Origin of the sequence: Pseudomonas luteola NBRC 103146, assembly GCF_002091675.1 — a bacterium.
In the GTDB taxonomy this organism is placed as follows: domain Bacteria; phylum Pseudomonadota; class Gammaproteobacteria; order Pseudomonadales; family Pseudomonadaceae; genus Chryseomonas; species Chryseomonas luteola.
The window spans coordinates 228,506-343,848 of the sequence record NZ_BDAE01000002.1 but is presented as its reverse complement, the minus strand read 5'-3'; the positions used below and the strand labels follow the sequence as shown (position 1 = coordinate 343,848).

The following is a 115,343-nucleotide window of genomic DNA, read 5'->3' as shown; positions in this document are numbered from 1 at the left end:
TGATCATCGGGAATGTCTGGGTCACCAGGAAGTTGGCAATCCACATGCTGCACACGGCCACACTCATGCCCAGCGAGCGCAGACGATTCGGAAAAATCTCAGAGATCAGAACCCAGGTGCCGATTCCCCAGGACAACGCATACAGCAGCATGAACAGCAGCATCCCGAACAGCGTCAGGTAGCCGTCCTGATGGGTGTACATGGCGTAAGAAGTGATCAGGAGTCCGCTGACCGAGCCGATGGTGCCGTACTTCATCAGCGGAATCCGGCCGACGCGGTCGATCAGCCAGGCGCCGATCAGCGTGCCCACCAGCTGCATCACGCCAATCCAGATGGTCTGGAACAACGCGGACTCGGTACTGGCGGTGACGCCTTTGAGTACCATCGGCGCGTAATACATCATCACGTTCACGCCGCTGACCTGCTGAAGCATGGCCAGCATGCATCCGACAAACAGAATCATCCCCAAGCCGGACCTGCGCAGCTCCACTTTTTGCGGGCAGCCTTGGCGGTCCTGCTTCAATGAGTCCTTGATCTCTGCCAGGAGATGCCCGGCATGCTCGGCGTTGGAAATACGTGTCAGCGTCTTCAGGGCCTTATCGTCCTGACCGACCATCACCTGCCAGCGGGGCGACTCCGGAATGGTGAATACCATGATGCAGAAGAGAATGCAGGGCACGACTTCGGAGCCGATCATCCAGCGCCAGCCGTAATCGACCAGCCACTCCGCTGCTACATCACGGGCAATCAGGTAATTCACGGTAAAGACGATCACCTGGCCGGCGACGATGGCAATCGACTGCATGCCCAGGGCGCGCCCCCGCATGCCTTTGGGCGAGACCTCGGACATATACATGGGCGAGACCGTAGCCGCCAGACCCACGGCCAACCCGCCAATCATGCGGTAGATGACAAACCAGACGAAGCTGTCGACCACCGCCGCCCCTACTGCTGAAACGGTAAACAGCACAGCGGCCAGAACGAGCGCCTTCTTACGACCCAGACAGCCGGCTACCCAGCCTGCGCTCAAGGCACCGACGACGCAGCCGATGACCACATTGGAAACCGCCCAGCCGGTCTCGGCCGCAGACAGGGAAAAATACGCACGCAGCGAGTCCACAGCGCCGGAAATGACAGCAGTGTCATACCCGAACAGAATGCCGCCTAACGCCGCCACGGCGCAGATTCTCAGCACATAACCGATGTCATGGCGATGTGCATGGGTGGAAGTAGGGATCGTCATATCGCTCGCTCTGGTTCTTGTTCTTGGGTTTCCAGAAGTCAGCTACTACGAAGTTGCTTCTGATCGTGTATTCGGCTCGTGCACTCCTTGAAGCGCGTTGTCGTGGCTCCCGCCAACCATGGCGGGAGTTCGGTGTTGAAGCGGATCAGCCCTGAAGCAGCCACTCATGGGCCGGGTCGTTATGAAATTTCCAGACACGCTTGGGCCCGGCCATCACGTTGAGGTAATAGGAGGTGTATCCCCAGGGTACGGAAACCGGGTGGTAGCCCTTGGGAACGAGTACCACATCGTTGTTTTCCACGGTCATGGCCTGATCGATGCTGCGGTCGTCGGTATAGACACGCTGGAAGGCAAAGCCCTGGGGCGGATTCAGACGGTGGTAGTAGGACTCCTCCAGAAAGCTCTGTGCCGGCAGGTCATCCGTGTCGTGCTTGTGGGGCGGATAGCTGGAGGAATGACCAGACGGCGTGATCACCTCTACGACCAGCAGCGAATGCGCCTCGGCCGTGTCCGGCAGGATGTCGCAGACGTAACGGGTGTTGGCGTCCTTGCCTCGGGTTGAACGCTTCATGGTTGCTGGCTCGATCAGCCGGGGCGGCAACGTTTCTTCTGGATTGCCCGGCGCCAGACATACAGCAATTTCCGCATCACCGTGGGCTATCACCAGGGCTTCAGTAGCGGGCGGCAGGTAAGCGGCATAGGGTGACTTGTCCTCGAACACGCTTTGGCGATCGCCAATGTGTTCCCAGGCAAACGCACCCTTCTGCGGGTGATTCGCCTTGATGGTCGCCTTGCCGGCCAGCAGTACGATGCACACTTCCCTGTCCTGTCCGTTCACAGGCAGCTCATCGCCATCCTTGAGCTTATGGGCCGAAAAGCCCACGTATTCGAGTGCATTGTCGGGTACCTGGACCAGCGTGCGGCGTTCAGCGGAGCCTTTGACGAGCAAATCCATACAACCTCCTCTTAATAAAGGGTGAGTCGAGCGTTGGCGCGGGATACCAGTGCGCGCAGCGTTTCATACCCTTTCTGGGCGTAGAGATAACTGGGCGCCACGGCCGGATCCTGTTCGGCCTCCACTACCAGCCAGCCGCGATAATTAGCGGCATACAAGGTGTCGAGCAGTGGCGCAAAATCGATATCGCCATCGCCGGGCACCGTAAACGTGCCGTTGACGATGCAATCCGGGAAACTCCACTGGTTGTTACGGGCCAGCTGCACGACATTCTTGCGAACGTCCTTGAAGTGCACATGGCAAACGCGGTTGATATGTTTCTTTAATACGGCCAGCGGATCGCCACCGCCCATGTAACAGTGACCAGCATCGAACAGGAGCCCGACTTCCTCGCCAGTCACCTCCATCAGCCGATCAATGTCCTCGGGGGACTCCACATAGGCACCCATATGGTGGTGGTAGGCCAGACGCACCCCCTGGGACTGGGTGAAGCGTGCCAGAGCCGTCAGCTTGTCGCCGTAAACCTTCCACTGCTCGTCTGTATAAAAGCGTGGACGCTCAACCAGAGGGACCCGCTTGCTCTGAATGGAACCGGCCACTTCGCCATATACCAGGACCTTGGCGTTATTTTCGACTAACAGGCGGCAATGCTCGGCAATGTCCTTGATTTCATCTTCTGCGCTGCGATGCGCCATGAGGCTTGAGTACCAGCCGGACACCAGCTCCAGCCCGTACTCGCCCAGCACGTCACGCACACCTTCCGGCGTTTTGGGAAACTTGCCGTTGAGCTCAAACCCCTGGTAACCGATCTCCTTGCCCTCGCGCAGCGCTGTGCTCAGCGGGGTTTCGCCACCCAGCGAAGGGAGGTCGTCATTGCTCCAGGAGATCGGATTGATCCCGATCTTGACCGGTGAATTCGTCATGGTTGCCACACCTAATCTTGTTGTTGTCTGGTAGTGCGAAAAGTCGAGACGTATCAGCCCAGGCGGCGAGCCTCACGCCAGGACTTGATCAGAAACTCGAAAGTCGATTGCACCCGGCTGATCAACGCTTCGTCATCGATCTCACCGGCAAGCCAGGCGCGGCTCGGCTCCTGAAAGATCGTCCGGCCAACGGCAAACCCGCGACAGGTCTTGCTGGTACTGGCATGACGGAACCCTTCAGCCAGCTCTTCGGCCGGTGCATTGAGTCCCAGCAGCACAACCCCATGGCAATACGGATCGCGCTCGGTGATAAGTTCATCCAGCTTTTCCCACACTGCCTCAGGCTGGGACTCGATCTTCCACCAGTTGGGGTAAATTCCGATGTTGTAGAGCCGCTTGATGGCGCGGTAGAGCACATCCGGCTGATCGGAGGTGTGGTTCTTCGGCGGAATCACCTCCAACAGCAGCTCATGCCCGCTGACCTGAGCCGCTTCGTATAACCCCTTGAGCTGAGCTTCCTGCTCAAGGCGAAGCTCAGGCTCATCGTCCGGGTGAAACTGCACCAGACACTTGATGATCTGCTCCTGAGGCCACTTGATGAGATTGCTGCCAATGGAACGGCCATGCTCGAACGCCAGGGGACGCGAGCCCTGCAATTCCACCGGGCGGGCAATCCACCAGCCACGCCCCGTTGCCGTATTGAGGGCATCCTGGCCGAAACGCTCATCGGCCAGCAAACCAACATCGCCCTGCACGCCGTTCTCCCTCAGATCCGCCTCCACCCGCTCGATGGCACGGATGAACAGCTGCTTCAGCTCGGGAATGGCCTTGAGGTCGCGCCCGGCCTGCTGCGCCAGCTCTACCAGCTGACCGCGGTGATCGAAGGCAAAGATGTACAGCGGTTGCCAGGTCTTGCGCGGCACGCTTACCTGATGCAGGCGATTGAGCGCAGGGTCCAGATCCGGTCGGGTAATCGGTATCGGGCTGTTGAAGAAATAATCGAGCTCCGCCAGGGTAGGCATGGCCGGTGCACAGGCATGACGGGAGACGACCAGACCGCCACAGGCATTGGCCAGCTGGCAGCAGCGCTCATCATCACCGCCGGTAAGCCACCCGCGCAGGAAACCGGACATGAACGCGTCACCTGCGCCCAACACGTTGAGCACTTCCACACGGATGCCCTGGTAAATGCTACCGTCTTCCAGGCGCTCGGGAATCTCGCCATGAATCACGGTGCAGCCCAGCGCGCCCAGCTTAACCACCAGTGTCGCCTCGCTGACTTCACGCACCTTGCGAAGGGCAGTCAGCAGATCATCCGAGCCGCCGGCAATCATGAACTCTTCTTCAGTTCCGACGACCAGATCGAAACGCGGCAGGATACGCTGAACGTGGGCGCTTACCTGTGCATTGGCAATAAAACGGGTCTCACCATCCGCCTTACCGGTGAGACCCCAAAGTACCGGACGATAGTCAATGTCCAGTACACGCTTGACGTTGTGCTTCTCGGCATAGTCCAGCGCACGGCTGCTCGCCTTGTAGACGCCCTCGGTGGAGAAATGCGTACCGGTAATGAGCAAGGCCTTGCTTGAAGCGATGAAGGATTCGTCGATGTCTTCCTCGCGCAGCGCCATGTCGGCGCAGTTTTCGCGATAGAACACCAGAGGAAAGGTTTCACGGTCCTTGATTCCCAGCAGGACCATGGCGGTGAGCCGCTCAGGATCGACCTTGATGGCCCGGGTATCACAGCCTTCCTTGTTCAGAGATTCCACCAGGAAGCGGCCCATATGGTCATCGCCGACGCGGGTCAGCATGGCGGACTTCAACCCCAACCGGGCGGTGCCAAAGGCGATGTTGGCGGACGAGCCGCCCAGGTACTTGGCAAAACTGCTCACATCTTCGAGCCGTGCCCCGATCTGCTCTGCATACAGATCGACGCCGAGGCGCCCAAGACAGATGACATCCAGCTGACGTCCATTGGCAAAGGTTGTGTCGCCCATGGTGGCTCCTATTTATTTTTATCGGCCTGCGGTCTTTCGCACCGGGGTGCTGAACGAGTTGAAATCAGCCTAAAACGTCTTCACGCATTAATCAAACATTTTTTCCATTTTTTTCTATTTTGGAATTTTATTTCCACAAGCGAAGCGAAAAAGTCCTTTTGGCTTGAAGGTAGAAAAATCAGGATCTTGAGCGTTATTCAGATAATCACAGGGGTCAGCCAAACCGTAACCAAATGTGGCAGAACCAGGGACATACCATTGAAATAAGATAACATTACAGATCGCACTATCTGCTGATGTGTCTCATGGAACGACCTTAAATGACCTCAACGTCCCACCGCCTCAAAAGCATCGATGCCCTGCGCGGGCTCGTGATTGTATTCATGCTGCTCGATCATGTTCGCGAAACGTTCTTCCTGCATCGGCAGGTCATCGACCCCATGGATGTCGCCTCGACCTCACCTGACCTGTTCTTCAGCCGGATTGCCAGTCACCTGTGCGCACCGGTCTTCGTCTTCCTGACAGGCCTGGGTGCCTTTCTTTATGGCGCAAAGCATAATGATCGGGCTGCGGTTTCCAGCTTCCTGTTCAAGCGCGGGCTATTTTTGGTCATTCTGGAATTCACGCTGGTCAGCCTGGCCTGGACGTTCCAGTTCCCACCCAAGGTGATCTATCTGCAAGTGATCTGGGCCATTGGCCTGAGCATGATCATGCTGTCGGCACTGGTCTGGCTGCCCCGCGCAGCGCTGATCGCCATCGGCCTCGTGCTGGTAGCCGGGCACAATCTGTTGGACGGGGTGCATTTTCCGGCAGGCTCGCCCTTCCATGTCCCATGGGCGATATTGCATGACCGCGGCTGGATCGAATTGGGCGAAAGCCTGCGGCTGCGGACGTCCTATCCGCTTCTACCCTGGATTGGCGTGATTGCACTGGGCTATGCCGTAGGCCCATGGTTTACCCAGCTGAACCCGTCCGAGCGCCAGAAGCGCCTGCTAGGCTGGGGGCTTGGCGCCCTGTTGCTCTTCCTGGTATTGCGGATGATCAATGGCTATGGTCAGGCGCAGCAGTGGGTCACCGGAGAAACACCCCTGCTGACGGTGATGAGCTTTCTGAACATCACCAAGTACCCACCCTCCCTGCTGTTCCTCTCACTCACACTGGGCCTGGGCCTGTTATTACTCGTGCTGTTCGAGCGCAAGCCGGAAAACCGTCTGCTGCACTGGTTTACCGTGTTTGGCGCAGCACCGATGTTTTTCTACATCCTGCACCTGTACGTGTTAGGCGTACTGTACCGGATTGCCGTTGCCCTGTTCGGCCTCAATCAGGGAACGTACTTTGGCTTTGTTCATGTCTGGGCCTTGTGGATCAGCGCCATTGTGCTGGCCTTTGCGCTCTACTGGCCGGTTCGCTGGTTTGCCCACCTCAAGGCGCGCCGCCGCGATATCACCTGGTTGAAGTATTTCTAGAACGAAACGGGGCGCCTGATAGGCGCCCCGTTTTACAGGCAATCAACATGAGCAGCGCCTAGCGCTTGCGTTCCCACACTTCCAGCGCATATGCCGGACGGCCATCCTCGGACGGGTGCTCGTCACGCGATACCCGCTGCCACTGCTGCTCGTCCCATTCGGGGAAATACACATCCCCTTCCGGCTCCAGCGCCACACGGGTGAGGTAGAAGCGATCCGCATTAGGCAGCGCCTCGATGAAGAGCTGTGCCCCGCCGATCAGCATAACCTCACTGGCACCCTGCTCCCGGGCCCAGGACTCGGCTCGCGTCACCGCATCATCCAGCAACGTAAAGGTTTCGGCACCTTCGAGCGTCAGATCGGTCTGACGGCTGACGACCAGATTCAAACGCCCTGGCAATGGACGACCCAGCGAGTCCCAGGTCTTTCGACCCATGATCACCGGCTTGCCCAAGGTCACGGCCTTGAAGTATTTGAGTTCTGCCGGCAAGTGCCAGGGCAGACGATTTTCGTGGCCGATCACGCCATTGTCGGCGACCGCCACGATCAAGCTGAGAGGAGGTGTCTTGTTCATAGCCGCGCAGCATAGCAGAGCACAACCGCCTTGCCAGTGGCTTGCCAGTTAACACGCCGGATGCCGACCCGTTATTCTCCGCGCATCCCCAGGACGAGTTTGACGAGTGACCGAACCCACTACTGCCCCTTCCGATTCCACCCTTGATGCACTCTGGCTGACCGAAGCCGTCCGCCTGACCGAGGAAGAAGCCGGTCCGCTGGAAGACAGCGAGGCCAACCGCCGCGCGCGCGCCGCCGGCGGCAGCTTCATGCAGCGCCTGAACCTGCGCGCCCATCTGTTAGGCCAGCGTGACGGCCTTATCGAAGCCCGTCGCCACTGGCGTCAGGGTGCCACCCTCGCCTTCTGGCTGCTCGCCTTTCTGGCTGTATTGTCCGGTGCCGGCCTCGGCTTTGGCGCTCTGGGCGATGGCATGCGCCCGGTCAATGTCTTCTGGGCCTTGGGCAGTCTGTTGGGCCTGCACCTGTTGACCCTGCTGTTATGGCTGATCGGCTTTTTCGGCGGTGGACGCAACGCCAGTGTGTTGGGCCGCCTCTGGCTGTGGCTGGCCGGCAAGCTGGCCCGGGATGCTCGCGCAGCCCAGCTCGGCCCGGCACTGCTTATTCTCCTCGGTCGTCAACGGCTGGTGCGCTGGGGGCTGGGCACACTGGTGCATGGGCTCTGGCTGCTGGCCTTGAGTGCAACGCTGGGCATCCTGCTTGCCCTGCTGGCAACCCGCAGCTACAGCTTTATCTGGGAAACCACCATTCTGAGCAGCGATACCTTTGTCACCATGACTCACGCGCTGGGTGCGCTGCCTGCATTGCTGGGTTTTCCCATGCCGGATATCGAGACCATTCGTGCCAGTGGCAACGCGGCACAGGGGCTTGAGGCGGCACGTCATGCCTGGGCCGGTTGGCTGGTAGGCGTGCTGATTGTCTATGGTCTCATTCCCCGCGCGCTTCTCTTTGCCCTCTGCCTCTGGCAATGGCAACGCCGTCGCCAGCAACTGACGCTGGATATCGAGCAGCCCGGCTATGTGCTGCTACGTGAAAAGCTGATGCCTACCACCGAGCGTCTGGGCGTCAACGACGCTGCGCCTGAGCAGCTGCCGGAGCCGTCTGCCGGTAACCTCGAAATTGCCGGTGAAAGTGCTGTGCTGGTCGCGATTGAGCTGGACGACACACACACCTGGCCACCCGCGCTGCCGGACACGGTGCGCAACGCCGGTGTGCTGGACGACGGACAGCAGCGTCGCCGCCTGCTGGAGCAACTCACCCGTTATCCGCCCGTACGCCTGGTGATTGCCTGCGATCCCCGTCGTTCACCGGACCGAGGCACCCTGTCCCTGATCGGCGAACTGGCCCGCTGCGCAGGTACTACCCGCGTCTGGCTGCTACCCGCGCCTGCAGGCGCCCAACTGGATGCCGACCGCCTCGATGACTGGCGCCAGGGGCTCGATCGAATGGCACTTCCCCATGGAGAACGGTCTCCGCTGGAATGGTTGGAGACTGGACATGAATAAGTGGCGTTTGAGCGCGGTTGGAGTAAGCAAGGCGATGCCCAACAACGCCTGCGGCGCCTCAGGAGAACGTCCATGACCCAACCGCTCGTTCTGGCTGTTGTGGGCCATACCAATGTTGGCAAGACGTCCCTGCTGCGAACACTGACCCGCGACATCGGATTTGGCGAGGTCTCTCATCGCGCCAGTACCACGCGTCATGTAGAGGGTGTCCGGCTTTCCGTGGACGGCGAAGCCCTGATCGAACTCTACGATACGCCGGGTCTGGAAGATGCCATCGCTCTACGGGATTACCTTGACCAGCTCGAACGCCCCGGCGAGCGCTTGGATGGCCCCGCTCGCGTGGAGCGTTTCCTCGATACCGCCGAAGCCCGCAACCGCTTCGAGCAGGAGGCCAAGGTACTGCGCCAGCTGCGCAGCTCAGATGCCGGGCTCTATGTCGTCGATGCCCGCGAGCCGGTACTCGCCAAATACAAGGATGAGCTGGCCGTGTTGGCCGGGTGCGGCAAGCCGTTGCTGCCCGTCTTGAACTTTGTGGCAGCCGAGCAGCATCGCGAGGAAGAATGGCGCACTGCACTGGCACGCCTCGGGCTGCATGCCCTGGTGCGCTTCGACAGTGTTGCTCCGCCTGAGGACGGCGAGCGCCGCCTGTATGAAAGCCTGGCCTTACTCATCGAGCCGGCGCGCCCACGCTTGGAGCGTTTGATTGCCGATCACGAAGCCCAGGCAGTGGCACGTCAGCACAGCGCGGCACAGCTCATCGCCGAACTGCTGATCGACGCCGCCGCCTGCCGCTATGTAGTGCCGCCAGAGGACGACGCGGTAAAGGCCGCGACTCAACGACTGCGGGACGATCTGCGTAAGCGTGAGCAGCGCTGCGTGGAGGACTTACTCAAGCTGTACGGTTTTCGCTCGGGCGATGCACGCGCCGCTGACCTTCCATTACTGGATGGCCGCTGGGGAGATGATTTATTCAACCCCGAAACCCTGCGCATTCTGGGTATCCGTCTGACCGGGGGTGTTGCTGCCGGTGCTGCGGCAGGTGCCGGTATCGACCTATTGGCGGGTGGCTTGATGCTGGGTGCTGCAACAGCGTTGGGCGCCCTGGCAGGCGGGCTGCTGCAAACCGGCGGTCATTATGGTCAACGCCTGCTCGGCAAGCTACGCGGCCAGCGGGAGCTGACCGTGGACGATGCCGTGCTACGCCTGCTCGCCCTACGCCAGCGTCAACTGGTCAAGGCACTCGATGCCCGCGGTCACGCAGCCATGAAGGCTATCGAAGTGGAAACACCTGAGGATCAGCGCTGGCGTGAGGGCAAGCTTCCTGCCGCCCTGAATCACGCCCGTGCCCATCCGGAGTGGTCTTCGCTCAACGCTTCCCACAAGTTACGAGACGCCAACCGCCGCGAGCAGATCGAAGACCTGGCCGAGCAATTGGCGCAGCAGCCTGACTAATCATCAGGCGCTGACCGGGCCTTCTTCATACAGCCGCTTCACAGCCTGCTCGTCGGCCTTTAGAAGCCCCGGCAAGGTATCGCGCAGGAAGTCCACCAGCGTCCGGATCTTTGCATCCAGGTACTGGCGAGAGGGATACAACGCATAAACGTTAAGCGGGTACAGGCTGTGGTTTGGCAGGACCTGCTGCAGCGTCCCGTCCTTGAGCCCCTTGACGGCGGCATAGATCGGCAGCGCCCCTATGCCCATGCCAGAAGCAATGGCCTCCATCAAGGCATCCGCCGTGTTGACCTGAAATAGGGTCTGGTCAATTGTTACCAGCTCCTCGCCTTTTGGGCCTTGAAACAACCATTTATCCAGTGACATAGCCTTGTTCACCAAACGCAGGCAACGATGTTGACGCAAAGCAGCCGTCGTCTGGGGGGTGCCGTATTTTTCCAGATAAGCCGGCGATGCGCACAGAATGCTATGAGTACTGCCCAGTCGCTTGGAAAAGTAGCCTGAATCCTTAAGCTGGGAGGCCAGGATCACGGAGACGTCGTAGCCGTCCTCCAGGATATCGGTAAACGTGTTGGTCAGCCGCAGGTCGAAGTTCACCTCAGGGTATTGCTCGCAGTAACGGGCAATCGTCTTGATCAGGTAATGCTGGCCCAAGCCGGTCATGGTATGAACCTTGAGCTTGCCCACCGGATGCGCATGGGCATGGCTGGCTTCGGCCTCCGCCTCCTGAATGTAGGCAAAGATCTGTTGGCAACGCTGTAGGTAACGCTCCCCCGCCTCGGTCAGCGCGATCCGACGGGTAGTGCGGTGAAGTAAACGGGTTTGAAGGTGTGTTTCCAGATTGGTGACCGCCTTGGAAACGTAGGCGGTGGTAAGCTCAAGGCGTTGGGCCGCCGCGGTAAAGCTGCCGGCTTCCACAACACACATGAAAGCACGCATGTTAAAGAGATTGTCCATCGTACTCCTCTCAGAGCGACAAATTCTGGCACAACTCCCTACCCTTTGATTACTCGCTTTGCAGTTAATAATCCTTCACGATTTTCCTGCTTATTCCCGCCACCCTGCTCTACATAGAATGGATAGCGCTCGTCTGAGCTAGTGACTGTTTGAGTAGGCCACCGTGCTGCAACTGTTTCGGAAAACGCTTCCGCTTCCCGCTCCGCCTTATCTGATCGTAACACCCCTGTCAGCCCGTCTGTTCAGGCCGCTGTCTCGTCTGTTCAAGAAGATCTTGCCGCCGCTTCACGGTCAGTGCGCTATCGCCCTGCGCTGACTGCAACGCTGTTCTTCACCCTGACCGATTCACTCCGTGCGCCCTTTGAGCGTCGAGGTTACCGTTGCGCGCTATTTCTCTTGCCAGTCGATTACCGAGCCGCTCGGCCTGGCACCGTGCCCTGCTGGAATGGGCCCGTACCGATGGCATTACCTGGGCCTTCATTTTCAAGGCGCTGCTGACAGCACTGATTGCACTCTGGCTGGCCTACCGGTTGCAGCTACCCCAACCCAGTACGGTACTGGTCACCGTCTTTATCGTCATGCAGCCTCAAAGCGGACAGGTGCTGGCCAAGAGTTTCTATCGCATCATCGGAACGCTGGTCGGCCTGAGCGTAATGGTGCTGTTCATTGCCCTCTTCGCCCAGGAGCGGATCCTGCTGCTCGGCTCGCTGGCCATGTGGGTGGGCCTGTGTACAGCGGGCGCTGCACGTTATCGCGACTTTCGCGGTTATGCCTTTCTACTGGCCGGGTACACCGCCAGCCTGATCGGCTTGCCAGCCACGAGCCATCCGGAAAATGCCTTTATGCAGGCCCTGTGGCGTGTACTGGAGATTGGCCTGGGCATCTGCTGCACCGGTGCAGTCAGCGCTATCGTCCTGCCGCAGACGACCCGCACCGTGCTGCGTAATACGCTTTCCCTGCGTTTTCGTGATTTCGCCCGCATGGCTCATGAGGGCTTGAGCGGCGCATTGACGCGTGAGCAGTTCGAAACCCTGGCGGCACGCTTTGCGGCCGAGTCCGTAGGCTTTGAAAGCCTGCGCAGCGCCAGTGCGTTCGAAGACCCACACCTGCGTCAGCGCAGCGGTCGGCTGGCCAACCTAGGCAGCCAGTTCATGCAGCTCAACACCCGCTTCCATGCCTTGAACCAACTGCTGACCCGGATGCGCCAGCGCCCGCTCCTGCTGGACGCCTTTTCGCCCTGCCTTTCGGAGATCACCACATTGCTTGCACCGTTCGGTGAGCGGCTGACTACCGAGACCGACGCGGCCCGTCTGGCAGAAAAGCTCGCGCTGCACCGTGAGCCGCTGATGCAGTCTATTCGCGAGGGCCGAACGCAGCTTCAGGATCAACAGATTGGGGACAGCGACCTGCTGGACTTCAACACGGCCGCCGAACTGCTCTACCGCTTTGCCGAAGACCTCTACAGCTACTGCCTGGCCTATGCCACCCTGAACGGTCCCAAGCCACCCAAGACGCCGCCCCCGGAAAGCTTCACCCCCGTGGCCAACCGCATGGCAGCGGCCATTTCCGGTATACGCAGCGCCCTGGTGGTTCTCGTGCTGGGGCTGTTCTGGATCGAAACGTCCTGGCCCAGCGGTGATACCTGTGCGCTGGCAGCCGTCCTGATCTCAGCGCTTTCGTCGACTTCTCCTAACCCCCGCCGTTACTGCCTGCAACTGGCCGTCGGGACATTGGCCGGTTCATTGGCTGGCTTTTTTTTGGTGTTCTGGGTACTGCCTCAACTGGATGGCTTCCCCCTGTTGTTCTACGCGCTGTCGCCCGTGTTTGCCGTCGGCGCGTTTTTTATCACCCGTCCCCAGTGGGCGGGCTATGGCACAGGGCTGATGGTGTGGTTCTGCTCGGCCGCCTTGCCGGCCAACGTCACGCTGTATGATGCCAATGCCTTCTTCAATCAGTACCTGTCCTATCTGCTCGCCGCTTTTATCGCCACGGTCGCAGCTGCGGTGATCATGCCGCCTAATCGCCCATGGCTATGGGGACGTCTCGAGCAGGATTTACGCATGCGAGTCGTCTATGCCATCAGCGGCAAGCTCAAGGGATTGGCATCAGGCTTCGATAGCAGTACCCGCGACCTGCTCAACCAGGCCTATGTGCTTTCCACCGGCCATACCGCCGTGCAACGCCAACTTCTGCGCTGGATGTTCCTGTCACTGGAAATTGGTCATGCCATCATCGAGTTGCGCTACGAACAGGAAAACCTGCCCCTGCACCCCTGCTATCAGGAATCGAGACCCTGGCGACAGGCTATTCGCATCATGGGGCGTGCCCTGATCCGCCTGTTCGTGCAACCCTGCCCCAAGCATATGGAGCGGGCCTTGTCGGCAGTAGACCACGCCATCGAGACGGCACAAGCCGCCCAGATTCATCAGGAGCCCAACTCAGGACAGTTCGAACGCTCGCCGCTGCGCCGCGTGTGCAGTTACCTGCACTTCATCCGAACTTCGCTGCTGGACCCTAACTCGCCATTGAGCAAGCATAACCGCGGCTTCACGCAGACACGTGCAACGCGGCTGGATGAGCTGTAAGTCGAGCAGATGAACAGCTTCAGACCCGGAGCGCCCTACGCAGGCAGGGCGCTCCAGTGATACATCAAACGGCGACGAGCGCCTTGATGTGAGGATGGGATTCGTAGCCGACCAGCTCGAAGTCATCGAACGTGAACTCGAACAGGTCTTTAACCGCTGGGTTGAGCTTCATGGTAGGCAGGGGCAGCGGCTCGCGGGTCAGTTGCAGGTCCGTCTGCTCCAGATGGTTGGCGTACAGGTGGCTGTCACCGCCCGTCCAGATGAACTCGCCCGGCTCGTAACCCGTGACCTGCGCCACCATCATGGTCAGCAGCGCATAGCTGGCAATATTGAAAGGCACACCCAGGAAAATGTCCGCCGAGCGCTGGTAGAGCTGGCAGGAGAGCTTGCCATCTGCCACATAGAACTGGAACAGCGCATGGCACGGCGGCAGGGCCATCTCATCCACCAGGGCAGGATTCCAGGCGGAGACGATCAACCGGCGCGAGTCGGGATTCTTCTTGATCATCTCGATAACGTTGGCGATCTGGTCGATATGACGGCCATCCGGCGCGGGCCAGCTCCGCCATTGATAACCGTAGACCGGGCCAAGGTCACCGTTCTCATCGGCCCACTCATCCCAGATGGAAACACCGTTTTCCTTGAGGTAGGCGATGTTGGTCGAGCCTTTGAGAAACCACAGCAGCTCATGAATGATGGAACGCAGGTGCAGCTTCTTGGTGGTGACCATGGGAAAACCATCGGCCAGGTTGAAGCGCATCTGATAGCCGAACACGCTGTAGGTGCCGGTGCCGGTGCGGTCGCTTTTGAAGGTGCCGTGCTCACGCACGTGTCGCATCAGGTCTAGGTACTGTTTCATGCTGGGCTCGGTGCGGCGCCTCGGAGGGCGCGGGAGAAAAGTCAGTGCCTATGATAACGAAGCTGGCTGTTTGGATCACGTGCCCGGTCGTCGCGTGTCGGCCTGATACCTTTAAAGACCTTCAACGCACTCTCTCGCAAAATAAGAGGAACAAACGCCCGCCTGAAAGCTCACACCTCCTAGTACTGTTCCGTCGCATGCGAATCAGCTGTCGAGAAGTAGCTTAACGCCAGCCTATCGGCCGGATTGCCAGCCCAGGCCCTGCGCCTGGATAACCCGCATGCACGGTCAGCCGAGCTGCTGTCCTTGCCTATCGCCTGCATCATGACGAGCCGCGAGACGGCATCCCGGCCATTCGCTTCCACGCTCCAATCGAGGAATCCGCAATGTGCTCTGCCAACACCACTTTTTCCAACGACCCCAACATCGAGCGTGATCAGCTGTGCGTGAATACCATACGCACCCTTTCCATGGACGCCGTGCAGAAGGCCAACTCAGGCCACCCAGGCACGCCCATGGCCCTGGCGCCCGTGGCGTATACGTTGTGGAGTAAGTACCTGCGCTACCACCCTGAGCATCCGGACTGGCCCAACCGCGACCGCTTTGTGCTGTCTGTAGGTCATGCGTCAATGCTGTTGTATTCGCTGCTGCATCTGGCCGGTGTGACCGAGATCGACGAGCATGGCCAGCCCTCCGGCAATCCGGCCGTCAGCCTGGATGACATCAAGCAGTTCCGTCAGATGGATTCGAAGACGCCCGGCCACCCTGAATACCGCATGACTACCGGCGTAGAAACCACTACCGGCCCGCTGGGCCAGGGGTGTGCTAACAGCGTTGGCATGGCGATGGCCCAACGCTGGCTCGGACAGCGCTTCAACCGTGACGGCGCTACCCTCTTCGATTACAACGTCTACGTGCTGTGTGGCGATGGCGACATGATGGAAGGTGTCAGTGGTGAAGCGGCTTCGGTAGCCGGGCACCTGAAGCTGTCCAACCTGTGCTGGATTTACGACAACAACACCATCAGCATCGAGGGCCACACGGACCTGACATTCAGCGAAGACGTTGGCGCACGTTTCAAGGGTTATGGTTGGAACGTGGTCCATGTCAAGGACGCCAACGACGCCCTGACCTTTGGCCAGGCCATCGAGTTTTTCCAGGCCCATGACGATGCGCCAACCCTGATCATCGTCGACAGCATCATTGGTTATGGTGCACCCAACAAGCACAACACGGCCGCCGCCCATGGCGAGCCACTGGGCGCTGATGAAATCCGTCTCGCCAAGAAATCCTATGGCTGGCCCGAAGACGCTGACTTCCTAGTGCCGGACGATGCACGAACCTGGCTGCGCGACCAGATGGTTGAGCGCGGGCAAAGCCAATACGAGCAATGGCAGGCAGCGCTGAAAACGCTTGAGCAGCAGGAGCCTACCCTTGTAGACGAGCTCAACCGCATGCGCGCTGGTCAGATGCCTGAAGGCTGGATGGATGCACTTCCAGAGTTCGAAGCCAACGCTAAGGGCGTAGCAACCCGTGAATCCGGTGGCAAGGCACTCAACGCCTTCGCCAGCAAGATCCCGTGGCTGATCGGCGGTTCGGCGGACCTGGCGCCCTCTACCAAGACCAAGCTGACCTTTGACGGCGCTGGAAGCTTCTCAGCGCAGACACCCGCCGGTCGCAACCTCCACTATGGCGTACGTGAACACGCGATGGGCGCTATCGCCAACGGTCTTGCCCTCTGCTACCTGCGCTCCTTTACAGCGACTTTTTTGGTGTTCAGCGACTACATGAAGCCGCCGATTCGCCTGGCCTCGATCATGGAGCTGCCTGTGGTGTTCGTCTTTACTCACGACTCCATCGGTGTTGGCGAAGACGGGCCTACTCACCAGCCCATCGAGCAGCTGGCTCAGCTCCGGGCAACCCCCGGTCTTCTGACCCTGCGTCCCGGTGATGCCAACGAAGCCGTCCAGGCTTGGAAGGTTGCGCTCGAGCAGACCAACCGCCCCTCCTGCATCGTCCTCTCCCGCCAACCCATGCCGACGCTTGACCGCACTCGCTACGCCTCGGCGGAAGGTACGGCGCGTGGTGCGTATGTCTTGGCGGATGCCGAAAACGGCAAGCCAGATGTCATCATCATGGGTACCGGCAGTGAAGTCGGTCTGTGTGTCGAGGCTTATGAGCAGCTCAAAGCAAACGGTATAGCGGCGCGTGTCGTCTCCATGCCGTGTTGGGAGCTGTTCGAGCAGCAGGATGAAGCCTATAAAGAAAGCGTGCTGCCTGATGACGTAACCGGTCGGGTTGCCGTCGAGCAGGCTGGCCCGATGGGGTGGGAGCGTTACGTAGGCCGCAAGGGTGCCATGGTCGTCATGAACAGCTTTGGTGCCTCTGCACCGATCGGCAAGCTACAGGCGAAGTACGGCTTTACCGTTGAAAACGTTGTCAAACTGGCCACTGAACAGGCGAACGCCGGGAGGTCATGATGAGCAGCCTCTTGCGAGAGTTGGGTATGGCCGGTCAGGCCGTCTGGCTGGATTTCGTCAGCCGGGAATTTCTTCGCAAGGGTGAGCTGCAGACGCTCATCGAGCGGGATGGCCTGACCGGCGTTACCTCCAATCCATCCATCTTTGAAAAGGCCATGGGGCATGGCACCGATTACGATGCCTCTTTGGAGCGCTTTCTCAATCGCGCCGATGCCTCACCGGTCGACGTATATGAATACCTGGCGGTCGAAGACATCCAACAGGCCGCCGATATTCTGCGGCCTGTCTATGACCGTTTAAACGGCAAGGACGGCTACGTCAGCCTGGAGGTATCGCCTTATCTGGCCATGGATACCGAGTCCACCCTGTTAGAGGCACGTCGGCTCTGGAAGGCTGTCGATCGACCGAACCTGATGGTCAAGGTGCCTGGTACCGAAGCGGGCGCAGCAGCCATCCAGCAACTGATTGCCGAAGGGATCAGCGTCAACGTGACACTGCTGTTTTCCCGCGAATCCTATCGCGCTGTTGCCGAGGCCTACATGGCTGGGCTGGAGGCGCGTATTCAGGCCGGAGAAGACATCAGCCGCATAGCCAGTGTCGCCAGCTTTTTCATCAGCCGGATCGATTCGGAAATCGAGAAAAAGATTGATGAGCAGCTGAAAGCCGGGAATGACGACGCAACGCTCAAGTCCCTCAAGGGTCGGGTTGCTATTGCCAACGCCAAACTGGCCTATGCTGATTATCAGGCCATGATAGCCAGCGAACGCTGGCAAGTCCTGGCTGCCAAAGGTGCTCAACCTCAGCGATTGCTATGGGCCTCTACTGGCACCAAGAATCCCGACCATCCCGATACACTGTACGTCGATGAGCTGATCGGACCGGACACCGTCAATACCATGCCGCCCAAGACCATGGATGCTTTTCGTGATCATGGCACGGTGAAGGAAACCCTCACTACCGGGTTGAATGAAGCCCGTACCACACTCGAAGCCACCGAGCGGTTCGGGCTGGATCTGCCGGGCATAACGACAGATCTGGTAAAGGCAGGCGCCAAACTTTTCTCCGATGCAGCTGACCATCTGCTCGGTGCTGTGGGTGCCAAGCGCGTCAAACTGCTGGCCGGCAAACTCAACCAAGCCAAGTTCAGCCTGCCAGAAGACCTGTCCCAAGCCGTCGAGCAGCAGCTTGAGCAGGCCCGCCGCGAAGGTTGGTCACGTCGGCTATGGCAAATGGATGCTTCCCTCTGGACCGGTCAGGACGAAGCGAAATGGGGCGGCTGGTTGAAAGCCGCTACTGAGCCGCATATCAATACCTCCGCTCTGGTCATACTGGAGCAATCGCTCAAAGCCGAAGGCTATACCACTGCCGTTCTGCTGGGCATGGGTGGCTCCAGCCTGGGACCGGAAGTGCTGGCGAAAACGCTGGGCAACACACCTGAAGGCCTGCGCCTGCTGGTGTTGGACTCTACCGATCCGGCTCAAATTGCCGCCGTGGAGCAGTCCATTGATTATGCCTGCACGGTCTTTCTGGTATCGAGCAAGTCCGGCTCGACCCTGGAACCTGAAATTCTCAACGCTTACTTTTTCGACGCTGCCTGCAAAGCGCTCGGTGAGGATCAGGCCAGCCATCATTTCATTGCTATTACCGATCCCGGCTCCAAGCTCGAGGTCAGCGCCAAGGCGCAGGGCTATCGCACCCTCTTCTATGGCGATCCGACCATCGGCGGGCGTTACTCGGTGCTCTCGGCCTTTGGGCTCGTACCGCTGAGCCTGCTTGGACACGATGTAGACAGCCTGTTCGAGATTACCCGCCCCATGGTGCTGGCGTGCGATCCCAGTGCACCGCCTGCGATCAATCCGGGCGTTTATCTGGGTGCGGTCATGGGTGAAGCCGTCAAGGCCGGGCGGGACAAGCTGACCCTGTTCGCCTCGCCCCAGATCGCCAGTATCGGTGCCTGGCTTGAACAACTGCTGGCGGAGTCCACAGGCAAACAAGGCAAAGGCATCATTCCGGTCGACCTGGAGCCCCCGGCTGACCCCTCCCATTACAGCAATGATCGTTTATTCGTCTATCTGCGTGCAGATAATGACGGCAGCGAACTGGATGCTCAGGTCGAGGCATTGGAAAAGGCCGGCCAGCCTGTAATCCGCATAAGCCTGATGCGGCCTGATCTTATCGGTCAGGAATTTTTCCGCTGGGAAGTGGCTACCGCCATTGCAGGTGCCGTGATAGGCATCAATCCTTTCGATCAGCCTGACGTCGAAGCCAGCAAGGTCAAAACGCGCGCGCTAACCGATGAGTATGAAAAAACCGGGCAGCTTTCCAGCGGAAATCCCTTCTTCACCGATGGCGAGCTGGCGTTTTACAGCGATTCCCCCCTGAGCGGCGATTCGGCCGAGCAGGTTCTTCGGGAGCATTTTGCTCGCCTCAATCCGGGCGATTACGCTGCCGTGCTTGCCTATATCGAGCGTAACGCCACCCACGAAACCTTGATGACGCGGCTGCGGACCCTGCTACGGGATCGTTACCGTGTCGCCACCGTTGGCGGCTTCGGCCCCCGTTTTCTACACTCCACAGGCCAAGCCTACAAAGGGGGGCCAAATAGCGGGGTTTTCCTGCAGATTACCGCCGAACCCCAGCAGGATCTGGCCATTCCCGGACGCAAGGTAAGCTTCGGCATCGTCGAAGCCGCTCAGGCACAAGGGGACCTTTCCGTGCTCGCCGAGCGAGGTCGTCGACATTTACGTATTCACATTCAGCACGGCAATAGCGAAGCAGGGCTGCAACGTATCGTACAATTAGTCGAGGCGGCTATCGCCTGACGTAAAAGCTCGTGGAGGCAACAACATGCAACTTGGCATTATCGGACTGGGCCGGATGGGCGGAAACATTGCCCGCAGGCTGATGAAAAACGGGCACGAGGTCTTCGCATACGACCGCAGCGCCGACTCCATCGAGACGCTGGCCAAAGAAGGCGCCAAAGCAACAACCGGTCTTGAGGACATGATCCAGCAGATGGCTAAGCCACGCGCGCTATGGGTCATGCTTCCGGCGGGTGACCCGACCGAACAGACCATCAACACCCTGGGCCAGATGCTGGAGCCGGGCGACACCATCATTGATGGTGGCAATACTTACTACAAGGACGACCTGCGCCGCGCCAAGGCGCTGGCCGAGAAAGGTATCCACTACCTCGACGTAGGCACCTCTGGAGGCGTCTGGGGCCTTGAGCGCGGCTACTGCATGATGATTGGCGGCGACAAGGAAACCGTGGACCGCCTGGATCCCATCTTCGACACCCTGGCCCCTGGCTACGGCGACATCGAGCGCACCCGCGGCCGCAACGCCCCGGACGAGCGTGCCGAGCGTGGCTATATCCATGCAGGCCCGGCTGGTTCCGGTCACTTTGTGAAGATGATTCACAACGGTATCGAATACGGCATGATGCAGGCGTACGCCGAAGGCTTTGACATTCTCAAGATGCGCGGCTCCGAAAATGTACCGGAAGAAGAACGCCTGCAATTGGATTTGGCAGACATCGCCGAAGTATGGCGCCGTGGCAGTGTCGTTTCCTCCTGGCTTCTGGACCTGACCGCTCAGGCACTGGCTCAGGATGTGGAGCTGGAGAAATTCAGCGGATTCGTGTCCGACAGTGGTGAAGGTCGCTGGACCATCGAGGCCGCTATCGAGGAAGCCGTACCTGCCCCGGTACTGACGTCCGCACTGTATGCCCGTTTCCGCTCACGCCAGAAGGCGACCTATGGCGACAAGCTCCTGTCGGCCATGCGCTTCGGCTTTGGTGGGCACGTAGAAATCCCGCAGTAACGCTTTCCGAGCAGGCTTGGAGGTAGCGCATCGAGGCGTACCTCCAGGCAGCCTGTCGCTCTTTTCTACTATGGCTCGACAGGAACGATAATGACGAACCACCCGTATCAACTCATGCTGTCGGATGTCGATGGCACCCTTTTGCGTACCGACAAGCAATTAAACCAAGCCACGATCGAGGCCGTACAGCGCCTGCGTGAGGCTGGAATCAACTTTACGCTGGTCAGCAGTCGCCCGCCACGGGCCATGCATTGGCTGATCGAAGCGCTTGATCTTACCCTCCCCGTCGGCGCCTTCAACGGCGGCACCCTGCTCAAGCCGGATGGCACGCTCTTGCAGGCACACCGTATACCCCGGAATGCCGTGGACAGCGTGTTTGAGCAGCTTGAGGACGAAGACCTGGATATCTGGCTATTCGCCGATAATGAATGGATCATTGCCAATCCAGACAACCACTACATCGGCCATGAGAAAAGAGCCCTGGGCTATGATCCGCTGATCGTCGACCGCTTTGACGACTACCTTGACCGGGTCGACAAGCTGGTAGCTGTCAGTAAGAACCATGATCGCCTCGCCAGCCTGCAACCCGAGCTGGATCAGAAGCTGGGGCAATACGCCCACACCGTACGCTCCCAACCCTACTATCTGGATATTACAGCCGCCCAGGCCAGCAAAGGCCATGCGCTAGTGGCACTGGCGGAGCATCTGAGCATTCCGCTCACGCGTACCGTCGCCATTGGAGACGGTGAAAACGATATTTCAATGTTCAAGAAAGCCGGGCTCTCCATTGCCATGGGACAAGCCGAGGAAGACGTCAAGGCTCATGCCATGCAGATCACCGCCGAAACCGACAGGAACGGTCTGGCCGAGGCCATACACCGATTCATTCTGGCAACAGGCTGATCCACCCCAGGCATAAAAAAAGCCACCTTTCGGTGGCTTTCTTGTATCAGCTATTGGTAGGCGGCGCGGTGAAACGCTCAACGTCCCGCTCATTGGCAGTTTCCGTCACCGTCGACTCCATGGCCTCCTTCAACCCCTGCAGCCGCTTCTTCTCAGCCCGACGCGTGAAATACCACGCGAGGAAGGTAAACAGCGAGACCGCCAGCAGAATCAGGCTGGCAATGGCATTGATCTCCGGCTTCACACCCAGGCGCACAGCGGAGAACACCTCCATTGGCAAGGTGGTTGAGCCAGGGCCGGACACGAAGCTTGCAAGCACCAGATCATCCAGCGATAGCGCAAAGGACATCATTCCACCCGCTGCCAGAGAAGGCGCAATCATCGGGATGGTGATCAGCATGAACACCTTCCAGGGACGCGCGCCCAGGTCCATGGCGGCTTCCTCGATGGACAGGTCCAACTCGCGCAGACGCGCCGACACTACTACCGCTACGTAAGACGCGCAAAAGCTGGTATGGGCGATCCAGATCGTGACGACACCCCGATCCTGCGGCCAGCCGATGAACTGTGCCATGGAAACGAACAGGAGCAGCAGCGACAGACCGGTAATCACCTCAGGCATGACCAGCGGTGCAGTGACCAGACCGCCAAACACCGTACGCCCGCGAAAGCGAGGAATACGCGTCAGCACGAACGCCGCCAGCGTTCCCAGGATGACCGAGGAAATCGCCGTGTAGAACGCGATTTCCAGGGAGCGCCCTACGGCGCCCATGAGCTGGTTATTGTCCAGAAGCCCTGCATACCAGTGCACCGACCAGCCGCCCCAGACAGTCACCAGACGCGAGGCGTTGAACGAATAGATCACCAGGATGACCATCGGCAGGTAGATGAACAACAGGCCCAACACCAACATCAGGTTTGTGAACTTCAGGCTTCTCATAGCTTGCCCTCCAGTTCCTTCGCCTGGTTCCTGTTGAACAGGACAATAGGCACGATGAGGATGATCAGCATGACCACCGCCAAAGCCGAAGCCACCGGCCAGTCGCGGTTATTGAAGAATTCCTGCCACAACACACGGCCAATCATGAGCGTTTCCGGCCCGCCCAGCAGTTCCGGAATCACGAACTCGCCTACTGCGGGAATGAAGACCAGCATGCAGCCCGCGATAATGCCGTTCTTGGACAACGGCACCGTGATACGCCAGAAGCTGGTAAAACGACTCGCTCCCAGGTCGGATGCCGCCTCCAGCAGTGTCAGATCGTGCTTCACCAGATTGGCGAACAGCGGCAGGATCATGAACGGCAGGTAGGAATACACAATCCCCAGATATACCGCAAAGTTGGTGTTGAGCAGACGCAGCGGCTCGTGAATCACACCAATGAACATCAGGAATTCGTTGATCAGGCCGTTGGTGGACAGAAGCCCCATCCAGGCATAGACCCGGATCAGAATGGCCGTCCAGGTCGGCATCATGATCAGGAGAAGCAATACCGTCTGCACATCCTTGCGCGCCCGAGCGATGGCATAGGCCATCGGATATCCGATCAGAAGACAGATCAGCGTACTGATGCCAGCGATCTTGAGCGAACCAAGGTACGCGTCCAGGTACAGCGGATCGTCCGTGAACATCAGGTAATTCCCGAAATTCAGGGCAATATCCAGCTGCTGGTCGGCATAGGTCAGCAGTTCGGTATAGGGTGGAATCGCGACGTCCGCAATGGCGAAACTGATCTTCAGCACAATGGCGAACGGCAGCAGGAAGAACAGGAACAGCCACACGAACGGGACGCCAATAACCAGGCGGCGGCCGTCGAACAGTTTCTTCAGACTCATGATTGCAGTACCACGCCGCTGTCATCTTCCCAGTACACCACTACCGGATCGTCCCACGTCGGGCGTTTGCCCAGGCGCACGGCGTTGGCGATGAAGCACTGGACCAGTTGCCCTGACTCCAGCTTGATGTAATACACCGAATGCCCGCCCAGATAGGCGATGTCATGCACGGTCCCGCTTAGCCAGTTGTAATTGGGGTGTTCATGGTCTTCCGGCAAGCGGCTGGCCATCAGGAGCTTTTCCGGGCGAATCGCATAGGTCACGCGCTTGTCTTCAGCGCGGGTGCTAATCCCATGGCCCACGTAGATATGCCGCTCGAGCTGCGGCGAGGCAATGATGGCGTGATCCGCATCGTCCTCGATCAGTTCACCGTCGAACAGGTTCACGTTGCCGATGAACTCACAGACCAGGCGGCTGGCCGGCGTTTCATAGATGTCCATCGGGCTGCCCACCTGAGCGATCCAGCCCAGGTGCATGATCGCGATGCGCTGAGCCATGGTCATGGCTTCTTCCTGGTCGTGCGTCACCATTACACAGGTCACGCCCACGCGCTCGATGATCTCCACCAGCTCCAGCTGCATCTGCGAACGCAGTTTCTTGTCGAGCGCCCCCATCGGCTCGTCGAGCAACAGAAGCTTGGGCCGCTTGGCCAGTGAGCGCGCCAGGGCCACCCGCTGACGCTGCCCACCAGAGAGCTGATGCGGTTTACGCTTGGCATACTGTGTCATGTGCACCAGCTTGAGCATTTCGGCCACGCGCTGGTTGATCTCTTCTCTGGGCAGCCTGTCCTGCTTCAAGCCGAACGCAATGTTCTGCTCGACCGTCATGTGCGGGAACAAGGCATAGGACTGGAACATCATGTTGATCGGCCGGTCATACGGCGGAATATTGGTGATGTCCTGCCCGTCCAGGAAGATCCTTCCCTCGGTGGGTTGCTCAAACCCCGCCAGCATGCGCAGCAGCGTGGATTTACCAGAACCGGAGCCACCAAGCAGCGCAAAGATCTCGCCTTTGTTGATGGTCAGTGAAACATCATCAACTGCCACCGTTTCATCGAATTTCTTGGTTACCCGATCGATCTTCACCAGCACTTCTTTGGTCTGCTGAACACCGGTCACGGCTTTTTTAAAGGCACCGGAGGCTATCGCCATTATTTACTCCCCAGGGGTCTTGAAATCCTGCCTGACAGCTACGGCATGAGGTTCTAGAGTCGGTGCGGAAAATCCCTCCGCCCTTCTTGCCCTAGCGCCGACCGTGCCTCTTTTCGCCTTGCTGTCAGCCAGGCATTCAGCCTGACTCAACGGTCAGGCTATCGAATATGGAACGCTATTTACCGGATTTGATCCGGGTCCAACTGCGTGTACTGACCCGCAATATCTGCGGAGGCAGTTCCGCCATCACATACAGCTTGTCCATCACCTCTTGGGGTGGATAGACCGTTTCATCCTGGCGCACCTTCTGGTCCATCAGCTCGCCTGACTTGGGGTTGGGGTTAGCGTAACCAACGGAGTCGCTTACCTTGGCAATCACCTCAGGCCGCAGCAGGTAGTTGATGAACGCATGTGCCTCTTTCGCATTGGACGCATCCTTGGGGATGGCCAATAGATCAAACCACAGGTTCGCTCCCTCCTTGGGAATGGCATAAGCGATCTTGACGCCCTTTCCCGCCTCCTCGGCACGTGACGCTGCCTGGAAAACATCACCCGAATAGCCAAAGGCCACACAGATATTGCCGTTGGCCAGATCGGAGATGTATTTCGAGGAGTGGAAATAAGTCACGTACGGGCGAACCTGCAGGAGCTTCGCCTCGGCTTTCTTGTAATCGTCAGGATTTGTGCTGTTAGGGTTGAGCCCCAGGTAGTTCAGCATGGCCGGGATGACTTCATCCGGCGAGTCCATGAAGGAAACACCGCACTTGGTCAGCTTCTTGATGTTTTCCGGCTCGAACAGCACTGCCCAGGAGTCGATCTTGTCGGTGCCAAGCACCTCCTTGACCTTGTCGACATTGTAACCGATACCGTTGGTTCCCCATAGGTAAGGCACGCTGTGCTCGTTACCCGGATCGTTGGTCTGAAGCTGCTTGAGCAAAGCAGGGTCCAGGTTCTGCCAGTTGGGCAGCTGGCTGCGGTCCAGCTTCATGAACGCGCCAGCCTTGATCTGCTTGCCCAGGAAATGGTTGGACGGCACTACCACGTCATAGCCGGTCCGCCCGGCCAGAAGCTTGCCCTCGAGGGTTTCATTGGAGTCGAACACGTCATAGACCGGCTTGATTCCGGTTTCCTTCTGGAAATCTTCCAGCGTGGTCTCACCGATGTAATCGCTCCAGTTATAGATGTGCACGACTTTCTCGGCATGGGCCAGTGGTGTAAAGGCCAGCGCAGCGGCAGTGGCAAGCAGCGTCTTACGAAGGGAAAGAAACACTCGGTCGTCCTCTTGGTTAGTGGCCAGTCCATACCTGACTGTGCGGCCGATTTCCTTGTGAAGAATCTATGAATGAATACAGGTTTAACGCGACGGCCCCGCCAAGGGATTATTACCTAAGCCTGGAACGCATCCGGCAAAAGCTGGTATCGCCCGCACAATTTACGGTTGCAAACGTGCGAACTCCTGGCAGCTACCGCCAATGGCAACAGTGCCCTCACCTGCTTACCGTACGGCCTGCCTGATAACGGGCCGCGTTGATACAGGATGAGCGTGGAAATGTCACGGATAAACTGATTTTTCGTATCGGTACAGCTCACCGAAGCTGCAATCAGATTCGAGCGTGGGTCGGATAATCGCTGCGTTGTATACATGCCCTATCCTTCCAGAAAGCCCCTCCAACAGCTGCCGGAGGGGCCTGCATCACTTATTTGCCGGACTTGATCGTTGTCCAGGCACGGGTCATCGCACGCTGCACCTTGGCCGGCAGGTCCGGGAAGGCGTACAGCTTGCCCATCGTCTCCTGAGTCGGGTAGATGCCCGGGTCGTTGCGAATCTCGTCGCTGACCAGCGGTGTCGCTTCCTTGTTGCCGTTCGGGTACTGCACGTAGTCGCTGATCTCGGCAATGATCTCCGGCTTCATGATGAAGTCGATGAACTTGTAGGCGCCCTCGGTATTGGTAGCGTCCTTTGGAATGGCCATGGTATCGAAGAACGTACCGGCACCTTCCTTGGGAATGTTGTACTTCACCGTCACGCCATTCTTGGCATCAGCGGCACGGGCCTTGGCCTGGGCAATGTCGCCGGAATAGCCGACCGCCACGCAGACGTTGCCGTTGGCCAAATCAGAGATGTACTTGGATGAGTGGAAGTAGGTGATCGACGGACGAATCTGCATGAACAGGTCCTGCGCCGCCTTCAGTTCCTGGGTGTCCTGGCTGTCAGGTTTGTAGCCCAGATAATGCAGACCGGCAGGAATGATCTCGGTTGGCGAGTCCAGCAGCGCGACACCACAGCTCTTGAGCTTGGAAATATTTTCCGGCTTGAAGATCAGATCCCAGGAGTCCACCGGGGCATTGTCGCCCAGTGCAGCCTTTACCTTGTCCGGGTTATAACCAATACCGATGGTACCCCACAGGTAAGGAATGGCGTACAGGTTACCCGGATCGCTGACCTCCAAGGTCTTCATCAGCTGGGGATCCAGGTTTTTCCAGTTGGGCAGCTTGTTCCTGTCCAGCGTCTGGTAGACACCGGCCTTGATCTGCTTGGCCAGGAAAGAGTTGGAGGGGACAACCACATCATAGCCCGACTTGCCCGCCAGCAACTTGGCTTCGAGTACCTCGTTGCTGTCATACACGTCATAGACCACCTTGATGCCCGTTTCCTTTTCAAACTTGGCAATGGTGTCTTCAGCGATGTAGTCGTTCCAGTTGTAAACGTGCAGAACCTTGTCGTCTGCCATCGCGTGACCGGCGAAGGCGCCAGCCAGACTGAGTGCGAGCAGTGTCTTGCCAAAAGCTTTCATGCGGAAATGCTCCTAAACAGGGTCGTATAAGTATTCCGGAGGAGGCTTTTCGATCCTCCCCTGGTGCGTCTGGCCAACGCACCGGCGCAGTCTGGCAAGGTCCGGCGCGCGGCTCAAGAGTGCGCCACCATTCCTTTTGATTTTTGCCATCATCCAAGGGTGCTGTTATGTCAGACAAACACCCCTGGACGCTCGTTCTGCTCGCGACTCGTCTTCACTACCGATGCAGGTCGGCAGCCGTCAGGTCCAGGCACTTGCGCACCAGCACCATCAGCTCATCGATCTGCGAGGGCGTGATGACCAGCGGTGGCGAAATGATCATGGTATCGCCCACGGCCCGCATAATCAGGCCATTGCGGAAGCAATGTTCCCGACAGATCATGCCTGCCTCGCGTCCCGTGAAGCGCGCCCTTGTCCGCTTGTCCTGTACCAGCTCCAACGCGGCCACCAGGCCCACACCCCTCGCCTCGCCTACCAGCGGATGATCGGCCAGCGTCTGCCAGCACTTCTGCAAGTAAGGTGCCGTTTCGCTTTTGACTCGCTCGATAATGCCCTCGTCGCGCAGGATGCGGATGTTCTCCAGCGCCACAGCTGCCGCAACCGGATGCCCCGAGTAGGTGAAACCGTGGTAGAACTCGCCGCCCTGGTTGAGCACCTCGACGATCTCGTCCCGCACGATCACACCTCCCATGGGGATATAACCGGAGGTCAGCCCCTTGGCGATGGGCATGAGGTCTGGCGTCATGCCGTAGTGCTGACTGCCGAACCATTCTCCGGTACGCCCGAACCCACAGATAACTTCATCGGAGATGAACAGAATGTCGTATTTCGCCAGTATTTCGCGAATCCGCGGCCAATAGGTGTCCGGCGGAACGATTACACCTCCAGCCCCCTGGATCGGCTCGGCAATAAAGGCCGCCACCTTGTCCTCGCCGAGCTCAAGAATCTTTTGCTCCAGCTGATCGGCCACTTGAATCCCGAACTCATCCGGACTCATATCGCCGCCCTCGCCATACCAGTAAGGCTGGTCGATGTGCTCGATTCCCGGAATGGGCAGATCACCCTGCTCGTGCAAGGCCTTCATGCCGCCCAGGCTCACGCCGGCCACGGTTGACCCGTGATAACCATTCCAGCGGCCGATGATGATCTTCTTCTGTGGCTGCCCCTTGGTCGCCCAATAATGACGAACCATGCGCAGGACAGTATCGTTGGACTCCGAGCCCGAACCGGTAAAGAACACGTGGTTCATGCCGTCGGGTGCGATATCTGCAATCGCCTTGGCCAACTCGATGGCTGGCGGGTGCGCAGTCTGGAAGAACAGATTGTAGTAAGGCAGTTCGCGCATCTGCCGGGTGGCAGCCTGAACCAGCTCTTCACGGCCATAGCCGACATTCACACACCACAGCCCGGCCATCCCATCGAGGATGCGATTGTCATCGCTGTCCCACAGATAGATGCCTTCGGCACGCGTGATAATGCGCGAGCCCTTTGCATTGAGCTGCTTGTAATCCGTAAAGGGCGGCAGGTGATGGTTCCGGCTGAGTGCCTGCCAGTGCGCGGTACGCTCGCTGACGGTCCTGTCGTTCATAACACCTCCTGGGTTGGAATGCGCCAGCTGTGCTGGCGCGATCAGGTCATACGCTCATCAACAGGAACTCGCGCTCCCAGGAACTAATGACCCGTTTGAAGTTTTCATGCTCGGCGCGCTTGACGGCCACATAGCCCCGCGTGAAGCGTGTGCCCAGGTATTGCTCAATGGTCACAGACTGCTCCATGCGCTCCAGGGCTGCTTCCAGCGTCAGCGGCAGGCGTAGGTTACGACGCTCGTAGCCACGCCCCTTGACGGGGGCGCTAGGTTCGATGCCTTCGATCATGCCCAGATACCCACACAGAAGACTGGCGGCCAGCGCCAGATAGGGATTGGCGTCCGCACCGGCCAAACGGTTTTCCACACGGCGATTCTGCGGGTCGGAATCCGGCACCCGAAGGCCTACGGTGCGGTTCTCTTCGCCCCACTCCACGTTTACCGGAGCAGAGGTGTCCGGCAGGAAACGACGAAACGAGTTCACATTGGGCGCAAACAGGGGCAAGGCTTCGGGGATGTATTTCTGCAACCCACCGATGTGATGACGGAACAGCTCGCTCATCGTGCCGTCGTCTTCCGAGAACACCGTCTTGCCTGTCTTCAGGTCCACGACGCTCTGGTGCAGGTGCATCGCGCTGCCGGGCTCACCGGTCATGGGCTTGGCCATGAAGGTAGCCGTGACGTTGTGCTTCAGAGCGGCCTCGCGCATGGTTCGCTTGAACACAATGATCTGGTCCGCCAGATGCAGGGCATCGCCATGACGGAAATTGATTTCCATCTGGGCCGTGCCTTCCTCATGAATCAGCGTATCCAGATCCAGCTTCTGAAGCTCGCACCAGTCGTACATGTCTTCAAAGAGCGGATCGAACTCGTTGGCGGCATCGATTGAGAATGACTGGCGGCCCGTCTCCTGGCGACCGGAGCGGCCTACCGGGGGCTGCAGGGGATAATCCGGGTCATCGCTACGCTTGGTGAGATAGAACTCCATCTCGGGCGCGACGATCGGCTTCCAGCCTTTGTCGGCATACAGCTTGAGCACCTTCTTCAGGATATTGCGTGGAGACAGTTCGATCGGGCGACCCTGCTTGTCGTAGGTATCGTGAATGACTTGCGCCGTGGGCTCGATGGCCCAGGGCACGAGGAAGACAGCGTTCTCGTCAGGCCGACAAAGCATGTCAATATCGGCCGGATCGAGAAGCTCGTAATAGATGTCATCCTCAACATAGTCTCCCGTCACGCTCTGCAACAGAACGCTCTCCGGCAGGCGCATGCCTTTTTCATTGATGAATTTCGAGGTGGGCGAGATCTTGCCGCGGGCGATGCCGGTTAAATCGGAAATCAGGCATTCGACTTCGGTGATCTTGTGTTCTTTCAACCACTGGGTGAGCTGGTCAAGCTGGTTAGCCATAAAGACCTCAAGGTTTTGAAAAACCTGCCCGGAAGGCATATGGACTTACCGTCCAGGCAGGATGATACGGCGGTCAAGGACCGCCGTCAGCGCTGCCCGGCCCGCTGTCGGCAGGCATCGCCAAAGGCGTTGAAAATCGCCAGATAATTCGAATTGGAGCGTACCTGCCATTCAGGGTGCCACTGCACCCCAACGGCAAAGACAGAGGCGCCCTCTACAGAAAACGCTTCCACCAGGCCATCCGGCGCCAGAGCCTCAGCCCGAAGACCAGGCGCGAGACGCTCGACGCCCTGCCCATGCAGGGAATTGACCTGGAACTGCTCGGGCAACCCCAGGCGTTCGAATACACCGCCCGGCTGAACATGAACGGCATGACTGGGCGCATACTGCACGTCAAGCGGATCATCCGGTCGCTCGCGGTGGTCGGCAAACGGGCCGGCCTCGTGCACCTTCTGATACAGGCTGCCGCCCATTGCCACGTTCATCTCCTGAAATCCGCGGCAGATACCGAGCACAGGAACACCTGCATCCACGGCCGCCCGAATCAGCGGCAGAGTAGTACGGTCGCGATCAGGATCATGGGCGGTGCCCGGCGCACTGGGAGGCCCCTGGTAGTGATGCGGCTCCACGTTGGAAGGCGAGCCGGTAAACATCAATCCATCGAGACGTGCAAGCAAGGTGGGCTGGTCAAGCAGGTCAGCCAGTGCGGGAATGACGAGTGGCAGACCACCCGCTCCGGTCACGACGGCACGCAGATACTTGTCGCCGGCGATGTGGAAGGTATGCAAACCGATCTGCTCGGTGCAGGCGGTCACGCCGATCAACGGCAGGCACGACATGGGACACCCGTTACGTTTGCCATGGTTGGATGAATTGGAGAGTAGTCTTGTTCATTTTTTTCCACAACCGTTCTTTCAAGATCGCTCATGCGGTTCGCACATTCTCTTTCAGCCGGCGTGTTACGGGGTCTCAAGCGAAGCCCTGTGCCCCAATGAAAGGCCTTGATGAGGCCTTCGAGCACCAATAACGAGCAAAGTTGACTTTAGGTCCCCTTTCGGATTGACTCCTAGGTGAAGTCCCCCGCTGATTGATATTTTTAACAACTATAGGTGTTGCATCATGTCGGTACCCCCGCGTGCCGTTCACTTGAATGAAGCGACCGACTTCCTCCAGGCACATCCTGAAGTGCAGTTCGTCGACCTTCTGATCTCGGACATGAACGGCGTGGTGCGTGGTAAACGCATCGACCGAAACAGTCTGCCCAAAGTCTTCGAAAGAGGAATCAATCTACCCGCCTCACTCTTCGCTCTCGATATCACCGGCTCCACCGTAGAAAGCACAGGCCTCGGCCTTGATATCGGTGACGCCGACCGCGTCTGCTATCCCATCGCCGGCACGCTCTCCATGGAGCCCTGGCAGAAACGTCCTACCGCACAACTCCTGATGACCATGCACGAAATGGAAGGCGCGCCATTCTTCGCTGATCCTCGCGAAGTGCTGCGTCAGGTCGTTGAACGCTTTACCGAGATGGAACTGACGGTCGTCGCGGCCTTCGAGCTTGAGTTCTATCTGATCGATCAGGAAAACATCAACGGCCGGCCCCAGCCGCCCCGCTCGCCTATTTCCGGCAAGCGCCCGCAGTCCGTTCAGGTGTACTCCATCGATGATCTCGACGAGTACGCCGATTGCCTGCAGGACATCATCGACGGTGCCCGCGCCCAGAATATTCCTGCCGATGCCGTCGTGGCCGAGTCGGCTCCCGCGCAGTTCGAGGTCAACCTCAATCACGTGGCCGACCCGATCAAGGCATGTGATTACGCAGTGCTGCTCAAGCGGCTGATCAAGAACATCGCCTACGACCATGAAATGGACACTACCTTCATGGCCAAGCCCTATCCGGGGCAGGCAGGTAACGGTCTGCATGTGCACATTTCGCTGCTGGACAAGAATGGCAACAATATTTTCACGAGCGAGGATCCCGAGCAGAACGCCGCGTTACGTCACGCCGTCGGCGGTGTGCTCGAGACCCTGCCCGCCTCGATGGCCTTTCTATGCCCCAACGTGAATTCCTATCGTCGCTTCGGCTCGCAGTTCTACGTACCCAATGCACCGAGCTGGGGGCTGGATAACCGCACCACGGCGCTGCGTATTCCCACCGGCACACCCGATGCCGTACGCATCGAGCACCGTGTGGCGGGCGCTGATGCCAACCCTTACCTGCTGCTGGCAGGCGTACTGGCAGGAATCCATCACGGTCTGACCAATCACGTCGAGCCTCCGCCGGTGACCGAAGGCAACTCCTACGAGCAGCACGAGCAAAGTCTGCCGAACAACCTGCGTGATGCCTTGCGGCAACTGGACGACAGCGAAATCATGGCGCGATACATCGATTCGAAGTACATCGATATCTTCGTGGCTTGTAAGGAGCATGAACTGGAAGAATTCGAGCATTCCATCTCGGATCTCGAGTACAACTGGTATCTACACACCGTCTAGCACGCTGGTTGCAGACAACGCCCGTTCGTCCTCGCCGGGCGGCCGTTGTCTGTTTACGCGAACGTCGTCACACTTCGCAGCTTTTCGTACCGTCCTGGCCTTAGTTCCACGGAAGGTCCCATGATGGAACACAAGGAGTTTCCATGCGAAAGCTGCTTATGGCGCTGGCCATTGTGCCCCTGCTCGCACAGGCCGAAGAGGTTGTGCACGTCTATAACTGGGAGGATTACATTGACCCTCAGGTCATCAGTGATTTCCAGAAGGACACCGGCATCCGAGTCGACTACCACACATTCAGCACTTCCAAGGAAGCGAATGCCCTGTTGGATAGCGACACACCGATAGATGTCTATGCTCCCTCGCACGACGAGCTCAAACGACTCATCCGGGAAAACAAGCTGCAAAAACTCAACACTCAGCAGCTGCCCAATACCAGCAAGCTGGACCCCTATGTTTCGGGCATTCTGAACTCCGTAGACCCAGGCAACCATTATGCAGTCCCCTATTTATGGGGCGCGGTAGGTCTGGCAATCAATGTTCCCAAGGCGCAGGAAGCCTTTGGCGGTCCGCTGCCAGAGAGCTGGAGCGTGCTGTTCGATCCCGAACAGATCAAGCGCCTTTCCAAGTGTGGCGTCAATCTGCTTGACGACCCCATCTACGTCTCATCGATCATGATGAACTACCAGGGCAGTATTCCTGAGCGCAGCTCACCGGCGCAGATGGAGAAAATCGCCAAAGACCTGATGAGCATTCGCCCCTACGTTCGCTCCATCGATAACGACGCCACGGTCGATGCCTTCAGAAATGGTCAGTTGTGTGTCGCCATGGTGTACAGCGTAGGCGATGCCATTAATGCACGTAAGGCAGGCCAGCCGGTCAGCTATGTCGTACCGCAAGAAGGCACATATGTCTTTGTGGATACGCTGGCTATCCCCAGCAAGTCGCGCAATGCGGAACTGGCGCATCGATTCATCAACTATGTGATGAGTGCTCGCTCCCTGGCCCGCATTACTGAAGAGACGTCTTATCCGAATGCCAACCCTGACTCGATGAAGTTGCTTTCGCCTGAACTTCAGAAGGAAAATGCACTTTACCCCAACGGGGCGTTGCGTCGCCGTCTGTTCGCTCTGGTTCCGCCACCTGCCGAGACTCGTCAGACATTCGAAGGTCTCTGGCAGACATTCAAGCAAGCCCGCTGATCTTCAAGACCAGATCGTAGTACTGAACGGGCAGGCTACCCCTGAATGGGCCGTATCAGGTTCTGGCGAGGCGCGATAACGCGGCGTGTCCGTACAGGCATCGTCAGAACCTCATCACCTTTACGACCAGGACACCGGTACAGTAATGGCCCGAACCTCCAGCCCACGCAAGGCGCGAAGCAGCAGCCGCCAGCGTATCGAGCAGATCCTGGCAGCGGCTCGGCACATGCTGATAGATCAAGGGCCTGCACGCCTGAGTATCTACGGCATTGCCGAAAGGGCGGGCCTTCCGCCGTCCTCGGTCTATCACTTTTTCCCCAGCGTTGCCGCCTTGCTTGAGGCCTTAACCCAGGAGGCTCATGCAGCGTTTCGCGCCTGCCTTCAGGCGCCTGTCGACCATGACAGCCTCAACGACTGGCGTGATCTGTCACGGATCGTCGAGGCACGCATGCTGGACGTATATGAGCGAGATGCCGCAGCAAGGCAGCTAATCCTGGCCAATCATGGCCTGACCGAAGTAGTCCAGGCCGACCGACAGCATGACACACAGCTGGGCGAGCAGCTTCAGTCACTGTTCGCAGCCCATTTCCATCTGCCTCCTCTGCCAGACGATATCGATATCTTTACCCTTGCTATGGAGCTAGGTGATCGCGTCTACGCAAGATCCGTACAACAGCACGGCGTCATTACGTCTCGCTGGGCCACAGAAGGCCATCGGGTTTTCGATGCCTACCTAAGCTTTTATCTTCCACCTTACCTGCCCAAACGAAACACCCCCTGCCAAACGATCTAGCAATTGCCCAATAAACCGATAGTTATCCGTCCATTTATCGTGCGCCGTAACGGTATTGCTTAAATTCATTTTTAAGTCGGATATTTATCCGTTATAAAGCACGCCACTGCCCACCGGCATAATGGCCAGCCAGTAATGGCACTCGAATCTGCTACCGTTAACGGAATGTCCCGCTCATTCGCGACCGTTGCCTGAACCTGTACGACTTACCCTTTCGATGGAGAATTGCAATCATGAGTCTGCTCGCCTCGACACCCCGCGCCGAAGGCTTCCGTATGCCCGCGGAGTGGGAGCCGCAAAAGCAGGTCTGGATGATCTGGCCCGAGCGTACCGACAACTGGCGCCTGGGTGCCAAGCCGGCCCAATTGGCCTTTACCGAAGTCGCACGAGCCATTGCACGCTTCGAGCCGGTGACCGTCGGTGTTTCTGCCGCCCAGTTCGACAATGCCTGTGCACGACTCAATCACCCGGCCATTCGTGTCGTCGAGATCAGCAACGATGATGCCTGGGCGCGTGATACCGGGCCGACTTTCGTCATCAACGATCAGGGCGAAGTGCGCGGTGTGGACTGGACCTTCAACGCCTGGGGCGGGCTGGTTGGCGGGCTGTATTTTCCCTGGAAGCGGGACGATCAGGTCGCCAGTAAAATCCTGATGATGGAAAGCTGCCCCCGCTACCGCACTGAGGATTTTGTGCTGGAAGGCGGTTCTATCCATGTCGATGGCGAAGGCACGCTCATCACCACCGGCGAGTGCCTGCTCAACCGCAACCGCAATCCGCATCTGTCCCAGCGTGAGATCGAGGCGATCCTGAGTGATTATCTGGCTGTGGATAAGGTTATCTGGCTGCCGGACGGTTTGTATAACGACGAAACCGACGGTCATGTGGATAACTTCTGCTGCTACGTGCGTCCTGCCGAAGTGCTGTTGAGCTGGTGCGACGACGAAAACGACCCGAACTATGCAAGGTGTCGCGCGGCGCTTGAGGTACTGGAAACCAACACGGATGCCAAAGGCCGCAAGTTCACCGTCCACAAGATTCCAACGCCCGGCCCGCTGTACGCGTCGGATGAAGAATACGAAACCGTAGATGCCTCGGTGGGCAGTCAGCCGCGTAAGTCAGGCGAGCGTCTGGCGGCGTCGTACGTCAACTTCCTGATCGTCAACGGCGCCATCATCGCACCAACGTTCGATGTCCCGGAGGATGCCGAAGCGCTGGACGTTCTTCAGCGCTGCTTCCCCGAGCGCGAGATCGTACAGGTCCCAGGCCGCGAGATCTTGCTGGGGGGTGGCAATATCCACTGCATTACCCAGCAGCAGCCTGCCCCCAGAGCGCGAAACTAAGCACCACGCGTACTGAGGAATAAAACCGGAGCCTCCCGCCAGGCTTCGGTTTTTTGTGAACATGTCAGGCGCTTCATGTACAAACCGCCATCACGCATGTGATAACGCTGAATTGTCCTCTCGGATGTGCTGTCCATACCCCTACCGCGCTCCATAAGGAGCTTATCGGCAACTGGATCGGTGGACCCATCACATGAATATCCTTCTCGTACTGACGTCCCATGACCAACTAGGCAATACCGGTAAAAAGACCGGCTTTTGGCTGGAAGAGTTTGCGGCACCTTATTATGTCTTCAAGGACTCAGGCGCTACGCTGACCCTGGCGTCACCCAAAGGGGGCCAGCCGCCTCTGGACCCCAAGAGTGATGAGCCAGAGGCGCGCACCGAGGCGACAGAACGCTTCCGTAATGATCCCGACGCACAGGCGGCTCTCGCTAATACCGTGCCGCTCGCGAGCGTCAAGGCGGATGATTACGACGCTGTTTTCTATCCGGGAGGCCATGGGCCGCTCTGGGATCTGGCTGAAGATCAGGGCTCCATTGCGCTGCTGGAAGCCTTTTATGCGGCGGGCAAACCCACTGCCCTGGTTTGCCATGCACCCGGCGTGCTGGCCAAGGTCAAGACTGCTGACGGTGAGCCTCTGGTCAAGGGTAAACAGGTAACAGGTTTCACCAATACCGAAGAGGAAGCGGTTCAACTCACCGACGTCGTACCCTTCCTCGTGGAAGATATGCTCAAGGCCAACGGCGGCCTATACAGCAAAGGGGCTGACTGGGCGCCTTACGTGGTGACTGAAGGTAATCTGATAACAGGCCAAAACCCCGCCTCTTCGGAGCCTGCGGCCAAGGCCGTGCTGGAGCAGCTCTCTCGCTAAACCCGTGGAGCCTTTTGCAAAAAGAAAATGCCGCCTTCCCGAAAGGGAGGCGGCATTTCCAGTCTACATACCATCGTAAAGGATGGCCTTATTCACGCCTCAGAGCAGCGGAATCGAATAGCTCAGCATCAGACGGTTTTCATCCTGATCGCGGGTGTTGGCGACATCGTTACGCCATACCGCGTTACGCCACTGAATGCCCAGCCCTTTCAAGGTTCCGGTAGGCACGGTATAGCCCAGGGTAAAGTCCCGCTCCCACTCGCTCGGATTGCTGCCAGCCGCCTCGATATGGTCTCCCTTCAGATAGGCCACACCTGCCGTCAACCCCGGCACGCCCACTTGGGAAAAGTCATACGCGTACCGCACCAGCCAGGTCCGCTCACCGGCACGCGTAAAGTTCTGATTCTGCGAGAAGGTGATCAGGTATGGCGTAGCACCATCCCCCTGGTTCAGGAAGGGAAAGTTACTGTCCCCGTTGATGACCTGATAGCCACCGCCAAAGGTATGGCCAGCCACACTGTACAGGAACTGACCGCTGTACAAATCGTTATCGACCTTGCCCTTGGTTACGCCGCTGCCGTAGTAGCCATTGGAGTAGTAGTCCGGATTATGTCCATTGGCACCATCTTCGGTACTGTGGAAATAACGCAGGTCACTCTTAAGCACACCCGGACCGATCTGCCAGTCATGCACCAGACCCAGGAAATGCTGCTTGTAGTAATCTTCAAGGTTGGCGTAGTAGTAGCTGACCGTCAGGTCCTTGGTCAGCTTGTAGTCACCCCCCGCAAAGTAGAACGCGTTGCTGCGCTCGGTGCCGCCAAGAATGCGCAGGCTGTCCATGTTTGAAGAGTTACGCGCCTTGGAATGCTCCAGGCGACCGGCATTCAAGGTCAGGCCTTCGATTTCCCTGGAGGTGATCATGCCGCCCTCAAAGGTCTGTGGCAGCATGCGGCTGTCGTTATAAGTCACGACCGGCAGGGTAGGCATTAACGTGCCATAACGCAGTTCGGTCTTGGAAATGCGAACCTTGGCCGTCAAGCCCAGCGTTGAGAAATCATCAACACCATTGCCGCTGCTGTTAGCCGGAAAAACGCTGTTGGCGTCTGTCCCGTGCGTACCCTTGCCAGAGTCAAGTCTAAGCCCAAGCATGCCCAGGGCATCGACACCAAACCCTACCGTCCCTTCGGTAAAGCCGGACTGATAGTTGAGCATGAACGCCTGCCCCCACTCCTCCGCCTTGGAGGCAGATTTAGGCGCAGCCGAGTCACGGTTATCCTGATTGAAATAGAAGTTACGTAACGTAAGGGTAGCCTTGCTGTCTTCCAGGAAGCCCGCTGCATGGGCAGCGCTGTTTAGGGTCAGGCCAAGGCAGCCGGCAGCAATGGCTGCGGCAAGAGGTTTTACGTTCAAAAGATGCTCCACAACTAACAACAACAAGAGCGGCTGTTAAGGCATACGTACGGCCGCACGGCTAGGCCGGCAAGAGAGCGGGTAAATTGAGGTTGGCTTTATAACGCCTTGTATCTTCATTCCCTGAAAGATAAAGCGTTCACTGACGCGTCCCTTGTCGGCGGCGCAAAACTAAATGTAAAAAAGTGTTTCGTCCATAACAAAGTGCCATCATTTCAGGCAAAACACTTTTTCACCGAAAGGCTTGAATATTCAGAGAAATTCTTTTCTGCCAGGTCCAAGCTTGATAAGGCTTGCCCTGTAGCGACAAGCCCCTCCAACCTCATCAGAGCAGTGGAATGGAGTAGTTGATAATAACGCGCGTTTCATCCTGATCACGCTGCCCGGGAAAGCCCGGCCGGTACATGGCATTTCTCACCGTAAGACCCGCACCCTTCAAGACTCCTCTGGGCACCGTATACGACACGGTAAAATCACGCTCCCATTCGCTTCTGTCACCTGTTTGATAACAGGCATTATCACCATGCCAGTAAGCAACACCGGCATTGAGCCCTTGTACACCTACGTTTCCAAAGTCGTACGCGTAACGGACATGCCAGGTATCCTCACCCGCATGGATAAACTTGCCTATCTGGGCATTGGTGATGGTGTACAGGGTCTTGCCATTACCTTGCTCAAGGTAGGGGAAGTCACTGTTACCTTCCGAGCCCTGATACCCTACACCCAGCGTATGCCCCGCTAGGCTATAGCTGAACATGGCACTGTACAGGCGGTTGTCGACCTTGCCTTTCACCGCACTCCCGCCATCGTAATACCCGTTGGCGTAGTACGCAGGCTCATGCCCATTGGCACCATCGCTACGGCTGTCGAAATACCGTAGATCCGTTTTCAACACACCAGAGCCTAACGGCTGACTATGTAGCGCGCCTAGGAAGTGCTGTTTGTAGAAGTCTTCCAAGCTGCCATAGTAATACTGGAGCGTCAGTTTTTTGGTGAGCTGGTAATCAGCCCCCGCATAGCGAAACTGGTTGCTGTCCGTCTTGGATCCGGCAATGGAAATCGACTCATAGTTGCTGGAGTTACGGTCTTTGACATGTTCGATCTGGCCTGCAATCAATGTGAGGTTATCGAACTCTTTCGAGGTGACCTGCCCGCCCTCGTAGGTTTGCGGCAACAGGCGCCCATCGTTGTAGTTGACCACAGGGAGCTTGGGCATCAGCGTGCCATAGCGCAGCTCAGTCCTGGAAACGCGAACCTTGGCAGTCAATCCCAGGCTACTGAAATCATCCGTGGAAGCGCCATCGCTTTCGCGGGGAAACATGGTTCCTGGCTGGCGGCTGCCTTTGCCGATATGACTGCCAGAGTCCAGTTTCAGACCCAACATACCTATCGCGTCTACTCCAAAACCTACCGGCCCCTGTGTGAACCCGGACTGATAGTTGAGTATGAACGCCTGTCCCCACTCCTCGACCTTGGAAGGGTCCGTTGCCTTGCCGCCGCTTCGGTAGTCGGAGTTGATGTAGAAGTTACGCATGGACAGCGTAGCCTTGCTGTCTTCGATAAAACCGCCTGCTTGTGCGGCCGTATGCAAGGAAAGCAGCCCGATGGCAGTCGCCAGGGCAAAAGGGGAGGTATTCAAGGTGTGCTCCAACGCAATAACGACTTCTTGCAGCGCCGGAGCGCTACAACGCTTGGGGCAAGAGGCTATTATTCGGCGGGCTGTTGTGCCTCCTGCAAGAGGCGGCAAAACTAAAGTCAAACGTTTAAAGCGTCCACCCTTCAATGCACTCTTTTGGGACAAAACACTTTTAGCCAGGTAGCGCTTTTTATGCCGCTCACCTGTCGATACAGTACCCGCCATGAGCACGCAAAAAAAAGCCCGCCATAAAGGCGGGCTTTTTTCCGAACCGCTCTATTAGAGCAGCGGCAACGAGTAGCTGACGATCAGACGGTTTTCGTCCTGGTCGCGCTGGCCAGGGAACTCAGAGCGATACATGGCATTTTTCCAGGTAAGACCCAAGCCCTTGAATGCCCCTTGGGGAATAACATAAGCAACGGAGATATCACGCTCCCACTCGCTCTTGTCACCCGTAGAGTGTCTGGCATTATCAGCGTTCAAGTAGGTAACACCAGCAGTCAAACCAGGTACGCCAACAGTTGCAAAGTCATAGGCGTAGCGAACCTGCCAAGTGTCTTCACCCGCGCGGGTAAACTTGGCAATCTGGGCATCACTGTTGATATAAGCAGTAGAGCCTTCGCCCGTGTTGATAAAGGGGAAATCGCTATCGCCATTGGTGATCTGGTAGCCAGCAGCTACTGTGTGACCGGAAATGGTGTATGCAAACAATGCGCTATAGAGTTGGTTATCTACTTTGCCGCGGGTACGGCCGCTGCCGTAGTAGCCAGTAGAGCCGTAAAGAGCTGTTTGTGTATCAGCATCTTTATTGTTGCCGTTACCTTTGCTGTTGAAGTAGCGCAGGTCAGTCTTGAAGGTACCATCACCTAGCTTAACGCTGTGGCCCAGACCTAGGAAGTGCTGGTTGTAGAAATCTTCCAGCTGACCAAAATAGTATTGCAGCGTCAGGTCTTTGGTAACAGCGTAATCAGCACCTGCGAAACGGAACTGATTGGAATCGCGAGCGGTACCGCCACTGTTGGAACCAGCAATCGAAAACTCTTCATTGCTGCTGGAGCCACGAGTCTTGGTATGTTCAAGCTGACCAGCAATGAACGTTACGCCATCAATTTCCTTGGACGTAATTTGACCACCCTGGAAGGTTTGCGGCAGCAAGCGACCATCGTTAATAGTTACAACCGGAAGCTTTGGAGAAAGCGTGCCATAACGCAGTTCAGTCTTGGAAAACTTAGCTTTGGCAGTCAGGCCCAAGCTGCTAAATTCATTTTCATAGCTACCGTCTGTATCCAGTGGGAAGCTACCGCTAGCACTGGGCTGACGCTCTGCCGTGGACTTACCGACACGACCGCCGCCATCCAGGCGCAAACCCAACATACCAACAGCATCGACACCAAAACCAACGGTGCCTTCAGTAAAGCCGGATTGATAGTTAAGCATGAAACCCTGGCCCCACTCTTCCACCTTGGAAGGATTATTGGCGCCATTGCGGTTATCTGTGTTGATATAAAAGTTCCGCATCGAAAGCGTTGCCTTGCTGTCTTCTACGAACCCAGCAGCTTGAGCGGAGGAAAAGGCATACAGAGACAAGCAAGCGCTGGCGACAGCCAGAGCCAAAGGCTTCTTACCCATGAAAATAGATGCTCCAAACTATTTTTGTGTTGCTACTGAACTTATCGGTCGATAAGTTCAGAACTTAAGCGTAGACCACTAGCAACACCGTTTTAACGCTATTTGAAATAAGGTTTCCCCGTCTTATTTCATGTAGCTATTAAAACCGTCATTAGTGACCGGTTCCTTTGCAGGGGAGCAAACTAAATGTAAAAAGGGTTTTCGTCTAGCCCTGGACGATCTGATCTTTACCCTGCCGCTTGGCCTTGTACATGGCCTCGTCAGCACGAGCGTAGAGGGCATCGAGCCCTTTGTCGTCTTCCTTGAGAACGGCCAATCCCTGACTGATCGTAACCCGCAGGGGGCCTTGGGGAGTGGGCACCATCAACTGGCGTACTGCTCGTTGCAAGCGTACCCCGATTTGCTCCGCCAGCTCTCGATCACAGCCCGGCAGCAGCAGCGCAAACTCTTCTCCACCGATGCGGCCAAACAGATCGCCCCGGCGGATCATTTGGGCTCCACATTCAGCCACACGCTGAAGCACCAGATCGCCCATCTGGTGACCGAAGCGGTCGTTGATTTTCTTGAAGTCGTCGATATCGAAAAGCAGAAAAGCCAGCGGCTCAGCGGTCGTTTTAGCCAACTCAAAGGCACGCTGTGCGCTTTCGAAGAAGTGACGCCGGTTACTGCTGCGCGTAAGCACGTCAGTTGTCGCCAGGCGCTGGAGTTCTTCCTCCATGCGCTTTTTCTCGGTGATGTCTTCGGCGATACCGACGACCAGCAGCGGCATACCGGCTTCGCTGCGCTGGCTGACGAAGCACTTGTCGCTTAGCCAGCGAATTTCTCCGTCCCCTCGAATAATGCGGTATTCACGGGATTCCATGGCGCCCTGCTGAAGCACTTGGTTAAGCGTTTCCTGAACATATTCGACGTCATCGGGGTAGACGTTATTTATCCAGACGTCGTAGCTGGTCATGGCCAGGGCGATCGGCCGACCAAATACCTGCTCATAGGCAGGGCTTACATAGATGACTTCACTAGTCTGCCAGTTGAGTGCCCACAGAACCGAATTAACGCTTTCCAGCAGAGCGCTAAAGAGTCTTTCACGTTCCCGCAGACGCTCAGCCTCAGCACGCGAATGCAGTAACGCGAGCATTGTTTCATCCGCAGAAAGCGGACCTAGCAGCTGTTCGTCCATAATGTCGCCGTTATATCAATCCAGCAGCATAAGAACATCATTCGGGTTTCCAGTTCCGCTGCCGAAAAGACAAAAGCCCGCCATTTGGCGGGCTTTTGTTCAAGTTTATTTAAGAAAGCGCTGAAGCCGTTGCTGGTCGCAGTGAGTACGTCTTCAAATGCTCTGCAAATTCCTTCAAGGATTGGATGCCACTTGTCTCCGCCTCGACAATCCACTCCTTCATGGCCGCTAGCATGTCATGTCCGTTGGCACTGGTCTTGACCCAGATATGCTGTAATGCCAAACGTTTCTCATAGATCAGTTTGAGCGACTGACTTTGCTCAAGCAGTGATTGAATTGTAGCGTGTTGGCGCTCTTTGAGCAGACTGGTTTCACGGGACAGCAAGCGCTTTGCGCTGCGGATCAGCGGCCGCTTGGCTGGATCGGCCGTGCGCCACTCCTGCTTGACCAGGGGAGCGATGACCTGCTTTCGGTACTGCGCCATGATCTGGAAGCGATTGTTGAGAATTGCCATGGCCGTATCCATATCGAGCAGCCCTTTCCCCTCCACGCGATGCGCGATGGGTGCCACGCGATTGACCTTTGCCAGCTTGAGCCAGGAAAAGAGCTTGATCCAGGCCCAGCCCATGTCGAACTCCCACTTCTTGACCGACAGCTTGGCCGAGTTCGGATAGGTATGGTGGTTGTTGTGCAGCTCTTCGCCACCAATGATGATGCCCCAAGGGATCAGGTTGGTAGCCGCATCGCGGCACTCGAAATTGCGATAGCCTACGGCATGCCCCAAACCATTGACCACACCGGCTGCCCAGAAAGGAATCCAGGCCATCTGGATGGCCCAGACGCTTAGTCCGAGCGTACCGAACAGGGCGATGTCAATAAGGAACATGAGCAGGATGCCGCCGTTGGGATAACGGCTGTATACGTTACGCTCGAGCCAGTCGTCCGGGCAGTTCTTGCCATAAATGCGCAAGGTTTCTTCGTTCTTGGCTTCCTCTTTATAGAGTTCGGCGCCTTTACGAACGACTGTACTGAGTCCCTTGAAAACCGGGCTGTGAGGATCGTCTTCGGTTTCGCATTTGGCGTGGTGCTTACGATGAATGGCAGTCCATTCACGAGTATTCATGGCTGTGGTCAACCACAACCAGAAACGGAAAAAGTGCTTGAGCGCGGGATGAAGATCCAGCGAGCGATGAGCGGAATAACGGTGCAGATACACCGTGACGCTTACGATGGTGATGTGCGTGAGCACCAGCGTAACCGCAATCAGTTGCCACACCGAAAGATCGAGCAAGCCGTTGTACCACATAGTGCTGGCATTACCTCAGAGGGGGTAAGAATGAATACGCTCAGTGAACAGGCGTTCGCCCATTATTACTGAGTATTTACAGATGTCCACTCATGCTTTTGCTACGAATGATGTCACCGTTCGGCTTCTTAAAGCTATAAAGAATAAGAAAATCACTAAACAGTATTTTAAGAAATAAAGCGTTTCCATCACTATGCGCTCACGCCGTTAATACGACATGACGATCAGGAAGACTCCATGAGCGCAACGCCCTTTCGTAGTCTGGATAACCACAACGACACCATTCTTCACGATATTCAAAACGCTCTGCAGGGCCTGCGCTTCGGCTCGGTCGAGATCACCGTGCATAACGGGCAGGTCGTGCAGATTGAACGCAAGGAAAAGTTTCGCCCACAGCTACCTTCCAATAATAAGGCTTGAACGTCTATGCGACGTTCGTGCCATGCCACCGTCTATCCTAGTAGCCAACTCTAAATAAAAAGTCACAAGGAGCCGTTTCATGTCCATCCGCCGTTTCGCTTTGGCCGCGCTGGCCAGCGTATTGATTGCAGGGCCGGCCGCAGCCGCAACGGAACTGTTGAATGTGTCTTACGATCCGACACGTGAGCTGTACCAGGAGTACAACGCGGCGTTTGCCAAGCACTGGAAAAGCGAAACGGGTGAAGCCGTTACCGTCAAAAGTTCGCATGGCGGTTCAGGCAAACAGGGGCGCTCGGTGATCGATGGGCTACGGGCGGATGTAGTCACGCTGGCTCTTGCAGGCGATATTGACCAGATCAGCAGCATCGGCAAGCTGCTGCCAGATAATTGGCAGACTCGTCTTCCCGATAACAGCACGCCCTATACTTCGACCATTGTTTTCTTGGTGCGCAAGGGTAACCCGAAAGGTATTCATGACTGGGCCGACCTGACCAAAGAAGGTGTAGAAGTCATTACACCCAATCCGAAAACGTCTGGCGGGGCTCGGTGGAATTTTTTGGCAGCCTGGGCCTGGGCCAAGAAACAGTACGGCACTGACGAGAAGGCACAGGCTTATGTGCAAGACCTCTATAAGCATGTCCCTGTACTGGATACCGGGGCGCGCGGCTCGACCATTACTTTCGTGAACAACCAGTTGGGCGACGTGCTCATCGCTTGGGAGAACGAGGCCTTTCTGGCCAAGAAGGAACAAGGCGGCGATCAGTTCGAGATCCTCGTGCCGTCACTGTCCATTCTGGCTGAGCCGCCGGTAGCGGTGGTGGACAAGGTGGTCGATCGCAAGGGGACACGCAAAGTTGCCGAGGCCTACCTGCAGTACCTGTACAGTGAAGAGGGCCAGCGTATTGCCGCGAAGAACTTTTACCGTCCGCGTAACGAGAAGGTGGCTGCCGAGTTTGCCCAGCAGTTTCCGAAGCTTGAACTAGTAACCATCGATGACGCCTTTGGCGGCTGGAAATCGGCGCAGCCCAAATTTTTCAATGATGGCGGGGTTTTCGACCAGATCTACCAAGGCCACTGATGCCCGGATGAGCTCCACAGAATGGTCCCGGCTAACCGGGGCCTTTTGCCAGGTCTGCGGGCCTGACTAAGGACACACTATGTCGCGTCGTACTTCCCCGGTCATACCCGGCTTCGGATTGACCCTGGGCTACACCATTGTCTACCTCAGCCTGCTTGTGCTGATTCCGCTCGGGGCCATGTTTGTCCATGCCGCCCAGCTTACGTGGGACCAGTTCTGGGCCATTATTACCGCACCGCGCGTCCTGGCCGCCTTACGCCTGAGCTTTGGCACTGCGTTTGCGTCAGCTGTTATCAACAGTGTTATCGGGATACTGCTGGCCTGGGTACTGGTCCGCTACACCTTTCCCGGACGCAAGATCATCGATGCCATGATCGACCTGCCCTTTGCGTTGCCAACGGCCGTTGCCGGCATTGCCTTAACGGCGCTGTATGCTCCGGCCGGACTTATTGGCAGCCTGCTCCAACCGCTGGGCATCAAGATTGCGTTCACCCCGCTGGGTATCACCCTGGCGCTGGTGTTCGTCACGCTGCCGTTCGTAGTCCGTACCGTGCAGCCTGTGCTGGCGGACATTCCCAAGGAAATTGAAGAAGCGGCAGCCTGCCTCGGCGCCAAGCCGTTGCAGGTGTTTCGTCATGTTCTGTTACCGGCGATTCTTCCAGCGTGGCTGACCGGCTTCGCCCTGGCCTTCGCCCGCGGGGTGGGTGAGTACGGCTCGGTTATCTTCATTGCCGGCAATATGCCGATGAAGACTGAAATCCTGCCCCTGCTGATCATGGTCAAGCTCGATCAATACGACTATACCGGCGCCACGGCCATTGGCGTGATGATGCTGGTGGTGTCGTTCATCCTGCTGTTGGGCATCAACCTGCTGCAGCGCCGCATCGAGCATCCTTGAGGGAACACCATGAATACATCAAATCCATCCTCCCTCAGTGCCGCTCGGCGTGGCAGCCCCTGGGGGCGACGTATCCTGATCACAGCTACCTGGATCGTATTTACACTGTTCCTGTTGCTGCCCTTGTATATCGTCCTGTCGGAAGCTCTGAAAGAGGGGTTCGGCACGTTCTTTAGTGCCATCATCGAGCCGGATGCCTTGTCGGCTCTGAAACTGACGCTCATTGCGACCGGTATATCGCTACCACTGAACGTGGTATTTGGCGTGGCGGCGGCCTGGTGCGTGAGCAAGTACGAATTTCGTGGCAAGAGCATCCTGGTTACGTTGATCGATCTGCCCTTCTCTGTTTCGCCGGTCATCGCCGGTCTGGTGTATGTGCTGCTCTTCGGCGCGCAAGGACTGCTGGGTCCGTGGCTGCAGGATCACGATATTCAGATTATCTTTGCCGTACCTGGCATCGTGCTGGCGACCCTGTTTGTGACCTTTCCTTTCGTGGCCCGCGAACTGATCCCGTTGATGCAGGAGCAAGGCACGCAGGAAGAGGAAGCCGCGCGGCTGCTGGGTGCCAACGGCTGGCAGATGTTCTGGCATGTCACCCTGCCCAACATCAAATGGGGCCTGATCTATGGCGTGGTGCTGTGTAACGCACGTGCCATGGGTGAGTTTGGTGCGGTATCGGTCGTATCCGGCCATATCCGTGGCGTAACCAACACCCTGCCGTTGCATGTCGAGATCCTTTATAACGAATATAACCATGTGGCCGCGTTCAGCGTGGCCTCGCTGCTGCTGGCCCTGGCCCTGCTGACCCTGCTGCTCAAGCAGTGGAGCGAAAGCCGCCTCGCCAACCAGAACAGCACTCAGGAGACGCATTGATGAGCATCGAAATCCGTAACGTCAGCAAGCGCTTCGGTGCTTTCCAGGCCTTGAATGACATCAACCTTGATATCCAGAGCGGTGAACTGGTCGCCCTGCTCGGCCCTTCCGGCTGCGGCAAGACCACCCTGCTGCGGATCATCGCCGGCCTGGAAACACCGGACAACGGCAATATTGTCTTTCATGGCGAAGACGTCTCCGACCGTGACGTGCGGGATCGGAACGTAGGCTTTGTCTTCCAGCATTACGCCCTGTTCCGCCACATGACCGTGTTCGACAACGTGGCGTTTGGCCTGCGCATGAAGCCCAAGCGCGAACGGCCCAGCGAGAAGGTGATTGCCGAAAAGGTCCACGAACTTCTAAACATGGTTCAGTTGGACTGGCTGGCCGACCGCTACCCTGAGCAGCTGTCCGGCGGCCAACGTCAGCGGATCGCCCTGGCGCGTGCGCTGGCGGTAGAGCCGAAGATTCTGCTGCTCGACGAGCCCTTCGGCGCGCTGGACGCCAAGGTACGCAAAGAGCTGCGCCGCTGGCTGGCTCGTCTGCATGAAGAAATCAACCTGACTTCCGTTTTCGTTACCCACGACCAGGAAGAAGCCATGGAGGTAGCAGATCGTATCGTGGTCATGAACAAGGGCGTGATTCAGCAGATCGGCTCGCCGGGCGAGGTGTATGAGCAACCTGCCAGCGATTTCGTCTATCACTTCCTGGGCGACTCGAACCGCCTGCAGGTCAATGGCTCGGAGATCATGTTCCGCCCCCACGAAGTCTCCATCAGCCGGGAGGCACTTACAGGGCATCAGCCTGCCGAGGTACGTGATGTTCGCCCGCTGGGTGCGACCACACGGGTGACGCTACGCGTGAATGGTCAGGATGAGCTGATTGAGGCAGAGGTCATCAAGGATCACGACAGCCTCATTGGCTTGCACAGAGGTGATGCTTTGTATTTCCGCCCCACCGTCAGCTGATCCTTATTATGAAAGCAGTCAGCCGTTGCCCAGCTGGCTGCTTTTTTATTGCCTGCTATAAATAGATCGCACCGCGCGTATTCACATACAGCGAATAGAGCGAGTGGCTGCTCGCCATGAAGAGGCGGTTACCGTTCAAACCACCGAAGCATAGATTCGGGCAGCGCTCCGGCAAACGGATATGACCGATCGCCTTGCCGGCCGGATTGAAGACCATCACGCCGTCCAGCTCCTCCGGCTTAGCCTCCGGGACACCTGGGCTTCCCCAGCCACACCAGAGATTACCGTCTTCGTCACACTTGATACCGTCCAGTGCCCCGTAATTTACACCTTCAATATGCTTGCGCCGCTCACCTAACGTACCGTCATCGTTGACCACATACGCCCAGACCAGACGGTTCGGCTTGGCACGCCCCTCGACCACATACAGGGTCTTTTCATCTGGCGAGAAGCACAGGCCATTGGGTCCTGCCAGATTATCGATCACCCGCGTGACCGCTCCCGTCTTGCCATCGATGCGGTAAACCCCATGCGGCAGCTCGGTCTGGACCTTATGCCCTTCATAGTTACTGTCGGCCTGGAACGGTGGATCGGTAAACCAGATGGAGTCGTCACGCTTCACAGCAATATCGTTCGGCGAGTTGAAGCGCTTGCCTTCGAACTGATCCGCCAGAACAGTGATGCGACCGTCGTATTCCATCCGCGTGATGCGGCGGCCTTCAGTGGTGGTAGTTGATCCTTCGCAGATCAACAGGCGACCCTGACGATCCCGGCACAAGCCATTGGAATAATTGGAAGAATCACGGAAAACGCTCAGGCTACCGGTAACCTCGTCCCACCGCATGATGCGGTTATTGGGAATATCACTAACCAGCAGATACCGACCGTCACCAAACCAGACCGGCCCTTCGAGCCAGCGCATGCCGGTGCCGAGCTTTTCAATGCTCGCGTTGAAAATACGGTATTTGAGAAAGCTTTCATCCAGTACCTGGACCAGCGGATCCGGGTAACGCTCACTGAGCGGTTCGGGGCTTGCGGCTTCTGCAAGACCGAAGCGGCCCAAGGTTACAGATGCAGCCGAAAGGACGAGCGATGTTTTGAGAAAGCGCCTACGGGTATCGTCAGCCGTAGCGCCATGCTGCTGTTGATCAGCCATGGGGGCATAACTCCTTGTTCTTATTATGGATAGCCTGCCGAAACGTGGCGACGGGCCTGTCATCCTCCCGACAGCAACGCACACACTGGCCGCTCGTGCTGCATACAGCACAGGAGCATTCGAAGAGGAAAGACAGACTCTAGACAAGTCATCGTATGACTTGCAAGGAAAAGGCTGAAGAGCGCCTTACAAAGCGGCTTAAAGGCTCTAAATCAGCGCCTTAAATCGTCAGACAACCTTTTTTTCAGACAATAAAAAACCGCCGCGAAAGCGGCGGTTCTTGTCATGCAGCAGATCAGGCCAGTTCGTCGAAGCACTCGCCGATAATGCTGATACCACGCTGCAGGTCTTCATCGCTGACAGTCAGCGGAACCAGGATGCGCAGTACGTTCCCGTAGGTGCCGCAGCTGAGCATGATCAGGTTCTTTTCACGGGCACGTACCACAATCTGGCTGGCCAGTGCACCGTTGGGCTTGTGGACGTCACCGTCTTCACCCAGCTCGACCGCAATCATGGCACCCAGGCCACGCACATCGACAATTGCCTTGTGCTTGGCAGCAATGGCCTTGAGGCCTGCCGTCAGCTGCTCGCCCACAGCCTTGGAACGGTCCAGCAGTTTTTCTTCCTCAAACGCATCGATGACAGCCAATGCCGCCGCACACGCCAGCGGGTTACCGGCATAAGTGCCGCCCAGGCCGCCAGCGCCCACGGAATCCATCACAGTCGCGCGGCCCGTAACGCCCGATAGCGGAAAGCCACCCGCGATAGACTTGGCAAAGGTAACCAGATCAGCATCAACGCCCATCTGCTCCATCGCGAAGAAAGTACCGGTACGGCCAGCGCCCGACTGAACCTCATCGGCAATCAGCAGAATGCCATGGTCGTCGCACAGCTTGCGCAGGCGAACCATGAATTCTTTCGGCGCCGCATAGAAACCGCCTTCGCCCTGCACCGGCTCAAGGATAATCGCCGCGATATCACCCGGCTGTGCGTCGTTCTTGAACACACGCTCTACGCTCGCAATGGCATCGTCCACGGTGATGCCATGCAGCTCACAAGGGTACAGGGCACGGAATACACCGCCCGGCATCAGCCCCATGCCAGCCGAGTAAGGAGCGACCTTGCCGGTAAGCGACAGAGTCATCATGGTACGGCCGTGATAGGCGCTGGTAAACGCGATGACACCAGCGCGCTGAGTGGCTGCACGGGCGATCTTCACCGCATTTTCAACAGCTTCAGAACCTGAGTTGAACAGTGCGGTCTTTTTGGGGAAGTTGCCCGGCACCAGCTGGTTGAGCTTTTCGCAAAGGGCGACATAGGGCTCGTACGCCAGTACCTGGAAGCAGGTATGGGACACCTTCTTCAGCTGCTCCTGTACGGCCGCTACAACTTTGGGATGCAGGTGGCCGGTATTCAGCACAGCGATACCGCCAGCAAAATCCAGGTATTCGTTGCCTTCGACGTCCCACACCTTGGCATTCTCGGCGCGGTCGACAAAGATCGGGTGAGTCTGCCCAACGCCACGGGGTACAGCGGCGTTACGGCGATGCATCAGGGAAGCGTTTGTATCAGTCATGGTGTCCTCTTGAGCTGCTCATCGTCAGCCAGATAGGGAGTAAAAGCGAGCACCGGTCGCAGGGCAGCATACGATGATCGACTGCCAACAACGCCAGCCACTCGCCGGAGGTAGTGCGTTACTAACCGCTCGCTCAAGGCGATGACACCCTGAGCGAGGGAACCACAAGACGGCTACCGGAAAACGGGTCTGGCCTTGGGCCAACCGGGGTCCGATAGCCATCAACGTCTTTTAACCAGACGCCGTGGCGATCAAACACCCAGGCAGAGGTATTTGATTTCCAGATAGTCTTCCATACCGTACTTGGAGCCTTCACGACCCAGGCCGGACGACTTCACGCCACCGAACGGTGCCACTTCAGTAGAGATCAGGCCGGTGTTGATACCTACCATGCCAGACTCCAGCGCCTCAGCCACACGGAAGACGCGGGACAGGTCGCGGGCATAGAAGTACGCGGCCAGACCGAACTCGGTATCGTTCGCACGGGCGATGGCTTCTTCTTCCGTCTTGAAGCGGAACAGCGGAGCCAGCGGGCCGAAGGTTTCTTCCTTGGAGACCTTGGCGTCTGCCGGTACGTTAATCATGATGGTTGGCTCAAAGTAGCTGCCGCCCAGCTGGTGAGCCTTGCCGCCTGTGATCACCTGAGCACCGTGGGACACGGCGTCCTCGATGTGCTCCTTGACCTTGGCAGCCGCCTTGTCGTCAATGAGCGGGCCAATCGCAACGCCCTCTTCCAGGCCATTACCCACTTTGAGCTTCTCGACCGCTGCCTTGAATTTCTCGGCAAACGCGTCGTACACGCCATCCTGTACATAAATACGGTTGACGCAGACACACGTCTGGCCGGCGTTGCGGTACTTGGAGATGAGGGCGCCCTGAACGGCGGCATCCAGATCGGCATCGTCAAATACAATGAACGGTGCGTTACCACCTAGCTCCAGAGACACCTTCTTAATGCCTGGGGAGCACTGCTCCATCAGCTTGGCTCCAATTTCGGTAGAGCCAGTGAAGGACAGCTTGCGAACAGTCGGGTTGCTGGTCAGCTCGGCGCCGATTTCGGACGCGCTGCCTGTGACCACGCTCAGCACCCCTTTCGGAATACCGGCACGCTCGGCCAGCTCGGCCATGGCCAGCGCGGTAAATGGCGTCTGGCTGGCAGGTTTGATGACCATGGTGCAACCGGCTGCCAGGGCAGGACCGGCCTTACGGGTAATCATGGCGGCCGGGAAGTTCCAGGGCGTGATCGCTGCTGTTACACCAATCGGCTGCTTGATAACGATAATGCGCTTGTCCGCCTGATGGCCGGGGATGGTATCGCCATAAACACGCTTGGCTTCTTCAGCGAACCACTCAATAAAGGATGCGGCATAAGTGATCTCGCCCTTGGCTTCGGCCAACGGCTTGCCCTGCTCCAGTGTCATCAGGCGACCCAGGTCGTCCTGGTTCTCGATCATCAGCTCAAACCAACGGCGCAGCTTCTGCGAACGCTCCTTGGCGGTCAGATTACGCCAGGCCGGCAGAGCACGCTCAGCTGCCTCGACGGCGCGCTTGGTTTCCGCGCGGCCCATCTTTGGTACTGTTCCCAGGGTTTCGCCCGTGGCCGGGTTACCCACGTTGATCGTCTGGCCGCCGTCGGCATCCACCCAGGCTCCATCAATGTAAGCCTGCTGTCGGAACAGTGAAGCATCTTTCAATTGCATGAAGGTCTCCTCGAGAGATTTCAGTGTCGACGGGGGCACTTTATTAAACCCCGCTGACGATATTCTGAATGGGAAAGGCAACAGCGCTTTCCGTTCAACTCTTTTATCGCGAATCGATAACCATCCCTCACCCTGAATTCAAAGGGTTATGAAGAAGCAATGATTGGCGGTATACAGCGGAACACGGCCCATCACCGGACGGGCCGATGGATGACACAGCGAACGTCTGCCAAAGCGAAGCGGCAAGCGTTCAAAATCTCAAACGCATGCTAGGCTTCCGCTAACATAAGCGCAATATGTGTTCGATAAAAACAACGCATGCTGCGTTATAGAAGAAATAAACCGTTAGAGAAGCTACGAAGCCAACCCGCTGATTTTGCTTGGAAACACGAACGCGAAACAGGGCATGGACGTCTCGCCTAGAGATGCGTATCATGTCGCCCTCGTAACGCATCCGTAGCTCAGCTGGATAGAGTACTGCCCTCCGAAGGCAGGGGTCGTGGGTTCGAATCCCGCCGGATGCGCCAGATACCTGTTTCGACATGCGCTGCATGTAGCGAAACACCAAAAGCCCGCCTTGTGCGGGCTTTTTTGTTTCTTATCCCCTTTCGGCTTTGAGCAGCGTTTCGTAATGTGGGCTGATTTCAGTCAGGATCACCAAGGCGGCAGCACCGAGGGCAACGGTGTCCGGGCCCGCAGCGCCGAGTTGGATACGGGGGTATTCACGGTCCGGGCGGCGGCTGACCGAGACGGGTAGCGGCGCTAGCCGGTTTACCAGTTGCTTGAGAATCGGCTCAGGTAGAAAACCGCTGATGAGGATGGTTTGCGGGTCCAGGAGGGATTCGAGGATGTTGATGGCTTGTCGCAGGGCAGGTACGGCCTCATTCAGCCAGACGTCGACGCCTTGCCTGAAGGCGGCAGTGTTGCAGTCCCAGGTGGCAATATCCTGATCGGCGGTTTGTCCCAGGTGTTCAAGCAGCGAGGCGATGGACACATACCGCTCCAGACAACCCATGTTTCCGCAGTAGCAAACCTTGCCGTCAGGAATGACGGACATGTGGCCGATCTCCCCGGCGTTATGCCAGTGCCCGGGATACAGGCGATTCTCCAGATACAGCCCTGCCCCCAGGCCGCTGCCAATGAACAGATGCACAAAGTTTTGCAGATCGCTGGCAACGCCGTGTAGCCGCTCGCCCATGGTGGCGGCGGTTGCGTCGTTTTCGATAAGCACGGGCAATTCCAGCGCCTCTTCAAGGCGCGAGGGAATGGCAGGGTCATCCCAGCCGGATAAGGCTGTTGGACCAACAGCAGTAATGCCTTCCACGTCGAACGGCCCGGGTAAGGCAATACCGACACCAATGAAGCGATGCGAGGGAAACTGTGCCCGGAAGCGGCCAACAGTTTCAGTGAGCAGGGGCAGCGCTTCGTCAAAGGTGGGGTAATCAACCGGCAGGCTGGCCTGCGCCTGACACTCTCCGAGTAGATCAAGCAGCACGGCAATGATGCGATGCTGCTCGACATGAAAGCCGATGGCATAGCCGCCCTGAGGGTTGATCGACAGGGGAACCGGGGGCTGGCCCCGGCCAACCTTTTCCGGCGCATGGGCGAGCAGCACGCCCTCCTCCTGCAGCTCCGTCACGATGTTCGAGACGGTTTGAGCGGTAAGGGAGGTCAGCCTTGTCAGGTCGGCACGGGTCAGCCGTCCACCCAGGCGGATGGCTTCCAGAATGACCCGACGATTATGCAGGCGGGCGTGTTCGGCATTGGTGCCGGTGGTCACGATGCGTTTGGTAGATGCCTTTCTCATGTTTACATCATCAGGAGCGTATATTAATTAAATCAAGTTGAATTAATATAAAGCCTATGGTCTTCTAAGGGCGGCTCGCTGTTTGGCATGTACTCACCTGACCAAAGCGATCCCTTCACTACAACAACAATGCCGAATCGGTAGAGCCGATCGATGGCACGAAGAATCTTTCATCTGCCCATCCTTTACCTTTCGAGCGAAGAGATCGTCCTATGCCGTCATCACCCGTAACCGGCCAGCCTTCCTCCGGCCTCAAGAAAAAACTCGGCCTGTTTCCTGCCACTACGCTCAACATGAGCCAGATGTGTGGTGTGGGGCCTTTCATTACCATTCCAACCATGATTGTCATCATGGGCGGCCCACAGGCCTATCTCGGCTGGATACCGGGCGCCCTGCTGGCCTTGTGTGATGGTCTGGTATGGGCAGAGCTGGGTGCGGCATTGCCAGGTGCCGGGGGTACCTATGTGTACCTGCGCGAGGCCTTTGGCAAACGCACGGGAAAGCTGATGCCCTTTCTGTTTATCTGGACGGCAATGCTGTTCATTCCGCTGATCATGTCCACAGGAATCATCGGGTTCGTTCAGTACCTCACCTGGTTCTGGCCGGACATGAGCCAGACGGCAGGCAATGTGATTGGCCTGGGGCTTATCTGGCTGATCATCGGGCTGTTGTGGCGCAAAATCGAGTCGGTCGCCAAGCTGGGCATTGTGCTGTGGGTGATCATGCTGATCAGTATTGGCAGTCTCATTACTGCAGCCCTCTCCCACTTTCACCCTGAGCTGGCCTTCAGCTTTCCCGAGGGGGCGTTTGATCTTTCCGACAGTGGCTTCTGGCTTGGCATGGCTGGTGGGCTGACAATCGGCATTTACGACTACCTGGGCTACAACACCTCGGCCTACCTTGCCGGTGAGGTTGACCAGCCGGGCCGCGTGATTCCCAGGTCCATCATCTTTTCGATTCTCGGCATTCTCGCCATTTACCTGTTGATGCAGGTGGGCGTGCTGGGCGTCGTGGATTGGCATCGCATGCTTGATCCCAATTCGGCGGCTTATAAATCCGTGGCCTCGGTGGTACTGAGCGAAACATGGGGCGCTACCGCGGCCAATGTCGTGACGGTTCTGATTCTGATTACTGCATTGGCTTCGGTGTTCGCAGGGCTTCTGGGGGGCTCGCGGGTGCCGTATGAAGCGGCGAGGGACAAGGTGTTCTTCCAGGCGTTTGCCAAGGTGCATGCCCGCCATGAGTTCCCGACGTATGGGCTGCTGAGCATGGGTGTGCTGACGTCGATCGGCTTCATGATCGGCCGGTTGAGCGACCTGACCACGCTGATCCAGCTTCTGACAACCGTCATGATTCTGGTGCAGTCTGTTGCCCAGATCATTGCACTGTTCGTGCTGCGCAAGAACCAACCGCACCTGAAACGGCCTTATGCGATGTGGCTTTACCCGGTGCCGGCCGTTATTGCGCTGGTGGGCTGGGTCTATATCTACATGGCCTCCAACCATAACGCACCCGGTGCCTACCCGATCCAGTGGTCATTGGTCTGGCTGCTGGTGGGTGGCGGCGCCTATCTCCTGTGGGCGCGTACACACCGGCTCTCCTGACTGTAGCGCCATGACACAAGCACTTGAAAGAGAGAGTCTTACGATGCCTGATCAGGGCGTACTGCTGGCCATCGATGTTGGCGGTACTAAAACCCACATTGCCTGCTATGACCCCGCCAGCGAGCAGCTGGCGACTCGGGTCCTGCCGACCCATGCCGAGGGCCTGCTTGGCGAGCCGGCCCTGATGCGCCTGCTTGAGGCCGCACGGGAATGTGCACAGCAACTCGGCGCAACGACCATTCGCAGCGTGGCGGGCGTATTCCCAGGCGTTGTACGTGGTCATACCTTGCTGATGGCGCCCAATACACCCGGCTTTGAAGGGCTCGACCTGCACGGCTTGATTGCTCAAGGGTTGGGTACGCCTGCGGTCATGCTGGACAACGACGTCAAGGCCGGTGCACTGGCCGAGGCACGCTGGGGCAGCCTGCAAGGTATCGATCATGCCCTCTACCTGAATCTGGGCACAGGGCTTTCTGCCGCAGCCATTGCCAATGGGCAGCTGATCCGTGGGCATAACGGCGCCGCCATGGAAATTGGCTATATGTTGTCACCTTTTCTGGACCCTGAGCGCGTATCGGACTGGTACAGCCACGAGCAAGGTGGCGCCCCGCTGGAGGAGCTATTTTCCGGAACGGCCCTGAATCAGCTGGCCGTTGAGCTACTCGGGCCGGGCCACCAGGCGCTCGACCTGTTCACCAGCCAGGAGCCTCGCGCTCAGCAGGCGCTGCATATGCGGATTGCTGCCTGCACCGCTCAGGTGGCCAATCTGGCGATCGCCCTGGATGTTGGCCGCATTGCCATTGGTGGAGGGCTTTATCGGCAAGCGGCAACGCTGGCCCCGCTCATCAAGCACATGATCAACCGTACTGTTCCCTTTGCGCCTGAGATCGTCACGGCGCATTTCACGCACGACGCGCCTCTATGGGGCGCGCTGAGTATGGCCATGGATGCCGCCGGGCTTGCTTTTATCCCCGAGCAGATTCTGAGCCAAACCGAGCTTCTTTCCACACCGGACGCTACAGCGTCCGAAGGTTGACGTCCCGAAGGTAACTGCAATGTCCCTGATGTTAAATGAAACCCAGTCCATTCCTGCCGTCCTGCAACGTATGCTGGACGATGACAGTGCTGTTACAGCACTGGCAGACCGTCTGGCGCGTAATCTGCCTGACCTCATGATGACCGTGGCGCGGGGCAGCTCGGATCACGCAGCCGCCTATTTTGCTCATCTGATGATGTGCCGGATCGGCATTCCCAGCCTTTCCATGCCGCTTTCGCTGGTCAGCCTCAATCAGCCACCCCTGCGCTTCAACAATGCCTGGGTGGCGGCGCTTTCCCAGTCCGGCAAGAGTCCGGACCTGATTGCCAGCGTTCGTTATTTGAAATCCCGCGGCGCTAGGGCCACTGCCCTGGTGAACACCCCCGATTCGCCTCTGGCGGCAATTGCTGATGGTGAAGTCTTGCTGCCTGCCGGACTTGAGCAAAGTGTGGCTGCCACCAAGAGCTATGTTGCCATGCTGATGGCAGCCGCCCAGACAGTAGGTTATCTGGAGCGCAACCTGGATATGGGGTCAGACCTACTACAGGCGCTCCGGACGTTGCCTCGGCAGATGGAACGTGCCGTGGAGGCGGACTGGTCCAAGGCTGTCGAGGTGCTGACACCGGTCGACAAAATGCTGGTCATCGGCAGAGGCCCGGCCCTCCCGATGGCCATGGAAGCAGCCCTGAAGCTTAAGGAAACCTGTGGCATACAGGCCGAAGCCTTTTCCAGTGCAGAGGTTAAGCACGGCCCGATGGAGATCATTACCGAAGGGTATCCGGTTCTGGTTTTTGCGCCCGCAGGTCCCGAGCAGGCTGGCACGCTGGCCTTCGCCCAGGAGATGCGTACCCGCGGGGCCAGGGTATTGCTGGCTGCAACCGAGAACAATGACGGCGTCGATTTACCCAGCGCCCGGACCGACCATGCCATGCTGGAGCCTTTCACTCTGATCCAGAGCTTTTATGTTCTTGCCGAGGCATTGGCCAAGGCGCGCGGTTGCAACCCTGATCAGCCGCGTTACTTGAAAAAGGTAACCGAGACGCATTGATGAGCGCCTGCATGCTCTCGCCATGAATGCCACCTCTCCCATTCATTGATGACAAAACAAAGCCCCGACACTCCGCTGGTCGGGGCTTTTTGTCTCCGGCTTAAGCTTGAATGTCCTTTGCCGATAGCCCTCGCATATCAGGCGCACTGTGCGCCGCGCATCAGCCAAATGGATAGAGTCATGGGACGCATGCCGCTTACGCAAAAGGCATTCACTGGATCAGTGCTTTTTCTTCTACCTTGCCTGACATGGGCCGAGGATGCGGCGGCCGGGGCACTTTCCGTCAGCGATGCCGCGATCATGCTGGGTATTGTTGGCGTACTGGTAGCCTGGAGCGTCTATGAAGGGTTGCGCAGCAGTCGAGTACCTCAAAAACCCGCGCCGCACCATTCGATCATTGCTGCCAATGCACCTTTGGTTACACCCTGGCAGGCCAACGCGGAGAATTGCCCGTTCTGCTCGGCGCCCATGAGCCTGCGCACGGCCAAGGCTGGCAAGAGCTTTTATGGTTGCAGCCGCGCCCCTGTCTGCCGGGGAACAAAGCTCATCAGCCACTCTGCGAGAACGCATGGCTCTCGTCTATCGAATCTCTAATCATGTTGCTCCAGTCTGAGGGCACGTCCGCCCCTTGCCTTCAGGGCACACAGTACGAATAAGCCAGCCGCTGCGGCCAATACCAGTGGCAGACCATTTGGTCCTGCGGACATGGCTGCGCCACTCAGGATGGGACCAGCAAGACTTCCCACGCCCCACAGAAACCCTGCACTGGCATTGGCGGTAATCAGGTCCTGCCCTTGAAAATGCTGCCCGATAAGGGTGATAGCCAAGGTATAGACGCCACCGGCTACCGCACCCAGTATGACCAGCACAGGCCAAAGCAACGCTTGCATCTGGATCAACCAGGGCAGCGCGAGGCCGATCAGCAAGGCAATCAGGCCGCAGCCGAGGTAAAGGTGGTTGCGGTTGAAGCGATCAGACAGGCAACCCAGCGGGTATTGCAGGCAGGTGTCACCCAGCAGAATAACGGTCGCCATCAGTGCGGCCAGTGCAACCTCGTAACCGTGGCTCAAGGCAAACACGGGAAACATGGACAGCACGACGCTATCAAAAAAGGAGAAGAACACGACGCCTGCGCAGATCACAGGGGCGACCTTCAGAAAGCCCAACACAGTAAAGGTTTTTTCCTCGACGGTAGCCTTACCGGCGATGGGGTTGGGCAGAAATCGCGCGGTAGCCAGCAAACACACAGCAAAGATCGCCAGAACGATGCCTGTCACCCAGGCACTGCTCGGGCCCAAGGCGGAAACCATGGCAGGCCCAAGCAGCTGAAAACCGGTGAAGAATGTGGCGTACAGGGAGACAACACGACCACGGTTGGATTCATCGGCAATCTCGTTGACCCAGGCCTCCCCCAGAATAACGATCAGCCCTGCCCCTACCCCCATCAGAAAGCGGAATAACCCTAGCGAGATGAGTTCGGTTCTGAAGACTTCCAGCATGGCGATACTGATCATGGAGAGAAGAAAGCACAGCAGGTAGATGTGCTTGCGGCCAAGCCGTGCGGTGAGCCATTCGACGATAAAGGCCGTTACGAGCATACCGGCGGCCGGCAAGGCCGAAAGGATGCCAATGGTCAGGTTGGGGATATCCGCTTCGTGCAGGCGTAGCGCCACGACGGGAATGGTGGCGCCGATACTGAGGCCGACGACAGAAATGCCGACAATCAGCACGGCAAGGATCAGTTTGTTGGGCAGCACACATCAACTCCACGCAAGCCATTCGGGCTGCGTCTCGATACTCATCAGGTAATAGGTGTCCGGCGTTATGGGGTGCCGGTTCAATAGGCTTATTCATACTCAGGGATAAGCGTGTCTTATTAGCTAGCTTACTGTAAGCCCCGTACCCTTACTAATTGTTGGATCCTGTGCTCTGCCGTTTATCAAGCGGCTTATTTTTCAAACTGCTCTCGCTCAAGACTTGCCAGGTCCAGCCGATGCGCTGTAACAACTTTCACGGGCTGAAACGTGCAGCGCCATGCATGTGTAAGTCGGGTCGGACTTAATGAATAGTGATCTTTCGGCGTCTGATCGCGCCCAGATTTTGGAAACAGCAACGGATCGCTTCTGGAGCAGGGGTGTGCTTGGCATCAGGGCGGTGCTGGGTATTCACATCATTTTTCTGTTGACGTTCATTGCGCTGGACGTCAAAGCCCTCTGGCTGACCAATATTGGCAGCGTGGCTATCCACTTCTATTGCCTACAGTTACTGAAGGCCAAGCGCTATCGACTGACAAGCACGCTGCTGATGTCGGAAATCGTCATGCATGCCGTGGTCGCAACCGTGGTCATAGGATGGCATACCGGGTTTTACTACTACTTGCTCTGCATCGTTCCGATTGCCTTGTTCAATTACACCGTTGCCCCCTTCTGGCGCTGGGTAACCTGCATACTGATTTGTACTTGCCTACTGATAGGCAAGGTTACGGATCTGTTTTTCGCCGTTGAACCCCTGCTCATGTTGAGCCCCAAGGTTACAGAGCTGTTCAGCCTGTTCAATCTGAGCTCGGCCATCGTGATGCTGGTCTATATTTCGGCCCTGACGGCTTCCAGCTCGATTGCCATGCAGGTAGACCTGTTCACCTTGGCCAACAAGGACAGCCTGACCAATCTATATACCCGCGGACGTCTGCACAGCGAGGCGCAGCGGCTGTACCGCAGCCCTCAAACGTTCAAGCCGATCTCACTGATCATGCTGGATGTGGATCACTTCAAGAACATCAACGATACCTTTGGCCACGACGTGGGCGACACGGTCCTGCAGCAGGTGTCATCGGTCATTGCCGCGTCGGTGAGAGGCACGGACGTGGCCTCACGCTGGGGTGGTGAGGAATTTTTGATCCTGATGCGTAATACCGATCTGAAAAATGCCGACAAGATTGCCGAGCGGATCTTGAATGAAATTCGCGCAATACGTTTAGAGGTAGAGGGTGCCACCATTATGGTGACGGCCACGCTGGCGACCTGCGTGATTGGCGAGTGCGAGTGTCTGAAGGATGCCATCAAGCGCACCGACAAGGCGCTTTACCAGGGTAAACAGCAAGGCCGCAACCGAATCATGCGAGCCGCTCAAGCTGTCGCAGCCTGAGCGGCATCAACGCGTGTCCTACCCCGTCAACGGACCTCTAGCGGAAACCGCAGTAGCAACCAGTGCAGGAAGACGCGGTTGACCTCATCGGGCCGCTCCTGCTGGGTCCAGTGACCGGAGGACTGGATGGCGCCTCGCTGAAGGTCATGCACGTACGTTTCCATGCCTTCCGACATGGAAGGCGGCAGGAAGGCATCCTGATCCGCAGTGACCATGAGCGAAGGCACGTTTATCTCCGTCGGCAGATTGGCCGAACGCTCCCAGTTACGTGTGATGTTGCGATACCAATTAATGCCACCGGTAAAGCCGGTCCGGCTGAAGGTTTCAACAAAGACGTTGAACTCCTCCTCGGTCAGAAAAGTTTCCCGAGTATCCTGTTCGGGCTGATAGGCCTCCAGCCAGCGCACCAGTGCAAAGGCTGAGCCCTGCTCGGATGCCTTGGCCTTTGCGATACCCGCCCCGTCGACCTCGTCTCCTCCAGGCTTTTTCATCAAGAAACTGAACACTTTACGGGCATCTCGGTTGAAAACGCTGTCTGCCTCGCCGGGCTTCTGGAAATGCACCTGATACATCTCGTCTCCCATGCGCTTGCGCATCGCCTCGATCGGTTCGACGGGCGGACGTGGCAAATACGGCGTGTTAAGGCCGATAACTCCAGCCGTGCGGTCAGGATGTAGAAGCGGCATCTGCCAGACGAGCAGACCGCCCCAGTCATGACCACAAAAAATGGCTTTTTCTATCCCCAGATGGTCCAGCAGACCGACCAGATCACCGGTCAGGTGCTCCATGTCGTAGGCCTCAACAGCCTGGGGCCGCTCGGTCAGTCCATAGCCGCGCTGATCGGGCGCGATGACCCAATACCCCGCTTCACTCAGCGCCTTGATCTGATGACGCCAGGAAAAGGCCAGCTCGGGAAAACCATGGCAGAGCACAATGGGAATGGCTGGTTTGGAGCCGGTCATTCGAGGGCCGGCCTCGTAATAGGCCATCTGAATACCGTTGACCTGGGCTGTACGAGCCGGCGGCATCATGGGAAGTGCTGGGGCAGACATGACGTTCTCCTCTGGTAGACCGTTCTTTAACGGACTGCGGCCAGTAGGAAGGGTTTTATTTCGTAGTGTTTTGTTGCGTTAAGCGGAATGTGCAGCGGAAAAGATTCGATTCGCTCCAAACGAGACGGTAAGGCCAGGGTTTTGTATACAAAATGCTATCTATTTGTCATTCATCAACGCCTTTCATGAACAATCGATAGCAGGGCTTGTCCAGAGTTAGGAAGGCTTGTGGCCAGTACGCACGCCATAACAACGATGCCACATAACGCACCCTGATGAGCTGAGGACTTTCCATGTCGACCACCCTTCCCATTCGCCCACTGCTGTTTGATCCATCATTTGAACAGATCCCGGAGGATGAGGCCGAGACCACTCGCGAGCTTGTCGAAACGATGCGCAAGATCATCGAGACGACCTCCGAGGATTATGGGCACGCCGTACGCAGTGTTCATGCCAAGAGCCATGGCTTGTTGCAGGGACGTCTGAAGGTACTGGAAGGTCTGCCACCGGAGCTTGCCCAGGGTGTCTTTGCCAAGATGGGTGACTACCCTGTCGTGCTGCGCTTTTCGACCAACCCTGGAGATCTGCTGGACGATAGCGTCTCCTCGCCGCGGGGGTTGGCGCTCAAGGTCATTGGTGTGGAGGGAGATCGCCTACCGGGTAGTGAAGGCCAGCTGACTCAGGATTTCGTAATGGTGAATGCACCGGCTTTTTCGGCAGCAACACCAAAGGCCTTTCTGAAAAGCCTGAAGCTTCTGGCCGCAACCACCGACAAGGCACCGGGCCTCAAGAAAGCGCTGTCGGCTGTTCTGCGCGGTACTGAAAAGGTAATCGAAGCCGTTGGCGGTGAAAGTGCAACGCTCAAATCCTTGGGTGGCCATCCGGAAACCCATATCCTGGGCGAAACCTTCTACACCAGCGTGCCCCTGCTGTATGGCCCTTATTACGCCAAACTCAGCGTGGCGCCTGCTTCTCCCGAGCTGACGGCCCTGACCGACGCACCGCTGAATGTAAACGGCAAACCCAATGGGCTACGCGAGGCGGTAAGCGAATTCTTTGCCAGGCAGGGTGGCGTATGGGAGATGCGGGTTCAGCTGGCTACCGATGCGAAGAAGATGCCCGTCGAGGATGCTTCAGCACAGTGGCCGGAGGAAGAAAGCCCTTATATCACCGTAGCCCGGATCGAAGTCGATCCGCAGCCCACCTGGACGGAGGCCCGCGCCAGGGAAGTAGACGACAGCATGGCGTTCTCACCCTGGCATGGCCTGGCAGCGCATCGTCCCATTGGGGGTGTGATGCGTTCTCGCAAGCCGGCCTACGAGATGTCATCCGGGTTCAGGGGGCAGTTCAACGGTTGCCCCATTCATGAGCCACGCTCACTGAATAGACTGCCTCAGTGAGCGTGCCCTGCCGGTGTCTCAGAAAGTGACGCCAGCAATCAATGCAATATTGGTATAGGGCTGGCATTCGCCGGTGCGGACCTGAACGCGCGCCTTTTTGCATAGCGCCTTGAGGTCCTCATGGCTTACCAGCTGGCGCTTGCCCAACTCGCCCGCGGCGCTTAACCGCTGGATTTCAGCTAAGGCAGGCGGATGCTGGACAACAGTCTCCTCGGCGAGGACATGGGCCTCGACCTGCATTTCACTCACGATGACGCGTAGCGTAGTGGCGAAGTCGGGCACGCCATGAGTCACAGCCAGATCGATACATTCCACGCCGGGCGGTACGGGCATGCCGGCATCACCGATCACGATCACATCACCATGACCAAGGCTGGCGATCACGCGGGATAGCGCACTGTTAAGCAAAGGAGTCTTTTTCATGGGCGCTCTCAGATGTTCAATTCGCGGCGATAGGGAATGGAGGGTTGCGCTCCGGCACGGGTGACGGACAACGCAGCCGCCTGCTGGCCCAAACGAACGGCCTCTTCCAATGGAAGACCTTCACCCAGGGCAGCGGCAAATCCGCCAACAAAGGTGTCTCCGGCCGCCGTGGTATCCACCGCCTGGACAACCTGCGCCGGGAAGTGCTGCTGCCGTTCGGTATCCTTATACAGCACGCCCTGTGAGCCCATCGTCAGCAGGATACGCTTGGCGCCTGCATCAAGCAGTTGCTGGGCAGCCTGGGCGGCTGTTTCCAGCGAGTTAACCTCAATACCGGTCAGAAGGCCGGCCTCGCTCTCGTTTGGAACCAGGTAATCCACATGACCATACCAATGAGCAGGCAACGGGCCTACGGCTGGTGCTGGGTTGAGAATGACCGTCTTTCCCAGTTCACGAGCGCGGGTCAACGTCTTTTCGACCGTAGCGACCGACACTTCCAGCTGGGCGATGACTACATCGGCAGCCTGCAATGCGGCGTCGTGGCGGGTCAGGTGCTCGGGCGACAGCTCGCCATTGCTCCCCGCCACGATCACGATGCAATTCTGCCCATTATCATCGACCAGAATGGAGGCGATACCGGTCGGTACACCCTCTACGGATTCGACCGTGGAGCACTCGATGCCTTCGGCTTCCAATCCACTGCGCAGCTGCTCGCCGTAGGCGTCACGGCCTACGCAGCCGATCATGGTGACCTGGGCGCCCAAACGGGCACACGCCACTGCCTGATTGGCACCCTTGCCACCAGGCGCTGTCACGAAGCTGCGGCCCGCCAGGGTCTCGCCGCCTACCGGCACGCGGGGGGTTCGTACGACCAGGTCCATATTCAGACTCCCCACGATCACTATTTTTGCTTGCATCTTATGGACTCTCGTTCAATTCGATAGACGCAGTGGACTCGCGTACCACCAGGGTAGGCGCCACCACGGTATGTTCGGGTGTGGGCCGGTGCCGCTGCCCGAGCCGGGCCAGTAGCTGTCCGGCGGCGCGCTCGCCCAATTGCAGGATGGACTGCCCCACAGTGGTCAATGCCGGATAAAGGTAGCGGCTCACGGCAATATCGTCGAAACCTACGATGGACAGCTCCTGCGGAACGCGCAGGCCGCGCTCGGCGGCGGCGCGCAGGATACCGATTCCGATCATATCGTTCCCGGCAAAAATGGCTGTAGGCGCATTCTTTTCCAACAACTGTGCGGCAGCGGTATAACCGGCGGCGCTAGTAAACTCGGTATTGAGCAGCCACGCAGGCTGTATCGTCTGCCCAGCTTCCTTCATCGCACGGCAATAACCAGCCAGGCGTTCCTGAGCGACCAGCGTTTCGGCAGGCCCACCCAGGCAGGCGATACGCCGATGACCCAACGCCAACAAGTGCCTCGTTGCCAGATAGCCGCCCTCTTCATGGTCGATCTGCACCAGATCCGCCTCCACGCCTTCCAGCGGGCGGTCGACCAGCACCATCGGCACCTTGACTGCAGCCAAGGCCTGGGCGAACTCACCGTCGCCGCCCACGGTGGCCACAATCAAGCCGTCGATACGCCGCTCCAGCAGCACACGCAGGTAACGGCGCTGCTTGTCGTTATTGTCATCGGAGTTGCAGAGGATGACGCTGTAGCCGTTACGCTCGCAGTGATCCTCGATACCCCGCGCCAGCTCCGCGAAGTACGGGTTGCTGCCATTGGGCACGAGCAGCCCGATGGTGCTGGTGGCCTTGGCCTTGAGCGAGCGGGCCACGCCGCTGGGAACGTAACCCAGCTGGTCGATGGCCGCCTCGACCTTGGTGCGCACTTCCGCGCTGACCGGGCGAGTACCATTGAGCACGTGCGACACGGTGGTATAGGAGATACCGGCCAGTGCCGCAACGTCCTTGATGGTCGCCATGGTTAGCCTCGGCGCTTGGCGCGATGGCTGCGGTAGGTGTCCAGCACCACGGCCACCACGATCACCGCACCGGTAATGATGCGTTTGGTCGGCTCGCTGGCGCCAATCTGTGCAAGCCCGGCGGCCAGCACGGAAATGATCAGCACACCAAAGAACGTGCTGATGACCGAACCGCGTCCGCCCATGAGGCTCGTTCCGCCGATCACCACCGCCGCGATGACCTGCAATTCAAGCCCGGCGCCGGCGTTGGGGTCAGCCGCTTCCAAACGGGACACCTGAAACAACGCGGCCAACCCTGCCAGCAGGCCCATCAGAGCAAAAACCAGGATTTTGTAAGGCTTGGGGTTGATACCCGCCAGGCGCACTGCTTCTTCGTTGGTGCCGATGGCGACGAGATAGCGGCCAAACACGCTGCGCGTCAGCAAGGCATGGGCAACGGCAATCACCAGCAGCGCGATGATAAAGGAAGGCGAAATCCCAAAGGCGAACGGCGTGGACAGCCAACCATAGGCGTCACCGATGTAGGCCGTGCGCGAATCCGTTAATTGGTAGGCCAGTCCCCGCGCCATTTCCAGCACACCCAGGGAGACGATAAATGAAGGAATCCGCCATGCCACGGTTACGCTGCCCGTCACGGTGCCTGCCAAGGCTGCGCAAACCATACCTAGGGCCGCTGCCGGGAAGATACCCCACCCCCAGTTGAGCGTAGCCACGCTAACGACCGAGGCCGCCAGTGCCAGCACCGAACCTACGGACAAGTCGATCCCACCGATGATGAGGATCAGCGTCATGCCCACCGACAGCACCATCAGGTCCGGAATCTGGTTGGCCAGAGTGGTGAAGGTGTTATAGGACAGGAAATGGCTGCTCATGGCGGAGAACAGCACGATCATGGCCAGCAAGGCACCGGCCAGTCCCAGGTAGGTGCCCAGGCCAGACACACTGCTGCTGCGCTTGGGCGCGGCCGGAGTTACGGTAGTGTTCATACGGAGAGTTCCTGTATGGGAGAAACCGCTTCGCCCAGCATCGCTTCACGGCTGCTGTATCCGGCAAAGGCGGCGGCCAGGAGGCGATCCTGGCTCCAATCGTTACGGTCAAAGGTTTCCATGAGACGGCCGGCAGACAACACGGCAATCCGATCGCAGATCAACATCAGCTCACGCAGGTCACTGGACACGACAACGAGCCCCTTGCCCTGCCGGGTCAGTTCGCCCAGTAAGCCGTAGATATCGAACTTGGCGCCGATGTCGATGCCCCGGGTAGGCTCATCGAACAACAGCACCTGACAATCACGCTCCAGCCAGCGGCCGATTACGACCTTCTGCTGATTACCGCCGGAAAGCTCACCCACCGGCTGATGGGGGCTGGAGCTGCGAATGCGCATGGCCTTGATCTGCCGCTCAGCCAACGCAAGTTCGGACGCAGACTGAACCACGCCGCGCTTGGCAACGGCAGGCATATTGCCCAGCGCCAGATTCGCGCAGATGGACTGGGTGAGTAACAGCCCCTCCCCCTTGCGATCTTCGGTGATCAGGGCGATGCCATTGCGTACCGCCTCGGCTGGCGAGCTGACGTTGACTTCACGCAGCGGATTACCCACAAAAACACGCCCGCTATCGGCCCGGTCGGCGCCGTAGATGAGCCGCAGCAATTCGGTACGACCCGCGCCGATCAAGCCGGAAATACCGAGAATCTCTCCAGCGCGAACCTCGAACGATACATCGCAGACCTTGCCGGCACGGCTCAGCTTGTCCACTTTCAGTATCGGCGCGCCAATGTGGCGCTCGCCCAGGTCAATATGCTCACCCAGCTCACGTCCCACCATCAGCGCTACCAGCTGATCGGTGTTGTAACGGCTAATGGACTCGGCGGCGACCAACCGGCCATCGCGTAGAACCGCGATCCGCTGGGAGATGCGCTTGAGTTCTTCCAGGCGGTGGGAGATGTAGACGATGGCGACACCACGGGCCTGCAGGCGCTCGATCTGCTCGAACAACAGGTCGACCTCGCGCGCCGTCAGCATGGCGGTAGGCTCGTCGAGAATCAGGATGCGGCAGTCACCGATCAGATTACGGGCGATCTCGACCATCTGCTGGTGGCCGACCCCCAGATCAGAGACCAGGGTATCCGGATCAATAGCATCCAGCCCGACCTGCGCCATGGCCAGCCGTGCCTGCTCACGCAACCTCCCGCGGGAAATCCACCCGCCCCGACTGGGCAGGTTATCGAGAAACAGGTTTTCGGCAACGGTCAGGGTCGGCAGCAGGTTGAGCTCCTGCATAACCATGCGCACGCCCAGGCGCTCGGCCTCGGTGCGGCTACCGGGGGTGTAGGGCTGATCGAGAAAGGTCATCTGCCCGGTCGTGGGCGGAGTCAGCCCCGCGATGATCTTGGACAACGTACTCTTGCCGGCGCCGTTCTCACCTGTCAGCGCCAACACCTCGCCGGGATACAGCTCAAGGCTGACTTCTCCCAGAACGGGTTGCGCATAGGTCTTGCCGATGCCGGTAATGGAAAGGACTGGCCTGCCCGACATGACGGTCTCCTTTAAAACTCAGGTGCCCCGCAAGACTCCGGTGCAAAGGCGAATACGATCGACTCCGCGCCAAAGCCCGGCGGGTAAGGATGAATTACGGCTTGGTTACCAGCTCGACAGGCGTTTCGATCACACCGTCGACAGCACCGGTGGACTCACCCTTGACCAGCTTGAGCGCAGCGTCGATACCAAAGACCGCCTGCTTGCTGGCGTACTGGTCAGCCGTAGCCAGAACGCGGCCGTCCTTGAGCATGGGCTTGATGGCATTGATGTTGTCGTAACCCACTACCAATACTTCGCCCTTTTTGCCCGCAGCGCGAACGGCAGAAACAGCGCCCAGGGCCATGCTGTCATTACCAGCCAGCAGCGCCTTCAGATTGGGATGTTCGTTCATCATGGCAGAGGCCACGGCGTTGCCCTTGTCGATCTCCCAGGAGCCGGACTGGACACCCACGATCTTCATGTTGGCCGCTTCCATAGCGTCCTTGAAGCCAGCGGTGCGCTGCTGGGCATTGAAGGTAGTGGAAACGCCCTCGATGATGCCAACTTCGTCACCAGCCTTGAGCTGCTTGGCCAGGTACTCACCTACCAGACGGGCACCCTTGCGGTTGTCCGGGCCTACGAAGGGCACGTCAAGCTGCTTGCTCTTGAGTACGTCCTGATCCAGACGGTTGTCGATGTTTACGACCTTGATGCCTGCATCCATGGCTTTCTTGATGACGGGCACCAACGCCTTGGAATCTGCCGGTGCGATGACGATGGCATCGACCTGGGACACGATCATCTGCTCGACAATACGAATCTGGCTGGACGTGTCGGTTTCGTCCTTGATGCCATTGGAGATCAGATCGAACTGGTCAGAATGCTCTTTTTGATAACCCTTGGCACCGTCTTCCATGGTGCGGAAGAACTCGTTGGCGAGAGACTTCATCACCAGCGCGACCTTGGGTTTATCCGCATCCTGAGCATAAGCCGCGGACAAGGGCAGAAAAGCGGAAGTCGTGGAAAACAGAACAGCAGCAGCGAGAAGCCGCATAGGGCGGGATGCGTTCATGGTGCACTCCATTGTTGTCTTTGTTATGGCGCAAACGTTTGCGTGGCAAAACTATGAGAAGAATTGGCACGGTTGTCAATCTGCGAAGTGTGATGGCGGATGGGTTGCCAGAGAGAGAAAAACAGGGAAAACAGGCATGTCGAGCCGGCCATGACCGGCTCGACGAATAGCTTACGGTTTGGCGTGCTGAGTTTTCTCGATCAGGTCGAGGCGCTCTTTCCAGGGGTCCTCTTTAAGAACCGGACCTTCATCGGCCGCGAAATCCATGACCAGATTGCCCTCACGGTTGAACGGCAGCCAGCGCGCCACATTTGTACCGTTGGGATTACCCGTCTTGATGAAATTAACAAAGATGGCATGGGCCTCGTTTGCCATGTCCTGATCCTTGTCCGTTACCTTGTCGCCATATCGCGCTTCCAGCGTTTTGAAGAAATAGGGAATTTCGCTGGCATGCTGCGCCCCTTTGGTCTCACTGCGCAGCGAATCGGCGACGTAGGAGAAGCGATAAAGAAATGCCTGGCGATCATGCTGGGAGATCTTGCTGGCAACGAAACGAGCCGGCTCCGTCATCATCCGGTCCATAGCAACTGCGGCCCCTACCGCCTGCACATCGCCTGTATTTTCCGGGTCGTATAACTGACGGGCCCGCTCTGCTTCACGCCCAAACGGTGCGAACAGCTCTTCCATTGTCTTGGCCGTATTAAAGCCAAGATCGGCGCTGGTCGAACCGATCAGCATGGGCACCTTGTTTTCCTGACCGGCGCTGTAGACCTGCTCCGGTGTACCCACCACGACCCGCCCGTCGAGTACCGGTCCGCCCACGTAAGTAGAGGCATTGCTGCCCATGGTCATCATGTTCAGGTCGCCCAGCACACGGCTGGCCGGCAATTCACGCAGCGCCTTCAATGCCTTAGAACCAGTGCCTTCAACACCAACACTGCGGGCGAAATTCTTGCCGATGGTCTCGGCGGAGGGATTCCCGGGCAAGTCGCGGCTGATCTCATGCAGCTCACCCATCAAGGAACGTCCGCCCCCTGACATGACGATGGCACGGTCAAACAGCCCCCGCGTCAGTGGCGTGGTGGTGATATTGAGCACCGAGCCGCCGCCAGCAGACTCACCCATGACGGTAACGTTGTTTGGGTCACCGCCGAACTGACGGATGTTGCGCTTCACCCATTGCAGCGCAGCGATCTGATCCATATAGCCATAGTTGCCCAGCGGACCTTCTTTTGCAGCCGTCAGCGCAGGATGGGCGAAAAAGCCGAAGCGGCCGATCCGGTAGTTGAAACTGACAAAGACCACGCCATCGCGGGCAAAAGCGCTACCGTCATAGACCGACGGCGAAGCACCGCCATTGACGTAGCCACCGCCATAAATCCAGACGACAACCGGCAGCGTGGCCTTGCGGTTTGCCGTCTCCTGCGCCGGACGCCAGACGTTGAGGTACAGGCAATCCTCGGAAGGCTCTGCTCCCAGCGGGGCCGCGTCGCTGGCGATCGGCTTTTGCATACAGTCAGCGCCATAGGCTGTGGCTTCGCGTACACCGCGCCAGGGTTTCACGCGCTGAGGCGCACGCCACCGGTTCTCACCCACCGGCGGGGCCGTAAAGGGAATGCCTTTGAAGGAGATGACATCGCCCGACTGGCTGCCTTTCAAGCGGCCACTGTCGATGCCTACCTCAGTCAACGCGCCGGGTTGAGCGAAGGCACCCAGAGGCGCCATGAGCAGCCCTAGGGTTATCAGTTTCTTTAGGGATGGAGTCATTGTTTTTCCTTTGGCAGATCAACTGCGCCAGCCGCCTGCAGAGCATCTGGGGCGCCTGCGGGTGTGACTTGCAGGCCGCTGTCGTGGTTCCACCACCAGACCTTGCGCCAGCGTGTCTGGTACGCAGCCCGAACCTGTTTTTCCACACGAATCCATACCGCGACGGCGACCTTTTGTCTGCGAATGCGGTTGCATTGAGGAGCAAAACATTATTTGCACTGTCACAGCGGGAGTTGATGGCATTAGAGCATCATCTCGCCCTTAACCACGGATCGGCGCGCCTTTAAAAGCGTAGCCGAGACCAGACGCGGTATCGACTCGCCATACTTTCCGAGACTCATGCGGGAAAGCCCCTGGTAATGGAATGCCGCAGTTTGATGACTGCCGATAAAAGGACCCCACCCATGAGCATCGCCTCGATCATTGCCTTGATTCTTATCGTCGTCGTAGGAATCCCGTCATTTAAAATCATCAGGGAAACACTGGCGCGTGCTCGCCTGCTGGAAGACCAATTGGTCGCCATCAACACGCAACTCAAAGACGTCGAATTCAAGCTGGAAGAGCTGGATGACAAGCTGGCCGCCACACCGGCCGTACGTTCTTCAGAGCGTGCGGCACGAGTCGAGGAAGAAGCCGCTCATCACTGAGTGAGCGATTAGCCAAGTTAATGCTGCGCTCCCAGGGCGTAGATGCGGCCAGGGACCGGTCTATGGTGAACGCCTTCTTTTAGGAGCTTTCGCCATGCTTACACGCACGCTCGGCAAGACCGGCCCCCAGGTATCAGCGCTCGGACTAGGATGCATGGGCATGTCGGACCTGTACGGTCCGGCGGACCGTACCGAAAGCATTGCCACGATCCACGCGGCGCTGGAAGCGGGCGTCAACCTGCTCGACACCGGTGATTTCTACGGCATGGGCCATAACGAGCTGTTGATTGCCGAAGCGCTCAGGGATCGCCGGGAGGCAGTAACGATCAGCGTAAAGTTCGGTGCCCTGCGAGGGCCAGACGGGGCTTGGATGGGTTACGACGGTCGCCCCAAGGCTATCCGGAATTTCCTGGCGTAAACGCTCAAACGCCTGAATACGGATCATGTGGATATCTACCGTATTGCCCGCCTCGATCCAGACGTTCCTATCGAAGATACCGTGGGCGCCATCGCCGAAATGGTCAAGGCAGGCTATGTGCGCCATATCGGTCTCTCCGAAGTCGGGGCCGATACGATCCGCCGGGCCGCGGCCGTTACCCCTATCGCTGATCTGCAAATCGAATACTCACTGATTTCACGCGGAATCGAAGCGGACATCCTGCCTACCTGCCGTGAACTTGGCATCGGGATCACTGCCTATGGCGTGCTCTCACGTGGCCTTATCAGCGGTCACTGGTCAAAAGACCGCGGAGGTGAGCAGGACTTTCGCACCATCAGCCCGCGTTTTCAGGGCAGCAATCTGGACGCCAACCTCAAGCTGGCCGACACGCTCAAGGTCATTGCTCAAGAGAAAGGAGTTACCGCGGCACAGATGGCAATCGCCTGGGTGCTGGCGCGCGGTGAAGATATTGTCCCGCTGGTAGGCGCACGTACCCGTGAACGTTTGCATGAGTCGCTGGGTGCACTGGATATCATGCTAACCGCCGAGGAGCTGGCCAGAATCGAGCAGGCCATTCCCGCCAACGCCGCGGCAGGAGAACGCTATCCCGCCGCTCAATTGGCTCACATGGACAGTGAGAAGCGGCACGACTGAGCGGCTTGTCTGATTCCCTTTATGAATGAATGGGTGAATTTTTGTCATTTGTAAGGCAGGAAAGCGGCCAGCAGAATGGACTGATACCTCTATAGTCCGGCCCATCTAAGGAGCGGTATGCCATGACGACGCAGGCTTTTGTCGATCCCGATGAGATTCGCGCCCGGTTCTCCCGAGCCATGTCCGACATGTACAAGGCCGAAGTGCCCCTGTATGGAACATTGCTGGAGCTGGTGAGCGATATCAATCAGCGTACGCTGGCAAACAATCCGACCTTGGCAGAGCAGCTGCGCCAGACGGGTGAAATCGAGCGGCTGGATCAGGAGCGCCATGGGGCGATCCGTGTAGGTACGGCGCAGGAGCTGGCTACGCTGCGGCGCCTGTTCGCAGTCATGGGCATGTATCCGGTGGGTTATTACGATCTTTCCGAAGCAGGCGTGCCGGTGCACTCCACCGCGTTTCGTGCCGTCCATGAGGCTTCGCTGCAAAAGAGTCCCTTTCGCGTGTTTACCTCTCTGCTCCGTCTGGAGCTGATCGAGGACGAAGCACTCAAACAGAAAGCCGCAGCGATTCTGGCGCAGCGCATTATCTTTACATCACGTGCGCTGGAATTGATCGCCCGCTGCGAGACCGAAGGCGGGCTGAGCGCAAGCGATGCCGATGCCTTCGTGCGTGAAGCCTTGGAAACCTTCCGTTGGCACGGCGAGGCCACAGTCAGCGCCGAGGTGTATCAACAACTGCACGACCAGCATCGCCTGATTGCCGATATCGTGGCGTTCAAGGGGCCGCACATTAATCACCTGACGCCCCGGACCTTGGATATTGATGCCATCCAGCAAGGCATGCCGTCACGGGGGATTACGCCCAAGGCAGTTATCGAAGGACCGCCGCCCCGCCGCTGCCCTGTTCTGCTTCGCCAGACGAGCTTCAAGGCATTGCAGGAAAAGGTGACCTTCATCGATGAGCAAGGCAATGCCGTTGCCGGCAGTCACACAGCCCGCTTTGGCGAGATCGAGCAGCGCGGTGTCGCATTGACGCCTAAGGGACGCGCACTGTACGACAAGCTCCTGAACATTGCCCGCACCCAGGCTCCCAGCGAGAGCAACGCTCAGGCATACATGCAGGCACTGACCGACATATTTGCCGAGCTGCCGGACAGCTATGAATCCTTGAGAAAGCAGGGGCTGGCCTATTTTCGTTACTTCGTCACCGACAAGGACGATGCGGTTACCCAGGATGGGCCAAGAGATCTGGATGCCCTGATCCAGTCAGGTTATATCCACTATGAACCGCTGGTATATGAGGACTTTCTGCCGGTCAGCGCGGCCGGTATTTTCCAGTCTAACCTGGGCGATCAGGCTCAGACGCAGTATGCCGAGGCGTCCAGTAAGGACCGCTTCGAGCAGGCACTGGGCGCGTCGGTACTGGATGAGCTGGCCCTGTACGCCGAGACCCAGGCGCGCTCGCTCAAGCGCTGTGAAGAGCAGCTGGGAATACCCCTTTCATAAGGCCGCAAGGCTCAAAGCGCTCCTCTTACCAACGGAGCGCTTTAGATAGCCGCGCTAGAGCGGCCGCCGTCTTATCGCTATCCGCAGGGTGCGTCCAGCCTAAAGATATTTCATTTTTTTACCGATACAGAGCAGGTGAAACCTTTACTGCCTTCTCCTATCGGAGCACGTCCCATGTTGTCCAATTTAAGTATTGCCAAAAAGCTTGGTGCAGGCTTTGGGCTTATCATCGCGATCATCTGCATCCTGGTGTATGTAGCCCGCCACGGCTTTACCGAGGTCGATAATTCGGTCAAGTGGAACATTCATACCTATCAGACCATTGATGGAGCTAACAACCTGTTGATTAGCCTGACCAACATCGAAACGGGTATGCGTGGATTTGCCCTCAGCGGTCAGGACGACTTTCTGGAACCCTACAACGCAGGGAAAACAGCGTTTGAGCAAACCTGGACGAAGCTTAAAAACCTGACGTCGGATAACCCGACCCAACAAAGCCGTCTGGATGAACTCAAGGCCACGCAAATGAAGTGGCTGAGCGAAGACATCGAGCGTTCCATCCAGCTACGCCGCGCAGTCGTACAAGGTGCCTCCTCCATGGAGGACATGGTGCAACGCATCATCGACCGTCAGGACAAGGCCAAGATGGACAAGATGCGCAAGATCATCGCTGACTTCAGCAACGATGAATCCAAGCTGCTGGGTGTGCGTAATGAAGCCATGCAGTCAGCCGAGCAGAATGCTATCTGGACGCTTATCGGTGGTGGAATTCTGGCTGCCGTAGCGGCCCTGATCATTGCTTTCAGCCTGTCCGCATCCATCAAGCGCCGTCTGAATGATGTCATCCAAGTCGCCCAGGCCATTGCCGCTGGCCGCCTGGACACTCAGATCAGCAGCACCGGGGAAGACGAAATTGGCAGTTTGCTCAAGGCCTTCAGCGCCATGCAGCAGCGCCTGCGAGAAATGATTTCCGAGATCAAGGGCGGTGCCGAGCAGCTTCTGACAGCCGCTCACGATATCTCCAACACTTCGGAACATCTGGCAGTGGCCGCACGGGATCAATCGAGCTCGGCATCCTCCATGGCTGCTACTGTGGAAGAGCTTACCGTCAGCATCAGTCACGTTTCGACCAGCGCGAACGAGGCCCATGGTATTTCTACTGATTCCGGCAAGCGCTCCGTCGAGGGTGGCAATGTCATCAAGCAAACCTTGGACAGCATGACGCAGATCGCCGGTACGGTGCAGAACTCGGCTGAACAGATTTCCGAGCTGGGCCGCCATGCCGATCAGATCACCTCTATCGTGAACGTGATCAGCGAGATTGCCGAGCAGACCAATCTGTTGGCCCTGAACGCAGCCATCGAGGCCGCCCGCGCGGGTGACCAGGGCCGCGGCTTTGCGGTGGTTGCAGACGAAGTTCGCCTGCTGGCGCAGCGCACCGGCAAGTCCACCCAGGAAATCGCCGATATGATCAAGAAGATCCAGGCGAGCACTCAGGATGCAGTCAGCAGCATGAACGTGGGCGTGACTCAGGTGAACCAGGGTGTGGAACTGGCTCACTCGGCCAGCCAGGCTATCGACGAGATTCGCAGTGGCTCAGATCGCATCATTTCCGTGGTCGACCAGATCTCCATGGCGCTGCGTGAACAGTCTGCTGCCAGCCAGGATGTAGCCCGCAACGTGGAACGCATCGCGCAGATGGCTGAGACAAACAGCCATTCTATTGAAGGCGCCTCGCGCAATGCGTCGAGCATTCAGCATCTGGCTCAATCGCTGGACAAGCAGGTCGCGCAGTTCCGCCTGTAAGCGCTGTGTATTGAAAAGCCCACCGCCTGGTGGGCTTTTTCCTGGGTGCGTCAATAACGCCCGATGAATTTCGCTACGTTTTAGCCGGCACTGCGCTTAGAATGCGCGCCCTGCTCACAAGAGCAGATCGACTTCATGGGTTCCCTCACCCCATTCCACTAAAAAGGATGCATCATGCAACTGACCTCTTCCGTCAGGCGCTCGGCACTGGCCGGCCTGATTGGCTTTCATATCCTGATCATCATCGCGAGTAACTACCTCGTCCAGCTGCCGCTCAACCTGTTTGGCTGGCATACAACCTGGGGCGCATTCAGCTTTCCGTTCATCTTCCTGGCCACTGACCTGACGGTGCGGATTCTCGGCAAAGGCCCGGCACGCCAGGTCATTGCCCGGGTCATGGTACCGGCGCTGGTTGTTTCGTACATTCTCTCCGTGCTGTTCCAGGAAGGCGCATTCCGCGGCCTGGAAGCCTTGGCACAATTCAATACCTTTGTACTGCGTATCTCGCTAGCAAGCTTTTTTGCCTATGTGCTGGGCCAGCTGGTAGATATCCATGTCTTTGATCGTCTGCGTCAGCTGCAGCAATGGTGGATAGCACCTACCGCCTCGACGATACTGGGCAATCTGCTTGATACCTTCGCCTTTTTCTCCATTGCCTTCTGGCACAGCGACAACCCTTTTATGGCCGAACATTGGGTCGAGATTGCCTGGGTCGACTATACCGTCAAGCTCAGCGTAAGCCTGCTCCTGTTCCTGCCGCTCTACGGGGTGCTGCTGAGCGCCATCGAGCGCATGCTGCTGCGCCGCGCCTGACAGGATTCGTGTCGGACTATGTCTCATCTGCCCCAGCGGGACAGATGAGACAACCCTTGGAAACACCCTGAAAAGGCATTCCAGACCCAAATCGACAGCTTTGTGCGGTGTTTTACAGTTTCCGAAACAGAATCGAACTGTTCTCCTTCGCAAACATCTCTTACCCTCAGCCGCTGCGTTGAGGATTATTCGAGACAGGTCTTTGTTATCGGACAGAGCCGGCCCCGTTGCCACAGCGCTTGACGACACCTTAGTCACATAGGTTCATGTATGCACCGCAGAGATCTTCTGAAAGCTTCACTGGCCTTTGCCGCGTATACCGGTCTTCCTTCGACGACCGTATTCGCCGCTCAATCCTTGTCTGGCGCCTCCAGCCAGGATGTAGAACCGTTCGAGTTCGATCTGCTGAAAAATCAGGCCAAGCAGATGGCAGCCAGTGCCTATGTGGATACGTCTCAGCAGTTGCCGCCCACGCTGGCAAAAATGACGCCACAGCAGTTCAACGCCATTCAGTACGATGCCAACGAGTCGCTCTGGCATGACCTGAAAGGTCAGCTCGATGTTCAGTTCTTCCATGTTGGCATGGGCTTCAAACAGCCGGTCCGCATGTATAGCGTTGATCCCAAGAAAAAGCAGGCCACGGAAATCCATTTCCGACCTCAGATGTTCAAGTACGAGAACAGCGGCGTCGATAAGTCACAACTCAAGGGTGACCTGGGCTTCGCCGGCTTCAAGGTGTTCAAGTCACCCGAGCTGACGCAGCACGATATCGTCTCGTTCCTGGGGGCAAGCTACTTCCGTGCAGTGGACGATACCAAGCAGTACGGCTTGTCTGCCCGTGGCCTTGCCATTAATAACTTCTCGGATACGGTGGAGGAATTCCCGAACTTCACCAAGTTCTGGTTCGAGACGCCCGAGCCGCACAGCACGCGCTTTGTAGTCTATGCCCTGCTCGACTCGCCCAGCGCGACCGGTGCATATCGCTTCGACATCGACTGCCGCGCCACGCAGGTGGTAATGGCAATCGACGCTAATATCTATGCGCGCAAGGAAATCAAGCAGCTGGGTATTGCGCCGATGACGAGCATGTTCAGCTGCGGCACCCATGAGCGCCGCATGTGCGACACCATCCACCCGCAGATCCACGACTCCGACCGCCTCTACATGTGGCGCGGTAATGGCGAGTGGGTGTGCCGTCCGCTGAATAACCCCGCCAAGCTTCAGTTCAATGCGTTCGAAGACAAAAACCCCAAGGGTTTTGGTCTCGTGCAGAGCGACCATGAGTTTTCCAGCTATCAAGATACGGTGGACTGGTACAGCCGCCGCCCAAGCCTGTGGGTTGAGCCGACGACGGAGTGGGGTGAAGGCAGCATAGATCTGCTGGAAATCCCGACCACTGGCGAGACGCTGGATAACATTGTGGCCTGCTGGAATCCCAAGGTACCTGTCACGGCCGGCAAAGAGCTGCGCTATGGTTACAAGCTCTACTGGAGCGCTCTGCCACCGGTTAGAACACCGCTGGCGCAGGTCCATGCGACGCGCTCTGGCATGGGCGGGTTTGTAGAAGGCTGGGCACCGGGCGAGCACTACCCAGACGTCTGGGCACGTCGATTTGCGGTGGACTTCGTGGGCGGCGGTCTTGAGACCCTTCCCCAAGGCACCGGAATCGAGCCCGTCGTCAAGGTATCGAGCGGTGAGCTGAAGGACTTCCACGTCCTGTGGATACCGGACATCAAAGGGTATCGTGTGATCTTTGACTGGTATCCGACCAGCGATAGCGTGGACCCGGTAGACATGCGCCTGTTCATCCGCACCAACGACCGGACGCTCAGCGAAACATGGCTGTATCAATACTTCCCGCCAGCGCCTGAGCGCCGTCGATACCCTTGATCTATAGGAATAGTGCATGAAAAAAGCGGCTCCTGTGAGCCGCTTTTTATTGCGCGAAAAGAAGTTACAGCCGATAGGCGACTGAGTTACAGAGCGAACCGCCGGATCATTCCGTTGAGGTCCGTTGCCAGACGCGACAATTCATGGCTGGCCACGCCTGTCTGCTCTGCGCCAGAGGCCGTCTGCTGGGACAAATCGCGGATGCGCACCAGATTGCGATCCACCTCGCGGGCAACCTGCGCCTGTTCTTCAGCGGCAGTTGCGATAACCAGGTTACGCTCGTTAATACCCATGACCGCACAGGTAATGCTGTGCAGAGCCTGTTCAGCAGCGCTCGCCTTATCCATGGTCTCCCCAGCCTGCTCGGCACTGCTTTGCAGTGCACTCACGGTTTCGCGCGTACCGACCTGAATCTGGCCGATCATGCTCTCGATTTCGCGAGTCGACTCACCGGTCCGGTGGGCCAGGGCGCGCACTTCATCGGCAACCACTGCAAAGCCCCGTCCGGCATCTCCAGCTCGTGCAGCTTCGATCGCTGCGTTAAGCGCCAACAGGTTGGTCTGCTCAGCCACAGCACGAATAACATCGAGAACCTTACTGATGTTTTGCGTTTGCGCAGCCAACGCTTCCGCTCGCTGAGAAGCTCCCAGCACGTTGCTCACCATGGACTGGATCGACTCAATGGTTTCGCTGAGTTGAGCCTGACCCTGCTCGGCGGTACGGGTGGACGCTTTGGACTCTTCTGAAGTGGCCACCGCATTGGAGGCTACCTCATCCACTGCCGCACTCATCTCGGTTACGGCCGTTGCTGCAAGATCCAGTTCACTGTTTTGCTGTTGAATATCCCGCTTGCTTTCCTGGGTAATGTTGCTCATTTCCTCCGCAGCAGCTGCAAGCTGGTTGGCAGAACCCTCGATTTCGCCCAATGTTGTACGCAGGTTTTCCTGCATGAGGTTCAAGGACTGAAGCAGTTGAGCTGCTTCATCTACACCTTGGGTATCGATACGCCCCGTAAGATCGTTTTGCGCAATCTGTTGGGCCACGCTGACCGCCGAACGAATTGGTAAAATGATGCTACGGCTAAAAAACTAGGCAAGCAGTGCACCAAACAAGACAGCCAAAGTAATGGCTGTAATGGCAATGGTGCGTGCCTGAGTGTAGGCATTGTTGGCATTATTACCTGCACCTTGCGCTTCTTTCTGGTTATGGTTTGCCAGAACTTCAATCTGCGCATTGATAACGTCTGCGTAGGAAGAAACACTGCGAAGAACTTTCAACGCCTCTTCCGGCTTTTTAGCCTCCATCAGGGAGATAACTTTATATATGGCTTCTTTATAAACCTGATAAGAGTCGCCTAGCGTCTTCATGGCATTAACTTCTTCCGGCGCATCGGCATCCTTGTTGTAATCTGCCATGACGCGCTCGACCTTAGCCGTTATTTTGGAAAATCGCTCCTTATATTTGGTTTGCTCTTCCGGCAGGTCGTATACATAGAGTTGCAGTGCTGTGGTACGCAAACGGGCAAGTGCAATGCCAAGCTCATCGCCTAAAGCCAGACTGGGTAACGATTCGTTCTGAATGACCTCGCCGGACTTTCTGATCTCCGCCATCTGGAGCAGGCAAAAGACACCAAGCCCAAACAGCAGGATAATAATGAGACCAAAACATAATACGGTCCGTTGTGCGATTCTCATGCGTCTTAGCATACACACATCCTTTGCCTGAAAAGGCAAACTGCAGGGCTATAAAGATGCAGATATTTAATCTGCAAAAAGAATTCTGGCAAACAAACTTATCGGCTAAAAATCAGGGACCATGAATAAATTTTCAATATGAAGGATCAATAAAATACTTATTACCAAGCACTATGTGAAAACCTTGTTAAGATCTTTAAAAAAGCAGCTGGTTATAATTAAATAAACTACTTTTTATTACCGTTCATCATGGTTATCCACCGTCTTTGTCCAGATCATGCAATCAGTTACCGCACCCTGATGCTTGAGGCTTATGCCTTGCATCCGGAAGCTTTTACCTCCAGCGAGGCGGAGCGCGCGGTGCTACCGTTGGACTGGTGGCGATCCCGGCTGGAAAGCGATGCGGTATTTGGCGCATTCGACAAGGATCAGCTGCTGGGTGTAACAGGACTTTCCTTCGAATCTCGAGAAAAGATCAGGCACAAGGCCACTCTGTTTGGCATGTACGTTCCACAGCGGTTTGGCCGTCAAGGCATCGGCTTTCATCTGATCCAAGCTGTACTGGAGCATGCCCGACATCGCGAAGACATCAGGCTGGTACAGCTTACCGTCACGGAAGGCAACCACACCGCACTGCGCCTGTATGAACGTTGCGGTTTTGAGGTGTTCGGGGTAGAGCCGATGGCGGTCTCCATTGGCAAAGCCTTCGTCAACAAGGTCCACCTCTGGCAAGAAATCCATCCAGCCAAATAAAACCAACTGCCAGCTCAGGTTATCGGGTCAAAACGGTCGCGGTACAGGTCAGTCAGCCACTCCACAAAAACTCTCACTCGAGGCGATATCTGCCTGTGTTGGGGATAGAGCAATGAAACCGGCAGGCCCGGCGTAGCAAACTCTTGTAGAACCGCTTTCAGCCGCCCCGCTTTCAAGTATTTTTCCACCCGAAAGCGAGGCACCTGAATCAAACCGCAACCGCTCAGGGCTGCGCGGGTATAGCACTCGGCATCGTTGACGGAGATCCAACCGCCAAGATCGCACTCGATAACCCGCCCCTCAACCTGAAAGGTAAAGGGGTAACGAATGTCGTGGCTGCTGGCGAAGAAGCCGACGGCCTGATGGTGGGTCAACTCATCTGGATGTTTTGGCACGCCATAGCGGGCAAAGTAGCCAGGGCTTGCACAGACCACCTCAGGCATGAGCGCTAGCCTTTTTGCAACCAGCGTTGAGTCCCTGGGATGCCCTGCCCGTACCACACAATCGATTCCTTCACGCACCAGATCCACCAACCGATCACCGCTGCTGATGGATAACTCAATGTCTGGATAACGCTGCCGGAATTCGGCGATTCGAGGAAGGATGATTCGTGTGGCATGACTGCCGTGCAGATCGACGCGAAGCATGCCGCGCGGATTGGCCGCAATGGCACTCAGGGAATATTCAGCCTCTTCCAGATCCGCCAGAATACGAGAGCATCGCTCGTAGTAGGCCTGACCATCGAGCGTTGTGCGGACCTGTCGGGTTGTACGTTCCAGCAGGCGCGTTCCCAACCGCTTCTCCAGCTCCTTAACCGCGTGGGTTGCCGTAGCACGGGGGATACCTAAGGCATTGGCTGCCTGCGTGAAGCTGCCCAGCTCGACGATACGGGTAAACAGCCGCAGCGACTCGAATCTATCCATGGCCTCAGCCCATTGTTGGTGCCTGTTGAACGGTCTTACCAAGTTCTGTGCATTTATCCAATGCCAATGAATTGCAAAAAATGACAGCCATGAAAGGGCTGGACGTTCCGGCCCTGCCTTTAGGAGTCGGACATGCCGCATTCATCCCGTACAGCCATTGTTACCGGCGCTTCCCGTGGTATCGGACACGCCATTGCCAAACGTCTCGCCCAGGCAGGCTTTTCCGTTGCCATTCAATACGCCCACAGCCGAGGCCCTGCGGAGGCTTTGGTGGCTGAAATAGAGTCACTGGGAGGTAATGCCCTCGCGGTCAGAGGCGACGTTGCCACCCTGGAAGATGTGCAGACCCTGTTCAAGGCGGCCAAGGAAGCCTACGGACGGATCGATATAGTCGTGAACAGCGCCGGTATCATGACCAATACTCCTGTTTCGGCAGGTGACCTGGAGGCGTTTGACCGGATGATGGCCGTCAACCTGCGCGGCACGTTTCTGGTGTTGAGCCAGGCGGCGCAGCAGGTAGAGCGTGGCGGCCGGATCATTGCGCTATCCAGCAGCGTGATCGCCAAATCGCTGCCCACGTACGGCCCCTATATCGCTACAAAAGCTGGCGTTGAAGGTTTGGTCAGAGTATTGGCTAATGAATTGCGCGGCCAGGACATCACCGTCAATGCCATTGCGCCCGGCCCGGTGGCAACCGAGCTCTTTCTCAATGACAAAAGTGAGGAGCAGATCCGGCAGATCGAACAGGCTACACCGCTTGAGCGCCTCGGTACGTCTGAGGACATCGCCGAGGTGGTGGCGTTTCTGGCAAGCCCAGCAGGCAGCTGGATCAACGCGCAAGTCATACGCGCCAATGGCGGGTTCGCCTGATCCTGTTCTGTCCCAGGAAGTACACCCTGCGTCTTTCCTGGGGTATACAAAAATCCGATCTATAAAAAAGTATGTAAAGCTGGCCCGCTGTTATTTCCAGGCGGGCCTGCTTGCCGAGGAGTCAGACATCGGCGTCCGGGAGCACCTTGCCCGGGTTGAGAATTCCCTGGGGGTCCAGCGCCATTTTAAGGGTGCGCATGGTGTTCACTGCGGCGCCATGCTCAAGCGTCATGAACTTGATCTTGCCCGACCCTACGCCATGCTCGCCCGTGGCGGTCCCGTCCAGGGCGATGGCGCGGCGCACCAGCCGTTCATTGAGCGCTTCGGCCTCCGCCAGTTCAGCCTCACTGGACGGATCGACCACCAGCCCCAGGTGAAAATTACCGTCCCCCACATGTCCAACCATCGCGATAAAGAACGAGGCGGCCAGCACGTCTTTTTCAGTTTCCGTAATACAGGGCGTCAGCTGCGAGATAGGCACGCACACGTCGGTACTCCATACCCGCCCATTCGGCCGCATGGCCTGCATGGCGTAGTGCACATTATGACGGGCCTTCCAAAGCGCGTTACGCGCGTCGGCATCGGCCGCAGCGACAAAGTTCAGCGCCCCGTTACCCTCGGTGATCGATTGGGTCAGCTCTACTTGTTCGGCAACGCCTGCCGGTGAGCCGTGAAATTCGAAGAACAAGGTGGGCCGCTCATCCAGCGTCATCTTTGAATAGCGGTTCACAGCCATGATAGTCCGCGCATCCAGCAGCTCGACCCGGGCGACAGGAATACCGTACTGGATGATCGTTACCACCGAGGTCACAGCGCTCTCTACATCGGGAAAGGTACATACCGCAGCGGACGTGGTTTCCGGAATGCCATAGAGCCTTAAGGTCACTTCGGTGATGATCCCCAGCGTACCTTCCGAGCCCACAAACAGCCGCGTCAGGTCATAACCCGCCGAGGACTTGCGGGCACGGTTGGCCGTCTTGATGATCTGGCCATCGGCCAACACCACGGTCAGCGACAGGACATTCTCCCGCATGGTCCCGTAGCGTACGGCATTGGTCCCGGAGGCACGTGTTGCCGCCATGCCGCCCAGGGTGCTTTCTCCGCCCGGATCGATGGGAAAGAAGAGTCCCGTGGCCCGCAGTTCGGTATTGAGCTGCTGGCGCGTCACTCCGGCTTCAACCGTGGCATCCAGATCGCCCGGGCGAACCGCCAGGATGCGCTGCATGCGACTAAGGTCTATACAGATGCCACCCTTGAGCGCACAGACATGCCCTTCCAGCGAGGTGCCGCCTCCAAAGGGAACGATGGGAACGCCGTAGTGGGCGCAGACCTTGACGATGCGGGAGACTTCTTCGGTGCTATGTGCATAGCAGACGGCATCAGGCATCCGGGTCGCATGGTAGGACTCGCCATGACCATGCTGCTCACGCTCCGCGAGACTGGTTACGATCCGCTCACCGAGAAACGCCTGAATCTCCTCAATAACAGCAGATAATGGAGAGAGAAAGGGTTGTTGCGCATTCATGGGCCTTTCACCTTGTTCTTGTTGTATATAGCGAGTGCTCTAAGCTTAGCCCTTTCCTGCTGGCTTATTATTCAATCCATTGAACGTTTTCCGATGATATATAGATAGCCTAGAAACAATGTCTTGAACGGAGTCGTCATGCCTGAACTTTCACATCTGCTCGCCTTTGCGGCTATCACCCTGGGCATGGCGCTGACGCCCGGACCAAACATGGTCTATCTGATTTCCCGCTCCATCTGCCAGGGCCGAACGGCCGGCATGATTTCCCTTGGCGGCGTGGCCCTGGGCTTTGCGTTCTACATGGTCTGTGCAGCCCTTGGAATCACTGCTCTGCTGATGGCGGTGCCCTTCGCCTACGATGCGCTGCGGATAGGCGGTGCGCTGTATCTGCTATATCTGGCCTGGCAGGCCGTGAAACCCGGCGGACGGTCTCCGTTTCAGGTCAGGGATCTACCCAAGGACAGTCCACGCAAACTCTTCACCATGGGCTTTGTGACCAACCTGCTTAATCCCAAGATTGCCGTGATCTACCTGTCCCTGCTGCCGCAGTTCATCTCGCCTGAGCTTGGAAGCGTATTGACCCAGTCCCTCGTTCTAGGCGCAACCCAGATTTTGATCAGCGTAACCGTGAACGGATTGATCGCCTTTACGGCAGGCTCGATAGCGGCCTTCCTGACGGGTCGGCCGCTATGGCTGGTGGTCCAGCGCTGGCTGATGGGTACGGTGTTGGCGGGGCTGGCCGTCAAGATGGCAGCGGAACGTTAAGCCGTTATCCGCCCGACTGCACACGGAGGGCGGATAACCGGCCTGATCATGAAAGGCTCATATCGATCACGATACGTCCTTCGATCTTGCCTTCGTGCATCCGGGAAAAGATGTCGTTAATGTTTTCGAGAGGTTCGGCTGCAACCGTCGCCTTGACCTTACCCTCACCGGCAAACTCCAGGGCTTCCTGCAGATCCAGCCGCGTCCCGACGATGGAGCCGCGAACGGTTGTGCCGTTGAGGACCATGTCGAAGATCGATAATGGGAATTCTCCCGGCGGAAGCCCGTTCAGGGCAATGGTGCCACCACGACGGGTCATGCCGATAGCCTGCTCGAACGCCTTGGGCGAGACAGCCGTGACCAGGGCACCGTGGGCGCCGCCGATCTCCTTTTTCAGATAGCCCGCCGGGTCCAGCTCACGGCAGTTGACCGTAACCTCAGCCCCCAGCCGGCGCGCCAGTTCCAGCTTCTTATCGTCCACATCGACTGCGGCCACGTTCATGCCCATGGCCTTGGCATACTGCACGGCCATGTGTCCAAGGCCACCAATTCCGGAGATCACTACCCACTGCCCGGGCTTGGTTTCGGTCATCTTGAGTCCCTTGTAAACGGTCACCCCGGCACACAACACCGGCGCAATCTCCACAAAGCCCACATTATCCGGCAGCCGTCCCACGTAGCCGGCATCAGCCAGGGCATATTCGGCAAAGCCGCCATTGACCGAGTAGCCCGTGTTCTTCTGATCCTCGCACAGTGTTTCCCAACCCCCGAGGCAGTGTTCGCAATGACCACAGGCGGAGTACAACCATGGGATACCGACCCGATCCCCCTCCTTCACATGGGTGACGCCAGCACCCACCCCGACCACATACCCAACCCCTTCATGCCCCGGGATGAAGGGCGGATTGGGTTTGACCGGCCAATCGCCTTCGGCGGCATGCAGGTCGGTATGGCACACCCCGGAGGCTTCGATCTTCACCAGGACCTGTCCTGCGCCTAGGGTAGGGACATCCACCTCCTCGATTTCCAGCGGTTTACCAAACTCACGAACGATGGCAGCTTTCATTGTTTTAGGCATGACGTGATCCCTCATGGATACATGACGTATGGAGTCGTGCTGGCAAATACAGGTCAATCGTTCCGGCGCTCCATACTGCAAGCCTGGAGCAAACAAGGCACAGAAATGATGACCTGGCTCAAGGAAGGCTCAGGTTGAGCCTTCACAGGAGTAGATACGCCGCAGTCCCAGGGGCCGATGAGGATTCACCGGCCCCCATGACGGGCCTAGAAGAAGCCCAGCGGATTCGTGTCGTAGCTGATCAGCAGGTTCTTGGTCTGCTGATAATGATCCAGAATCATCTTGTGGGTCTCGCGACCGATGCCGGACTTCTTGTAGCCACCGAATGCCGCATGGGCAGGATAGAGGTGATAGCAGTTGGTCCACACACGCCCGGCCTTGATGCCGCGACCCATGCGATACGCGCGATTGATATCCCGCGTCCAGACCCCCGCGCCCAGGCCAAACTCGGTATCGTTGGCAATGGCAAGCGCTTCGGCCTCGTCCTTGAACGTGGTCACACCGATGACCGGCCCGAAGATCTCTTCCTGGAATACCCGCATCTTGTTGTGGCCCTTGAGCAGGGTCGGCTGGATGTAATACCCATTGGCCAGGTCGCCCTGCAGGGTTTCCACAGCGCCGCCAGTCAAAAATTCGGCCCCTTCGCCACGCGCGATTTCCAGGTACGAAACTATCTTTTCGAATTGCTGCTGAGAGGCCTGGGCGCCGACCATGGTATCGGTGTCCAACGGATCACCGCGCTTGATCTGCGCAACCTTTTTCATGACTTCCGCCATGAACGGCTCATAGATAGATTCCTGCACCAGAGCCCTGGATGGGCAAGTGCACACCTCTCCCTGGTTGAAGAAGCCAAGCACCAGCCCTTCGGCCGCCTTTTCGATAAAGCTTTGCTCCGCGCCCATGATGTCGTCGAAATAGATGTTGGGTGACTTGCCCCCCAACTCGACCGTACTTGGAATGATATTGGCCGCTGCGCACTTGAGGATATGCGAGCCCACCGGCGTCGAGCCGGTAAAGGCAATCTTGGCGATGCGTGTGCTGGTCGCCAGGGCTTCCCCCGCCTCCTTGCCGTAGCCCTGCACGATATTGATCACACCGGGTGGCAGCAGGTCGCCAATCATCTCAACGAAGAGCGTAATGGAGAGCGGCGTCTGCTCGGCCGGTTTGAGTACCACACAGTTACCTGCAGCCAGCGCGGGCGCCAGCTTCCAGGCAGCCATCAGAAGCGGGAAGTTCCAGGGAATGATCTGCCCGACCACGCCGAGCGGCTCATGGAAGTGATACGCCGCCGTATGCTGGTCGATTTCGGCCGCCGTCCCCTCCTGAGCCCGGATACAACCTGCAAAGTAGCGGAAATGATCGGCGGCCAGCGGCACGTCGGCATTAAGGGTTTCACGCACGGCCTTGCCGTTGTCCCAGGTTTCGGCAATGGCCAGTTTTTCCAGATTCTGCTCGATGCGGTCGGCAATCTTGAGCAGGGTCAACGAGCGCGCCTGTACTGACGTCTTGCCCCAGGCATCTGCCGCCGCATGGGCAGCATCCAACGCTTTTTCGATATCTTCAGCAGAGGAACGGGGAAACTCGCCAATGACAGAGCCATTGACCGGCGAGGTATTGGTGAAATATTGGCCCTTGACCGGCGGTACGAATTCGCCGCCGATGTAATTGCCGTAACGGGATTGCAGGGTGATCAGAGCACCTTGGCTGCCAGGGGCTGCGTAACGCATGGTGGTTCTCCCGATGTTGTGTTTGTTATGAGGACCGGTAATACCTGAGAAATAGCAAGGCCTGGGCCAACTGTGGCAAATGTGCGCCGCAGGCGGCTTCGGCTGTCCGGCACGAACCGGCAGGTGTCACATCGTGTGTCAGCGCCAGGACAGCAGGCGTGACAGGCTGTACCACTTCTGACACAGTCGATGATCTGCATTGCATTTAACCTGCGCCTGATCAAGCATAGGCGCTATTACGCACTTCGCTGAATCGGAGGGTTCCTGTGAATCAAGGACCCGGAATTCACCTTGCGGAGCACAATAAGAATGACTGCCACACCCATGAGCCGTCACACGCGTCAGGTGCTTGCCGTTGGTCATGGTCTGGGCCAGGCCGACACCGATCCAGCCATTGCCCGTTCGTGGCGTCGCTGTCTCGAACAGCACCGCCTGGATCCGTCCACTGCCACCTCGCCCAGCGTACTCGAGCACCCTCGTATCCTTGAGCAGCGCGAGCGCTCACAACGGGTGCTGGAAATCGCCCATGGCGAGATGAATCGCCTGCATCAGCAGCTCGCGGGTGCCGGTCATGCCGTCCTGCTTACCGATGCCAGCGGCCTTATTCTCGATTGCATCACCCACGAGGCCGAACGAGACACCTTTCAGCGGGCAGGCCTGTGGTTGGGAGCAGACTGGAGCGAATCCTGCGAGGGCACCAATGGCATCGGCACCTGCGCGGTCGAACGGCATGCACTGACGATTCATCAGGATGAGCACTTCCGCAATCGCCACACCATCCTGACATGCTCCGCCAGCCCGGTATTCGACCCTGCCGGAGACCTTTTGGCCGTGCTGGATGTGTCCTCGGCGCGGCGCACCGTTTCCCGGCAGAGCCAGTTTCACACCATGGCGCTGGTCAACCTGTCGGCCAAGCTCATCGAAAGCTGCTATTTCCTGCGTCAATGCGAGGACAGTTATCTGCTGCGCTTCCATACCCAGCCGGACTACGTCGGGCTGCTGAGTGAAGGCTTGCTGGCGTTTGATGAGTCTGGCCGAATCAGCGCCATCAACGAAAGCGCGCTGAACCTGCTAGGCACGACGCGACCGGCCCTTCTGAGGCAACCCGTAGAGACGCTCATCGAGCTTCCCCTTGCTTCGTTACTTGATCGTGCACAACCGCATCCTACACATTGCTGGCTGCTGTACAGCACTGAAGGAACACGCTTCTATGGACAGCTGCGAGCGCCGCACAAGCTTGTTCATTCCGTGCCTGTCCGTACCCCGCCGCGTCCAGCACTGTGCCTCGAAGATCCTGCCCTTGCACGGGAGTTCGAGCGCGCCCGCAAGGTCATGGAGCGCGATGTTCCGGTGCTGCTTACCGGTGAGACAGGAACTGGCAAGGAGGCCTTCGCCAAGGCCCTGCATCTGGCCGGTTCGCGCGCCAGCAAGCCTTTTATTGCTCTTAACTGCGCGGCGATCCCGGAATCACTTATCGAAAGCGAGCTGTTCGGCTACGCCGGTGGCACGTTTACCGGTGCGCGCAAGGAAGGCATGCGTGGCAAGCTACTCGAAGCCCACGGCGGCACCCTGTTTCTCGACGAAATTGGCGATATGCCCCTGATGTTGCAGACCCGCCTGCTGCGCGTACTGGAGGAACGGCAAGTCGTTCCGCTGGGCGGACAACCGCAGGCGATTGATGTCCGCATCATTAGCGCCACCCACCGCGATCTCAGGATACGGGTAGGCGATGGCAGCTTTCGGGAGGATTTGTACTACCGGCTCAACGGTCTGGTGGTGAGCCTGCCGCCGGTACGTGAGCGGCTCGACAAGGCCGCGCTGCTCAATCACTTGCTGCTTGAAGAGGCGCAGGGCCAGAGCCTGCACCTGGACGCCGAGGCTCGCCAGGCCCTGCTTGGGTACCGGTGGCCAGGCAACGTTCGCCAGCTGCGCAATGTCCTGCGCACCCTGGTGGCCTTGTGCGAGGACGGGGTGATTCGCAGGGGTGATCTGCCGCAGGAGATTTCCAGCCCAGCGAGCCTGCCCGCCCTGACGCTGGATGCGCCTCTGGAAGATGCCGAAAAGACCGCCCTGCTCCAGATACTGGAGCAGGAACATTGGCAGATGACACGCACGGCCGAACGCCTTGGCATAAGCCGAAACACGCTTTACCGGAAGCTGCACAAGCACGGCATTACACCCAGACGCTAGCGATCCCGCCTGTGAGAGCCGCTCAAGACCGGTTGTTTGGCGGAATGACCATTGGTCGTGTCGCGCCTTCGAGATCGAAAAATGCCTACATCTATGCGAAACCCATCGCCAACGACTGGCACCTTTACGGTACTATCCGCGCTTTCTCGCCTCGCCGGGCCAGCAGGCCTGACGATGGCCTGCCCAGGCATTGAACACGTCAAGTTGCCAAGACCATGAATGGATTTTCAAACCGCTACCGTTTTCATGCGGTGTTATTTTTTTTGCTCCTGCTTACTCTGGCCGTCGCGTCCAGGTTGGTCTATCTCCGGGTTCATGACAGTGAGTTTCTGATCGACCAGGGCGAGCGGCGCAGCGTTCGTCATATCCCCATCCCCGTTACCCGGGGCCTGATTACCGACCGCAACGGTTCTCCCCTGGCCGTCTCAACCGAAGTGTCGACGATCTGGTGCAACCCTTCGGAAATGAAGGAGAGCATGGACCGGGTGCCTGCGCTGGCAGCGGCACTGCATCGTCCCGCCGGCGAGCTTGTGTCCTACATCAGCGCCCGTTCGGAAAAGCATTTCCTTTACCTGGCCCGTGGCCTGTCTCCCATCGAAGGCGAGGACATCATGGCGCTCGATATCAAGGGCGTGCACCAGCTCAAGGAGTACAAGCGCTATTACCCCACCTCCGACCTGACAGCCCAATTGATTGGTCTGGTGAACCTGGATGGTGAAGGCCAGGAAGGCGTGGAGCTGGGCTACAACGAGTGGCTCAGCGGGAAAGCAGGCGTTCGCGAGGTGCTGATCAACCCGCGCGGCTCCATCGTCAAGAACATCAAGGTCGACAAACAGCCCAAGCCCAGCCAGGACATTGCCCTGTCCATTGACTTGCGTCTGCAGTTCGAGGCCTATCGCGCCCTGCAGGAGGCCGTAACCAAGTTTGGTGCCCTGTCCGGCTCGGCCGTACTGGTCAACCCCAAGAATGGTCAGATCCTGGCCATGGCGAACTTTCCGTCTTATAACCCGAACAACCGGGCATCCATCAACCCGACTTTCATGCGTAACCGCGCGCTAACCGATGTGTTCGAACCCGGCTCGGTTATCAAGCCGTTCAGCATGTCAGCAGCGCTGGCCACGGGAAAATTCAACGAAAATACCCAGGTGAGTGTGGCGCCGGGCTGGTTTGTCATCGACGGCCACACGATTCGCGACGTAGCACGTCGGGACATCCTGACCATGACCGGCGTGCTGATCAACTCGTCGAACATCGGCATGAGCAAGGTTGCCTTGGAAGTCGGTCCCAAACCTATCCTTGAGCAGCTGGCCCGGGTCGGCTTTGGCTCGCCCCTGTCTCTGGGTTTCCCGGGTGAAAACGCAGGTTATCTGCCGAACCATGTGAAATGGTCCAGAATCGCCACAGCCAGCATGTCCTATGGCTATAGTCTGGCCGTCAATACCGCCGAGCTGGCCCAGGCCTATACGGTCTTTGCCAATGACGGAAAGCTTGCCCCACTCTCGCTGCTGCGCGATAACCCACAACAACTGGTGCCTGCGATGGACCCACAGGTGGCGCATCGGATTCGCATGATGCTCAAGGAGGTAGTGGAAGATCCCAGCGGTGTCGTGCGCGCCCGGGTGCCGGGCTATCAGGTGGCAGGGAAAAGTGGTACTGCCCGTCGTTCCGGGGGCGGCGGCTACAAGGAGCATGCCTATCGTTCGATGTTCGTAGGCATGGCGCCCGCCAGCGATCCCAAGCTGGTACTGGCCGTGATGATGGACTCCCCGACCAAGATCGGCTACTACGGCGGTCTGGTTTCGGCACCGGTGTTCAGCCAAATCATGTCAGGTGCGCTGCGCGCGCTGGCCATTCCGCCCGACAACCTGCCGCCTACCAATACCGCCCAGAGTGAAACACCAGCCCCTCACTCCCATACGTGAATGAGGGCTTGCCGGAGAGGATTTCGAGGAGATCCTTTTTCCAGCCCAACGAAAAAACCCCGCCTAGGCGGGGTTTTTGCTGACCGCTCGATATCCTTATCGAGTGCCATCCTGGCGGGTCTTTCATCCTTGAGGCTCATGAGCGCGTCCTGCGCTGCATTCCATGGGTAAGAAGATTACGCCACCGCCGCCTTCTTCCCTAGCGTCAATCACAGTCACTTCTTGTAAGCCTTTGCCTACATAGATAGCTTTCTGAGCAGATATGCCATTACCGTAATCTCATGAAACAAAGCGTCCGCTATCCTGCAGAACACCCACAGTCTGGTTCTTTCTAAACCTTCGCCTGTCCCCATAAGGGCACCCCTACATACCAACGTCACATACCTGTGCTTAGCTCGGCCGACGCGACGTAATGACGCCTGTTGTCATCCGGACTTTGACTGTTGAGGTTATCATTTGAACACCAGGACACTTCCCCCAGGCGCACTGATACCGGCCGATATCGAAGCGGCCCTGTCCGAACTGATCGCGCTGCGTGACGAGATGATCACGGCGGCCTGTGACGCACCCATCCTGGCGGAGCATGTGCACCAGAGCTATACCGAGAGCGCACATAACCTGCTTAACTATCTGGCGCTACGCCGTCATGACATCCGGCCGCTACAGGCACGCCTGGCACGGCTGGGACTGTCGTCGCTGGGTCGTTCGGAAGCCTACATCCTGGCTGCAATCACCACCCTTATCGAAATCCTGCAAAAGCTCTCCGGCAGCAAGAACGCGCGCCCTCCTTATGAGCCGCTGGGCATGGACCGGGGCGAGCAGCTGCTGCATGAGCACACCGAGGCTCTGTTTGGCGCAACGCCTGTAGGGCGTGGAGTCCGAATCATGGTGACCATGCCCAGCGAGGCCGCACAAGACTACTCGCTTGTGCATGATCTGCTGGCGGCCGGCATGGACAGCATGCGCATCAACTGTGCTCATGACGACGCCAAGACTTGGAAACAGATGATTGAACATGCACGCCGAGCGGAAAAGGCCCTTGGCAAGCCTTGCCGCGTCATGATGGACCTTGCGGGTCCCAAGCTGCGCACCGGGCAAGTCAACGCAGGCCCGGCCGTGATACGCGTCAAGCCGACCCGCGATGATTTCGGTCGAGCAGTCAAGCCAGCCCGCCTCTGGCTGACCGCCAGAGAAAACCCTCAAGCTCCACCGACCCAGGCAGATGCCAGCCTGCCGGTAGCGGCGGACTGGTTATCGAATCTCCAGCCACATACACAGGTAATCCTTCACGATGCCCGCGGCTCGAAGCGGCAGATCGAGATCGTTGATATCACGCGCGAAGGGTGCTGGGGCGAACTCTACAAGACCGCTTACCTGACGCCGAACACAGCCCTCTCGATCAAGGACAGGAAAGGCCGGAAACGCGAGACACGCATTGCGCCCTTCCCGGCTCAAGAGCAGGCCATCAAGCTGGTGGAGGGCGATGTGCTGATTCTGACCAAGGATCAACATACCGGGCATCCGGCAACCTACGACAGTTTCGGAGAAGTCCTGACACCAGCTTCCATCGGCTGCACGCTGCCGGAAATCTTCGAGGATGTACGGGCTGGCGAGCCGGTCTGGTTCGACGATGGCAAGATCGGAGGAATCATTGATTCGGTGCAGAGCGAGACGCTGCGTATCCGTATCACCCACGCGCCTGGGGGTGCCAAGCTCAAGAGCGACAAAGGCATCAACTTTCCGGACAGCCATCTGCGTCTCGATGCGCTCACGCCCCATGACATCGAAGCCCTGGCGTTCGCAGCCGAGCATGCCGACGTGGTCGAATTCTCTTTCGTTAACACGGCGGATGACGTCAGGACCCTGCTCCATCACATTGATCGATTGAAGGCCCATGAGCTGGGCGTAGTGCTCAAGATCGAGACACGTCGAGGCTTCGAGAACCTGCCGGCGCTGCTCTTTGCAGGCATGAATCTTCCGCGTTTCGGCGTCATGATCGCGCGGGGCGATCTGGCGGTAGAAAGCGGCTTCGAACGACTGGCTGAGCTTCAGGAAGAAATACTTTGCCTGTGCGAAGCGGCCCATGTGCCGGTGATCTGGGCGACCCAGGTACTGGAAACCCTGGCCAAGAAAGGCGCGCCGTCGCGGGCCGAGATTACGGATGCCGCCATGGGCGTACGGGCCGAATGCGTGATGCTGAACAAGGGTCCGCACATTCTGAAGGCCGTCCATACTCTGCACGATCTGCTGGCACGCATGCAGGCGCATCACTCCAAGAAGCGGGATCTCCTGCGAAAACTTCAGGTAGCGCAGCAACCTACTCTGGCGGCCAGCTGCCCGGAGTGACGCCTTACCGTGCCGATAGCGGGCACCATTTTGCAGCCAGGCGCTCTACAAGGGATGTTCCATAGCCCAAAACAGTGCCAGAGCCGCGTGCCTCTGGTACGTTCACCACAGACATAACGGGTGTGATACGCCCTCGGCAGTGCCTGGCCCCGCCCTTGCAAAGCCGTTGGCCTCGCCATAAGCGAGCCCGTTATAGTCACGTGCGTGACCGCTAATCCCAATGGAGATCCCATGAGACATATCTTTGCCGGCGCCGTTTGTGTACTGGCGTTGAGCGCCTGCGGTAAATCGGAATTTGTCCAGCCCCAAACCCCTGCCAACACGCTGCAGTCCGGCATCAAGAAGGAGAACTTCGATCCCGGCGTCCGGCCTCAGGATGATTTTTTCAACGCCATTAACGGTCAATGGTTGAAAAACACACCTATCCCGGCCGACAAGACCAGCTACGGCGCTTTCCATGCCATTGCCGATACCACCGAGAAACAGCTGCACGCCATCATCGAGGCGCTGGCCGCCAAGCCCGACAAGGCTACTGGCAGCGACAAGCAGAAAATCGGCGACCTGTATGCCTCCTTCATGAATGAAGCCGCCATCGAGGCGCAGGGGCTCAAACCCTTGCAGGGTGCGTTCGATGCTATCGACTCCATTCATGATCGTCGCTCGCTGCTCATCACAATGGCCCGCCTCCAGCAGCTGGGTATCGATGTTCCGCTCGAACCCTATGTCACCCAGGATGCTAAGGACTCCAAGCGATACGTAGCCGAGATTGCCCAGTCCGGTCTCAGCCTGCCCGACCGGGATTACTACCTGATCGATGACACGTCATTCGCCGAGATCCGCTCCGGCTTCGTTTCGCACGTGCAGCGCATGTTGGACCTGGCTAACCTCCCTGACCCTGCCGGTAGTGCCCGCAAAGTGGCTGCACTGGAAAAGCAGATCGCCCTGGCCCAGTGGGACAAAGTCGACAACCGCGACCCCATTAAAACCTACAATGCCTATGAGCCCACCCAACTGCGTACGCTGACCCGTGCCATCGACTGGCCGTCGTACCTGAAGGAGACCGGCTTTGTCGATCAACACCCGATCATTGTTGAACAGCCCAGCTACATCACGGGGCTTGGCAAGCTGTTGACGTCTACACCGCTCTCCACCTGGAAAACCTATCTCAAGTGGCACGTCCTGCATGCCTATGCCCAGGCACTACCGCACGCCTATGCCCAGGAGGATTTCGCATTCTTCCAGCAGACCCTGAACGGCGCCAAGGAGCAGCGTCCACGGTGGAAGCGTGGCGTAAGTGCGGTTGAAGGCAGCCTGGGTGAAGCCCTGGGCAAGGAATATGTCGCGCGTCATTTTCCGCCGGAAAACAAGGCCCGCATGGAGGCGCTGGTTCGCAACCTCATCGCCGCCTATGGGCAGGCTATGGATAAGCTGGACTGGATGAGCGAAGACACCCGCCAGGCAGCCAAGGCCAAGCTGGCGAAGTTCACCTACAAGATCGGGTACCCCAACCAGTGGCGTGACTACTCATCCTTGCACATCGCCCCGGATGACCTGATCGGCAACCTGCAGCGGGCCCAGACATTCGAGTATCAGCGCAACCTTGCCAAACTCGGCAAGCCGGTCGATCCAGATGAGTGGGCCATGACGCCACAAACAGTTAACGCCTATTACAACCCGCTGCGTAACGAGATCGTCTTCCCGGCCGCCATCCTGCAACCGCCCTTCTTCAACATGCAGGCAGAAGATGCTGTCAATTACGGTGGTATCGGTGCAGTCATCGGCCACGAAATCAGTCATGGTTTCGATGATCAGGGCTCGCAGTTCGATGGCGACGGCAATCTGCGAGAATGGTGGACCAAGATAGACCGCGAGCGCTTCGCAAAGCGTGCGACAGCGCTGGCGGAACAGTACTCGGCCTATGAGCCGGTACCGGGCTATCACATCAATGGCCGCTTTACCCTGGGTGAAAATATTGCCGACCTGGGTGGAGTAACGATCTCCTACTCGGCGTATCACCTGTCATTGAACGGCAAACCTGCCCCTGTCATTGACGGCATGACGGCCGAACAGCGCTTCTTTACCGGATGGGCGCAGGTCTGGTGCACCAAGTACACACAACAGAACCTGCTCAATCGTCTGAAAACCGACCCGCACTCACCGGCGCAATACCGCACCAATGGGGTGCTGAGTAACGTGCCTGGTTTCTACGAGGCCTATGACGTCAAGCCAGACGACCAGATGTACCTGCCCCCGGACAAGCGCATCAAGATCTGGTAAGCCCCTCCCCTCCCCTCCCGGTGAGCCTGAATCCTTTCAGGCTCACCCTTGGAGCCATTCAGGACATGCTGATGCTCAATACACTGATATTCGATCTCGACGGAACCCTGACTGATACCGATCCGGTTCATTACCAGGCCTGGAAGCAACTTCTGGCCCGCGAGGGACGCGACTTGAATGAAGAGGACTTCAGGCGTCACATTTCGGGTCGCGCCAACGACGCAGTTTGTAAAGACCTCTATCCAGACAAGACGCCCGATGAGCACACGGTGATTGCAAACGAAAAGGAAGCCTTGCTGCGTGAGTTAGCCAACACACTCGAGCCCACCGCCGGCCTTGAAACGTTATTGAGCTACGCGGACCAACAGGGATGGAAACGCGCGATCGTGACCAATGCCCCGCGTGCCAATGTCCACCACATGCTCAAGGCGCTTGGACTGGAAAACCGCTTTCCCCTGATCGTGCTGGGTGAAGAGCTGGAACGTTCGAAGCCGGATCCCCTTCCCTATACCACTGCGTTGAATACGCTGGAGATCCAGCCCCGGCAGGCGCTGGTTTTCGAGGACTCTATTCCCGGCCTGACGGCAGCCAAGGCTGCCGGAATCGTTACGGTCGGTATTACCTCAACACTGACAGCCGATGAACTGCTGGCAGCCGGCGCCGATCTGGCAATAGCAGACTTCAACGACCCCAGGCTCTGGGAAATGCTGAAACGAACCGCCTGATCAGGCGACGGTATGCAACTCGGCCAAGGTGCTCATTTGCACTTGTGCCTCCTGACGCGTGGTGAACGGACCACTGATGCGCTCGCCATTGCGTACCAGATACCAGCAGACCATAAAACCGGCCTCCCGAAGCGCAGCAGGTACGGCACTGCCTACTACTGACATGATTTGAACAATGGGCATAAGGACCTCTATCTACTCTTAAGCCAGGCTTCACAGTACGCTGTGATTGATACCTTGAGAAATCGACAGGATTGATAGTGGTCATTAACGGTTCAAAGGTCCGACGAAATGATGGCCCTCTTTTGATTGAAGCCATTACCGCCCTTGACGATGCCCAGCGCCAGGCGCTGCTCAGCCTTGAATTACACCCTGGGCAGATAGCCTTTTCAGGTACGCCTGAGGCTGCACTGGTGAGTCTTGAGGAGCAGTCACCTCGGCATGTACAAGGGTTCGCCCTGTTGGAAGCAGGCCTGCCGGCAGGTCTGTTTCTACTCAAGCGGCCTCCCCTGTCTCCCCAGTGGGTCAGCGCCGATGCCTGCTCGCTCCATGCCTTGCAAATCGCGGCTCGCGCACAGGGCCGAGGGCTGGGCAAAGCCTGCCTGCGGGCGCTTCCCGAGCTGGTCTGCAGGCAGTGGCCCGATATCCGGCATATTCAACTAGCAGTAGACGCCCACAATGAATCAGCGCTGGGGCTCTATTTAAAAGAAGGATGGATCGATGAGGGCAGGACGTATAAAGGACCCGTCGGTCTGGAACGTCGACTGACCCGGAGAATAGACTGCTAAACAGCGGTGAAACGGAAAAACCCCGCCGTAGCGGGGTTTCGTTGACCATGCTCGACATCCTGTCAAGCTGCCATCCTGGCGGTCATATCGGATCCTTGATCTACCATGAGCGCTTCCGTGCGCTGCTCCGATGTAAATAGATTACGCCTCTCCCTTCGTTTCCCCTAGAGCCAACCGCTGAGAGTCCTTGTAAGCCTTTTCCTACAAATACTGGCCAATCGCCTTTCGTCCGTTTGGCTTGCTACCCCAGCCGTGAATACGAACCGCAGCCTCAGTCGCCGGGTCTTTTCCTGTATCCCTCATAACTACAGGAAACCTAATCAGCATGACTCCCAACCGAGGCCTTACCTGGCTGGCCCGTGGTGGCTACGCTGCCCGAGGCGTGGTGTACCTCATTATCGGTGGCTTCGCATTACTGGCAGCCATAGGCTCAGGACAACCCGTCGACAGTCATCAGAGCCTGCAAACCGTATTGGCGCAACCGTCCGGCAGTACCCTGCTCTGGATTGTGGTGATCGGGCTTGCAGCCTTTGCAGCCTGGCGTGCCGTACAGGCTCTACGAGATTCGGATCATCACGGCACGGATCTCAAAGGATTAACGATCCGTACAGGACTCCTCGCCAGTGGCGTGACATATGTCCTCCTGGCGCTCTTCGCCCTAGGCCTTCTGATCAGCGGTTTCAAAACTCCTGGTGAGGGCGGAGGCTCTGGAGGTGGTGGTCAGGCACAGGACTTTCTTTCACACCTGCTCAGCTGGGACCACTCCAATATAGTGATACGGCTGATAGCCCTGATTCCGCTGGGTGTAGGCATTGCCCATATCATCAAGGGGTGGAAGGCCTCCTTCGAACGGTATTTCGAGGCGGATGAAGGTGTCATGCGCATGGTACGCCCCGTCTCCCGATTCGGACTGATTGCACGGGGGGTGGCCTTTATCGAGATTGCCGTACTGCTGGCTGTCAGCGGCTCACGCTACGATGCAATGCACCCACCGGGAATCAAGGAGGCTCTCAACGGGCTTCAGAACTTGCCTTTCGGCCATATCATTCTGCTGGTGGTTGCGCTGGGTTTGATCGCCTTTGCGGTCTACAGCTTTGCCGAAGCGGTATGGCGTCGTATCAATATGAACGTCCCGGTATGACGTAGCGCCCTGCAAGGCAGGATCGCAGGGCGCTTTTACCTAGCGGAACAAGGTATCGACGTAATCTGCGCCGATACCGACGCGCTCGAAATGCTCCCGGCAGAGCTTGATATAGTCGTGTACATCGAAATAGCCCGCGGCGTTGCCGTCCTGATCCAGCCAGATCAGAGGGCCCTTGACGATAAAGAAGACCCGCATCGGCTCATCATAATCATAAGCCACCAGCGTATGCCCCTCGCCAGGCGTTTCGTAAACGAAGTCGCCGGCTCTGGCCGTCCAGCCATGCTCCAGGTAGCCCCACTTTCCAGAGATGGTATAGGCAAAAACCTCATGGGGATGGTAATGACGGTTCACCAGGCCCGCCTGTTTGGCCATGAGGACATCGCACCACTTGTTCTCGGAGGGCGAGATCCATAACGGGCGACTCGAGACGGTATCGGTAAACGGCACGTAATAGCGCTCGTCTTCTGTCGGCGCGTCCTCGATGTAGACCTCAGGCCTGGCATCAGGCTTCAAGCTGTTCGGAATCGGCTGGAGTTCTTTCCAGAATTCACGACGGGCGAGTTCAGGCATGGCAGTGCTCCTCTTATTATTGTTCTAGTGACTATAGCCAGCTTACGGGGCTTTGCAGGCCAGAAACCAGAGAGTGCCCAGGTTTGAGACCTAGGCAGCTTTTTGAACCATGTATTGTTCGTAGAAATCGATCACGGCGAGGTTTTTGTGCTTGGCTTCGAACATGATGTCGAACTTGTCCAGAAATGACTTGGCGTATTCGTTACACCAGCGGTTCCACATCCGGTCACTGTGACCATACAGGTCACGCTTGTTGACCTTGGTCAGCAGTTGTTCCATTTCAATCTTCTCGTCAGCCGAGATACCCAGCTCCATCAACATCTCCTGGGACTGTGAGTAGTGCATGGCCGGACGTACGCCCCGCCAGCTTTCAACGATGCGCTGTACCCGTGGGTCATGACGGTCGATGTAGCGACCTTCGTGAATCCAGCAGTGGTGGATATCCAGAACGACCGGAGCGTGGTCGGCTAGCTCAAGGCAGGCGTCGACACCGTATTTCTTTTCCTCGTTCTCAAAGGTAATGCAGTTGCGGGCCACGTCTGACAGGCGCGGCCAGATATGCAGGATGCCTTCGACGCCCAGCTTGCCCGCAATGTGGATATTGCATTTGAAATCCTGAAACTGCCGTCCATAGCCCATCATGCGAATCATATCGGCGTGGTACTCAAATTCGCGGATGCTGTTTTCCACCGTATCCGGGTTATCCGAGGCCAGCACACAATACTGCCCCGGGTGCATGGAGAGGCGAATGTCATGGGTACGCGCATAGTCACCGATACCTTGGAACTGTTCGGAGATGAAATCCCGGATAGCCGTGGAGTCGTAGAAATAGGCATAACTGGGATGGCTGTAGAACGGCAGGATATCGCTGCTCATGCGCATCATGTGCAGGTGAGCTGGCAAGGAATTGACATACTGCAACAGACGCATCTGGGCCTGAAGATTGTGCTCGATCACATAGAGCAGCTTCTCTTCGGCCGCCTCGGTTGTCTGGCTGGACAGCCAACGTAGCGTGGTGGTCTTGCCATTGTAGAGCCGCTCGATGGCTTCGATCTCTTTTGCAGGCAGGCTTCTGTCGGGATGGCGGTAATTGCAGGCAAAGCCGATCCGGTACATGGCAAACTCCTTCGAGGCACGGACAGGCGTTGCTCATAGGCATCACCTGTTCTGGATAACATTTTATTAGGAGGCTGTATTCGGGCCGAAGTGCCTGAACAGCAATCGCTACCGGTCGACAGACGCTACAAGCGCTCGCGCAAATGCTCTGCAATAAAGTCCAGAAACAGCGTGATCCGCAGTGAGAGTTGGGTATTGCGGTAGTAAACCGCATTGATGATCTGAAAGGAGTCCTGCACCTGATCCCTCATGATCGGAACAAGCAGACCCTGCTCGCGAGCCGACCGTGTCATGTAGTCTGCCAGGCACACAATTCCTTGTCCGGCCAGTGCCAATGCCTGAATCGTCATCCCGCTTGAGGCGGATATATCGGGCGAAACCGCCAGCGTAGCACCTCGCTCGTTTGGTAGCGGCCACTGATTGAGGTGATCAAGCTGGCTGAAACCGATCAAGGTATGTTTATGCAGGTCAGCGACAGCAAGCGGTGTCCCATGCCTATTCAGGTAGCCCGGGCTGGCCAGCAGGCCGAGCCTGCTCTGCCCCAACGGTCGCGCGTGCAGAGTAGAGTCACGCAATTCGCCGATCCGGATGGCAACATCCGTGCGCTGTTCCAGCAGGTCGATGAAGCGGTCATTCGTGTCCAGCTCCAGCGTAATGCCGGGATACTGTTCACGGAACAGACCCACCAACGGGACGACAACGTGATACATGAAGGACGGTGCCGCATTTACCCGCAAACGGCCTGCCGGCCGTTGCCGCCGGATCGCCAGTTGCTCCTCGGCCTCATCGACCGAGGCCAGTATGGCACGGACCTGGGTCAGGAAATGCCGTCCCTCATCGGTAAGCTCCAGACGCCGGGTCGTGCGACGTAACAGTGTGGTGTCAAGCTTTTGCTCGAGGCGGCTAAGAGCGCGACTCACGCCCGAAACGGTTTGTCCCAACTGGTCGGCCGCTGCGGTTATGGAACCCGTTTCGACAACGGTCTTGAATACCAGATGTTCTTCCAGCGTGGTTTTCATGCCTGCCTTCGCCCGTCATTCTTGATTTCAAATCAATTATCTTTTCCAGTTTATCTACTTTAACGACAAGCATGTGCGGAGGACACTGTACCGCTTTCTGGCGCACCCCTTTTGCGCCCTACCCGTTTAAGTGGGAGCTTTCATGAATATCTTGTTGATCAATGGCGGCAAATCGTTCGCCCATTCCGCAGGGCGTTATAACGAAACCCTGCACACTCTGGCTGTGGGCCATCTGAGCGAGCTGGGCCATACCGTCAAGGAAACCGTGATCGAGTCGGGTTACGATGTTGAGGCTGAAGTCCAGAAGTACCTGTGGGCTGATGCCATCATTTATCAGATGCCGGGGTGGTGGATGGGCGCCCCCTGGACCGTCAAGAAGTATCTGGACGAGGTCCTGACCGCCGGCCACGGCTCTCTATATGCCAACGACGGTCGTACCCGTAGCGATCCCACCAAGCAGTACGGCACTGGTGGCCTGCTGCAGGGCCGTCGCTACATGCTGTCCCTGACCTGGAACGCACCGCGTGAAGCGTTCGACGAGCCGGGCAACTTCTTCGAGGGCAAAGGTGTGGACGGTGTGTACTTCCCCTTCCACAAGTCGCAGCAGTTTGTAGGCCTTGAGGCCCTGCCGACCTATCTGGCGAATGATGTCATCAAGGCGCCGGATATCGAGCGTCATCAGGCCGAATACAAAGCGCACCTGACGCGCGTATTCGGTCAGCAGTAATCAGTCTGCGTCAGCATGAAGCCCGGTCTAGACCGGGCTTTTTCATGGCCGCCTAAACGTCATCGCACAACCCAATTGTCATGTTCCCGCCACAGAACTGAAAAGCTGGCTACGTACGCTCCTCGACCTTTGTACCGCTTTGTACCTTTTCGTAAAGCTTCGGATACATGAAAGGAGTCATTAGTGAGACCGTCAAACGTCAGTTCGTGTGTGGTCGCTTCATCGTTCGTTCTGTCCCTGTTGGCTGCATCAGTACAAGCGGCCGGTCGTGCCGATAACAACGCCATTAACGGTGTAGACCTGCTGTCTGGCTTCAACACGCTCTGGACACCCGGCGCCACGTGGAATACCGGTACGCCGACCGCGCTGGGGGCACCGATTCTTCAGCGTAACGTTCAGTATGTTGTGGACCTTTCCCATACTCGGACACGTGAGCAGGAAATCGCAGCCTATTACGATGACCGTCGCAACCAGAGCTATAGCGCCATCGATGGGCTGGGCTCACTGGCGGACGGATACCGCGCAGGTTCCGGTGCCTTTACCACCATCACCACGTTCGACGACTCCAACCAGACCGTCAAATACGACGACAAGGGCAACGGTGCAGGCGAGACCTCATCCGCCCTGGGCAAGGTTGTCCAGCTGGTCGGTGCGGTGCGCAACGATGCATCCACTACACCCGCCAAGAATGCCTATCAGTACCCTCGCCCCTGGCGCCAGACCCAGGAAGAGATTATTCAGCCCTCCCTGCGGCCGGCTCGCAGCAGCACTCCAGAAACGGACGGCGGCTTTCCCAGTGGACATACCAACGCGGCTTATCTTTCCTCGATTGCCCTGAGCTATGCCATCCCGCAGCGCTTCGAAGAACTGATGCTGCGCGCCTCGGAGGTAGGTAACAACCGGATCGTCGCAGGTATGCATTCGCCGTTCGATGTAATAGGCGGCCGTATCACCGCGACCTACTTTGCTATCGACAACCTCACCAATAACGCCCAACTTCGCAATGAGGCTTTTCAGCAGGCGCAGGCATACTTCACCGAGCAGTGCGGTGGCGATATCAACAACTGCATGGATCCAATCGACCCGGCAACGGACCGCTTCTCGCAACATGCGCAGGACAAGGCGCTGTATACCTCACGCATGACCTATGGCTTTGCGCCGGTAGGCCCGACAGACCTTGCGCCCGTGGTGCCGGTCAATGCCGAAGTGCTGCTGGAAACCCGCTTCCCCTATCTGGACGCCAGCCAGCGTCGTGATGTGCTAGCTAGTACCGAAATCTCGTCCGGCTATGTGGTCATCGATGAGTCCAACGGCTATGGCCGTCTGAACCTGTTGGCGGCTGGTGATGGCTACGGGGCCTTCACCTCCGACGTAACGGTCAACATGGATGCCAGCCTCGGCGGCTTCAACGCCAAGGATGCCTGGCGAAATAACATCAGCGGTAGCGGTGGGCTGATCAAGAATGGCACCGGCGAGCTGACGCTAAGTGGCGAAAATACCTATACCGGCGGCACGACGATCAACGGCGGTACGCTCAGGGGCTATGCCCGCGCGTTTGGCAGCGGTGCCATCACCAACAACGCCACCCTTGTGCTGGACCAGTCCGTCGACGATACGATGGGCAACACCCTTGCCGGTAACGGCTCGCTGATCAAGTCCGGAGCCGGCTCGCTGGACCTGACCGGCAATAGCAGCTTTTCGGGTACCACAGCAGTCAACGAAGGCCGCCTGGCCGTGAACGGGAGCCTCGCCAACTCTGCCGTTACCGTCAACCAGGGCGCGACCCTGGGTGGCAACGGTACGGTCGGCACCCTCGTCGTGGCCCAGGGCGGCATCGTCGCGCCCGGAAATTCTGTCGGACAGTTGAGCGTGAACGGTAATGTCACGCTCGCCAATGGAGCGGTCTATCAGGTTGAAACCAACGAGGCCGGCCAGACGGATCGCATCGTTGCGACCGGTAGCGCCACGATCGAGAACAGCACGCTGTCGCTGGTCCAGAGCGGCAACTGGCAACCCTTGAAGCGTTATTCCATCCTGACAGCCAATGGCGGGGTTACCGGCACCTTTGCCAACGTCACCTCAAACTATGCCTTTCTGACGCCCACGCTCAGCTACTCTGCCAATGGTGTTGAGTTGGCGCTGGAGCGCAACAGCACTACCTTTGCCTCCCTGGGCACGACCCGTAGCGAGCGTGCCGTTGCGGCTGGGCTGGATAGCGTCGTAGCTGGCAGTGCGTTGTGGGATCAGGTGGCACAGTTGGACACGGCGACGGCGCAGCAGACCTTCCGTGCGCTGTCGAATGAACTGCACGCCTCTACCCAGACAGCATTGGTCGAGGACAGCCGTCTGGTCCGTAACGCCATGACGGATCGCCTGCATAATGCCCAGGTCTCGAGAGCCGATACCGCGCCGGGCATGCAGAACCTGATGGGCGATAACGCCCGGGGTGTGGTCTGGACGCAAGCCCTTGGCGCCTGGGGCAAGACCGATAGCACACATAACGTCTCAGGTCTGGATACGCACACCACCGGCATCCTGTTCGGCGCTGATGCACCGCTTAACGATACCTGGCGCCTGGGCGCGCTGGCAGGTTATAGCCACAGTGACTTCGACCTGCGCCACACCTCGGGCTCGTCCAAGAGCGACAACTATCATCTGGGTCTGTACGCCGGCGCCCAATGGGATGCCCTGAGCCTGAAGCTGGGCGCGGCGCACACCTGGCATGACATTGATGCCAAGCGCACCCTGTCCGTTCTGGGCAGTGCCGATCGGCTGTCGCCTAATTATGATGCAGGCACCACGCAGGTGTTTGGCGAACTGGGTTATCTGATCAGGCAGGATCAGGTGACGCTGGAGCCCTTCGTGGGCCTTGCCCATGTCCGTGTGCATACCGACAGCTTCCATGAGCGCAGCGGTGCCCTGGCGCTGGATAACAAATCCCAGGATACAGACGTGACCTTCAGCACTCTGGGCTTGCGTGCGTCGACTACGGCCTCGGTTGGCAGCGTACAACTCAAGCCCAGCGCAACTCTCGGGTGGCGGCATGCCTTTGGCGACGTAACGCCTGAGCACAAGGCAGCGTTCGAGGGTGGCAATACATTCACCCTGGAAGGCGCACCGATTGCTCGCAACGCAGCCGTTATCGAAGGCGCAGTGGATATGGCCCTGAACGAAACGGTCAGCGTAGGGATCAGCTACGGCGGCCAACTCAGCAGCGATACCACTGATCAGAATGTCAAAGCCAACCTGAGCTTGCGCTTCTAAGCATCTGGATGGCCTCTTTGGAGGCCATCCCCCCACCTGACAACGAAATGGTTTGAGACCATAAAACTGTGACGATCGTCAGATCTGTATTGCCAGCCTCCCCTCCTGCCAGTAGATTCCGCGCCCAATGCCCATCGGCTGTAGATGAAGTTGTTGGTAAGCCTGATGAGTAGCTGCGCGCCTTGATCGCCTACGCGCGCCCTGCGACCTGTTTTTAACAGAGCGAAGCCACGTCAAGCAGCCTAACATCCTCCTCATATACCCAAGGTCCCGCTAGCCGGCGGCTTTGTTTCTGCCTGCCCCGTTGTAGAGCCGTTTACATGTTGGATGTCAAACTCAATTCAATCATGCCGCAAGATGCGCTCACTCCTCCAGACGTGGATCGCTTTGAGATTCTCAACCGGATTGGCGCTCGCCTGGCTGCCGAACTGGACCTGGACAAGCTGGTGCAGGAAGCGACCGATGCAGCCGTTGCGTTGATTCATGCGCAGTTCGGCGCGTTCTTCTACAACGTGCTGAACGAGCAGGGTGAAAGTTACATGCTGTATGCGCTGTCGGGTGTACCGCGCGAAGCGTTTGCTGATTTTCCCATGCCGCGTAACACCGCCGTCTTTGCGCCAACCTTCAAGGGCGAGGGCATCGTACGCTCTGATGACATCACCCAAGACCCCCGTTACGGAAAAAGCGCCCCCCATGCTGGAATGCCTGAAGGGCATTTGCCAGTGCGCAGCTATCTGGCCGTCCCGGTGGTTTCACGCTCCGGCGAGGTACTGGCGGTATGCTGTTTGGCCACGCCGAGCCCGGCATGTTTACCGAAGAGCACGAATACCTGCTGGATGGCATTGCCGGTCAGGCGGCCATTGCCATCGACAATGCCCGTCTCTTCCGCAAGGCCCAGAACGAGTTGGCCGAACGCAAGCGGGCCGAGCAATTGGCACATGAGCGCAGCAACCGCCTAGAGCTGCTGTCCGAGGCCATCGAGAAAGCACCTTCCGCCCACACGCTGGAGGAGCTGATCGAGATCGTGAGCCATGCAGCACGTCGGCTTTCCAATGCCGATGGGGTCGCGATCGTGCTGCGCGAAGGCGATCAGTGTTTCTACGCTGCCGAGATCACGCCTGAACCGCTGTGGAAGGGTCAACGGTTCGCCATCACCGACTGCATCTCCGGCTGGGCCATGACTCACCTGGAAACAGCAGTGATTCCCGATGTGCAGGATGATCCGAGGCTGATCAAACGCTTTTACACGCCTACCTTCATCAAGAGTCTTGTGATGGTACCCCTGGTCAGCGATGGACGCGCTACCGCTGCCATCGGCGCGTACTGGGCCAGACTCCATACGCCTGAACCGGCCGAGATTGCTACGCTTGAAGCGCTGGCGCGCGCGGCCGGGGCCGTACTCAAGCGCCTAGAGGCGGAGCAGGCACTGCGCAAGCTGAACGAGACGCTGGAAGCGCAGGTAGCCGAACGCACCGCCGACCGGGACCGGATGTGGCGACTGTCAACAGACGTCATGCTGGTGGCCCGCTTCGATGGCACCATTACGGCGGCCAACCCGGCCTGGAAAACACTGTTTGGCTGGAACGAAAAGGAGTTGATTGGCCGCTCCTACTTCGACTTTACCCATCCTGATGACAGGCAGCGCACCCTGGCCGAGACAGAAAGTCTCGCCAAGGGAATCACTACCATGCGCTTCGAAAACCGATACCTGCGCAAGGATGGCAGCTACGGCTGGCTGTCCTGGATTGCCGTTCCGGATGGCACGCTCATCCATGCCGTAGGTCGAGAAATCACCGCGGAAAAGGAGCAGGCCGAAGCGCTGCGAATGGCTGAAGAAGCCTTGCGTCAGTCGCAGAAAATGGAAGCGTTGGGACAGCTAACGGGTGGCATCGCCCATGATTTCAACAACCTGCTGACCGGCATCATCGGTTCGCTCGATATCATGCAGACCCGCCTGGCCCAGGGCCGTGTCGAGGCTATCGAGCGTTACGCCAAGGCCGCGATGACCTCCGCCAACCGAGCTGCCGCGCTGACTCATCGCCTGCTGGCCTTTGCCCGCCGACAGCCGCTGGACCCCAAGCCCGTCAATGTGAACAAGCTGGTCGTCTCGATGGAAGACCTTCTACATCGCACCCTGGGCGAGAGCATTCAGATGGAGATGGTCACTGCGGGCGGGTTATGGATCACTCTATGCGATGCCAACCAGCTGGAAAGCGCCATCCTCAATCTGGCGATCAATGCGCGCGATGCCATGCCCAACGGCGGCCGTCTCGTGATCGAAACCTGCAATGCCCATCTGGATCAGGCCTATACGTCACGCCAGCGCAACATAAAGCCTGGACAGTATGTGTGCATCTCCGTAACCGATACCGGCGTCGGCATGCCCAGGGAAGTCATTGAGCGAGCATTTGATCCCTTCTTCACGACCAAGCCCATCGGACAAGGTACGGGGCTTGGCCTGTCGATGATCTATGGCTTTATTCGCCAGTCCGAGGGCCATGCCACTATCTATTCTGAAGTAGGCATCGGTACGACGGTAAAACTGTATCTACCGCGCTTTCAGGGCTCGCACGAAGAGGATCGCGAAGAAACAGGCCTGACCGACGCCTACCGCACCGAGCACGGTGAGACGGTGCTGATTGTCGAGGACGAGCCCATTGTTCGCGAGCTGATCGTCGAGGTCCTCAAGGACTTGGGTTATAAGGCCTTGCAAGCCCATGACGGACCGTCCGGGCTCAAGATCATTCAGTCATCCCAGCCTATCGATCTGCTTATCACCGACATTGGTTTACCCGGACTCAACGGTCGCCAGCTGGCTGATGCCGCCCGCGAGCTACGCAGCGACCTAAAGGTTCTGTTCATCACCGGCTATGCTGAAAACGCGACGCTGGCGAGCGGCTTTCTGGAGCCCGGTATGGAAATGGTCACCAAACCCTTTGCCGTGGAAAAGCTGGCCATTCGTATCCGCGAGATGATCGAGCACTAACAGGTTCGCCAGCCCTTGCAAGGCTGGCGCGCTAATTGCTCGGAAGAGGTTTTCCTGGCGGCGGTGCCTGTTTTCCGCCGCTCGTTCAACCAGTTCTGGGTCCGACATGAACACTCGATTCGCCTGTAACGGCTGCGGCAAGTGCTGCAACGATCATCACGTCCCTTTGACGCTTCAGGAAGCCAAGGCCTGGGCAACCGATGGCGGCCAATTGATCATTCTGGTCGAAGGCTTTCTGGACAATGGCTACGGAGTGCCTGTCAACCAGCGTGAGCATGTACAGCGCCGTTCGCTACCGGTTCGTTGCGGCAATACACAGGCCTACGTCTCTATCACCTTCGCCGCGTATAACGTTGGCCCGTGCCGCAACCTGGACGACAGTAATCGCTGTTCGATCTATGAGCGTCGCCCCCTGGTCTGCCGGATCTACCCAATGGAAATCAATCCGCATATTCCGCTGCGCCCGGATTTGAAGGACTGCGCGCCTGAAACCTGGCAGTCCGGTCCTGAGCTGATTCATGGGGGGCGCCTCATGGATACAGAGCTGGCAGCTCTGATCGAGCGCTCCCGGCAGGCGGACCGCGAAGAAGTAGGCGCAAAGGCGGAAATCTGCCGTTTGCTGGGCATTCGTACCATGGCGCTCAAGGGGGATGGCTATACCGTTTTCCTGCCAGACCTGGGTGCCTTCCTGAATGCAGTGGATCAGGTAGAGGCCAGCCCTGAACAACCCTGGCCGCCGCTTGAAGAGGAAGAGTGGTCAATGCGGGTTTCGAGCGATGACCTTGCCAGCCAACTCGAAGAAACCGGTGCCATGATCGCTTCGGCCCTGGAAAACATCGGGTTCATCTCGCTCAGCAAGGTATCCTGACAGACGAAAAACGGGCCGGTCACCAATCTGCACCCAAAAAAGAAGCCGCTTTTCAGCGGCTTCTTTTCGATCAGGATTGTGCAATATCCGACTTGGTCATGTTGCCGTATGCCTGCGTCTTATCATGACGCCAATGCGGCAGGGAGTTCCAGTAACGCTCGCCTTTTTCAGCGTCGTACAAACCTTCCCAACGGGCAATGACCAGAACCGCCAAGGCATTACCGATCACGTTCAGGGCCGTACGCGCCATGTCCATGATGCGGTCCACGCCGGCAATGAATGCCAGACCTTCCAATGGAATACCCACGCTGCCCAGGGTAGCCAGCAGCACCACGAAGGACACACCCGGTACACCGGCGATGCCCTTGGAGGTCACCATCAGGGTCAGGACCAGCAGAAGCTGCTGACCAAGGCTCAGATCGATGCCATAGAGCTGGGCGATGAAAATGGCGGCAATGCTCTGATACAGCGTCGAGCCGTCCAGATTGAAGGAATACCCTGTTGGAACCACAAAGCTGCTGATCGACTTGGGCGCACCGTAGGCTTCCATTTTTTCGATGATACGCGGCAGTACGGTTTCGGAACTGGCCGTGGAATACGCCAGAATCAGCTCGTCCTTGAAGATGCGGATCAGCTTCATCACCGAGAAGCCGAACAGCCTGGCCACCAGTCCTAGCACCACCAGAGCAAAGAACAGGATGGCGACATAAACCAGGATCACCAGCTTGGCCAGCGGCAGCAGCGAGGAGAAACCAAAGTTGGCCACGGTTACCGAAATCAGCGCGAACACACCGATGGGCGCGTAGCGCATGATCATGTGGGTAACCTTGAACATGGCTTCGGAAATGCCCTGAAACACACGAACCACGGGCTCACGCGTACTGTCAGGCAGCGCGCCTAGGCCCAGTCCGAACATCACCGAGAAAAAGATGATGGGCAGCATCTCGCCACGGGCCACCGCAGCAAAGATATTGGAAGGGATCAGGTTGAGGATGGTCGCCACGAGCGCATGGTCGTGCTGAACCTCCTGCGTGGTCTTCTGATACTGGGAGATATCCACCGTACCCAGGGTAGACATGTCGATCCCCGAGCCAGGCTGGAAGAAGTTGGCCAGCATCAGTCCCACCACAATGGCAATCGTGGTGACAATCTCAAAATACACGATGGTCTTGAGGCCGATGCGCCCCAGCTTTTTCGAGTCCCCTACCCCGGCGATGCCTACGATGAGGGTGGAGATCACGATGGGTATGACAATCATCTTGATCAGGCGAATGAAGATATCGCCGCCTGGCTTGAGAACATTGTCGATCCACCAGGCTTTTTCGCCGCTGAAGTGGTTGAGAAGCGCTCCGACTGCAATTCCCAGGGCAAGACCGATGAGAATCTGCCAGGCAAGACTAAGCTTGGGCTTGGACATGAATGTATATCCCCGTTGTTCTAGTTTTGGCGTTGTAATGGAAGGCGCCAGAAAAAGAGAATTGGCGCAAAAAGGCGGCCATCATTGGCTGACGAGACACTACCGTCTAATGCCGCTCCTATCTGCCCTATACCGATTCGGCATGGGCATGCCTCTTGATTTCCTTTAAAAACAAAGAGTTGGCTAGTCTACCACAGGCCAAAACAAACACAGCCGTCTAGAATATTTCTGAGGAATAGATCAGCTAAACGGTATTTCAAGGCCGTAGCCGCCAGGATCCGTACGCGGGCAATCACTTTTGCCGATGTTCAGGCTCAAGAGTACAACGGCACCCTAGTTCCTGGCAGGCGTGCGGCTGGCCTTGGAGGAACGTTCGTCCTGCCAGATAGGCTCCATGCGCTGGCGATCCAGACTGAACGCAGGGCAGCGCCTATCACCACCGGCGATGCCACCGCTGGGATAACACCATAACGTACCGTCAACCCGGTAGAGTTCACTGGGTATGTCACAGCAGGCCGGAGAAACGTAATAAGCGGTCTCTCCCTCAAACGTCGTCCTGAAAATACGTCTGGGCGGATTGGCCTCAGGCAGCGCCTGTAACGACTTGATCCTGGCCTTTAACCAGTCCGGGGTATCTGCGGACTCCGTTGGGGTAGACACTTTCGAGCATCCTGCCACTGTCACCAACAGTAGTATCCATGCGATTCTCATGCAGCATTCCCTCTATTTCGTCGTTACGTCATTAAAGCAGATGGACGAAAGTGCCGGAGGATCGCTCAGGAACTCGCCTCCGGGTGCAGGCTCGAAATAACGCACCCATCCGAGGACAACATCATGCACAAGACTTTTGCCTCTGCCGTCTTGCTGGCCAGTGCGCTTGGCTTGGCCGCCTGTGAAAAGACTTCCGAAGACAACAAGACTGGCAGTCAGCCTACCAACGAGCAGGCGCAAGGCGCCGTGTCCAGCCCTGCCAGCGAGCAGGGCGTCAAGCAGGAGCTGGCACCCGCTGCCAGAGCCTCTGACGAGAAGAAGCCCTAACGGTCGACTTACAGGCGTCTTACTCACGCAATAGCAAAAGGCTTACATCGCATGCCTGTATTCAGCGCTATTGCCCGCGTCTTCTCCTGCGTAATCTACACACATCGGACTGCAGCGCAGGAAGCGCTCAGGGAGATCAAGGACGAATGACCACGCCAGGATGGCAGCTTGCCAGGGATGTCGAGTATGGTTAGCAAAACCCGCTTCGGCGGGTTTTTTATTGCCTGCAAAAAGGTGCTCTTCCAACCGCTTTCGAACAGGTGGCCTCAAGCACGTTCAGCGCTAGCGCCGTCACGTTCATTGACAGCGCATTGAAAATCCTTATCGTTATATAGCTAACTATATAGCGATTATGCATGATGAACCTCACTCTGAAAGCTTTTATTCCTTCACGCCTGCTGGGCGTTACACTTGTGTCGCTCCTCTTCTCGACCTCCCCCGCCCATGCGGCTGATGATTTTCGTGTGACCTATGCAGGGTCGATGGGCGTGGTGATGGACAAGTCGCTTGGCCCGGCTTTCGCGCAACGTGAACAGGTCAATTACCAGGGACAAGGCCAGGGCGCCTATGGCATGGCCAACTTGTTGGCGTCCAGGAAAGTGGTAGCGGACGTTTTTGTATCCATCACGCCTGGGCCGATTGCCGTTCTGCAAAAGGCCGGGCTGGTCGATACCGCCGAACCGGTCGCCAGTACCAGCATGGTGATCGCCTACAACCCGAAGGGAAAATATGCCGAGGCATTTCGCGCCGCCAGTGAAAATCCGACGCAGGCGACTCCTTGGTGGAAAGTCCTGCAGACACCATCACTGCGCTTTGGCCGCACCGATCCGGTAACCGACCCCCAGGGACAAAACATTATCTTCACGCTGATGCTGGCCAGCCGGTATTACCATCAGCCTGATCTGGCTGAAAAGGTACTGGGCGACACGCGAAATCCGCAGCAGGTATTTGCCGAAGGTGGGCTGCTGACGCGGCTGGAAGCCGGTCAGGTCGACGCAGCCTCCGGCTATGAAAGTGCTACGCGCTCAGCCGGTTTGCCCTATGTCAAGTTGCCGGACGAGATCAATCTGAGCAATCCGGCCATGGAGGCAGACTGGTACAACCAAGCCAGCTTCGAGATTACCGACCCGCAAGGCAAGCGCAAGACGCTCCATACCCAGCCGCTGGTGTTCTATGCCGCCGTGTTAAAAAACGCACCTCATCCTGAACAGGCTCAACAATTCATTGCGTTCATGAAGAGTCCGGAAGGCCAGGCGCTGTTCGAGAAAAACGGTTATGACCGCCCGAAAGGTGGGTCGATCTGAGTTGAACGCGCTCTGGTTGGGGATACCGGCGGTCCTTCTGTTGATCATCCCTTTCATGACATTGGTACTGGTCACGCCCTGGTCAGGCTTTCACCTTGCCTATGGCGATGGCCAGGCAGTGGCCGTATCACTGGGCATGAGCGCTATCTCATTGCCGATAATCATTCTGCTTGGCCTGCCCCTGGCCGTATGGCTGGCCAGGACTCGATCCGTGTGGCGAGGCGCAGTGGAAGTGGCTGTTCTCGTACCCCTGCTGGCGCCGCCCCTGGCGCTGGGTATCCTGTTGGTATCTGCCTACGGAGCCTATGGTTCGCTGGGGGAAGTGCTTTCTGCCATTGGCCTTGAACTCAATAACAACGCAGCCGCCTTTGTCCTGGCACAAATTTACGGCGGACTCCCCTACTTTGTATTGTCGGCTCGCTCGGCATTTGAGCAGGTGCCGGTAGAGACCGAAGAAGCCGGTAGAACGCTGGGGGCCTGTGCCTGGCAGATCTTTCTGCGGCTCACCCTACCCCAGGCAGCCCGCGGGCTGGCCGCTGCACTGGCCATTACTTGGGTAAGGGTGATAGGCGAGTTTGGCATCGTGCTGGTATTTAGCTATTTCCCGCAGGGGATTCCAGTCAAGCTGTTCATCAACCTGCAAAACGAAGGCGTCGACTCGGTATACACCCTGCTGTGGGTTCTGCTGATCACTACCCTTCCCCTCCCACTGTGGTG

92 protein-coding genes, 1 tRNA gene and 4 pseudogenes (2 of these 97 running past the window's edge) are annotated in these 115,343 nt (G+C 57.8%); 50 read left to right on the top strand and 47 right to left on the bottom strand.

Annotation, left to right across the window (positions count from 1 at the left end):
- The 4 genes from PLU01S_RS03870 to PLU01S_RS03855 form a co-directional block, all read right to left on the bottom strand.
- Window positions 1–1,243, bottom strand: partial view of a sugar porter family MFS transporter gene (locus tag PLU01S_RS03870; protein WP_074822295.1) — the 5' portion only. Its footprint begins 224 nt before the window's first position; 1,243 of the gene's 1,467 nt are visible here — the first part of the coding sequence; it begins with the start codon at window positions 1,241–1,243; its stop codon lies beyond the left edge, outside the window.
- A gap of 145 nt (window positions 1,244–1,388) precedes the next feature.
- Entirely contained in the window at window positions 1,389–2,198 is an 810-nt protein-coding gene (gene iolB, locus PLU01S_RS03865; RefSeq protein ID WP_074822292.1) for a 5-deoxy-glucuronate isomerase, read from the bottom strand.
- An 11-nt stretch (window positions 2,199–2,209) separates the two neighbouring features.
- Complete coding sequence (iolE, locus tag PLU01S_RS03860; RefSeq protein WP_074822290.1) at window positions 2,210–3,121, bottom strand: myo-inosose-2 dehydratase; 912 nt, start codon at window positions 3,119–3,121, stop codon at window positions 2,210–2,212.
- 53 nt (window positions 3,122–3,174) lie between these two features.
- On the bottom strand, window positions 3,175–5,118 hold the full coding sequence (locus PLU01S_RS03855) for a bifunctional 5-dehydro-2-deoxygluconokinase/5-dehydro-2-deoxyphosphogluconate aldolase (RefSeq protein WP_074822287.1): 1,944 nt from the start codon (window positions 5,116–5,118) through the stop codon (window positions 3,175–3,177).
- Between the two features lie 320 nt (window positions 5,119–5,438).
- Between PLU01S_RS03855 and PLU01S_RS03850 the strand changes: the two genes are divergently transcribed.
- Window positions 5,439–6,584, top strand: coding sequence for an acetyltransferase domain-containing protein (locus PLU01S_RS03850; protein WP_074822285.1), 1,146 nt, complete (start codon window positions 5,439–5,441; stop codon window positions 6,582–6,584).
- 58 nt (window positions 6,585–6,642) lie between these two features.
- Here PLU01S_RS03850 and PLU01S_RS03845 read toward each other — a convergent pair whose 3' ends face one another.
- Entirely contained in the window at window positions 6,643–7,158 is a 516-nt protein-coding gene (locus PLU01S_RS03845) for a dihydrofolate reductase (RefSeq protein WP_074822282.1), read from the bottom strand.
- A 106-nt stretch (window positions 7,159–7,264) separates the two neighbouring features.
- On the opposite strand from PLU01S_RS03845, the gene PLU01S_RS03840 reads away from it, so the two are divergent.
- Entirely contained in the window at window positions 7,265–8,662 is a 1,398-nt protein-coding gene (locus PLU01S_RS03840) for a DUF2868 domain-containing protein (RefSeq protein WP_074822279.1), read from the top strand.
- 72 nt (window positions 8,663–8,734) lie between these two features.
- Window positions 8,735–10,114 carry a DUF3482 domain-containing protein gene (locus tag PLU01S_RS03835; protein ID WP_074822277.1) on the top strand — a complete coding sequence of 460 codons (1,380 nt, stop codon included), beginning with the start codon at window positions 8,735–8,737 and terminating at the stop codon, window positions 10,112–10,114.
- Between the two features lie 3 nt (window positions 10,115–10,117).
- Here the strand turns inward: PLU01S_RS03835 and PLU01S_RS03830 are convergent, their stop codons facing one another.
- Window positions 10,118–11,071: a LysR family transcriptional regulator gene (locus tag PLU01S_RS03830; protein ID WP_074822273.1), complete on the bottom strand. Its 954-nt coding sequence runs from the start codon at window positions 11,069–11,071 to the stop codon at window positions 10,118–10,120.
- A gap of 163 nt (window positions 11,072–11,234) precedes the next feature.
- Between PLU01S_RS03830 and PLU01S_RS25635 the strand changes: the two genes are divergently transcribed.
- Window positions 11,235–11,387 (top strand): hypothetical protein, encoded by a 153-nt coding sequence (locus tag PLU01S_RS25635; protein WP_159435093.1) that lies wholly within the window; start codon window positions 11,235–11,237, stop codon window positions 11,385–11,387.
- Window positions 11,388–11,451: 64 nt separating this feature from the next.
- Complete coding sequence (locus PLU01S_RS03825; protein WP_074822270.1) at window positions 11,452–13,656, top strand: FUSC family protein; 2,205 nt, start codon at window positions 11,452–11,454, stop codon at window positions 13,654–13,656.
- Between the two features lie 64 nt (window positions 13,657–13,720).
- Here PLU01S_RS03825 and PLU01S_RS03820 read toward each other — a convergent pair whose 3' ends face one another.
- Window positions 13,721–14,515 (bottom strand): thymidylate synthase, encoded by a 795-nt coding sequence (locus tag PLU01S_RS03820; RefSeq protein ID WP_074822268.1) that lies wholly within the window; start codon window positions 14,513–14,515, stop codon window positions 13,721–13,723.
- A 386-nt stretch (window positions 14,516–14,901) separates the two neighbouring features.
- Here PLU01S_RS03820 and tkt point away from each other — a divergent pair, with 386 nt between their 5' ends.
- From tkt to PLU01S_RS03800, 4 genes are all read left to right on the top strand, one after another.
- Entirely contained in the window at window positions 14,902–16,995 is a 2,094-nt protein-coding gene (gene tkt, locus PLU01S_RS03815; protein WP_074822266.1) for a transketolase, read from the top strand.
- Entirely contained in the window at window positions 16,995–19,817 is a 2,823-nt protein-coding gene (locus tag PLU01S_RS03810) for a bifunctional transaldolase/phosoglucose isomerase (RefSeq protein WP_074822264.1), read from the top strand. The genes tkt and PLU01S_RS03810 overlap by 1 nt, the downstream gene beginning before the upstream one ends.
- Window positions 19,818–19,842: 25 nt before the next feature.
- Window positions 19,843–20,820, top strand: coding sequence for a phosphogluconate dehydrogenase (NAD(+)-dependent, decarboxylating) (gene gnd / locus PLU01S_RS03805; protein WP_010795654.1), 978 nt, complete (start codon window positions 19,843–19,845; stop codon window positions 20,818–20,820).
- Window positions 20,821–20,910: 90 nt separating this feature from the next.
- Entirely contained in the window at window positions 20,911–21,723 is an 813-nt protein-coding gene (locus PLU01S_RS03800) for a Cof-type HAD-IIB family hydrolase (protein WP_074822261.1), read from the top strand.
- 46 nt (window positions 21,724–21,769) lie between these two features.
- Here the strand turns inward: PLU01S_RS03800 and PLU01S_RS03795 are convergent, their stop codons facing one another.
- The 8 genes from PLU01S_RS03795 to PLU01S_RS03760 all read right to left on the bottom strand — a co-directional run bounded on the left by PLU01S_RS03795 (window position 21,770) and on the right by PLU01S_RS03760 (window position 31,334).
- Window positions 21,770–22,663 carry an ABC transporter permease subunit gene (locus tag PLU01S_RS03795; protein ID WP_010795656.1) on the bottom strand — a complete coding sequence of 298 codons (894 nt, stop codon included), beginning with the start codon at window positions 22,661–22,663 and terminating at the stop codon, window positions 21,770–21,772.
- Window positions 22,660–23,556 carry an ABC transporter permease subunit gene (locus tag PLU01S_RS03790; RefSeq protein ID WP_010795657.1) on the bottom strand — a complete coding sequence of 299 codons (897 nt, stop codon included), beginning with the start codon at window positions 23,554–23,556 and terminating at the stop codon, window positions 22,660–22,662. The genes PLU01S_RS03795 and PLU01S_RS03790 overlap by 4 nt, the downstream gene beginning before the upstream one ends.
- On the bottom strand, window positions 23,553–24,707 hold the full coding sequence (gene potA, locus PLU01S_RS03785) for a polyamine ABC transporter ATP-binding protein (protein WP_074822258.1): 1,155 nt from the start codon (window positions 24,705–24,707) through the stop codon (window positions 23,553–23,555). Before potA ends, PLU01S_RS03790 begins: the two co-directional genes overlap by 4 nt.
- A 175-nt stretch (window positions 24,708–24,882) precedes the next feature.
- Complete coding sequence (locus tag PLU01S_RS03780) at window positions 24,883–25,953, bottom strand: polyamine ABC transporter substrate-binding protein (RefSeq protein ID WP_074822650.1); 1,071 nt, start codon at window positions 25,951–25,953, stop codon at window positions 24,883–24,885.
- 451 nt (window positions 25,954–26,404) lie between these two features.
- Window positions 26,405–27,502, bottom strand: a complete 1,098-nt coding sequence (locus tag PLU01S_RS03775) for a polyamine ABC transporter substrate-binding protein (RefSeq protein WP_074822255.1) — start codon at window positions 27,500–27,502, stop codon at window positions 26,405–26,407.
- Between the two features lie 217 nt (window positions 27,503–27,719).
- Window positions 27,720–29,090, bottom strand: coding sequence for an aspartate aminotransferase family protein (locus PLU01S_RS03770; RefSeq protein ID WP_074822252.1), 1,371 nt, complete (start codon window positions 29,088–29,090; stop codon window positions 27,720–27,722).
- A gap of 46 nt (window positions 29,091–29,136) precedes the next feature.
- A complete protein-coding gene (locus PLU01S_RS03765; protein ID WP_010795663.1) occupies window positions 29,137–30,495 on the bottom strand; it encodes a glutamine synthetase family protein in 1,359 nt (452 codons plus the stop codon).
- Window positions 30,496–30,581: 86 nt separating this feature from the next.
- Window positions 30,582–31,334, bottom strand: coding sequence for a gamma-glutamyl-gamma-aminobutyrate hydrolase family protein (locus PLU01S_RS03760; RefSeq protein ID WP_074822249.1), 753 nt, complete (start codon window positions 31,332–31,334; stop codon window positions 30,582–30,584).
- A gap of 280 nt (window positions 31,335–31,614) precedes the next feature.
- On the opposite strand from PLU01S_RS03760, the gene PLU01S_RS03755 reads away from it, so the two are divergent.
- The 5 genes from PLU01S_RS03755 (at window position 31,615) to PLU01S_RS03735 (ending at window position 37,200) form a co-directional block, all read left to right on the top strand.
- On the top strand, window positions 31,615–32,991 hold the full coding sequence (locus tag PLU01S_RS03755; RefSeq protein WP_074822246.1) for a glutamine synthetase family protein: 1,377 nt from the start codon (window positions 31,615–31,617) through the stop codon (window positions 32,989–32,991).
- A 143-nt stretch (window positions 32,992–33,134) separates the two neighbouring features.
- A complete protein-coding gene (locus PLU01S_RS03750) occupies window positions 33,135–34,190 on the top strand; it encodes an extracellular solute-binding protein (RefSeq protein ID WP_074822243.1) in 1,056 nt (351 codons plus the stop codon).
- A 145-nt stretch (window positions 34,191–34,335) separates the two neighbouring features.
- Entirely contained in the window at window positions 34,336–34,983 is a 648-nt protein-coding gene (locus PLU01S_RS03745; protein WP_074822241.1) for a TetR/AcrR family transcriptional regulator, read from the top strand.
- 233 nt (window positions 34,984–35,216) lie between these two features.
- On the top strand, window positions 35,217–36,326 hold the full coding sequence (gene aguA / locus PLU01S_RS03740; protein WP_010795668.1) for an agmatine deiminase: 1,110 nt from the start codon (window positions 35,217–35,219) through the stop codon (window positions 36,324–36,326).
- A 193-nt stretch (window positions 36,327–36,519) separates the two neighbouring features.
- On the top strand, window positions 36,520–37,200 hold the full coding sequence (locus tag PLU01S_RS03735; RefSeq protein WP_074822238.1) for a type 1 glutamine amidotransferase domain-containing protein: 681 nt from the start codon (window positions 36,520–36,522) through the stop codon (window positions 37,198–37,200).
- 99 nt (window positions 37,201–37,299) lie between these two features.
- Here the strand turns inward: PLU01S_RS03735 and PLU01S_RS03730 are convergent, their stop codons facing one another.
- From PLU01S_RS03730 to desA, 5 genes are all read right to left on the bottom strand, one after another.
- The gene (locus tag PLU01S_RS03730; protein ID WP_074822235.1) at window positions 37,300–38,610 is read right to left on the bottom strand and encodes an OprD family porin; all 1,311 of its coding nucleotides are present in this window, start codon (window positions 38,608–38,610) and stop codon (window positions 37,300–37,302) included.
- 325 nt (window positions 38,611–38,935) lie between these two features.
- Window positions 38,936–40,249, bottom strand: a complete 1,314-nt coding sequence (locus PLU01S_RS03725) for an OprD family porin (RefSeq protein ID WP_074822231.1) — start codon at window positions 40,247–40,249, stop codon at window positions 38,936–38,938.
- Window positions 40,250–40,525: 276 nt separating this feature from the next.
- Entirely contained in the window at window positions 40,526–41,875 is a 1,350-nt protein-coding gene (locus PLU01S_RS03720; protein ID WP_074822225.1) for an OprD family porin, read from the bottom strand.
- Between the two features lie 205 nt (window positions 41,876–42,080).
- The gene (locus PLU01S_RS03715; protein ID WP_074822222.1) at window positions 42,081–43,052 is read right to left on the bottom strand and encodes a sensor domain-containing diguanylate cyclase; all 972 of its coding nucleotides are present in this window, start codon (window positions 43,050–43,052) and stop codon (window positions 42,081–42,083) included.
- 109 nt (window positions 43,053–43,161) lie between these two features.
- The gene (desA, locus tag PLU01S_RS03710; RefSeq protein ID WP_074822220.1) at window positions 43,162–44,358 is read right to left on the bottom strand and encodes a delta-9 fatty acid desaturase DesA; all 1,197 of its coding nucleotides are present in this window, start codon (window positions 44,356–44,358) and stop codon (window positions 43,162–43,164) included.
- A gap of 237 nt (window positions 44,359–44,595) precedes the next feature.
- Between desA and oscA the strand changes: the two genes are divergently transcribed.
- The 5 genes from oscA (at window position 44,596) to PLU01S_RS03685 (ending at window position 48,595) form a co-directional block, all read left to right on the top strand.
- Window positions 44,596–44,778 carry a sulfur starvation response protein OscA gene (oscA, locus tag PLU01S_RS03705; RefSeq protein ID WP_010795676.1) on the top strand — a complete coding sequence of 61 codons (183 nt, stop codon included), beginning with the start codon at window positions 44,596–44,598 and terminating at the stop codon, window positions 44,776–44,778.
- A 79-nt stretch (window positions 44,779–44,857) separates the two neighbouring features.
- The gene (locus PLU01S_RS03700; RefSeq protein ID WP_074822217.1) at window positions 44,858–45,856 is read left to right on the top strand and encodes a sulfate ABC transporter substrate-binding protein; all 999 of its coding nucleotides are present in this window, start codon (window positions 44,858–44,860) and stop codon (window positions 45,854–45,856) included.
- 79 nt (window positions 45,857–45,935) lie between these two features.
- Window positions 45,936–46,754 carry a sulfate ABC transporter permease subunit CysT gene (gene cysT, locus PLU01S_RS03695; RefSeq protein WP_010795678.1) on the top strand — a complete coding sequence of 273 codons (819 nt, stop codon included), beginning with the start codon at window positions 45,936–45,938 and terminating at the stop codon, window positions 46,752–46,754.
- A 9-nt stretch (window positions 46,755–46,763) separates the two neighbouring features.
- A complete protein-coding gene (gene cysW, locus PLU01S_RS03690; RefSeq protein WP_074822215.1) occupies window positions 46,764–47,627 on the top strand; it encodes a sulfate ABC transporter permease subunit CysW in 864 nt (287 codons plus the stop codon).
- Window positions 47,627–48,595 carry a sulfate/molybdate ABC transporter ATP-binding protein gene (locus PLU01S_RS03685; protein WP_074822213.1) on the top strand — a complete coding sequence of 323 codons (969 nt, stop codon included), beginning with the start codon at window positions 47,627–47,629 and terminating at the stop codon, window positions 48,593–48,595. The genes cysW and PLU01S_RS03685 overlap by 1 nt, the downstream gene beginning before the upstream one ends.
- Window positions 48,596–48,650: 55 nt before the next feature.
- Here PLU01S_RS03685 and PLU01S_RS03680 read toward each other — a convergent pair whose 3' ends face one another.
- The 3 genes from PLU01S_RS03680 to gabD all read right to left on the bottom strand — a co-directional run bounded on the left by PLU01S_RS03680 (window position 48,651) and on the right by gabD (window position 53,027).
- Window positions 48,651–49,751, bottom strand: coding sequence for an SMP-30/gluconolactonase/LRE family protein (locus PLU01S_RS03680; protein ID WP_074822211.1), 1,101 nt, complete (start codon window positions 49,749–49,751; stop codon window positions 48,651–48,653).
- A 295-nt stretch (window positions 49,752–50,046) separates the two neighbouring features.
- A complete protein-coding gene (gene gabT / locus PLU01S_RS03675; RefSeq protein ID WP_074822208.1) occupies window positions 50,047–51,327 on the bottom strand; it encodes a 4-aminobutyrate--2-oxoglutarate transaminase in 1,281 nt (426 codons plus the stop codon).
- Window positions 51,328–51,578: 251 nt separating this feature from the next.
- The gene (gabD, locus tag PLU01S_RS03670) at window positions 51,579–53,027 is read right to left on the bottom strand and encodes an NADP-dependent succinate-semialdehyde dehydrogenase (protein WP_074822205.1); all 1,449 of its coding nucleotides are present in this window, start codon (window positions 53,025–53,027) and stop codon (window positions 51,579–51,581) included.
- Between the two features lie 450 nt (window positions 53,028–53,477).
- On the opposite strand from gabD, the gene PLU01S_RS03665 reads away from it, so the two are divergent.
- Window positions 53,478–53,554: transfer RNA gene (locus PLU01S_RS03665), tRNA-Arg, on the top strand.
- Window positions 53,555–53,625: 71 nt separating this feature from the next.
- Here the strand turns inward: PLU01S_RS03665 and PLU01S_RS03660 are convergent.
- A complete protein-coding gene (locus PLU01S_RS03660) occupies window positions 53,626–54,834 on the bottom strand; it encodes an ROK family transcriptional regulator (RefSeq protein WP_074822203.1) in 1,209 nt (402 codons plus the stop codon).
- A gap of 212 nt (window positions 54,835–55,046) precedes the next feature.
- On the opposite strand from PLU01S_RS03660, the gene PLU01S_RS03655 reads away from it, so the two are divergent.
- Window positions 55,047–56,438: an APC family permease gene (locus PLU01S_RS03655; protein WP_074822199.1), complete on the top strand. Its 1,392-nt coding sequence runs from the start codon at window positions 55,047–55,049 to the stop codon at window positions 56,436–56,438.
- A gap of 43 nt (window positions 56,439–56,481) precedes the next feature.
- Window positions 56,482–57,474: an ROK family protein gene (locus PLU01S_RS03650; protein WP_083397833.1), complete on the top strand. Its 993-nt coding sequence runs from the start codon at window positions 56,482–56,484 to the stop codon at window positions 57,472–57,474.
- On the opposite strand, the pseudogene PLU01S_RS26540 reads toward PLU01S_RS03650, so the two are convergent.
- Window positions 57,388–57,588: pseudogene (locus tag PLU01S_RS26540) on the bottom strand (hypothetical protein); the annotation flags it as partial. The gene PLU01S_RS03650 and the pseudogene PLU01S_RS26540 sit on opposite strands and share 87 nt — an antisense overlap.
- On the opposite strand from PLU01S_RS26540, the gene PLU01S_RS03645 reads away from it, so the two are divergent.
- Together PLU01S_RS03645 and PLU01S_RS03640 are read left to right on the top strand one after the other, a co-directional pair.
- Window positions 57,494–58,522, top strand: a complete 1,029-nt coding sequence (locus PLU01S_RS03645) for an SIS domain-containing protein (RefSeq protein ID WP_083397832.1) — start codon at window positions 57,494–57,496, stop codon at window positions 58,520–58,522. The pseudogene PLU01S_RS26540 and the gene PLU01S_RS03645 overlap by 95 nt on opposite strands.
- Window positions 58,523–58,702: 180 nt before the next feature.
- The gene (locus tag PLU01S_RS03640; protein ID WP_074822194.1) at window positions 58,703–59,116 is read left to right on the top strand and encodes a topoisomerase DNA-binding C4 zinc finger domain-containing protein; all 414 of its coding nucleotides are present in this window, start codon (window positions 58,703–58,705) and stop codon (window positions 59,114–59,116) included.
- Here the strand turns inward: PLU01S_RS03640 and PLU01S_RS03635 are convergent.
- A complete protein-coding gene (locus tag PLU01S_RS03635; protein ID WP_074822190.1) occupies window positions 59,113–60,279 on the bottom strand; it encodes an MFS transporter in 1,167 nt (388 codons plus the stop codon). The two genes, PLU01S_RS03640 and PLU01S_RS03635, sit on opposite strands and share 4 nt — an antisense overlap.
- A gap of 304 nt (window positions 60,280–60,583) precedes the next feature.
- Here PLU01S_RS03635 and PLU01S_RS03630 point away from each other — a divergent pair, with 304 nt between their 5' ends.
- Entirely contained in the window at window positions 60,584–61,666 is a 1,083-nt protein-coding gene (locus PLU01S_RS03630) for a GGDEF domain-containing protein (protein ID WP_074822187.1), read from the top strand.
- Between the two features lie 26 nt (window positions 61,667–61,692).
- On the opposite strand, the gene PLU01S_RS03625 is transcribed toward PLU01S_RS03630, so the two are convergent.
- Complete coding sequence (locus tag PLU01S_RS03625) at window positions 61,693–62,718, bottom strand: alpha/beta fold hydrolase (RefSeq protein WP_074822184.1); 1,026 nt, start codon at window positions 62,716–62,718, stop codon at window positions 61,693–61,695.
- 293 nt (window positions 62,719–63,011) lie between these two features.
- On the opposite strand from PLU01S_RS03625, the gene PLU01S_RS03620 reads away from it, so the two are divergent.
- Window positions 63,012–64,118: a catalase family protein gene (locus PLU01S_RS03620; RefSeq protein ID WP_074822181.1), complete on the top strand. Its 1,107-nt coding sequence runs from the start codon at window positions 63,012–63,014 to the stop codon at window positions 64,116–64,118.
- An 18-nt stretch (window positions 64,119–64,136) separates the two neighbouring features.
- On the opposite strand, the gene rbsD is transcribed toward PLU01S_RS03620, so the two are convergent.
- The 8 genes from rbsD to PLU01S_RS25630 form a co-directional block, all read right to left on the bottom strand.
- On the bottom strand, window positions 64,137–64,541 hold the full coding sequence (gene rbsD / locus PLU01S_RS03615; RefSeq protein ID WP_010795711.1) for a D-ribose pyranase: 405 nt from the start codon (window positions 64,539–64,541) through the stop codon (window positions 64,137–64,139).
- Between the two features lie 8 nt (window positions 64,542–64,549).
- Window positions 64,550–65,458, bottom strand: coding sequence for a ribokinase (gene rbsK / locus PLU01S_RS03610; protein ID WP_026003976.1), 909 nt, complete (start codon window positions 65,456–65,458; stop codon window positions 64,550–64,552).
- Between the two features lies 1 nt (window position 65,459).
- Entirely contained in the window at window positions 65,460–66,476 is a 1,017-nt protein-coding gene (locus PLU01S_RS03605) for a LacI family DNA-binding transcriptional regulator (RefSeq protein ID WP_074822178.1), read from the bottom strand.
- A 2-nt stretch (window positions 66,477–66,478) separates the two neighbouring features.
- Window positions 66,479–67,462 carry an ABC transporter permease gene (locus tag PLU01S_RS03600; RefSeq protein ID WP_019365989.1) on the bottom strand — a complete coding sequence of 328 codons (984 nt, stop codon included), beginning with the start codon at window positions 67,460–67,462 and terminating at the stop codon, window positions 66,479–66,481.
- On the bottom strand, window positions 67,459–69,012 hold the full coding sequence (locus PLU01S_RS03595; protein WP_074822175.1) for a sugar ABC transporter ATP-binding protein: 1,554 nt from the start codon (window positions 69,010–69,012) through the stop codon (window positions 67,459–67,461). Before PLU01S_RS03595 ends, PLU01S_RS03600 begins: the two co-directional genes overlap by 4 nt.
- 94 nt (window positions 69,013–69,106) lie before the next feature.
- On the bottom strand, window positions 69,107–70,066 hold the full coding sequence (locus tag PLU01S_RS03590) for a sugar ABC transporter substrate-binding protein (RefSeq protein ID WP_019365991.1): 960 nt from the start codon (window positions 70,064–70,066) through the stop codon (window positions 69,107–69,109).
- Between the two features lie 171 nt (window positions 70,067–70,237).
- Window positions 70,238–71,833, bottom strand: coding sequence for a carboxylesterase/lipase family protein (locus PLU01S_RS03585; RefSeq protein ID WP_083397830.1), 1,596 nt, complete (start codon window positions 71,831–71,833; stop codon window positions 70,238–70,240).
- On the bottom strand, window positions 71,830–71,979 hold the full coding sequence (locus tag PLU01S_RS25630) for a hypothetical protein (protein ID WP_159435092.1): 150 nt from the start codon (window positions 71,977–71,979) through the stop codon (window positions 71,830–71,832). The genes PLU01S_RS03585 and PLU01S_RS25630 overlap by 4 nt, the downstream gene beginning before the upstream one ends.
- Window positions 71,980–72,237: 258 nt before the next feature.
- On the opposite strand from PLU01S_RS25630, the gene PLU01S_RS03580 reads away from it, so the two are divergent.
- The 6 genes and pseudogenes from PLU01S_RS03580 to PLU01S_RS03555 all read left to right on the top strand — a co-directional run bounded on the left by PLU01S_RS03580 (window position 72,238) and on the right by PLU01S_RS03555 (window position 79,590).
- Window positions 72,238–72,480 (top strand): hypothetical protein, encoded by a 243-nt coding sequence (locus tag PLU01S_RS03580; protein ID WP_074822172.1) that lies wholly within the window; start codon window positions 72,238–72,240, stop codon window positions 72,478–72,480.
- Between the two features lie 94 nt (window positions 72,481–72,574).
- Window positions 72,575–73,573: pseudogene (locus PLU01S_RS03575) on the top strand (aldo/keto reductase).
- A 122-nt stretch (window positions 73,574–73,695) separates the two neighbouring features.
- The gene (gene hglS / locus PLU01S_RS03570; protein WP_074822168.1) at window positions 73,696–75,081 is read left to right on the top strand and encodes a 2-oxoadipate dioxygenase/decarboxylase HglS; all 1,386 of its coding nucleotides are present in this window, start codon (window positions 73,696–73,698) and stop codon (window positions 75,079–75,081) included.
- A gap of 174 nt (window positions 75,082–75,255) precedes the next feature.
- A complete protein-coding gene (locus PLU01S_RS03565) occupies window positions 75,256–76,887 on the top strand; it encodes a methyl-accepting chemotaxis protein (protein WP_074822167.1) in 1,632 nt (543 codons plus the stop codon).
- A gap of 174 nt (window positions 76,888–77,061) precedes the next feature.
- Window positions 77,062–77,700: a 7-cyano-7-deazaguanine/7-aminomethyl-7-deazaguanine transporter gene (locus tag PLU01S_RS03560; RefSeq protein ID WP_074822161.1), complete on the top strand. Its 639-nt coding sequence runs from the start codon at window positions 77,062–77,064 to the stop codon at window positions 77,698–77,700.
- 270 nt (window positions 77,701–77,970) lie between these two features.
- Window positions 77,971–79,590, top strand: a complete 1,620-nt coding sequence (locus PLU01S_RS03555; protein ID WP_074822159.1) for a glucan biosynthesis protein D — start codon at window positions 77,971–77,973, stop codon at window positions 79,588–79,590.
- Window positions 79,591–79,676: 86 nt separating this feature from the next.
- On the opposite strand, the pseudogene PLU01S_RS26105 reads toward PLU01S_RS03555, so the two are convergent.
- Both PLU01S_RS26105 and PLU01S_RS26100 read right to left on the bottom strand, forming a co-directional pair.
- Window positions 79,677–80,666: pseudogene (locus PLU01S_RS26105) on the bottom strand (methyl-accepting chemotaxis protein); the annotation flags it as partial.
- A 12-nt stretch (window positions 80,667–80,678) separates the two neighbouring features.
- Complete coding sequence (locus PLU01S_RS26100) at window positions 80,679–81,296, bottom strand: MCP four helix bundle domain-containing protein (RefSeq protein WP_233432112.1); 618 nt, start codon at window positions 81,294–81,296, stop codon at window positions 80,679–80,681.
- Window positions 81,297–81,533: 237 nt separating this feature from the next.
- Here PLU01S_RS26100 and PLU01S_RS03545 point away from each other — a divergent pair, with 237 nt between their 5' ends.
- Window positions 81,534–82,037: a GNAT family N-acetyltransferase gene (locus PLU01S_RS03545; protein ID WP_074822156.1), complete on the top strand. Its 504-nt coding sequence runs from the start codon at window positions 81,534–81,536 to the stop codon at window positions 82,035–82,037.
- Window positions 82,038–82,051: 14 nt separating this feature from the next.
- Here PLU01S_RS03545 and PLU01S_RS03540 read toward each other — a convergent pair whose 3' ends face one another.
- Window positions 82,052–82,960 carry a LysR family transcriptional regulator gene (locus PLU01S_RS03540; RefSeq protein ID WP_074822153.1) on the bottom strand — a complete coding sequence of 303 codons (909 nt, stop codon included), beginning with the start codon at window positions 82,958–82,960 and terminating at the stop codon, window positions 82,052–82,054.
- A gap of 132 nt (window positions 82,961–83,092) precedes the next feature.
- Here PLU01S_RS03540 and PLU01S_RS03535 point away from each other — a divergent pair, with 132 nt between their 5' ends.
- Window positions 83,093–83,830 (top strand): SDR family oxidoreductase, encoded by a 738-nt coding sequence (locus tag PLU01S_RS03535; protein ID WP_074822151.1) that lies wholly within the window; start codon window positions 83,093–83,095, stop codon window positions 83,828–83,830.
- A 121-nt stretch (window positions 83,831–83,951) separates the two neighbouring features.
- Here PLU01S_RS03535 and PLU01S_RS03530 read toward each other — a convergent pair whose 3' ends face one another.
- Window positions 83,952–85,355 carry an FAD-binding oxidoreductase gene (locus tag PLU01S_RS03530; RefSeq protein WP_074822148.1) on the bottom strand — a complete coding sequence of 468 codons (1,404 nt, stop codon included), beginning with the start codon at window positions 85,353–85,355 and terminating at the stop codon, window positions 83,952–83,954.
- Between the two features lie 138 nt (window positions 85,356–85,493).
- On the opposite strand from PLU01S_RS03530, the gene PLU01S_RS03525 reads away from it, so the two are divergent.
- Window positions 85,494–86,120 carry a LysE family translocator gene (locus tag PLU01S_RS03525; protein ID WP_074822146.1) on the top strand — a complete coding sequence of 209 codons (627 nt, stop codon included), beginning with the start codon at window positions 85,494–85,496 and terminating at the stop codon, window positions 86,118–86,120.
- A gap of 46 nt (window positions 86,121–86,166) precedes the next feature.
- On the opposite strand, the gene adhP is transcribed toward PLU01S_RS03525, so the two are convergent.
- Window positions 86,167–87,198 carry an alcohol dehydrogenase AdhP gene (gene adhP / locus PLU01S_RS03520; protein ID WP_074822143.1) on the bottom strand — a complete coding sequence of 344 codons (1,032 nt, stop codon included), beginning with the start codon at window positions 87,196–87,198 and terminating at the stop codon, window positions 86,167–86,169.
- Between the two features lie 206 nt (window positions 87,199–87,404).
- Entirely contained in the window at window positions 87,405–88,925 is a 1,521-nt protein-coding gene (gene exaC, locus PLU01S_RS03515; protein ID WP_074822141.1) for an acetaldehyde dehydrogenase ExaC, read from the bottom strand.
- Between the two features lie 309 nt (window positions 88,926–89,234).
- Here exaC and PLU01S_RS03510 point away from each other — a divergent pair, with 309 nt between their 5' ends.
- The 5 genes from PLU01S_RS03510 to PLU01S_RS03490 all read left to right on the top strand — a co-directional run bounded on the left by PLU01S_RS03510 (window position 89,235) and on the right by PLU01S_RS03490 (window position 98,385).
- Window positions 89,235–91,115: a sigma-54-dependent Fis family transcriptional regulator gene (locus tag PLU01S_RS03510; RefSeq protein ID WP_074822139.1), complete on the top strand. Its 1,881-nt coding sequence runs from the start codon at window positions 89,235–89,237 to the stop codon at window positions 91,113–91,115.
- Window positions 91,116–91,330: 215 nt separating this feature from the next.
- Entirely contained in the window at window positions 91,331–93,037 is a 1,707-nt protein-coding gene (locus PLU01S_RS03505; RefSeq protein WP_074822135.1) for a peptidoglycan D,D-transpeptidase FtsI family protein, read from the top strand.
- A 456-nt stretch (window positions 93,038–93,493) separates the two neighbouring features.
- Window positions 93,494–95,383: a pyruvate kinase gene (locus PLU01S_RS03500; protein ID WP_083397829.1), complete on the top strand. Its 1,890-nt coding sequence runs from the start codon at window positions 93,494–93,496 to the stop codon at window positions 95,381–95,383.
- A 231-nt stretch (window positions 95,384–95,614) separates the two neighbouring features.
- Window positions 95,615–97,660: a M13 family metallopeptidase gene (locus PLU01S_RS03495; RefSeq protein ID WP_074822132.1), complete on the top strand. Its 2,046-nt coding sequence runs from the start codon at window positions 95,615–95,617 to the stop codon at window positions 97,658–97,660.
- Window positions 97,661–97,731: 71 nt separating this feature from the next.
- Window positions 97,732–98,385 carry an HAD family hydrolase gene (locus PLU01S_RS03490; protein ID WP_074822640.1) on the top strand — a complete coding sequence of 218 codons (654 nt, stop codon included), beginning with the start codon at window positions 97,732–97,734 and terminating at the stop codon, window positions 98,383–98,385.
- Here the strand turns inward: PLU01S_RS03490 and PLU01S_RS03485 are convergent, their stop codons facing one another.
- Window positions 98,386–98,568 (bottom strand): hypothetical protein, encoded by a 183-nt coding sequence (locus tag PLU01S_RS03485; RefSeq protein ID WP_010795736.1) that lies wholly within the window; start codon window positions 98,566–98,568, stop codon window positions 98,386–98,388.
- A gap of 122 nt (window positions 98,569–98,690) precedes the next feature.
- Between PLU01S_RS03485 and PLU01S_RS03480 the strand changes: the two genes are divergently transcribed.
- Both PLU01S_RS03480 and PLU01S_RS03475 read left to right on the top strand, forming a co-directional pair.
- Window positions 98,691–99,173, top strand: a complete 483-nt coding sequence (locus PLU01S_RS03480; protein WP_074822637.1) for a GNAT family N-acetyltransferase — start codon at window positions 98,691–98,693, stop codon at window positions 99,171–99,173.
- A gap of 325 nt (window positions 99,174–99,498) precedes the next feature.
- Window positions 99,499–100,314, top strand: coding sequence for a DUF1206 domain-containing protein (locus tag PLU01S_RS03475; RefSeq protein WP_010795738.1), 816 nt, complete (start codon window positions 99,499–99,501; stop codon window positions 100,312–100,314).
- A 39-nt stretch (window positions 100,315–100,353) separates the two neighbouring features.
- Here the strand turns inward: PLU01S_RS03475 and PLU01S_RS03470 are convergent, their stop codons facing one another.
- The 3 genes from PLU01S_RS03470 to PLU01S_RS03460 form a co-directional block, all read right to left on the bottom strand.
- Window positions 100,354–100,887, bottom strand: coding sequence for a 2,4'-dihydroxyacetophenone dioxygenase family protein (locus tag PLU01S_RS03470; protein WP_010795739.1), 534 nt, complete (start codon window positions 100,885–100,887; stop codon window positions 100,354–100,356).
- A gap of 90 nt (window positions 100,888–100,977) precedes the next feature.
- The gene (gene uvsE, locus PLU01S_RS03465) at window positions 100,978–102,003 is read right to left on the bottom strand and encodes a UV DNA damage repair endonuclease UvsE (RefSeq protein ID WP_074822127.1); all 1,026 of its coding nucleotides are present in this window, start codon (window positions 102,001–102,003) and stop codon (window positions 100,978–100,980) included.
- Between the two features lie 125 nt (window positions 102,004–102,128).
- Complete coding sequence (locus PLU01S_RS03460; protein ID WP_074822125.1) at window positions 102,129–103,022, bottom strand: LysR substrate-binding domain-containing protein; 894 nt, start codon at window positions 103,020–103,022, stop codon at window positions 102,129–102,131.
- Window positions 103,023–103,164: 142 nt separating this feature from the next.
- Between PLU01S_RS03460 and PLU01S_RS03455 the strand changes: the two genes are divergently transcribed.
- The 5 genes and pseudogenes from PLU01S_RS03455 (at window position 103,165) to PLU01S_RS03440 (ending at window position 110,867) form a co-directional block, all read left to right on the top strand.
- A complete protein-coding gene (locus tag PLU01S_RS03455; protein ID WP_010795742.1) occupies window positions 103,165–103,749 on the top strand; it encodes an NAD(P)H-dependent oxidoreductase in 585 nt (194 codons plus the stop codon).
- Window positions 103,750–103,932: 183 nt separating this feature from the next.
- Window positions 103,933–107,013, top strand: a complete 3,081-nt coding sequence (locus tag PLU01S_RS03450) for an autotransporter domain-containing protein (protein WP_074822123.1) — start codon at window positions 103,933–103,935, stop codon at window positions 107,011–107,013.
- A gap of 320 nt (window positions 107,014–107,333) precedes the next feature.
- Window positions 107,334–107,756: pseudogene (locus PLU01S_RS26095) on the top strand (GAF domain-containing protein); the annotation flags it as partial.
- A 35-nt stretch (window positions 107,757–107,791) separates the two neighbouring features.
- The gene (locus tag PLU01S_RS03445; RefSeq protein WP_216822597.1) at window positions 107,792–109,999 is read left to right on the top strand and encodes a response regulator; all 2,208 of its coding nucleotides are present in this window, start codon (window positions 107,792–107,794) and stop codon (window positions 109,997–109,999) included.
- A 106-nt stretch (window positions 110,000–110,105) separates the two neighbouring features.
- Complete coding sequence (locus PLU01S_RS03440) at window positions 110,106–110,867, top strand: YkgJ family cysteine cluster protein (RefSeq protein WP_010795745.1); 762 nt, start codon at window positions 110,106–110,108, stop codon at window positions 110,865–110,867.
- A 70-nt stretch (window positions 110,868–110,937) separates the two neighbouring features.
- On the opposite strand, the gene gltP is transcribed toward PLU01S_RS03440, so the two are convergent.
- Window positions 110,938–112,284 carry a glutamate/aspartate:proton symporter GltP gene (gene gltP / locus PLU01S_RS03435; RefSeq protein ID WP_074822120.1) on the bottom strand — a complete coding sequence of 449 codons (1,347 nt, stop codon included), beginning with the start codon at window positions 112,282–112,284 and terminating at the stop codon, window positions 110,938–110,940.
- A 333-nt stretch (window positions 112,285–112,617) separates the two neighbouring features.
- On the bottom strand, window positions 112,618–112,944 hold the full coding sequence (locus PLU01S_RS03430; RefSeq protein ID WP_083397827.1) for a DUF6970 domain-containing protein: 327 nt from the start codon (window positions 112,942–112,944) through the stop codon (window positions 112,618–112,620).
- Window positions 112,945–113,118: 174 nt separating this feature from the next.
- Here PLU01S_RS03430 and PLU01S_RS03425 point away from each other — a divergent pair, with 174 nt between their 5' ends.
- The 3 genes from PLU01S_RS03425 to PLU01S_RS03415 form a co-directional block, all read left to right on the top strand.
- Window positions 113,119–113,322: a hypothetical protein gene (locus PLU01S_RS03425; protein ID WP_074822115.1), complete on the top strand. Its 204-nt coding sequence runs from the start codon at window positions 113,119–113,121 to the stop codon at window positions 113,320–113,322.
- A gap of 356 nt (window positions 113,323–113,678) precedes the next feature.
- Window positions 113,679–114,626 (top strand): extracellular solute-binding protein, encoded by a 948-nt coding sequence (locus PLU01S_RS03420; RefSeq protein ID WP_233432111.1) that lies wholly within the window; start codon window positions 113,679–113,681, stop codon window positions 114,624–114,626.
- Window positions 114,598–115,343 carry the 5' portion of a molybdate ABC transporter permease subunit gene (locus PLU01S_RS03415; protein ID WP_173869037.1) on the top strand. The gene runs 40 nt beyond the window's last position, so the window shows 746 of its 786 coding nt (coding positions 1–746); the start codon lies at window positions 114,598–114,600; its stop codon lies off the right edge, out of view. Before PLU01S_RS03420 ends, PLU01S_RS03415 begins: the two co-directional genes overlap by 29 nt.

What these genes read in the sequence shown, in the direction of transcription:
- iolB (WP_074822292.1), bottom strand. Translation starts at nt 2,198, where the DNA reads ATGGATTTGCTCGTCAAAGGCTCCGCTGAACGCCGCACGCTGGTCCAG.
- iolE (WP_074822290.1), bottom strand. Translation starts at nt 3,121, where the DNA reads ATGACGAATTCACCGGTCAAGATCGGGATCAATCCGATCTCCTGGAGC.
- PLU01S_RS03855 (WP_074822287.1), bottom strand. Translation starts at nt 5,118, where the DNA reads ATGGGCGACACAACCTTTGCCAATGGACGTCAGCTGGATGTCATCTGT.
- PLU01S_RS03850 (WP_074822285.1), top strand. Translation starts at nt 5,439, where the DNA reads ATGACCTCAACGTCCCACCGCCTCAAAAGCATCGATGCCCTGCGCGGG.
- PLU01S_RS03845 (WP_074822282.1), bottom strand. Translation starts at nt 7,158, where the DNA reads ATGAACAAGACACCTCCTCTCAGCTTGATCGTGGCGGTCGCCGACAAT.
- PLU01S_RS03835 (WP_074822277.1), top strand. Translation starts at nt 8,735, where the DNA reads ATGACCCAACCGCTCGTTCTGGCTGTTGTGGGCCATACCAATGTTGGC.
- PLU01S_RS03830 (WP_074822273.1), bottom strand. Translation starts at nt 11,071, where the DNA reads ATGGACAATCTCTTTAACATGCGTGCTTTCATGTGTGTTGTGGAAGCC.
- PLU01S_RS03820 (WP_074822268.1), bottom strand. Translation starts at nt 14,515, where the DNA reads ATGAAACAGTACCTAGACCTGATGCGACACGTGCGTGAGCACGGCACC.
- tkt (WP_074822266.1), top strand. Translation starts at nt 14,902, where the DNA reads ATGTGCTCTGCCAACACCACTTTTTCCAACGACCCCAACATCGAGCGT.
- PLU01S_RS03810 (WP_074822264.1), top strand. Translation starts at nt 16,995, where the DNA reads ATGAGCAGCCTCTTGCGAGAGTTGGGTATGGCCGGTCAGGCCGTCTGG.
- gnd (WP_010795654.1), top strand. Translation starts at nt 19,843, where the DNA reads ATGCAACTTGGCATTATCGGACTGGGCCGGATGGGCGGAAACATTGCC.
- PLU01S_RS03800 (WP_074822261.1), top strand. Translation starts at nt 20,911, where the DNA reads ATGACGAACCACCCGTATCAACTCATGCTGTCGGATGTCGATGGCACC.
- PLU01S_RS03795 (WP_010795656.1), bottom strand. Translation starts at nt 22,663, where the DNA reads ATGAGAAGCCTGAAGTTCACAAACCTGATGTTGGTGTTGGGCCTGTTG.
- PLU01S_RS03790 (WP_010795657.1), bottom strand. Translation starts at nt 23,556, where the DNA reads ATGAGTCTGAAGAAACTGTTCGACGGCCGCCGCCTGGTTATTGGCGTC.
- potA (WP_074822258.1), bottom strand. Translation starts at nt 24,707, where the DNA reads ATGGCGATAGCCTCCGGTGCCTTTAAAAAAGCCGTGACCGGTGTTCAG.
- PLU01S_RS03775 (WP_074822255.1), bottom strand. Translation starts at nt 27,502, where the DNA reads ATGAAAGCTTTTGGCAAGACACTGCTCGCACTCAGTCTGGCTGGCGCC.
- PLU01S_RS03770 (WP_074822252.1), bottom strand. Translation starts at nt 29,090, where the DNA reads ATGAACGACAGGACCGTCAGCGAGCGTACCGCGCACTGGCAGGCACTC.
- PLU01S_RS03765 (WP_010795663.1), bottom strand. Translation starts at nt 30,495, where the DNA reads ATGGCTAACCAGCTTGACCAGCTCACCCAGTGGTTGAAAGAACACAAG.
- PLU01S_RS03760 (WP_074822249.1), bottom strand. Translation starts at nt 31,334, where the DNA reads ATGTCGTGCCTGCCGTTGATCGGCGTGACCGCCTGCACCGAGCAGATC.
- PLU01S_RS03755 (WP_074822246.1), top strand. Translation starts at nt 31,615, where the DNA reads ATGTCGGTACCCCCGCGTGCCGTTCACTTGAATGAAGCGACCGACTTC.
- PLU01S_RS03750 (WP_074822243.1), top strand. Translation starts at nt 33,135, where the DNA reads ATGCGAAAGCTGCTTATGGCGCTGGCCATTGTGCCCCTGCTCGCACAG.
- PLU01S_RS03745 (WP_074822241.1), top strand. Translation starts at nt 34,336, where the DNA reads ATGGCCCGAACCTCCAGCCCACGCAAGGCGCGAAGCAGCAGCCGCCAG.
- aguA (WP_010795668.1), top strand. Translation starts at nt 35,217, where the DNA reads ATGAGTCTGCTCGCCTCGACACCCCGCGCCGAAGGCTTCCGTATGCCC.
- PLU01S_RS03735 (WP_074822238.1), top strand. Translation starts at nt 36,520, where the DNA reads ATGAATATCCTTCTCGTACTGACGTCCCATGACCAACTAGGCAATACC.
- PLU01S_RS03720 (WP_074822225.1), bottom strand. Translation starts at nt 41,875, where the DNA reads ATGGGTAAGAAGCCTTTGGCTCTGGCTGTCGCCAGCGCTTGCTTGTCT.
- PLU01S_RS03715 (WP_074822222.1), bottom strand. Translation starts at nt 43,052, where the DNA reads ATGGACGAACAGCTGCTAGGTCCGCTTTCTGCGGATGAAACAATGCTC.
- desA (WP_074822220.1), bottom strand. Translation starts at nt 44,358, where the DNA reads ATGTGGTACAACGGCTTGCTCGATCTTTCGGTGTGGCAACTGATTGCG.
- oscA (WP_010795676.1), top strand. Translation starts at nt 44,596, where the DNA reads ATGAGCGCAACGCCCTTTCGTAGTCTGGATAACCACAACGACACCATT.
- PLU01S_RS03700 (WP_074822217.1), top strand. Translation starts at nt 44,858, where the DNA reads ATGTCCATCCGCCGTTTCGCTTTGGCCGCGCTGGCCAGCGTATTGATT.
- cysT (WP_010795678.1), top strand. Translation starts at nt 45,936, where the DNA reads ATGTCGCGTCGTACTTCCCCGGTCATACCCGGCTTCGGATTGACCCTG.
- cysW (WP_074822215.1), top strand. Translation starts at nt 46,764, where the DNA reads ATGAATACATCAAATCCATCCTCCCTCAGTGCCGCTCGGCGTGGCAGC.
- PLU01S_RS03685 (WP_074822213.1), top strand. Translation starts at nt 47,627, where the DNA reads ATGAGCATCGAAATCCGTAACGTCAGCAAGCGCTTCGGTGCTTTCCAG.
- PLU01S_RS03680 (WP_074822211.1), bottom strand. Translation starts at nt 49,751, where the DNA reads ATGGCTGATCAACAGCAGCATGGCGCTACGGCTGACGATACCCGTAGG.
- gabT (WP_074822208.1), bottom strand. Translation starts at nt 51,327, where the DNA reads ATGACTGATACAAACGCTTCCCTGATGCATCGCCGTAACGCCGCTGTA.
- gabD (WP_074822205.1), bottom strand. Translation starts at nt 53,027, where the DNA reads ATGCAATTGAAAGATGCTTCACTGTTCCGACAGCAGGCTTACATTGAT.
- PLU01S_RS03660 (WP_074822203.1), bottom strand. Translation starts at nt 54,834, where the DNA reads ATGAGAAAGGCATCTACCAAACGCATCGTGACCACCGGCACCAATGCC.
- PLU01S_RS03655 (WP_074822199.1), top strand. Translation starts at nt 55,047, where the DNA reads ATGCCGTCATCACCCGTAACCGGCCAGCCTTCCTCCGGCCTCAAGAAA.
- PLU01S_RS03650 (WP_083397833.1), top strand. Translation starts at nt 56,482, where the DNA reads ATGCCTGATCAGGGCGTACTGCTGGCCATCGATGTTGGCGGTACTAAA.
- PLU01S_RS03645 (WP_083397832.1), top strand. Translation starts at nt 57,494, where the DNA reads ATGTCCCTGATGTTAAATGAAACCCAGTCCATTCCTGCCGTCCTGCAA.
- PLU01S_RS03640 (WP_074822194.1), top strand. Translation starts at nt 58,703, where the DNA reads ATGGGACGCATGCCGCTTACGCAAAAGGCATTCACTGGATCAGTGCTT.
- PLU01S_RS03630 (WP_074822187.1), top strand. Translation starts at nt 60,584, where the DNA reads ATGAATAGTGATCTTTCGGCGTCTGATCGCGCCCAGATTTTGGAAACA.
- PLU01S_RS03625 (WP_074822184.1), bottom strand. Translation starts at nt 62,718, where the DNA reads ATGTCTGCCCCAGCACTTCCCATGATGCCGCCGGCTCGTACAGCCCAG.
- PLU01S_RS03620 (WP_074822181.1), top strand. Translation starts at nt 63,012, where the DNA reads ATGTCGACCACCCTTCCCATTCGCCCACTGCTGTTTGATCCATCATTT.
- rbsD (WP_010795711.1), bottom strand. Translation starts at nt 64,541, where the DNA reads ATGAAAAAGACTCCTTTGCTTAACAGTGCGCTATCCCGCGTGATCGCC.
- rbsK (WP_026003976.1), bottom strand. Translation starts at nt 65,458, where the DNA reads ATGCAAGCAAAAATAGTGATCGTGGGGAGTCTGAATATGGACCTGGTC.
- PLU01S_RS03605 (WP_074822178.1), bottom strand. Translation starts at nt 66,476, where the DNA reads ATGGCGACCATCAAGGACGTTGCGGCACTGGCCGGTATCTCCTATACC.
- PLU01S_RS03600 (WP_019365989.1), bottom strand. Translation starts at nt 67,462, where the DNA reads ATGAACACTACCGTAACTCCGGCCGCGCCCAAGCGCAGCAGCAGTGTG.
- PLU01S_RS03595 (WP_074822175.1), bottom strand. Translation starts at nt 69,012, where the DNA reads ATGTCGGGCAGGCCAGTCCTTTCCATTACCGGCATCGGCAAGACCTAT.
- PLU01S_RS03590 (WP_019365991.1), bottom strand. Translation starts at nt 70,066, where the DNA reads ATGAACGCATCCCGCCCTATGCGGCTTCTCGCTGCTGCTGTTCTGTTT.
- PLU01S_RS03585 (WP_083397830.1), bottom strand. Translation starts at nt 71,833, where the DNA reads ATGACTCCATCCCTAAAGAAACTGATAACCCTAGGGCTGCTCATGGCG.
- PLU01S_RS03580 (WP_074822172.1), top strand. Translation starts at nt 72,238, where the DNA reads ATGAGCATCGCCTCGATCATTGCCTTGATTCTTATCGTCGTCGTAGGA.
- hglS (WP_074822168.1), top strand. Translation starts at nt 73,696, where the DNA reads ATGACGACGCAGGCTTTTGTCGATCCCGATGAGATTCGCGCCCGGTTC.
- PLU01S_RS03565 (WP_074822167.1), top strand. Translation starts at nt 75,256, where the DNA reads ATGTTGTCCAATTTAAGTATTGCCAAAAAGCTTGGTGCAGGCTTTGGG.
- PLU01S_RS03560 (WP_074822161.1), top strand. Translation starts at nt 77,062, where the DNA reads ATGCAACTGACCTCTTCCGTCAGGCGCTCGGCACTGGCCGGCCTGATT.
- PLU01S_RS03555 (WP_074822159.1), top strand. Translation starts at nt 77,971, where the DNA reads ATGCACCGCAGAGATCTTCTGAAAGCTTCACTGGCCTTTGCCGCGTAT.
- PLU01S_RS26100 (WP_233432112.1), bottom strand. Translation starts at nt 81,296, where the DNA reads ATGCTAAGACGCATGAGAATCGCACAACGGACCGTATTATGTTTTGGT.
- PLU01S_RS03545 (WP_074822156.1), top strand. Translation starts at nt 81,534, where the DNA reads ATGGTTATCCACCGTCTTTGTCCAGATCATGCAATCAGTTACCGCACC.
- PLU01S_RS03540 (WP_074822153.1), bottom strand. Translation starts at nt 82,960, where the DNA reads ATGGATAGATTCGAGTCGCTGCGGCTGTTTACCCGTATCGTCGAGCTG.
- PLU01S_RS03535 (WP_074822151.1), top strand. Translation starts at nt 83,093, where the DNA reads ATGCCGCATTCATCCCGTACAGCCATTGTTACCGGCGCTTCCCGTGGT.
- PLU01S_RS03530 (WP_074822148.1), bottom strand. Translation starts at nt 85,355, where the DNA reads ATGAATGCGCAACAACCCTTTCTCTCTCCATTATCTGCTGTTATTGAG.
- PLU01S_RS03525 (WP_074822146.1), top strand. Translation starts at nt 85,494, where the DNA reads ATGCCTGAACTTTCACATCTGCTCGCCTTTGCGGCTATCACCCTGGGC.
- adhP (WP_074822143.1), bottom strand. Translation starts at nt 87,198, where the DNA reads ATGCCTAAAACAATGAAAGCTGCCATCGTTCGTGAGTTTGGTAAACCG.
- exaC (WP_074822141.1), bottom strand. Translation starts at nt 88,925, where the DNA reads ATGCGTTACGCAGCCCCTGGCAGCCAAGGTGCTCTGATCACCCTGCAA.
- PLU01S_RS03510 (WP_074822139.1), top strand. Translation starts at nt 89,235, where the DNA reads ATGACTGCCACACCCATGAGCCGTCACACGCGTCAGGTGCTTGCCGTT.
- PLU01S_RS03505 (WP_074822135.1), top strand. Translation starts at nt 91,331, where the DNA reads ATGAATGGATTTTCAAACCGCTACCGTTTTCATGCGGTGTTATTTTTT.
- PLU01S_RS03495 (WP_074822132.1), top strand. Translation starts at nt 95,615, where the DNA reads ATGAGACATATCTTTGCCGGCGCCGTTTGTGTACTGGCGTTGAGCGCC.
- PLU01S_RS03490 (WP_074822640.1), top strand. Translation starts at nt 97,732, where the DNA reads ATGCTCAATACACTGATATTCGATCTCGACGGAACCCTGACTGATACC.
- PLU01S_RS03485 (WP_010795736.1), bottom strand. Translation starts at nt 98,568, where the DNA reads ATGCCCATTGTTCAAATCATGTCAGTAGTAGGCAGTGCCGTACCTGCT.
- PLU01S_RS03475 (WP_010795738.1), top strand. Translation starts at nt 99,499, where the DNA reads ATGACTCCCAACCGAGGCCTTACCTGGCTGGCCCGTGGTGGCTACGCT.
- PLU01S_RS03470 (WP_010795739.1), bottom strand. Translation starts at nt 100,887, where the DNA reads ATGCCTGAACTCGCCCGTCGTGAATTCTGGAAAGAACTCCAGCCGATT.
- uvsE (WP_074822127.1), bottom strand. Translation starts at nt 102,003, where the DNA reads ATGTACCGGATCGGCTTTGCCTGCAATTACCGCCATCCCGACAGAAGC.
- PLU01S_RS03460 (WP_074822125.1), bottom strand. Translation starts at nt 103,022, where the DNA reads ATGAAAACCACGCTGGAAGAACATCTGGTATTCAAGACCGTTGTCGAA.
- PLU01S_RS03455 (WP_010795742.1), top strand. Translation starts at nt 103,165, where the DNA reads ATGAATATCTTGTTGATCAATGGCGGCAAATCGTTCGCCCATTCCGCA.
- PLU01S_RS03445 (WP_216822597.1), top strand. Translation starts at nt 107,792, where the DNA reads ATGCTGTTTGGCCACGCCGAGCCCGGCATGTTTACCGAAGAGCACGAA.
- PLU01S_RS03440 (WP_010795745.1), top strand. Translation starts at nt 110,106, where the DNA reads ATGAACACTCGATTCGCCTGTAACGGCTGCGGCAAGTGCTGCAACGAT.
- gltP (WP_074822120.1), bottom strand. Translation starts at nt 112,284, where the DNA reads ATGTCCAAGCCCAAGCTTAGTCTTGCCTGGCAGATTCTCATCGGTCTT.
- PLU01S_RS03425 (WP_074822115.1), top strand. Translation starts at nt 113,119, where the DNA reads ATGCACAAGACTTTTGCCTCTGCCGTCTTGCTGGCCAGTGCGCTTGGC.
- PLU01S_RS03420 (WP_233432111.1), top strand. Translation starts at nt 113,679, where the DNA reads ATGATGAACCTCACTCTGAAAGCTTTTATTCCTTCACGCCTGCTGGGC.